This is a genomic window from Pseudogulbenkiania ferrooxidans 2002, assembly GCF_000174355.1.
GTDB classification, from domain to species: Bacteria; Pseudomonadota; Gammaproteobacteria; order Burkholderiales; family Chromobacteriaceae; genus Pseudogulbenkiania; species Pseudogulbenkiania ferrooxidans.
The window spans coordinates 163680-270971 of the sequence record NZ_ACIS01000001.1 but is presented as its reverse complement, the minus strand read 5'-3'; the positions used below and the strand labels follow the sequence as shown (position 1 = coordinate 270971).

The following is a 107292-nucleotide window of genomic DNA, read 5'->3' as shown; positions in this document are numbered from 1 at the left end:
GGCGTCCAGATAGTTGATCTGGTCTGCCAGTGCTCGCACTCCATCTTGCGTCAGCCCCATGGCGGCACGCCACGCCGCCATCTGCTCGCCGGACTGCTCCGCCGTAAAGCCGAAGGCCACCCCCATCTTGACGGCATCTTGGGCAAAGCCCTTCAGCTCACCGCGGGCGATGCCGGCAGAACCGCCCTGCGCGTAGATGGCCGCAATTTCCTTGGCCGCCATGGGCAGCTGCAGTGCCATCTGGCGGATTTCGGTGTTCATGTCCGCGAATTGCTGCGGCGTGTCGAAATCCACCACCTTGCGCACATCGGCCATGGCCGACTCGAAGTCGATAGCCGCTTTGGCCGCCCCCACCAACGGAGCAGTAATGGCAGCCACATGGCCGAAGTCGATCTCGGCCATCCCGGACTGCCGCAGGTTCTTGCGCAGCTTGGCAACGTTCTTGCGGATGCCATCCAGCGTCGGAGACAGCTTGTCGACGCCGGTGATCAGCGCCTTGAGCTGAAACTTGTCAGCCATCGTTGGCCTCCTGCCTGAGCTTGTTGATGCGTTGCGCGTGGTCGCGCGCCTCGACCAGTTGATCTAGGCTGCGCTCGGCCAGCGCGAACGGGTCTACCTGCCACCAGGCCGCCACGTCGAACAGCAGATCGTTCAGCTGCCCGAGGTCGGCGAACCCGCATTCAAGAAAAAACCGGCCACCACCCAACAAGCCGTGTTGAGGTCGGCAATATCCAGCTGATCCACCGAGGTGGGCGGAATGCCTGCACATTTGCTGATGTACTGACACGCCGCCGGAATGTTGATCGTCGGGACATTGCCCTCGCCCAGGCTGTAGGGAACCACGCCGATTGCCCGCGCCTCAGCCGGCACCGGCTTACGCAGCACCAGCTCGGTCATTTCTTCGCCATGCGCCGTGATCGGCGCGCTTAGCTGGATACGGACTTCACTCATTGCCAGATACCTTTATCACCGTTGAACTCCAGCTCCACCTTGCCGTCGTCGCCTTTAAACGCCGCCGGGTTTACCAGGAAGCCATCCGACAATACGTAGACACTGCCATTGGCAAGCTCCGCAGTAATGGTCATATCGGTGGACTGGGTAATTTTTTCGCGTGGAAAGTCTTTCGGCACCACGCATTCCACCTTCACATACGGGATGACATCCGTTTCACTGAAGTGCACACCCGCGCTGGTTTTGAATGCTTCGCGCTCGACATCGGTCAGCGGGACTTCGACGCCACCGGTGACGGCGAGCTGATCGCCATCGACTTTGATGTAGCAGGTGCCAGCTACTTTCTTGCTGCTCATGGGCCACTCCTGAAATGACAACAGCCCGCGCAGGGCGGGCTGTCATGGGGTTATCGCTTAGCTGTACTGCAGGCGGAACTGGTTGAGCAGCGCCACCACGCGCAGGCCGTTGATGTAGTCCGGCGGGTAGAGCACGTCCAGGCGGTTCGGATCGTCTGCGTTGCGCTCCACGATCAGGTTGGCCGCAAACAATTCTGCATTTTCCACCCAACCGATTTTTTCCATCTTGGCGTACTCGCTCACCAGCTCGCCACGGAAGATAGCCGGCGTCACGATCGGCGCCCCCGCGCCGAAGCGCGTGCCGTCGTTGGCCAGCTTGTGGCGACCGTACTTGCTGGTCACCACGCCCTTGAGTCGGCGCAGCACCGCCGCCGACAGGTGCAGCGTTTCGCTGTCCAGGTAGCTGTTGTCCGGGCTGCCCCAGGCGTTTTTCTGGTAGGTGGTGATCGCACGCTCGACACGCACAGTATCGGCGGCGGTATAGCTGGTGGCGATACCGTTGTTCAGCAGGGTTTTGCGCTCGGCAATAGCGAAGCGCTTGCCGGCACGCGCCGGCAGGATGCCCTCCAGCGCCCCGCTCTGCGTCGGCCGCGAGGGATCGGCCTTGAGATACACTGCATTGCGGGCGGCATAGGCCGCCGCATAACCCCACGGCGCAGCCTGCACGTCCAGCTCATAGCCGGCGATGGTGCAGTGCTGGTCGTTGCGGGCAGCACCCAGCGTCACCAGGGTGGCCATGCTGCCCCGTGCCGCACTGTAGACGTGGCCGTAGATCTGACGCAGATAGCTCCAGCGGCCAGCGCTGTCGCCCATTTCCAGCTGCAGGGCATTCAGCGCCGCCGTATCGGTGTACGGGCTGACGATGAAGTCGTATTCCTCATCGCCCATACCGGCGATCACCGGCGCCATGTCCGGCGCGCCGGCACCACCGGCCATATCGACGATGGCGCAGGTCAGACCAGCCGGCAGCGCCTCACCACCCGACAGGCCGTAGTAGTTGGCCACCACCGGGATGCCATTACCCGTCAGGCCGGTCCAGCGCGTAGTCAGCGTGACCACGCTGGCGGCTGCGGCAGCCGTAACGGGAAGATCGGTATTGGCGGTGATGGCAGCAGCCAGCGCTGTTGCCACAGCCGCCACGGTATCCGTCGCCCCCACGGCCACCTGCACGCGCTGGCCATCGATATACACCGCCAGAGTGCCAGCCGCCGTCACTGCACCGCCCAGGGTGATGGTGCCAGTGGCCGCCGCACCAGCCGGGTCCGCCACCGCAATGCCCCAGATAGTGGCCAGCGGGTCGGACTTGATATAGCGCTCGTACATATTGGCCAGCATCGAGCCGCGGCCGAACAGCGTCCACACGGTGGCAATGTTGTTCAGCAGATGCGGCAGGCCGGCCAGCGCACTGCCGGCCGCCAGTTTCTGGCCGATCAGCAGCGTGCGCTTGTCGGCCGTGGCGGTATTGGCCGCGCTATTGTCCATTTCCGCATAGAACAGCGGCACGCGCATGTCACTGGGAATGGTATTGAACGGAACGGTCATTCCTGATCACCTTTCTTGAGGGTTGGCGGCTTGGCCTTCTGCACGTCGCCATCCGCAAGGCGGCGCAGCCAATACTGGGTTTCGGGCAACTCGCGCCCGGAAGCGGGCAACAGATCGCCGCGATCGGGGTCCGGCACGGACAGCCCGTCGGTCGGTTTCAGATACATGGGTCAATCCTTCAGGTTGAGGCGGCGGGTAGCGTGATCTGCAACTGCTGGTCGATCTCGCCATCTGGCACTGGGCCGTTGTCGACATCGATGTGCACGCGCAGCAGATCGGCTAGGCCATCCCGCTCCACGTCATGCCAGGTGGCCGGCGCATCACCAGCACCGCGGATGCCACCAATTACCGACATGGCAGTAAAGCCAAAGCGCCAGATCACCCGCCCCCGGTTGAGCATCAGCAGCGCCCCGCCGTCGTACTCCACCGGGTCACAATCCGGCGGCGACCAGCCGAGCAGTGCCCGCCACAGCTCGGCGCGCAGATCATGCAGGCGGTCAGCAACGGCCTGCCCGCGCTCATCGCCGGGCGCCAGCGCCACCACTACGTCGAACTTTTCTTCCAGATCCTGCAGGTAGGGCGCCGTAGTCATTGGCGATTGCGGGTCCTCCCGCGTCGGCACCACATAGGCAGCCGGCAGCGCCATCAGCGGCGCGGCATCATCCAGCAGCGCAGCCAGCTCCAACGCACCCGCCACCCGACCGGCAAAGGACGGGCAGTAGCTGCGGAGCTGGGAAATGATCGGGGTGATTTTCATGGCGACAGGCAACAAAAAACCCCGCCATGGCGGGGTTGGGTTAATCACACAGGAACGGGCGACTAGCGGCTCATTCTCTGCAGCAGCTCGCTGTGCAGCGCCTGGAAATCGGCCTGCTGCTTTTTATTGAATATGACGGCATTCTCGTTTTTACCGGCTGCATCGATGTTGCCATCCAGCGTCTTGCTGCCCGAAAAAACAAAGTGGATGAAGCCATTGCTCAGCCAGCCGGCCTGCTTGAATTCGATACTGGACAGCGCATCGACCTTGACCGCTTTCTCGCCCTTGCCAAAAAACGCCGCCTTGGCCAGAAAGCCCTCTCGCTTGATCAACAGCAAATCGCCCGCCAGTTCCAGCTGGCCATTCACACCACTCACCTTCATACGTTTCTCCCGATAAACCTAGTGAGCAGGATGCTATTTGAATCAAAAGGCATCGTCCACCTACAGGCTATTTGGGCCGCAAGGCGCGCCCCAAGGCAGCAGCCAGCACATCCTTCACCTCTTGGGCGGAGTCCTGCAGCGCATCCACGATGTAGTTGTCACGCGGCGCGATACGCCAACCGGTGAGCTTGCGCGCTGCCAGTGCCTCGACTCGACCGCCACGAGCCCTGCGGTTGCTGCGACCAAGCCCCTGCCCCGGCGCCAGCTTGGTGACGCGCGCCCCCTGACGCACGCCGTAATGCAGATAGGCCGGGTAATACTCTTTGGCACCTGCCGGCATGTTTGGCATTACACGCACCATGAAGCCGGAGCGGCTGACCCTGAAGCTGATGGCATGCAGCAAGGCGCCGGTGCGGTTGGTCGGGTAACCCTCCTGCCCCTTGCCCAGCGCCAGCAGCATCTGAGCTCGGCCGGTCACGATCTTGCCCGCCTCGCGAAAGCCTGCGCGAACTTTGGTCTTGTCGAAGTCGACCTTGTCGAATTCGTCAAAGCCCTCGATGTGCATCGACAGCGTGTCAGCCATTTCGCAGCTCCTCGCAATCCAGCCGCATGAACTCCGGCTGATCGTTCAGCGGGGCCACGCGACGTACCCGGTACACCACCGCACCGTGCACCACCTCCCATTCGGCGGTGATGTTCTTGCGAGTGCGTATATAAAGGTAATGGGTAACGGCTTCGCCCACCTGCACCGAGCCCAGGTAAACCGAACCGCCCACGGCATCGATGCGGGCTCGGGTCGGTATCTCGGTGACCAGTTCAGGCATGGTGGCCATGTCGATACCCGGCAGCTGACGATTAAGGCACAGCCGCACCGGGTGGCGCAGCTGGCCGGAAGTAATGCGGATCATCGCAAACTCCGATACGGGTCAAGCAGGCCATCCACGAAGGTGCGCGGCAGCTGGGTAAGCTGCACCCCCTCCACCAGCGCCTCACGGGTTGCATAGGCCGTGGCCACGCGCAGCAGAATCCACAGCTTGATTGGCTCGGGAACGTTGGCCGCATCCGGCCAGGCTGCGCAGGTAAAGCCAACCCGCACCGCCAGCGTGCCATACGGCCAGCCGGCTACAGCGATCAGCTTGTAGCCTTTGGCCAGCCGCCATTCGTCGCCGGCCAGATCGATCTCCGCCGTGGCGGTGATCGCCGTTACCTTGGAGACGGTGGTCACATCCTGCCGCAGGCACAACTGCAAGGCTGGATCGTCGAATTCACGCTCCCACGACTGCGGCAGAATCGGCCGGCCAAGCTCATGCTGGCAGGCCTCTACCGCAGCCAGCAGGTAGAGCGTCAGCAGGGTGTCATCGTCGGTGATGTCGACATCGATACGGCACTGCGCCTTGATCTGCGCCAGCGTGACAATGCTGGCCGCATCCTGCGCGGTGATGAGTTTTTCCTGCATGACGCGCTCCATGAAAAAAGCCCGCACGGGGCGGGCTTATGGGATTGGCGGGTTATTCGTCAGGCGAGCCCGACTCCAACGACACCTCCTTGCCGCCCGATGCCAGCGCGGCCTCTACCGCCTCCGGCGTCGGGTCCAGTTCAGCGGGGTGAGCCTTCAGGGTCTTTTCATCCACCGACACCACGTCATTGGGCAGCAGATCGATACCGGACAGCACGAAAGCGACCAGCACACGGGCGCGAGTGAGTTTTGCAGTTGCCATATTGGGCAATCCTTTTCAGAGTCCAGAAATAACGACAGCCCCTTGCGGGGCTGCCATGGTGATTAGGTCGCGCTGTGCTGAAGAGTCTTCACGGCGCCGCCGACATCCATCAGTTTGCCGTCGTGGCGACTGAAGCCGAGCAGTGCGATCTGGCCCTTGGACATAAACGCGCTGTCGGCGAAGCGATAGATGTCGACCGCCAACACATCACGGATGGTGTAGGTCGACAGATCGCCGAACGCCACCGACTTGGCGTTAGCGGCCGGCGCAGCCATCGCCTGGTTGAGCTGGTACTCATAGCCCGAGATAGTCGACGGCGCTACGCCAGCGATGGACGGCAGCCACAACGGGCGGTTCTGGCCATCTTTCATGCGCTTGAGAACCTTGAGCACGGCGTCGTTGAACATGTACTTGGCGCGGGCACGGTAGGCCGGGTCGACGCTATGTTCCAGGTCAACCAGGTCGTCATAGGTAAACGAAGTCGCACCACCGGCGGCCAGCGCCTTACCAACAGCAGCTGCGGTGATGATGCCTTCCGGTTGGCCAACACCAGTGCCGGTGGTGAACAGGCGTTCGGTGATACGGGCAAGGCGCTTGGTCAGGCGATCACGAACATGCCCCTCAATATCTACCGCCGAGTCCTGCAGCAGCTCGAGGCTGATCGGCACCAGCTTGGAGCTGAAACGGTAGGCACCAATCAGCTTGGAGCCAAAAGCAATGCTGGTATCGGTGGTCGCCGCAGCATTCTCGGCGACAATTTCGCCCTCTTCGGAAGAGCTGTCGGTGGTCGGCTGCAGGAAGCTGGCGCCATTGGCAGTTGCCATGATAGTTGCCACTTGGCGCATGCCCCCGAACAGCTTCATCGCCTCGAGGATCGAGCGGGCAAACTCTTGCTGGACCAGATAGCCGCCATCAACGTTCGGCGAGGTAGACAGCGTGCCGTTGCGGATGGCCTCGTTGCGACGGTTATCGAGGTACTGGCGCTGCTGGTTGGTCAGCGCCTGCGGACCACCCACCAGCCAGGCACGCATGATGGCGGATTCCTGTTCAGCGCGGTTACCCGCCTCAGTACGACCGACATCGTCACGCTCCTCGATACGATTGAGGCGCTCGTTGTTGCTGGCCTCGATGGAGAGCAGCCTTTCTTCGGCAGCGATCTGACCATCGAAGCCGTCGATCTTGGCGGCCAGTTCGTCGTACACCTTCTGGTGATCGGCGTTCCAGCTGTCTTTGTGCTTGTCATAGTGGTTGCGCAGGTCTCGGGCGGCGGCATTACGTGCTTCGCGCAGGGCTTGGATACTCATGTTCAGGGTTCTCCGGGCATAAAAAAAGCCGCCCGCGGGCGGCCAGAGTGAAACAGCAAAGAGGGATCAGCAGCGTTCCAGCATGCCGAGGCGGCGCTCCATCGCCGCATGGTCAAACACCGACTCACTCACCGGCTGTCGTTCGGTCAGGGCTTTTGGCGCCTTGGCGTAAGCGCTGAGATTCCAGTGGTTTTCGACGTTAGCCGAAGCTCCAATTCGGTCGACAAAACCGTGGTCAAGCGCCTCCTGGGCGGTAAACCAGGTCTCCGCGCCCATCCAGGCATCAATCTGCTCAGCGGATTCGCCAGTCTTGCGCTGGTAGTCGGCACTGATCGATGCGTCGATCTTGTCGAGCAAGTTGGCGGTGTCGCGCAGCTCGCCGGCATTGCCCATGGCCAAGGTCCAAGCGCGGTGAATCATGAAGAAGCCGCCGTCGGCGATCTCAACCTCGTCTGCAGACAGCGCGACATAGGTCGCAGCACTGGCGGCAAGGCCATCGATCTGGGCGACAACCTTGGACGGATGATTGCGAATAGCCGTCGCCATGGCACGGGCGTCGAATACGTCGCCGCCCGGGCTATTAATGTGAAGCCTGATCGTCGGCGCCGTGATGGCCGCCAAATCCTTGACGAAGTCGGCGGCCGTGATACCCCACCAGCCGCCGATGGCATCGTACAAATAGACGGTAGCTTCCTCACCCGCCGAGTTGGCGACGCGATAGCCGGAGCCGGCGGCACTCGACTGACGGTTGTCATTGAACAGTTTTATCAGCTGGTTTCGCACCGGCTTTCTCCCATTTGGTGAGGGTGTCGCCGCCGTCGATGGGCGGCATATTCTTGAGTCGGCGGACCTCGTTTTGCGTCATCCAGCCCGGCCCGCTTGAGCCGCCCAGTGCGGCCTTGAAATAGTCTGCCTCGGCCTTGCTGTCGCCGCGCATCAACCCCTCGGGGTTGAACTCGCAGAAGTAGTTGCCCAGCCGGAACACCTTGCGGTTGATTTCCTGCTCGATACGGGTGATATGCGGACGTAGCGTGTAGAGCACAAAAGCGATGCCCTGCTGCTCGATCCCACTGCCCCAGCTGGTGGTTTTTTCGGTGTGGCCGATCATGTGCGCCGGCACACCGAAAATCCGCGCAATGTCCTCGATCTGGAAGCGGCGCGTATCAAGCAACTGGGCGTCCTCGTTGCTGATACTCAGCGGAGTGACCTTGCCGCCGGCGCCGATCACCGCCGGCATATGCGCATTGGCGAGGCCGGCGTGCTTTTCCATCCAGTACTTGCGCAGCAGATCAGCCTGTTCCTCGCTAACCTTACCCTCGTAGCTAATCACCACGTCGGGGCGGCCGCCGTTCTTGAACACGCTGGCACCGAATTCTTCAGCTGCGAGGCCAAGACCAATCGCCTGCGCACCAATCTTGATCGCCGACGGGCTACGAAGCCCGTTGAAACCGATGGTTGGGAAGTGCAGCACGTCATCCTGGTCGAGCGTAAAGTTGGCGCCGTTGAGCGTCACCTGATAACCGATACGGCCATTCTGGCGCCGGAAGGCGTCCCACTCGCCCGTCGCCAGCGGTAGGAAGCCGAGTATCTTTCCCGATCGGTCGCGGTCGATAACCGCAACGCCATCACCACCAAGCAGCATGGCCGCCAGCGAAAACTCCCAAAACACCGCCGCCGTCATCATCGCGTTGGGCTGTGCGTTGAGCAGTTCATCGGCAAAGTGCCAACTGGCCTTCACCCGCGGCTTGTCACCTACGCCTTTCTGGTAGACCGGAAGCGGCAGCGAGGCCAGGGCTCCGCCCAGAATCCGCACACAGGCATAGACCGCAGATTGACGCATCGCCGACTCGCGCGTGACCAGCACGCCCGAGGCCGAAGCCGAGGCGCCGAATAGGTCGCGCATGGCGTCAAGGTCGCTGAGCCTGACACCCGAAGCGTCGGCCCTGATCTCTGCCAGCTCGCTGCGTACGGCCTGCAGCTCGGCCTCCAGCCGCTTGTTTTTACCAAAGCCGAACATGTCGCCCCCATAAATTCCGTTCCGAGAAATTACACCGGCACGAAGAGTTGATCGTTCTCGCTGTCCAGGTGGACCATCACCCGAGTCGCCGCCATACACATGGCCACAATCGGATCGATTCGCCCCTGACTGCGCTTTTTGTCCGGCTTAATGTTTTCGTTGCTGTCGATCAGCAGCGTGACGTTGCCGGCGCACCAGCGCAGCAATGGATTGGCCGAATGACGCAGCCGCCTGCTGTAGACCAGCCGCTCGATGTGCTTGGCACCAGGCGACAGGCCGCCGAAGTTCTGCGGCAGTTTGACCATCGGCACGTCGTTCTCCAGCAGTTGGTTGGCCAGGTGCGTGCTGTTCCAGGTGTCGAAGGCGATTTCCTGCACGTCGTAATCCTGCACAGCTTGCTCGATCACTTCCTTCACCGGGTCGTAATCGGTCACATCGCCCTCGGTTACCGTGAGCCACCCCTTCTTCGACCATGCCTTGTAATCAGAACCGGCATCCTGATCACCCTGCAGCTTGGCCTCCGGCACCCAGCACCAGACCAACACGTACCAGTCGCCATCTTCATCACCATCCGCCGGCGGAAACAGCAGCACGAAGGCGGTGATGTCGCGCGTGCTGGCCAAGTCGAGCCCGCCGAAGCAGCGCCGACCTTTGAGCATGTCTCGGTCGAATTTCTTACCGCCCTTGTCCCACACGGTCATGTCGAACCAGCTGAGCGCATCGCCGACGAAGACGTTGAGGTCTTTGGTCAGGAAGTTGGCACGAGCACTCGGCAGCACTTTGGCTCGGGTGGCCTGCTCCTGCATGTAGGTGTACGTCTTGGCACTACCGAGAGAGGGATTCGCCTTCACCCAGGTATCCGGGTCGTAGGGGTCGTCGCCTTCGTCGATGGTGTAGATGACGCCAAACATGCGGTCGTCGATCACCTCGCCGCGCAGCACCTTCACCAGGTAAGTGCGAATCTCCACACAGATGCCATCGAGGATGAAACCTGCGGTAGTGATGGCGTTGATCAGCGGGTGCAGTCGTGCGCCCAGCGCCGAAATCATCACGTCCCAGACCTCGCGGTCCTTGTGGGCGTGCAGCTCATCGACCAGCACGACGTACGGGTTTTTGCCATCCAGACTCTCGGCGTTGGCGGCCAGCGGCTCGTAGACCGACTCGCCGAACTCACCGAACAGCACCATCTTTTCCTGGTTGGCACCTTCAAAAATCTTGATGGATTTGGCGAGCCGCGGGGACTTGCGCACCCAGCGCTTGACGTTGGCAAAGGCCGGCTTGAACACCGGCATAGCCTGGGCGCGGGTGGTGGCTATGGTGTAAACCTGCGCCCCCTCTTCGCCGTCCATCATCCAGAGGTAGGTTCCGATCGGCGCCATCCAAGTGGACTTGCCATTCTTGCGCGCTACCTCTTCGTAGCCGGTGCGAAACCGCCGCAGATTGGTGTCGATCTCGCGCCAGCCAATCAGCGCGGCCGTCCAGAACAGTTGCCAGCCATCCAGCACGATGGGCTTGCCACCGAGCGGGCCAGTGGTGTGCACAAACCAGCCCTGCACAAAGTTGATGCAGTGCCAGGCGTGCGCTGGCGAAAAGTAAAAACCGCGCTTGTGCGCGGCTTGCAGATCCCGGTAGTGGCGCTCGACGGACAGCATGGTGAGCTGGCCGACGACGATCTCGCCTCGAAGTACTGGAATGCCGTATCGGACATCCCACTCCTGCCACTGATCCTCTGGCGGAATCAGCCGGAGGCGGCTGACGGGTGGTTTCTTGCGTGACCGACGGCGCTGTCGAATAGGTCGTCCTGCGGCGCCAGATCCGGCAGCTTGGCCTTGACCGCCGCCACCGACGGAAGGGTCAGGCACGATTCCGGCAGCCATTTGAGGAGCTCCCCTTTCAAGTTCCGCGCAACATGGAATGCCTGGTGCGGCTGCTCATAGCCGTTAGGCGATTTGACGAAGTACGTGCCGCCCTGTTTTTCCTCGACCTCACTGAGTTTGAGCTCGGCGTCGATCCACCGGACATAGGTGCGGCAAATGATGCTGATGGTCAGCCCGCAGGTGATGTGTTCGAGACCGGCTTCTCGCAGGCATTCGCAGATGTAATCCCAGACCTTGCGCTCTCGCGGAGACAACTGAGCGCCTGGGGGCGAGGACGGCGATTTAGCGCCGACAGGATTTTGCTTATCACTCCCGCTTTTTGGCGTCGCCCCTGCCCCTCCATGAATGACAGCGAATGGCGGCCTGGAATCGTTCATAGTGCGCCCCAAGGCCTTTCGGCCATAAAAAAAGCCTCCGACGCGTCAATTAACGCGGCAGAGGCCGTCTATTCTTAACCCCCCCCTAGTTCAAAAAGGGGCTCCATAAATTTTCGAAGCTAGGCGCTTGGTCGCGGAGGTTTGTCCGCAGACTTTTACCCGCCCCCTCCCCCTCGCCGGGGGTTACCAAACCCGCCGTCCTCGGTCGCCGTCTTGCGGTCATGGCACGGCTTGCACAGCGACTGCCAATTCGACCGGGACCAGAACAACTTCTGATCGCCCTTGTGTGGGGTGATGTGATCCACCACTGTGGCGGCTTCGATGAAGCCACGCTGGCGACACTCGACACACAAGGGATGCTCTCGCAGATAACTCTCACGAGCCCGCCGCCACTTGCTGTCGTAACCACGACTGGCCGAGCTGCCGCGTTTTTCGTCCGCCTCCTTCTGCACCTGCTTTCGATGCGCCTCGCACAAGCCGGAGCCATCACGCACCAACACACGGCAACCGCGATGGCGGCAGGGACTGGGCGCAGCTTTCGGCATACCGACCTCGAAAAAGAAAGCGCCCCGATCAACCGACCAGGGCGCCAATTCCACACGACAGAACAGGGAGAGGAGACAACACGAAGAACACGAACCACCAATGCAAAAAGCCCAAGGCGTTAACCTTGGGCTTTATCTGGACGCAACTGTGGCGGTGTTGACGGCATGTTATTGGCGGATTTTCACTCTGTCAAGCGGCCTCCAATTCCACGCCGTAGATTTTTTGCAGCAACGGCTCCAGTTCGCCGCACGCCGCAACCAGCCAACCATGGAGCACAACCTCCACATGCCGGCGATAGAAACTGCCCGCCGTCTCATGGTGAATGCCGTTCTCCCGGCCGAACTCACGGAACGACCCGAAGCCCGTCAGCCAGTGGCGCACCCAATACTGCAGACCCGCCTTGCCATACTCCATGGCATCCGGCTCATGATGCGCAACGAACGAAACCAGATCGTCGAACACACCCTGCAGGAACGCCATGCTGCCATCGTTCACCCGTGCCATCAGCGCCAGGTTGAAACGGGCCTCAAGGCCAATCACCGCCGCCACGATCTCGCCGGCTTCCATGATCGCCAACTCGCGACCTCTTGCCGGCTCGCCGCCACGCACTTCACCAAACGACGCTGCCGCCTTCACCCCTTGAGCCGAAAACCGCTCGAAGGCCAGACGGACCGCGCGCACCACATCAATGTTCTTCAAACCTCATCCTAATCACCCCCTGACCAGGACTCATAAACGCCCGCCTTCAGGCAGGTCTATCTATCGCGCGATTTTACCACAACAGCATGGCTATTTGCCCGCCAGCATGGCGCGGATTTTCGCCAGTTCCGCCTGCTGCACCGCCCGCGTCTGCAACTTCGATTCCGCAGGCAGCGCCTTGCGCGGCACCGGCCAAGCCCCCCACGCCAGCACCTCCTCCAGCACCATCGGCCAGCGGCGCTTCACCTGCTCCCAGGTCGAATTGCGCACCTCGAACCACCCCAGCCGATCGGCCGCCCAATACACCGCCGGATGACTCCACGAATCCGGCGTGGCGCCCTCGCCATAATGCCGCGCCACCGCATGATTCTGCGCCTCGGCAAACGCCGCCTGATAATCCGGCACCGGCGAGAAATAGCGCATCAGCCGCGGCACCTCCAGCGGAGGCCACTCGCCGCCCTCCGCCTGGATACGCTGCAAACCGGCCTCCACCAGTTCCCGCGACACCTGACGGCCCGCCAGCGCCTCGGCCAGAGCCCGCACAAACAGCTTGCTCGCCCGCTCGTCCGCCAGCTCGCGGCCAACCTTGCCCGGCCACCACGCCGTCAGCCGCATCAACACGTAACCGGACAACTGCCGGAACGGATCAGCCTGCGGCGCCGAACAGCCGGCACCAGACTGCACCAGAGCATGCTCACTCATAGCCCATCGCCTCCCCAGCCGCGGCAAACACCGCGTCCAGCCCGCCACCCGATTTCGGCGCGCCGCGTGGCCGCATCGGCACCACCTTGGCATCCGGCACAGCGACCAGCGACCCCGATTCGATGATCGATGCCGCATAGCCAGCCACATTGCCAATGCCTCGGCGGCGCGTCTCGGCAATGGCTGCCTGCATCTCCAGCGCCGTCACCTCCCGCTGCTGACACACAGCCACCACGCGGCCACACGCCTTCATGACCGCAGCACTCGGCGCACCATCCTCGCCCAGCAGGCGCCGGAACACCACGCCAACCCCATCCGCAGACCCACCTGTCGCCGACTCGCCAACGTCAGTCGGCACGGCGCCCCCGCCAGCCACACCTCCCGCGCGCGTATCCATCTCATCTCTATCAACGGATAACGGATGTGTGTCGGCTATTGGCATTTCTGGTTCGGTCGGGTTACGGTCGGCTACACCATCGCCACAACCCGCAAAACCCGCGCCGTTATTGGCTTCGCCCAGTGTCGGGTTACGGTCGGCTTCGCTCGGTCGGGTTACGGTCGGGTTACGGTCGGCTTTTTTCGAGGCGCAAAAATCCGAAATCGCCATAGGCAAGCGCATGATCAATTGCTTGCCCGTCATGTCCGAAATCAGCTCCACCAGCCCCACGCGCACCAGGTGCTGCGCCAGCCGCCGCACCTGCTCACGGCTCGGCATCTCACGCGCGATACCCGGGCGCGACTCCACCTCCAACGTCTGGCGCATCCCGTCCCAGCTCACCCGATGCGTGCGGCCAACCGTACCGGTGGCGTAATCCATGCGCGCACGTAGCTCGCGCAGGTACAGCACCTGCGCCCCCAACGGCAAGCCCTGCAACAACTCCAGCTCGGCATCAGAGACAACCACGACGCACCTCCGCAATCGACACCGCACCAGACGGCCAGCGACGCAGCACCAGCGCGCCCTCGCGCTCCATGCGCAACACCTCCCGGCGCATCTCCTCGCGCGAGAACAGCCCGCCATCCGGCTTGCGCACACACTGCAGCGCCCAACCCGCCAGATCACTCACACTATCAAACCGCATAGTCGCCTTTCCTGAAACCATGCCGCCGGTCATGCAGCGGCACCAAGGGCTGATAGCCCATATCCTTCATGCGCAGGTGAATCGCCTGCAGATGCTCCTGCCCATACAGCGCCAACAGGCGACGCTCCTCCACCTCCTGCCAGCGCCGCCAACCCTGCTTGGCGAGCGCCATCACGTAATCGGCATCCTTACTCACCAGACCGCTGATCTGCTGCCATTCCATGGCGCGCCACCTGGCTATCCAGTTGTCGAATCAGCTGCCGCAGCAGCTTGCTACCCAGCTCGCGCTTGTCCCGTGGATGCGCTTTGCGCACCCGGAAAGCCTGCCGCTGCAGCACCTGCATCACCGGGTCAACCGCCCTCATGGCGCACCCCCTTGCGGTGAGCCACGCGCACCGCGCGCAACACCGAATGCAGATGCTCGATGTTGCTCAGAATCGCCTCCTCGATATCCACCAACTCGGCGCTATCGATACGGCCATCCTCCAGCGCCATCGACACCGCCTCGCCCACATCGCCATGCGCCGAAATCAACCCGGAAAGCGCCAGGATCGGCGAGCGGTCCGGACGCTCGGCAAACATCGCCGGCATGCACACAAAGCCCAGCCGCTCCGCCAGCGCAAAAAGCACCACCGGATTGCCGGTCAGCTCGCTCAACTGCGCCGCCTCATCCAGCCGCAGGTGATGCGTCGTGTTGTTTGGGTTCACCTTGTTCACCAGCACCTGGTGGCCGATGCCGGCCAACTCGGCCAGCGCCGGCGTACCACCGGCAAAGTCATGCACCATGCGATACGCCGCGGTCTTTACGTCCATGTTTAACCCTCCATGACAAAAACGTTTTTACCTGCGGCCGGCGTTACTACCATGCACAACAGGGAATAAAAAAAGCCCGGCTGCAACCGAGCGAAAAAACGGCGAATCAGGGGGATTCCGCCGCCGAGAGAACTTGAGAATGACTGGAACCGGAAGCCATACAGCGGTCACGCAAAGCCACCAGGCGCACGCCGATTTCGTAAGAAACGCGCACACCCCGCTTGCCCATGGCCAAACTGCTTATGTACGCAGAGGAGCAACCGACATCCGCAGCGATCTGTTTTTGGGTCATACCCGTGCCGACAACCGTGGCGATAAGATTTTTCCAGTCCATGGCCGCGACTCTAATCTACATTTGTTGATTTCGCAACCGGATAGCATCAGCCAATGTAGATCGCAGGTGTATAACAATTGTTCAATGGATACACTCGGCAAGCGCGTGACTCATGCACGCGAACTAAAAGGCCTGACCCAGCTGGAACTGGCGAAACGCGTTGGCGTTTCCGCGCAGACCATCAACTTTGTTGAGAATGGGCGCAACAAAGGCACCAAGCACCTACTGGCAATCGCCAAGGCGCTCGGCGTCTCAGCCACATGGCTGGACAGCGGGAAAGGCAGCATGACCGAAGTCAGCCTGCGGCCGATCGAGGTATGGGAGGATGAAGAACAGCTCGCCCAATCCGGCGAATACATCTTCCTGCCGGAGCTGAGCGTGCGCCCCAGCGCCGGGCCGGGCGCCCAAGTCTGGCACGTCGACACCGCCGGCCAGCGCCAGGCGTTTACCGCCAAGTGGGCACGCCGCATGAGCATCGACCCGGCCTGCGCCGCCACCATGGTGGTCAGCGGCGACAGCATGGAGCCCCGCCTGCTCGACGGCGACTCCATCGTGGTGGACTACTGCCAGAACGACACCATCATCGACGGCAAGGTGTACGTGCTGGTGATCAATGACGAAGTGAAGGTAAAGCGCCTGTTCAAGGCCATCGGCGGCGGGCTGATCATCCGCAGCGACAACCCTGACAAGAACACCCACCCTGACCTGAACGTCCGCGCCGAGGAAATGATGCACGTCCGCATCGTCGGCCGCGTGGTCGCCGTCTGCGGCGGGATCTGACAGCCACACACCCAGAAAACGGCCGCCAACAACGCCCGCAGGGGCGTTTTTTCATGCGGCACTAATCGGAATGCCGATTGAGGCAATATGCATACCGGTATCGTTATCCGGCAAACTGCCGGCCATGAGCGCACTGGGCACCCGCATAAAAGCAGAAAGAGAACGTCGCGGCTGGTCGCAAGCCGCGCTGGCCCAACGTGCCGGCATCAGCCAGACCACCGTTGCCGACCTGGAACGCGGCACGTCGGCGGCCACCACCAAGCTCATTCCCATCGCACGAGCGCTCAAAGTGAATCCCAACTGGCTCGAAACCGGCCAAGGCCCACGCGACACCATCCCCAGTGGCGACGGACGCTACGTCTGCGCCGACACCCCGGAAGAGTTGGCCGAACAACTACTGGCCAAGGGCAACGACGACATCGCCCACCTCTGGCAACTGATCCTGACGCTCAAGGATCGCCAGAACTAACTCCCCCTCAGCAGCCACTAAAAAGATATCAAGTCGACTTGATAAAAAACCAAGTCGGCAACGTGGTGAAGCTAGGTGAATCTACGTAGACTGCCGTCGTGCCAACCTTCCACGACCGTCTACGCAAGCTGAAGCGCAAACATGGCGTCACCGCCAAGGAAATCGCAGCTGATTGCAACGTCAGCCTGCAAACCGTCTACGCCTGGTTGAAATGCACAATGCCTAACAACAACAACTTAGCCAATCTTTCGGCATTTTTTGGCGTCTCCAGCGACTGGCTTGCCAACGGCGTCACCACCCCCGCCCGCGACGACATGGTGCATCAGCTACGCGCCATGCTCCCCCACCTCACCGACGAACAGCTCAAGATCACCGTCATGTTGTGGCGCAATTTTCTGCACAAGCCACTTGATACCGATGCGTAGAATTACGCATCCCGGCCCCCTCTGAGCCGGGGCAAAATGTTGCCACCTTCGACACCTCGAGCAACATTCAATGCAGCAGGACACCAACAACAAGACCAAGCCAACTCCGGCGGAGCACGCCCACTCTGTGACTAATGCCCTCCGCAATCTAGACACAATGGAACGCTACATCACCACGATGCTTTGCCGCATGCGCGCGGATCTAATCGCACTCGCTGATCAAATCTCCCCTCCCAAGCCGTGATTCGCAGAAAAACAACAATTGTTGAAATTCGGCATCTACATTTGTTGCGCTTAGAAATCAACAAATGTAGATTTCGCATCAGCAGCGCGGCACACAGTGCAGCGCTCTCCCACACCGATTACGGGAAGCGATGGCGCCGGGGGCTGGCAAAGCCCGGATAAGCAGGTAGCGAGAGAATCGATCGGTTTAGCGGGTGAACGGCGGAGAGCCGGGACGCGGGGGCTGGCAAAGCGGGTTGATGCGACCCGCTCACTATACGGGGCCGGATTGATCCGGCACCTAACGCCCGCCGGGATGATCCCGGACGCAAGACAACGGGGGCCAGTGACGATCTTTGACGCCATCAGTCATCACCGGAGTAAACCATGCACATCACGCTCACCGATGGAACACAGGAAATCCCCCTACCAGTGGGGGGGGGGTAAGCGACTTTCACGCCGCCGTCAGCGTCGCCAAGAAACAGTACGCAGGCCTTTTTAAGCGGCTCACCCTCAAGAACCAGTGGAACCTGAAAGACGACCTCGGCCGATCGATCAACCTGCAGGAAGTCTTTCCGCGCAAATAGCGCCACCACAGCGGCACGGCAACCCCGTGCCGCTTTTCTTTGGTCACGCCTGCTAATTAGCAGTGCATTAGCAAGCCATTAGCAAGCCATTAGCAGCACATCACAAAGGGATAGCACCCGAATGACCCACAGCAACGCGGCCCAGCAGCAGGCCAAAACCGCGCTGCTGGCGCTGGCCGCCCCGGCCAAACCCACCACCAAGATCGAACAGTTTCGCGCCCTGCTGCCCGACATCGAACAGCGCATCAGGGACGGCGTGCGGCACGGCCAGATCATCGACGCGCTCGCCAGCGCCGGCCTGCAGATGACCGAAAGCGAGTTCCGCAACGCACTCTGCCGCGAGCGCAAGCGCCAGAAAGGCCCAGCCCGTGAAGCAAGCCAAACCCCCGCGCCGCCCGCCGCCACGCCGGCACCGGCAGCACCCAAACCAACAGCACCGCGCGGCGACTTCCGCCAGCAGCGAGACAAACCACTCAACTGGTAACCAGGAGAACACCATGCAACGAACCGCACACATCACCCTGCAGGGCAAAGGCGGCTGCTTCAAGAGCGGCATCACTGCGCTGGTCGCCCAGCACCTCGCGGCCAACGCTCCGCGCCCGGTGCAGTGCATCGACACCGACCCGGTCAACCGCACCTTCTCGCGCATCACCGCACTGGGCGTGCAGGGGCTGGAGCTGCTCAACGACCACCAGCAGATCGACAGCCGCCAGTTCGACACCATGATCGGCCACATCCTCGACCATGAAGGCGATACCGTCATCGACACCGGCGCCGCCGTGTTCGTGCCGCTCAAAGCCTACCTGGTGGAAAGCGACGCGCTCGGCCTGCTCACCGCCGAAGGCATCCGCACCGTGATCCATGTGCCGCTGATCGGCGGGCTGGATTTCGTCGAAACCGCCAACGGCCTCGCTGCCATCCTCGACGATCTGCCCGACGCCGACGTGGTCGCCTGGTGCAACCCGTTCTTCGGCCCGGTGGAATACCAGGGGCGCGGCATCGAAGACAGCGCCCTCTACAAGGACAACCGCCACCGCTTCGCCGGCATCGTGGACATGATGAAAACTGACCCGGCCACCTTCGGCATGGACATCAGCGAAATGCGCCGCGACGGCCTGACCTACCAACAGGCCATCCAGCACCCCGACTACACCGCCGTCGCCCGCCATCGCCTCAAGCGCGTGTGGGCGTACTACAGCATGCAGCTGGCTGCGCTGAACCTGATCGAACAGCGCGAGACCGCCGAGGCATAACCCGGGAGCCGACCATGCAACTCTTTGACATGAACACGGCAGAAGGCCGGGCAGCAGTCGAGCAATACGAACGGGAACGCGAGGCCATGACCACCAAAGGCCAGCAGCTCTACGCCAAGATCAAACGCAGCAGCAAGTATTACGGCCAGACCGAGCCGAACCAGCTTTTCCCCGTCTACATCGTGGCAACGCCCGGCTGGGGCGCCTACATCGTCCAGGGCGGACCGGGCGGGCAGTACCGCCTTGCCGACGTGAACCTCTTCATCATCCACGACGGCCACGAGCAGCGCATCAACCGCTGACCAACACCCAATCAAGCGGCCACACTGGCCACAGAAACGGAGCCCATCATGCGCACCGCGAACCTGATCGACCTCATCAAACAGCGCGCCGCCATGCGCCGCGCCGCACAGACCGGCAGCCTGGTGATTTTCCCCAGCAGCATGGAGACCTCGGCGGACTTCCACCGCCTGGGCATCGCCCACCTGCACAACCCGAAGTTCACCACCAGCCACCTGCTGGCCACCCCGGTGATGTACCCGGAGCGCACCGTCTGATGGCCCGTTTCTACCCCCAGCGCGATTACATCGCGATGCGCGCCGAGCTGCGCGCCAACGAACTCGGCGGCAAACCCCTGCCGCGATCCACTCCCCAAGACAAACGCAAAGCCGCCGCTCGACGCGAGATCGAGAACAGGCGCATCGAGAAGGAGGCCAGAGCATGAGCCAGCAAACCATCACCTTGCCGGTGGAAATCAGCGAAGACGCGGCATACCAGTTCGCCCAGTTCTGCAAGCGCATCTGCTACCGGGACGCCTACGACCTGACCGAGCCCCACTTGCCGCCGGACATTCGCAAAGAACGCGCCTACCAGATGCTGCACGGCATCGAGCGCGTACAAGCAGCCCTCGCCGATGCCGGCTACGCCCCGCGATGATCGGCGCCGCACGCCTGGTGGCGGCGAACATGGCCCGCAAGCTGGTGCGCTGGCTCATGATCGCCGCCGGCACCATCTCCCTTCTTGGAGTCACGGAATGGATAAACGCCCGATAACCACTCTGCAGCTGGAAACGCTGCAGCGGCTCACCGAGGAATTCACCTCTACCGTGCGCCGCATCGACCTGCACCGCTGGGATTATGTGAACGCGGAAAACCTGGCCAACATGCTGCGGGCACTCGACCACACCATCACCGTGGCGCCGCCCCACTCGCCGCTGCAGGATCTCAATCCGCGACTGTTCTGCAACGAAATCACGCCGCAGCTGATCGGCGACATCACCAGTGTCGGCTTCACCCCCATCAAGAATGGCGACTACTGGCAGATCAATCCGCCCGGCACGGCCGGCGAATTCGCCATGTCCTTCAAGCTACTGGAGCGACCATGAAACACCTGGACATCACAGGACAGACATTCGGCAGCGTTACCGCCATCAGCCTGGAGCGCATCGCCACAGACCCCAGCGGCGACAAGCGCGAATACTGGAAAGCCAAATGCATCTGCGGCGCCGTCTTTACCCGACGCAAAGACGGCATCACCGGCTGCAAATCCACCAGCTGCACCTGCAAGCGCGCCAAGGGCGCCGAGGCCACCAACAAGGTTTTGGCCGAACTGGTCGACAACGTAGCGCGAGCCGCCGCGCTGGAGCACAAGCAAGTCAGCGCCACCCTGCACCAGGCACAGCGCGACAACCGCGCCGGCCTGCCCGCGACGCTGCAACGACTGCCGGGCCGCATCATCCCGGCCCGACACCCCAAGGGCAGCAGCTTCGGCGGCCACTACCTGCCCGGCGGCCATAGCTCCGCATACGCCGCCATGGAGGGCGCGTGACGCGCCATGCACAAGAACACGCCCATGACTCACGGGCACTCGTTACTTGAGACCAACATGGAAAACAAAACCAATCGCACCGCTTGGCTACTCATGGCCCAGCACCAAACCCCCAGCATCCCGCTCGCCAACATCTGCGACGAGCATTTCGGCGTCAGCATCGCCGAGGCCAACCGTCTGGCCACCCTCAACAAGCTGCCGTTGCCGACCTACCGCGTCGGCCCCAGCCGCCAAAGCCCTCGCCACGTCCACATCGACGACCTAGCCAAGCTGATCGACGAGCGCCACGACGCTGCGCGTAGATCATGGGAACGCAGCCAGGTATGAGCCAGACAGAACAGCGCCCAACTTACCAACAGGCCACCAAATCGGTGGCCTGATTCATTCCGAGATACCCCATGGTCAGAGAACAATTCAGCCTGCTGACGACCGACGAAATCATTGTCGATCTGTTCGCCGGTGGCGGAGGCAAATCCACCGGTATTGAGCACGCTCTTGGCCGCCACGTGGACATCGCTATCAACCACGATAGTGACGCGATAAGCATGCACGAGGCGAACCACCCGCAGACGGAGCACTACTGCGCCGACGTTTTCGAGGTCTGCCCGCGCACCGCCACCCGCGGCCGCCCGGTTGGCCACCTGCACGGCAGCCCGGACTGCACGCATTTCAGCCAGGCCATCGGCGGCCAGCCGCGCGACAAGAAGATCCGCGGCCTTGGCTGGGTGATACCGCGCTGGGCCGGCCAGGTGCATCCGCGCAGCATCAGCATGGAAAACGTCAAGCAAATGCAGCAGTGGGGGCCACTGATCGCAAAGCGCTGCAAGCAGACCGGGCGCGTGATGAAGCTGGATGGCACCGTGGCCGCCCCTGGCGAGCGCGTGCCAGTGCAACAGCAGTTTCTCGTCCCAGACCCGAAACACGTTGGCCGCACCTGGCGGCGATTCGTCAGCGTGCTGGAGCAGCTGGGATACCAAGTTGAATACCGCCTGATGAACGCAGCCGACTACGGCGCTGCCACCACGCGCGAACGCCTGTTCCTGTTTGCGCGCCGGGATGGACGGCCAATTGTTTGGCCCGAACCGACGCACTTCAAGCAGCCCAAAAAAGGGCAAAAAGCTTGGCGCGCTGCCGCCGACCACATCGATTTCAGCAACCTGGGCGAATCTATCTTCACCCGCAAGAAGCCGCTGGCTGATGCCACGCTGCGCCGCATCGCCAAGGGCATGCACAAGTACGTGCTGAACACCCCCAAGCCGTTCATCGTGGAGCTAGCCAACTGGAGCAACCGCAACGGTGTGCATGACATCGAGCAGCCGCTGAACACCATCACCGCCCACCCAAAGGGCGGAAGCTTTGCAGTAGCGCAACCGTCACTGGTTCCGCTGACGCACCAGGGCGGCGACCGTGTGCATGACTCCATGGAGCCGGTGCGCACTATCACTGCGGCCAACCGCGGCGAAATTGCCGTTGCCATGCCGGTTCTTGTGCAGGCCGCCCACGGCGAAGGCAAGCCCGGGCGCGCGCAGCGCTGGGGCGATGGCAGCAAGCCGGCCACTGGCCCGGTGAACACCATCACCGCATCTGGCTGCGGCGGTCAGGCGCTGGCTACCGCTTACCTGATGCAAGCCAACGGCGGGTTCAATCAGACGGTTGGCCGCAGCCTGGACGAGCCCGCGACCACGATCACCACCACCGGCAGCCAGCAGCAGCTGGTAGCCGCGCACCTGGTAACCCTGCGCCGCAATTGCTTTGGCCGTGAGTTCAACGCACCGATGGCGGCCATCACCGCCGGCGCCGAGCACCACGCCGTCGCGTCGTACATGTTGAGCAAGGAAAACGAGGACGCTGCCCTGCGCTGCGCCAGCTTCCTTATCAGCTACTACGGCACCGACAACGTGAGCGGCGTGGATCAGCCGATGCCGACCGCCACCACCCGTGACCGGCTGGCGCTGGTCACTGTATGGGTAAAAGGCGAGCCATACGTGATCGTGGACATCTGCCTGCGCATGCTGACGCCGCGCGAGCTGTATCTGTGCCAGGGCTTTCCGGCCAGCTACATCATCGACCGCGGCCACGACGGGAGGCCGTTCACCAAGACGGCGCAGGTACGCATGGTTGGCAACAGCGTCAGCCCCGGGCCGGCGCAAGCACTCATTGAGGCCAACTGCATGGATCTGGCCGCGTGGAGCCACAAGGAACTCAAGCAGCGCCAGCTGCAGGCAGCGTAACCATCAGGCCACCAGAACGGTGGCCTCACTTTTTCAGGAATAACGATGAGCGAATACCTGATTGCCCACATCGGGCACACCATCAAAGACCACGAACACATCACCTGGTGGCGCCCGGACAGCAAGGGCTACACGATCTGCATCGAGAAAGCAGGCCTGTACAGCGAACAGGAAGCACGCGGCATTTGCTCGCACGGCTGCTGCATCGCGGTGAAGAAGGCCGAGGCCGCCAAGCTGTCGCGTGGCACGCCGTACTACCGCCGTAGCGATGGCACGCTGGGCAAGCTGTACGACGGTGACAGCCACGTTGTGGTGCCGAACGGGAAAACGGAGTGGGCCGCGCTGCTGGCGGCGCGGGTGGACTGTGGCAAGACTGACAAGCCAACACCGCGCGCGCCAAGCAAGGCCCGGGCGATCTACCTGCCGACCACCCTGCAGGAAGGCGGTGCGTGATGGCAGCCACGAAGAAACCGAAATGCCGCACCTGCGGCGGCTACTGCGGCCGACGCAAAGGCCAGGGCTGCCAGTACGCGGCCAACGAGGCGAAGCGCCGGGCAGATGAGCTGTACCAGTACGCCACTGCCGGTATGCACGGCAAGAAAGGCGGTGCCGCATGACAAGCAATATCACGCGCCCGGCAATGCGCTACCACGGCGGCAAATTCAGATTGGCGCCATGGATCCTGTCATTTTTGCCGGAACATCGAGTCTACGTTGAGCCGTTTGGCGGCGGTGGCAGCGTGCTGCTGCGCAAGGATCGCTCACACGCCGAGGTGTACAACGACCTGGACGGCGAAGTGGTAAACCTGTTCAGAGTAGTGCGCGACAGCGGCGATGAACTGGTGCGCCAGGTCGAACTTACGCCGTTTGCCCGCGAGGAGTTCAAACAGGCATATCAGGAGAGCGCCGATCCGATTGAGCAGGCCCGCCGCACACTCGTCAGGTCCTACATGGGCTTTGGCAGCGCCGGCGCATCGGGGCAAAGCACAGGCTTCCGGGCGAACAGTAACCGCTCCAACAAGACGCCGGCACACGATTGGGCCGACTTCCCCAGCGCGCTGGCCAGCATAGTTGACCGTTTCCGTGGCGTAGTCATCGAAAACCGTGATGCGCTGCAGTGCATGCAGCATCACGACTCGGAAACCACTCTGCACTACGTTGATCCGCCTTATGTGCATAGCACACGCAATCTGCGCACCCGGGCACCGGCGTACCGGCATGAAATGAGCGACGACGATCACCGGCAGTTGGCCGCAGGCCTGCGCGAGCTGCGCGGCATGGTGGTGCTGTCGGGGTATCCGTGCGAACTGTACGACCAGGAACTGTTCGCCGACTGGGAGCGGCATGAATGCAGGGCACTTGCCGATGGCGCAAAGGCTCGCACCGAAGTCATCTGGCTAAACCCAGCATGCAGTGCAGCACTTCACGGTGCAGGGCTGTTCGCGGCCGGCACGGCGGCATAGCCCGCAAACACTTTCACTTTTTACTAGGTTCGATAACGGTGCTTATCGCACCAAAGAAAAACGCCCCAACAGCGGGGCGTTTTATTCTGCAGACCTTGCGGCCTTCTTTTCGTTAAATCTACTTTGAAAATTCAGCGCAGGAAGCATCACGGGCTCATACCCTGAGTTAAGCATGATATTTGCGACAAATGCCCGTAAAAAAGGATAGGCAATTGCAGGCGCATTAACATTCGCAAAAGGCGAATTATCAACCCAATCTCGATCGACATCCCTATTCAGCTTGAAATCAGCACAATACACGACTGACAGTTCTTTGCAAGAATCAGCCAGCAGCGACAAATCAAAAACTATTGAAAAATGTTGCGGCGAGCCTTCATCAAATCTAGCGCCAACAGAAAGAACATCCTTGTGAGAATCACCATCAAAGCTCACAAGAGAAAAACTTTCTGCGACAGTTTTTGCAAGCTGAAGCGTAAGCTGTTCTTTTTCCGACATTACTTACGCCGCCAGTTTGTAATCATCTGACCGTGCTGCGCAGTTAGAATGCCTCTCTCCAGCAGCAACGAAAACTCCAGAGCCAATGGAAATTGACTCAATCAAGCTTATTTCCAGATCAAAATAACGAGCGTGTAGTGCACGCTGATCCATTGTCTCTGCGTGCCTAGCAACAAACTCATAAATTTCTTCAGGCGTTGATTGTTGTAGTTTTTCCAATGCCTTCGCAAACATGGCTTTCATTTTCAATTCCTTTTCTTATCTGAACACGCGCGTCTGTTCAATTTTACTTTTATCCCTAACAGCCATTATCGTGCAATTTGGAATACTGGGCATCCCCAATGCAAGCTCTCTTTCTGCCGGACTCGGCGCAACAGCAGAAATGTATTCTCGATTAATTACAGCTTGGGCACCAACATACTCCAAAATTGCATCGCAAACTATTTTTCTATCAAAGGCCTTTTTCCTCCCTTTATCAAGCTCAAGCTTGGAACAGAAGTACTCTCTTACCTTATTGAAATCCTTTAGATCAGATTCATCCCGCAAGTCTAGAACATAATCAAAATCAAACTTAAAAACTGACTCTAATACACAAGGATCACGGTGACTCTTAAATACAGACGCCCAGCGCTCACTAGCCTCGACAGGGCACATAACACCATCAACAAAATAATAAACACCCATCCCAAGCCAATCTTTGGGATCATTGCTAAAATTAAAGCCCCTCATTCGTATGAGTGGCCACTTTGATTTACAAGTTCCGTGATAACCGCGCATTTTTACAAGTTATTTGAATATTAATGCAAGACAATTTATTATTTAAAAAAACTATCACGGCAATAGACTGGATCAATAAAACCTTTTGCGCTCACATGGAGCGCACCTCGAAACTGATCATTTATGATGCAAGTTTGATGGATAAATAGTTGGCCCGCAAGTTTACATTGTAAATTCTCACGATCACTACGCGTTGACTCTCACGTCAAGCCATCTGAACACTTCCCACCCACCTCAACCAAGTAGCTATCCTCAGTTCTCAGCCCCCATCGCCGCAACAACAAGCAATCACACTAATACCCGCACTATCTCAAACATCTCACCAGACGACTCACCCAGAACTTGCGCCTCGGCTTCCGATACGCAGGCACTGGCGGACGCCTCATCATCCACCCACCCCAGCTCTCCATCCATACCCACCAGGAAGCCATCCGCAGTCTTCACCACCCACCGCCGCCTCCTGACCCTGGGCTTGGCGTCGACCTCTGGCACCGCAACACCGCCACCATTGCCGCCAAGGTTGGCCGCAGCCGGCAGCTCATGCAGCGACGCCGGCCGGAGCTGGGTGTAACGGCGCAGCATGTTCCACGTCTTGTGCCCCGTCACCAGAGCCACCTGCTCAATACTGTACCCCGCTTCAAACAGCCGACTGGTTCCCTCGTGGCGCAGATCGTGAAAATGCAGATCCTCGATACCCAGCACCTCACATGCCCGTTGGAAGCATGTACTGATACTGATCTCGGTATAAGGGAATACGCGCAAGTCGTCGTGGCTGGCCAGCTGCGCCTCAACGATACCCCAAGCCTCACCCAGTAGCGGCAGCACCTGGTCGTTGCCGATCTTGTTGCGCGGGTCTTTCCGATTACGCACCACCACCGTGCGCGCCTGGCGGTCCACGTCAGACCGCAGGATGCCGACAATCTCTCCACGCCGCGCTGCCATTGCCACTGCGTAGCGGAACACCGGTGCCATGCGCAGCTCACGCGCCCGGGTTGCGTCGTAGTTCTCAAACCACTTCAATAGCCTGGCGTACTCATCACCCACCAACCGGCGGTCACGCTCACTACCCTGGCCAATCAGCCCCAGCTTGAGCAACACCGGCCGCACCTCATCAAACGGCGCTGCACTGACGCCGATACCCCACACCGGCTTTGCCAGGTCGAACACCTGCCGAAGATAGCCAAAATACTGCGCGATGGTGGCGGCGCTATTGCCGTACTTCTCGCGTCGCTTGTTGCAATAGTCCAGCAGCACGCCGGCCGTCACTGCCGTGACTGGATTATCGCCAAGGTCCGAGGCCGCCAGTGTATTCAGTACCGCCGACTTCGTTGCCCCCAGCGGCTTGAGCTTTCCCACATACTGGATGTACCTGCCGATCAGGTCGCGCACCAGCACCCCGCGCGAGCCCTCCCGCGCCAACAGCTCAGCCAAACCCGTTTCGGTCCGGGCCTTGGCCTCGACATCCAGCGCCCACTGCTCCGCTAGGCGCTTGGTGTCATGCGTCATCGACTTGTGAAAAACGAGCTTGCCGCCCTGCTTGATACGGACGGTTGCCCGCCACTTCCCTTTGATCGGTATAATTGATGCCATCGGTGTTACGGCGCGTAGCACTTTGCTGTTTTCGGTAGCACTATCGTAGCACCAAGGCGTCAAAACTTCGCATTACTTCGTGCTAGTTCGCATACTGACGACACCCCGAAAATCGCAACAAAACCCGCGCCATTGCTAGAAAGTCTGGCAAAACAAGGCACCACAGATTAATAGCCCGTCCCTGTAGTTAAATGGATATAACAGCCCCCTCCTAAGGGGCAGTTCCAGGTTCGATTCCTGGTGGGGGCGCCAAATCACCTTCCCAAGCAGTCCGAAAGATACCGAGAAACCCGCACAGCGTAAGGCTCTGCGGGTTTTTTGCTAGCCAAAACCTGTCGAGCGCATCCCGCCGAAGCCCAACACACCTGCGGTCATGTCCGCGGCCAGCCCCCGGCGAGGTCGGTCCATTGCGGCGTGAGCCGCCCCGTGAACTTAACAATGGTCATATAAATGGCCGCAAACCCATGTCGAATGGGCAATTTATCGAATAGCCATCAAAACGGTGAACGTTTCGAAACCGCCTCGTAATGAATGATGTAGCATCACTGGCTTTACCATTCTGGACCGCCACAATGCGACGCCTCTTCGCTTGCATTCTGATTGCCGCCGTTTCCGCGCCGTCCCTGGCCCAGGCGCTGTCAGAGAAGGAAGCCTCTGATCTGCTCACCGTCACGGACTACTTGAATGGCGAATGCCGCAACGGCATTGGCGACGATCAGAAAACACTGAAGGCCTGCAATATGCGCGACGTGATGTTTACCCACGTCAAGAACAATGGGTGGTGCTATGGCGCCCCCACCGCGCCGACCGCAAAAGGCAAGTGGCAGCCCTGCAAGACCACCGCAAAAAAGATCAGCCAAGCCAAGGCACCATCACGTCAGGTTAAACCGCCATCGCGTCAGGCCAAGACGCCCCGTTTAGCCCGCCGTGCAACGCCCCGCCACGTCACGTACAAGCACGCATAACGGCGCCCCCGCGGACAAAAAGCGGGGCAGCACCGCGCGTTTGTTGGTATATTTGCCGGTAAATTTTGAACGGCGCACACCAAGATCCTTGTCTGGCGTGGCTTGCAGGCCACAGTCCGGTTTCTGGTGGGCGCCATTTCATTTCCTGCGTCCGCGCCCGGCCCTTGCGCCGCCGCGGCTTTACCGTCTGACATCATGTACGCCGATATCGACCGCACCAGCACCTGGTTCAAGTACAAGGATTCGTTGTGCCACGACTGCATGGCCAGCTGCTGCACCATGCCGGTCGAAGTCCGACTGCCCGACCTGATCCGCATCGGCGTGGTGGACGAGTTCGAAACCGGCGAACCACCCAAGAACATCGCCAAGCGCCTGATGAAGCAGGGCGTGATCGAGCACTTCAACTTCAAGCGCGAACTGTTCACCCTGGCGCGCCGCGCCAACGGCGACTGCCACTACCTCGACAAGCACACCCGGCGCTGCACCATCTACGCCCAGCGGCCGGACACCTGCCGCAACCATCCGCGCATCGGGCCGCGCCCGGGCTACTGCGCCTACCGCAAGAAAACCACCCCATGAGCACGCCGCAACCCAACAACCCGCTGCACGGCATCACGCTGGAAAGCATGCTGACCGAACTGGTGGCCCACTACGGCTGGGCGCGGCTGGGTGAGCTGATCGAGATTCGCTGCTTCAACCACGACCCCAGCATCAAGTCCAGCCTGACCTTTTTGCGTCGCACTCCCTGGGCACGCAGCCAGGTCGAGGCGCTGTACCTGCAGCTCAAGCGCGCTCCCGCCGCCCCGACGAGCGGCAAGACCGGCTTCATCAAACCACGCCGCGGCTGAACACCCCGCTCCCCCGTCCCACGGCTCGCACAAAAGAAAACGGCCCGCTCAGCTACTGCCGACCGGGCCGTCACCTTCATCCTATCGCTGCCAAGGTTGGCCGAAACACCGCCCCACCCCGGCCGACACTCAGAACAGCAGCTCCTTGACGTTCTCCACCGCGTCACGCGCCGGCGGCGTCTGGCCATCACCCTGAGGCTCGGCACCGCCATTGCTGGCATCGCTGGCCGCGCTACCGCCCGGCACGGTACCGGAGTTATCCAGCCGCAACTCCGGATTGGTGTGCTGGAACTCCTCGTAGTAGTACTCGTCGCCGCCACGCAAGCCGCCCCCCGGACGCACCACCACCCCCGGCGGCGGCGGTAGATCGATCTCGGGCGCCCCCTTCAAGGCGTTGGCCATGTAGTTGATCCAGATCGGCAGTGCCGCGGTACCGCCGTAACCGTAACGGCCCAGGCTGCGCGGCTGGTCGTAACCCACCCACACCACGGCAGCCAGATTCGGATTGAAACCGGCAAACCAGGCATCGCGGAAATCGCTGGTGGTACCGGTCTTGCCCGCCAGATCCTGGCGCCCCAGCGTCATGGCCCGGTTGGCGGTCCCGAAGCGCACCACATCCTTCATCATGCTGGTCATGATGAAGGCGTTACGCGGATCGATCGCCTGCGGTGCATTCTGACCCGCCACCGTCGGCACGGTCTTGGCCAACACGCGGCCGTTCACATCCTCGATACGGTCGATAAAGTAGGAACGGGTACGATAACCGCCGTTGGCGAAGGTGGAATAGCCCTCCGCCATCTGTAGCGGCGTGGCCGAACCGGCCCCCAGCGCCATGGTCAGGTAAGCCGGGTGCTGCTTGGCGGCAAAGCCGAAGCGCTGGATGTACTGCTGGGCGTAGTCAGTGCCGATGGCCATCAGCACACGGATCGACACCAGGTTCTTCGACAGCGCCAGCGCACGGCGCATCGGGATCATGCCGGCGAACTTGCCGGCGAACTTGCCGTCGTCGTTCTTCGGCTCCCAGCGCTGCCCGCCCAGCGCCTGCGGATCGATCGTCAGCGGCGCATCGTTGATCAGCGTCGACGGCGTGAAACCCCGCTCGATGCCGGCCGAGTAGATGAACGGCTTGAAGGTGGAACCGGGCTGACGCCAGGCCTGGGTCACGTGGTTGAAGCTGCTGCGGTTGAAGTCGAAGCCCCCCACCAGCGACTTGATCGCGCCGGTGCGGGTATCCATCGACACGAAGGCGCCCTCCACTTCCGGCATCTGGCCGATGCTCCAGTCCCCCTTGCTCTCGGCCCGCACGCGCACGATGGCGCCCGGCCGCAGCTGCTGCGCCGGGGTCAGCTTGCTGCTCAGGGCACGGCGCGCAAAATCCAGGCCGCGCCCGCTCACCGACACCTCCTGCCCGCCACGCAGATACACCTTCACCGCGCGGTTCGACGCTTCGAGCACCACGCCCGGCTGCAAGTCGCCGCTATCGTGAATCTCCGCGAGCGCCTCGTCCAGCGCCTCGATCCGGTCATCACCCTCCAGCCCGGACAGGTCGACGAACCCCTCCGGCCCGCGGTAGCTGTGGCGGCGGTCGTAATCCATCAGGCCGGCACGCAGTGCGTCGTACGCCCACTGCTGATGCTTGCTGTCGATGGTGGTGAAGACCCTGAAGCCCTGGGTGTAGGCCTGGTCGCGGTAACGGTCATACATGGCCTGGCGTACCATTTCCGCCACATATTGAGCCGGCATGCTGGCTTCCGCCCCCTGCCCCGCCACGTGCAGTTTCTCCGCCAGCGCGTTGTCGTACTGTTCCTGGCTGATGAAGTTCAATTCGTGCATGCGGCGCAGCACATACTGCTGGCGCAGACGGGCCCGCGCCGGGTTCACGATCGGGTTGTACGCCGACGGCGCCTTGGGCAGACCGGCGAGCATGGCCATTTCCGCCACACTCAAGTCTTTGATTGATTTGCCATAATAGGCCTGCGCCGCCGCGGCAAAGCCGTAAGCACGTTGCCCCAGGTAGATTTGGTTGAAATACAACTCGAGAATCTGGTCCTTGGAGAGCGCGTGCTCGATCTTGAAAGCCAGCAGCGCCTCGTTAAACTTGCGGCTAAAAGTCTTTTCACTGGAAAGGAAGAAATTTTTTGCCACCTGCATGGTGATGGTACTGGCACCAGAGCGTGCATGGCCTGATACGATATTGCCGACAGCGGCACGCATCACGCCGACATAATCGATACCGCTATGCTGATAGAATCGATCGTCCTCGGCGGCCAGCACGGCCTCCTTCATCAGCACCGGGACCTCCTGGATGCGCATGAATGAACGTCGTTCTTCGCCGAATTCGCCGATTAACTGGCCATCCGCGGCAAAGACGCGCAGCGGCATCTTCGGCCGGTAATCGGTAAGGACGTCAAGACTGGGAAGACGCGGATACGTTATGATGATTGCGATTGCCAGGCCACCTGCAGCAAGGATGGCACCACCAATAAGCAAGCCGGCAAAAATCGCAAAAATTCGTTTAAGCATGATCAGAATGGGCTTTCGCTGGAAAGCGGATTATAACGTCTTGTAAGTCAGGACAAGACACAACATTAGATTGCGATACCGTCCCGACGGATCGCCACTTAAAAATACTTGGGGCCCTCACCGATGCTATCCGACAAACTTGGATTCGGCGCCAACTGGTTGAGCCTGGTTGGATTAGGGAAATCCGGCAATGTTCCGCTGCTAGGACTGGATATCAGCAGCAGCGCCATCAAGCTGGTAGAACTTTCCCGCTCCGGCAACAGCCTGCAAATCGAGCGTTACGTCATCGAGCCCCTGCCCAAGGAAGCGATCACCGAGGGAAACATCAACAATATCGAAGGCGTGGCAGAGACCATCCGCCGCGCCTGGCAGCGCCTCGGCAGTTCAGCCCGCAACGTCGCCGTCGCCATACCCACCACCATGGCGATCTACAAGAAGATCCTGGTGCCGGCGAACCAGGCCGACGACCTCGAAGCACTGGCCGAAACCGAAGCCAACCAGATCATTCCCTTCCCGCTGGAAGAGGTCAACCTCGACTACCAGATTCTCGGCTCCTCGCCTGCCAGCGTCGACGACCTGGAAGTCCTGCTGTGCGCCGCCCGCAAGGAGAAGGTGGAAGAACGGGTGGCTGCGGCGGAAATGGCCGGACTCAAGGTCAAGATCGTCGACGTCGAGTCCTTCGCCATGATGACCGCGTTCGAGCAGATCCAGTTGCACTTGCCCGAACAAGGCCACAACCAGACCTTCGCCCTGTTCGATATCGGCAGCAGCAAGCTGCACTGCAGCGTGCTGCGCAACGGCCAGCAGATCTACTTCCGCGAACAGGCCTTTGGCGGCCAGCAGCTGACGCGCGACATCCAGCGCCGCTACGGTATCTCGTTCGACGAAGCCGAATCCGGCAAGCGCGCCATGACACTGCCCGACGGCTACGAATCCGAACTGCTACACCCCTTTGTCGACTCGCTGGCGCAGGAAATCCAGCGTGCCCTGCAGTTCTTCTACACCACGGTCAGCGTCTCGCAATACCTGCGGGTCGACTACATCCTGCTGGCCGGCGGCTGCAGCATGTTGAGCGGGCTTGACGACACGGTGGCCGCACGCACCCAGATCAGCACCATGATCGCCAACCCCTTTACCACCATGGTGCAGTCCTCCTCCATCCGCCTGAAGGAGCTGCTGCTCGACGCCCCTTCGCTGCTGGTTGCCTGCGGCCTGGCCATGAGGAGGTTCGACTGATGATACGCATCAACCTGCTACCGCACCGAGAGCAGAGCAAGGAAGCGCACCGCCACCGCTTCCAGCTTCTTCTAGCTGCCGCCATCCTGATCGCCGGGGGGGTGGTAGCCTCGAGCTATCTGGTGCTGAACAGCCGGATCGGCCACCAACAGCATCGTAACCAGTACTTGCAGGATGCCATTGCCCAACTGGACGGCCAGATCAAGAAGATCGAGGGACTCAAGAAGGAACGCGACGAGCTGCTCGCCAGGAAACAGCTGGTCGAACAATTGCAGCAGGGTCGCAACGAGGCCACCCACATCTTTGACCAGCTGGTACGCCAGACCCCTGACGGCGTCTACCTCAGGGACTTCAGACAGACAGGCCGCAGCTTCGACCTGTCGGGCTACGCCCTGTCCGGTGCACGCGTCTCCAACTACATGCGCACCCTGGCGCAATCCACCACGTTCGACGCCCCGGTCCTGGTCGAGGTCAAGGCCGCCATCGTCAACAACCAGCGTGTCAGCGAGTTCACCTTGCGACTGGGCATGAAGGGACAAGAAGCCGCCGCACCCGCCCCAGGCAAGAAAGGAGCACGGCCATGACGCTCGACGAATTGCGCAACCTCGACCCCAAGGACATGCCGAACTGGCCGCTGCCGGCCCAGCTCGGGGCTCTGGCCAGCCTGATCGGGCTGATCGTTTTCCTCGGCTATTACCTGGTCCTGGGAGACCAGCTTGACACCCTGAACAGCGCCCAGCACCAGGAAGAACAACTCAAGCAGACCTATCTCGACAAAAAACGCCAGGCCATCAACCTCGCCGCGCTGGAACAGCAGCTGGCCGAGATCCAACGCTCGTTCGGCGCCCTGCTCAAGCAGCTCCCCAGCAAGTCCGAAATGGAATCCCTGCTGACCGAGATCAACCAGGCCGGGATCGGCCGCGGCCTGCAGTTCGAGCTGTTCCGCCCCGGCGGAGAAATCAAGTCCGCCGAAATGGCCGAGCTGCCCATCAGCATACGTCTGACCGGCAATTACAAGGAGCTGGCCTCCTTCGTCAGCGACGTCGGCCAGCTCTCGCGGATCGTCACGCTGAGCGATATCAAGCTGGCCCCCCAAGACGCCAAGGGACCGACCAGCACCCCGCGGTTGAGCATGGAGGCCACGGCCAAAACCTACCGCTCGCTGGAACCGGAAGAACGCCTCGCCGCCATCAACAAGAAAGAGGCCAAGAAATGAACAAACCTGGCTTCTTGTGCCTGCTGCTCCTCGCCGGCTGTGGCAGCAACAGCACCGACGACCTCGACCGCTGGATGAACGAAGCCGGCAAGGGCCTGGCCGGTCAGATCGACCCCATCCCGATGGCACAACCCTATCAGCCCTTCGTGTACCAGGCCTTCGAGCTGCGCGACCCGTTCGACCCGCAAAAATTGCTGGCCGCCAAGCGCCAGAACAGTGCCAACGCGCCGGACTTTGATCGTCCGCGCGAGACGCTAGAAAACTACGACCTGGACAAGCTGAAAATGGTCGGCATCCTGAAGCGCGGCGGAGTGACCTACGGACTGATCCGCACACCGGAGAACACGGTCTACCGGGTTCAGCCTGGCAACTTCGTGGGGCCCAATTTCGGGCAGATCAAACACATCTCCGAAGCCGGAATCGAGTTGGCCGAAACAGTGGAAGACCTGAACGGCGAATGGGTACAGCGCACAACGACCATGTACCTCGTAGAACAAGGGCAGAAATAATGAACACGCATGCCATCAAACTGCTATCCGGACTGGGTCTTGCCCTCTCCTTCAGCCTGGCCCATGCCGGCGTTGCCATTACGGGGATCAACATCAGCAAAACCGACGGCAACGAACAGGTTCTTCAGCTGACTTTCGACGGTCCGGCCCCCAAGCCCAACAGTTTCGCCATCTCCAATCCCCCCAGGATCGCGCTCGACTTTGCCGATACCGAGATCAAGCTACCCAACAGCTTCACCGAACTGGGCAACCCCCTGGTTCCCTCTGCCGTTGCCATCGCCAGCAATGGCCGGGCTCGTATCGTATTGAATCTGGCCAAGAACGCCTCTTATTCCACCAAAGTCAGCAACAACACGCTGCTGATCAGCCTGAACAGCAACCTGCAGGCAGAGCAGCGGACCGCCGTCCCGCTGGACACCACCCCCGCCAGCCCGGCACCAACGGCAAGCGTCGCCTACCGCACACCGCTCGCTCTCGACTTCCGGCGGGGCCATAACGGCGAGGGCAGGGTCGAGATCAACCTGCCATCGAACGATGTCCCGGTGGATATCAAACGCCAGGGCAAGAATATCGTGGTGGACATCCAGGGGAGCAATCTGCCTGCCGGCCAGGATCGCAAGCTCGACGTCACCGACTTTGGCACCCCAGTCAGCAAGATCGACGCCATGAACCAGGGCAGAAGCAGCCACATCGTCATCCAGCCACAAGGCGACTGGGACTATTCCTCGTACCAGACCGACCGCAAACTGGTGGTCGAAGTGAAGAAACTGACCCAAGATCAAAAAGCACAGAACGAGTTGGACAAGCCGGTCTACAAGGGCGACAAGCTCTCGCTCAATTTCCAGGATATCGAAGTCCGGACCGTGCTGCAGGTCATCGCCGAATTCACCGGGCTCAACATCGTCACCAGCGACTCGGTCAACGGCAAGATCACACTGCGCCTGAAAGACGTGCCATGGGATCAGGCACTCGACCTGATCCTCGACAGCAAGGGCCTGGACAAGCGGCGTAGCGGCAACATCATCCGCATCGCCCCGCGCGAAGAGCTGCTGGCCCGGGACAAGCAGGTTTACGAGGCCAAGAACCAGCTCACCACGCTGGAACCGCTGCGCTCGGAAACCTTCGTGCTGCGTTACCGCAGCGCCGAGGATTTCAAGAAAATCCTGGAAGAAGACAGCAAGGGAGGCACCGGTAGCGGTAGCGGACGACGCAGCACCCTGCTCTCCGATCGTGGCAGCGCCCTGATCGACCCCAAAACCAACACCCTGATCATCAACGATACGACAACGGTTATCGACAAGATTCGTGATCTGATCACAAAAACCGACACCCCGGTCAAACAGGTCGTGATCGAGGCACGCATCGTCGAAGCCACCGACAACTTCAGCCGCGAACTGGGCGTCAAGCTGTCGTACGACCGCATCGGCCGTCTGAGTCTGGGCGGCAATATCGCTGGAGCCGGCAACGGCAGCCTCACCGACACCTTAGTGAATCTGCCGACCAACAGTGCGGCTACGGGGACCATCGGCGCCGTCTACAAGGCCGGTGCCAGCAACCTGATCGGCCTGGAGCTGCAGGCATTGCAAACCGAAAGCCAGGGCAAGATCGTCGCCAGCCCGCGGGTGCTGACTTCCGACCGTACCGAGGCCACTATCGAGCAGGGGCAGGAGATTCCTTATCAGGAGGCCACCTCCAGCGGCGCCACCTCCACCTCATTCAAAAAGGCGGTACTGAGCCTGAAGGTGAAGCCTCAGATTACTCCTGACAGCACCATCCTGATGGACATCCAGATCAACAACGACACCGCCGACTTCGCCAACCTGTCGAATGGGGTTCCCTCGCTCAAGACCAAAAAGGTCAATACCCAGGTGCTGGTCGAGAATGGAGGCACCGTGGTTATCGGTGGCATCTACACCCAGGACGAAAATGAAGGCCTCAGCAAGGTACCCCTACTTGGTGACATTCCCCTGCTGGGCGCCCTGTTCCGGAGCAAGACGAAGAAAGACAACCGCACGGAGTTGCTGGTTTTCCTGACGCCACGCGTCGTCAGCGATTTCGACATAAACAGCCGCTAGGACAGCGCAGACGATCGCGCGTGCTTCCGCTACAATGCCTGCCATGGATACACTGGCAGGCAATTTTTTTCTTGTCGGACTGATGGGGGCCGGCAAGACGACGGTAGGTCGTGCGCTGGCGCGCAAAACCGGCAAGACCTTTTACGACTCCGATCACGAAATCGAGGCCAAAACGGGCGTCAAGGTCGCCACCATCTTCGAAATAGAAGGTGAGCAGCGTTTTCGTGATCGGGAGAGCTGCGCCATCGCCGAACTGGTGCAACGCGACAACATCATCCTGGCGACAGGAGGTGGGGCCATCCTGCGCCCGGAAAATCGCCAGTTGCTGAAAGACAATGGAGTCGTGATTTACCTGCGTGCCAATATCGATGACCTGTTGGCCCGAACCCAGCATGACCGCAACCGTCCCCTGCTCCAGACCGCTGACCCCAAGGCCAAGCTGGAAAGTCTGCTCAAGGAACGCGACCCGCTCTACACCGAGGTGGCGGACCTGATCGTCGACACCACCCAGCAAAACGTCAACCTGCTGGTCAGTCAACTTGAAGCGCAGCTGTTCGAGCGCCAACACCGCCATCAAGACTCCCGACCATGATCACTCTAGACCTGAAGCTCCCCGACGCCCACTACCCGATCCATATCGGCCGCAACCTGCTGACGCGGACCGATCTGCTCAAGCCCCATCTGCCCATTCCCAGTGCTGCCATCGTCACCAATAGCACCATTGCCCCGCTGTATCTGGCACCGCTGGAGCAGGCACTCAAGGCGGAAGGGATTGCAACGCGCGTCGTGGTGCTGCCCGATGGCGAGTCGTACAAAACCTGGGACACCCTCAACCTGATCTTTGACGCCCTGCTTGCCGGCAATTGCGAACGCAAGACCACGCTGATCGCACTCGGGGGAGGCGTCATCGGCGACATGACCGGGTTTGCCGCCGCCTGTTACCAGCGCGGGGCACCGTTTATCCAGATTCCGACCACGCTGCTCGCCCAGGTCGACTCGTCGGTCGGAGGCAAGACCGCCATCAATCATCCACTCGGCAAGAACATGATCGGGGCGTTCTATCAGCCTCGAGTGGTCATCGCCGATATGGTGCTGCTGGATACGTTACCAGATCGCGAGCTGTCTGCCGGTTTGGCCGAGGTCATCAAGTATGGCCTGCTGGGTGATGCCGAGTTTTTGGCCTGGCTGGAAAGCAACATCGAACAACTGCGTGCCCGTGACCCCGCTGCGCTCGAATATGCCGTGAAGCGCTGCTGCGAAATGAAGGCGGAGATCGTCGGGCAGGATGAGAAGGAAAGCGGCGTGCGCGCCTTGCTGAATCTGGGCCATACCTTCGGCCACGCCATCGAGGCCGGGCTGGGATACGGAGCCTGGCTGCACGGCGAGGCGGTGGCGGCCGGAATGGTCCTGGCAGCCGCGACCTCGCAGGAGCTGGGCTGGCTGAATGCCGCCGACGTCGAACGCGTGATCTCGCTCATCCAACGTGCCGGCCTGCCCGTCAGGGCGCCCGACCTCGGCCTGACAAACTGGCTGGAGCATATGGGGCACGACAAGAAAGTCGAACAAGGCAAATTGCGCTTCGTGCTGCTGAAGCAGCTTGGCCAGGCTGTCATCAGCAGCGAGGTCAGCCATGACGTGCTGCAACGGGTGTTAAGCGGACAGAACGTCACCGCTTGAGCCAGCGACACTACGAATTTCTACGGATTGATCGGCCCGGCTACTAGACTTGATAATCCTCCGACCGCTTTTAAACAGACAGGGGGAAAAGCAATGGACGTTCTGGCAGGATTGACCGCAAGTTTGGTGCTCATGGTGGCTTTCTCCCTTCTACGCAAGCTGTGGAAGGCGATCACGTATAAGCCGCCCAAGGCCCGAGGCATCGACCCCGTGGCCGAAGCCGAAGTGTTCCTCGCCTACGGTAAAACCGGCGAGGCCGTCAGGGTGCTCAAGGACGTGCTGGACGAAGATCCGGATAATATGCCGGCCAAGGTCGCGCTGCTCCGTGCCTACTCCAGCAACCGCAATGCCAAGGCTTACTCGCAGCTGGCACGCGATGTCCACGCCCGTCTTCACGGCCAACCGGTCTGGAAGACCATTCAGCAGAATGGCCGCGACCTCGACCCGGCCAACCCCTTGTTCAATGCCTGAACCTGGCTGAGCTGCAAGCTGAATCAATACAAAAAAGCCTGTCGCACCCGACAGGCTTTTGTCATTTTGTACAGCCGCAGCGGACTCCGAAAAAGAGCCGCTGCCACCGCTCACAAGCGCCAGTAACGCGCCCCGGCCTCCGCCAGCGTCGCCTTGTCGAGCCGGCCCTTGACGTCAATGATGACCGGTACGCCACGACATTGGCTCAGCCAGTCAGCAGCCGAGAACTCGGCGAACTCGTGGTGGGCCACGGCGACGATCACCGCATCGGCAGGTGCCAGCTGTTCCATCGGCACCAGATCAACGCCATACTCGTGGCGAGCCTCGGCGGCATCGGCCTGCGGATCAGCTACCTGTACCTGGACGCCGAACTCGCGCAGTTCGGTAACCACGTCGATCACGCGCGAATTACGCAGATCAGGGCAGTTTTCCTTGAAGGTCAGGCCCAGCACCGTGACGGTACTGCCGAGGATGTTGATGCCGGCATGGATCATCTCCTTGATGGTGCGCTGGGCGATGAAGGTGCCCATGCCATTGTTGATGCGGCGTCCGGCATGGATCACCTGCGGGATGTAGCCCAGTTGCTCCGCCTTATAAGTGAGGTAGTATGGGTCGACGCCGATGCAGTGGCCGCCCACCAGCCCCGGGCGGAACGGCAGGAAGTTCCACTTGGTACCGGCCGCTTCCAGCACGTCCAGCGTGTCGATGCCCATCTTCTCGAACAGCACAGCCAGCTCATTCATCAACGCGATGTTGAGGTCGCGCTGGGTATTCTCGATCACCTTGGAAGCCTCGGCCACCTTGATCGACGAAGCCTTGTGCACGCCGGCTGTCACCACCGAGCCATATACGTCCGCTACAATCTCAAGCGTTGCCGCATCCTGACCGGAGACGACCTTCTTGATCTTGGTGAAGGTGTGTTCCTTGTCGCCCGGATTGATCCGCTCCGGACTGTAGCCGACGGTGAAATCCACCCCGCACTTGAGACCGGATACCCGCTCCAGGATCGGCACGCAAACTTCCTCAGTCACCCCCGGATAGACGGTGGATTCGTACACCACGATCGCACCGGGACGCAGCGCCTTGGCGACACTCTCGGACGCTTTCTCTACCGGCGTCAGGTCAGGTTGGTGCGCATCGTCAACGGGGGTCGGCACAGCGACGATATGGAAATCGGCCTCGGCCAGCACCGTAACATCGTCGGTGTAGACGATATCGGCCGCCGCCAGTTCGGCATCTTCCACTTCCAGCGTACGGTCATGGCCATTCCTGAGCTCGGCCAAGCGCTGTTGGTTGATATCGAAGCCGATCACACGGCTTTTCTGGCCGAAAGCAACGGCGACAGGAAGGCCCACGTAGCCCAGGCCAACGACAGAGACTTTGCGATCCGGCACGATTCGATTCTCTCAATACGAAAAATGGGATGATTATACTCCTCCCTCCCTGTATTTAATGGGACGGAAGGGGCTTTCCGGGTGCCTTGCTTATCGATGTGACTGGCTCGATAGAGCGTGCAGAGCGGAAGATGAGCGCAGCAACCGAAGAAAGGCGTCGACCGCCTGCTCAACCGTGATATCCGTAACGTTCTGCGAGGCTGGCTGCAACAACTGATACGGCTCGTTCCAGGGGCGCCAGTGGGTCGCATCGCTGCCTCCGAAGAAACATACGATCGGTTTCCCCAAGGCATTGGCCACATGCATGGCCCCGCCGTCGCTGCAGACCACGCTGTCGCACAGGTCGAGCCCGGCCATAAGATCGTCAAGAGTAGAGCTCGCAAAAGGCTGCACGGGCAAGTCGGTCACGCGCGCGAGCAGCGAAGCGGCCTTCTCGTCGTCACCAGGGTGACTGGGATTATCCGCGGTGCCTGGCGCCCAGAACAGCAGGAATTCAGCATCCAGTTCCGTATGCAATCGACGGATCAAGCCCTCGAAGCACTCCAGCGACCAGCGCTGGGAAGGCTTGCGCGCTGAAATGTGGATGCCTACCCTAAGCTGGGCCCGGCCCATCGCCGACATTGTGGCCAAGCGATCTCCGGCTCGCCGTGCGGCCCTCTCGGGCACCACGATCCTGACAGCACCCGGCCGTTTGCCGATGGACAAGGCCGAGGCCAGATGCGCCGTCGCTTCGACATGATGGCAGGCTGATGGCAATGGGCTGACGGGAAGGTCTACCTCCGGAGCGCCTTGCCCCGGGAGGTAGCCCACCACGCTCTTCGCTCCGATCAGGCGGGCGAACTTGGCCGCCTGGGCCGAGTAGGTCGAGCCAGCCAGAATCGCAAAATCGTACCTTTGCTGGCGTAATGACAAGATCAGTTTGAACGTCTGCCACCAGATCGCCAGTTTGGATTCGCCCACATCCCGGTGCTTGGCCTTGCGGTAGATATGCACCGCATCGACCGGCTGCCCCTCCATCACTACAGGGGCATTGTAATCATTGACCAAGAGATCGATCCGTGCATCAGGATAACCGTCGCGAAGCAACTGCAGCAGCGGCGTGGTACAGATCAGGTCGCCGATATTGTCGCGACGGATGACCAAGACACGAAGCCGGCTACTAACGGGCATGTTCAAATTGGGGCTTGCTATCACTCTTTGCAACATGCTCATTCAGACAAGGCCCTAAACACAGGCCAAGCATACCGAGATAAAACATCATTATTCTTCTCAATTCATAATCATCGGTTAGATTTCTAAGAAAGAAGAAGAACAGAACAAACAATCCACTCCAAGCAAAGCGATTTTTCAGCGCACTGGAAAAACCCTTTAAAAGCTGTCCATAAGTGGCGACCAATAGAGAGACCCCCACCAGCCCTAGCTGAACAAACTGATTTAAGATCATATTATGGGCATGAGTCAAATACTCCTTGGGCCATACACCTCCTTGTGAAAAGTGCGCCAGAGCATTATCACGACCGAACCCAATGCCAAGCCAAGGACTACCCAAGCCTCGATTTAGCCACTGCCCCCATAAATATAATCTTTCGTTGGCCATCAAGTATGCAAGCAAACCACTGGGTTTGACGTGAGGATCAAAAGCATCAGCGGGCCTGACAGACTGCAAATACTTGAGAACCAAAATTGAGCCCAAGGCAACAAAAACAAGGCCTGCAATAGCTCGGTAATTTCTCTTCCCACCCGAGCAGATAAAATCAGCAAATGCCATCACCGGCAGCAACAACCAGACAACTCTCTGCCCAGTCAAGAAAAAGCAAAAGGCCAAACAAGAATAAAATACTATTCGGGACCAACTTTTAACAAACGGAAGGAAGGCTGAAAACACAACCACCACATAAGTGGTGTAATAACCATTATCATAAAATATTCTAAATATACCACCATAGCCAAACCAAACAAACCCAATAATCGACAACAAGACGAACAAAGCAACAACACCAAAGAGCACTCTTTTTGCGCTCTCTTCATCCAGCCTCAGCGTAAAAAAACAATAAACCAACAACCCAAGAAATGGAATCAATAGCTCATTTCTCCAAGAGGCTAGAACAATATCTGGATTGTCCGCCCAAAGACAAGAAACCAAGGCCAAACACAAGGACACAAAAGCCAGCCAATAACGACTGACAATGCAATACACCAAGCGATAGAAATCGCGTTGAAAAACAGAAAAAATCAGCAGCAAGAAGATAGGAGCCGAATATAAATCAGTCGCAACATTGAAAGCGGGCATCAACACCAGGGCCGACAATATGAGGCAATACAAAGCAGGGGTTTTACGCCACAACAGAAGCATCCGTAACCTCACATCAGAGAGCTATAAAAATGGACAAGGCTAGTATTCACTGCCTCAACAGAAAAAGTGGCAATCTTGGCCTCAGCATTTTTCATGAGATATTGATAGTGCGTCTTGTTAGTTCCGGTCAGCATATCAATGGCTTCCGTGATTTTTCCATACATACTTTTGGTATCGCCAAACTCATGGATCAACGCCACACTTGGATCGACTAATTCAGCAAGCCCTCCGCCTCTGGTACTAATGAGTAGCTTACCAGAGGCTAGTGCCTCCAGCGCCACCAGACCGAAGCCTTCGTGTTCAGATGGCATCAACACTACGTCTGCCGTGGCGAGTATCTCTTGAAACCGATCTACTTTCAGAAGCCCTAGATACTCCACCCACGGATAAGCAGGCAAATCGATCGGCAACTCCGGACCACATATCAAAAATTTGGCGCGTCCCTGAAAGCAATCATTGCCGACAACCTCCATAATCTCCATAAAGCCCTTGTGACGATGCCCTCCCCCCGCGTATAAAAAGACAACTTCGTCATTCTCATGCTGTCGACTCCCCTTGACTATTGAACAAGGGATCGGGTTATAAACAACATCAACAACGGCAGGGTCTGCCCCAGCGGAAATCAAACTATCACGCACCGCATGACTAACTGCAAGCAACCTATCTGCGCATGATGCAAATGTAAATTTCTTAAATCTCCGGTGATAATGGATTACAACAACAGGACGGTAACTCAGTTTGGAAATCAGCGCATCCACTTGCTCCGGCCTGTTGTGAAAATGCACAATATCCGGCTTTTCCACCTCAATGATTCGTATCAAATCATGGAAGGTAAAAGCGCCAAGCCGCAAAATTTTGTTTAGAATTTTATTCTGCCAATAAGATTCCTGGAAATGAATGTAGCGCTTCCCATGCCGTACCGTGTCATTTTCCCTTACACCTAAACTGGCAATTACCAGTTCGACATTAGGAAACTGCATCCTAGCAAAGCCATCAATAACTTTTTCAACGCTACCAGTAAGCTCGCAAGCATCCCCCCAGAATTGGATCTGCAGAATCTTCATCGAAACTCTGTGACTTTCTTTTTAATAATTTCTGCCCTAGATATCCACGCATACCTTGAAGAAAGCCTCGCTGCATTTTCCCCCAACTCCTGCTGGGACTGTTTACGCATAGCCAGCTTATCAAGCACGGCTGCTAGGCTCTCTTTATTCTCTGCCTCAAAAAATACGGCACTTACTTGGTCCGTAACGATCTCTTTGATGCTTGGCAAATCAGCGATGACAATCGGCTTACCCATCGCCATGTACTCGAACAGCTTTAGCGGAGAGGTATAGCGGCTGGCGATGCTGCTGTTGGTCAGAGGCAGGGCGCAGATGTCAGCCTGGGCGATCACGTCGAAGCGTTCGGCCGGAGGCACCTTGCCCAGAAAATGGACTGGTTTCTCAACTCCCAAGGCGGCGGCCCGGGCACGCAGTTCGTCGATGCGGTGGGGTTCTCCCCCAGCAATCACCAATTCCAATTCGCTTTGCACCAACGGCAAGGCGTCGATCAGCGTGCCGACCCCTTTCCACGGGTGCAGGCTTCCCAGATACAGCACACGCACCGGACCCGGCTGGCGTGGCCGGTCGGCGTGACGCTGCATGGCAGCTTGGGCCAGAGCAGGATCGAAGCCATCAGGCAGGATGCAAAAACGATCGTGAGCGATAGCATAGTGCTGTTTGATGTCGTCGATCAGCAACGAGGTCAGCGCAAACACGCCGGCCGCGTTGTTATAGACAAACTGCTCGCGGGCTTTCAGCAACGCATGCTTGCGGCGCTTGTTACCAGATAGTCCGGGATGCTCCTCGAGGAAGGTCTGGGCGAAGATTTCGTGAGTCTCGAAATAGATCCGGACCCCGAGGTCCTGGCGCAACAGGTAGTCGGCCAGTTTGAGGTTGCGCACCAGCACTGCGTCGAAACTCCCCTGCTGCAAGGCCCGTTTGGCTTGCCAGAAAAACGGCTTGCGTGTGGAGAAGGGGAAAAACCATTTCTTGCGCGGATCGAACTGGTGGGCCAAGCGGACCTGGTTCGACAGAGGGCGTCCCAAAACAGCCTCGGGAGGCAGCGCCGATTGCGGCGTGATCAGCGTGACGTCGACGCCGGCCTGCCCCAGGCCATCCACCGTCTGAAGCATCTGCATAGTCGAGGGAGTCGTATCCGGCACCGGGTGCGGATCGAGGTAGGCGAGGCGCATCACTTGAGCCCCGCCACGAGCCGTTCGGCGGACTGACGCCAAGTGAACAGGGCTTCGATACGACGGCGTGCCGACTGCCCCATGCGCTGGCGCAAGGCGGGATCGCGTGCCAGAGAGGCCAGGGTAGCGGCCAGTTGCTCGGGGTCGGCCGCCGGGGCCAAGAGGCCGCTCTGTCCTTCGTTGCCGATGACTTCCGGGATGCCGCCGATATGGCTGCCGACCACCGGCAAGCCGCAGGCCATCGCTTCAGCGATGGTGATTCCAAAGGCTTCATCGGCGATGCTCGGGAAAACGCCAATGTCGCTCATGGCATACCAAGCAGGCAGTTCGGTATGCGGCACGGGCTCCTGGAATATCACCCGCTCGCTCAGCCCCAGTTCTTCGGCCAACTGGATCAATGCCTTCTTGTCTCCGCCGTTGCCGATGATCAGCAGCTTGACAGGCAGTTGGGCCAGTGCCGGCTGGGCCAGCGCGCGGATGGCGATGCCCATGCCTTTCCAGCCGACCACACGCCCGGCGAAGGTCACCAGCACGTCATCCAGCCCGACGCCGAGTTGGCTGCGCAGTGCATCGTTGCGCCGCGCCGGGTGGAAATGATCGATGTTGACGCCGTTGAACATCACCTTGGGAAAGCGCTTGAAGTGAGCGCCGATCTGCCAGGCGTTAAAGTGGCTACAGGCGAGCCAGGCATCAATCCGTTTGGCAAGCCACTTGTCGCCCTTGAAGAAACTGGTGCCACCGCTCATGAAGGCAAAACGCGTCCGGCAACCACGCGGCATCAATCGCGGCCAGAAGAAATCGAACGGTTTGGTCAGCACCACCCAATCGAAATTTCCCTTGATCACCGCCTGTTTGGCGTGCTTGGCAAAGCTCCAGCGCTCCCACAGCCGGCGGAAGCGGTTACCTAGATCGAGCGCCTTCTCGCGTGGCGTGAACGGGAAGGTCTGGATGGTGACGGCACGCCCGCCCAGGTCGGGGCGAATCGGGCCATCCCCGCCGAATACGGTCACCTCATGGCCAAGATCGGTCAGCTCGCGTGCCAACTGCCACACGGCAACCTGGATACCGCCGTAGGAGACAGTGGTGGTGACGTCGATGAAAGCTATTTTCATGAATCTAGTTGTTTGCAAACGGCATCCAGCACGGGTTGCAGCGCGATCTCGGCCATACGGGCCTCGCGTCGTACCTCGCCTTCCGGACAGGGGTGTTCGATAACGGCCAGTCGTGGGTGTTCTTGCGGAGCGAGCAAGGCTCCACGATGGAAGCAGTGGTACATGGCGACCATCGGTACGTCGAGCGCCCCAGCCAGGTGGGTGGGGCCGGTATCGACGCCGACATACAACGTGAGGCGCGACAGCAGCGCGGCATTCTGGCGCATCGTCAGCGTGCCGGCGACGCAGGTGGCGCGCGGTCCCAACTTGTCGGCCAGCGCCTGGGCCGCGGCACGCCCTTCCGGGCCGCCCAGCAGCAGCAGCTGGACATCGGGGTAGCGCTCGAACAGGAGCTTAGCCAATGTTTCGAAGCGCTCCACCGGCCAGTCGCGATAGGCCTTGGCGGGAAAGCTCTGCAACTGGAAACCGATGAGCCGCCGCCCCGCAAACCCTTGCTGCCGCATCCACTGCTCCGCCCAGGCCGCTTCGCGGCTGCTGACTTGGTAGCTCAGGTGGCGGCTGGCAGGCACGATGCCGAAGGGCTGCAATAGCAGCGCTCGCTCGTCGACAGCGTGCATCGGTTCCTGCGGGCGTGTTACGGCGTGGTCGATGCAGCGCGTCAATGCCGCCTCTTCCGCCGCGAATGCCACCACCTGGCGCGACACACGTCGGGCATAGCGGTACAACGCGGCATCGCCGCCGTAGACGATGGCGGCATCGTAGCGCGGCCGGAACGGGCAGCGTCCGCGCCAGAACGCGCGCTGCTTGGTTATCGGCGCCAGTCGATCGATAAAAGGCAAGTGTTCCAATACTTCCATGCGCCCCGGATGGGCCAGCACGGTGAGTTCGGCATCAGGCCAACGCTGTTTCAGCGCGGCCAGGGTCGGGGTCACCAGCAGCGTATCGCCGAAGCGGGCGACGATGATGACGAGCAGGCGCGGACGTTCCGGCAGGTACAAGGCCGCGCTCATCCGCTCACCTTGGCGTACAGATGACCGAGCCAGGGACGCGCGAACCAGCGAACCCGGCTGCCGAGCCACTCGCCCGGCTTGTCCTTGGTAACAAGGCGGTGAATATGACCGGCCGGCGTCGCCGGCGTGTTGACGTCCTTGATCGTGGTGTACAGATGGCGAAACCCGGCCGCCCGCGCCACGTCCAGATAATCGTCGTCGAAATAGCCCTGCGGCCAGCACAGGTGATCGCTGACACCGCCCAGCCGTTCGACGAGCGTGCGGCGCGAGGCGGCGAGGTCTTCGGCCAACCTGTCGCGCTTCTCTGACGCACTGGCGCACAGCTTGTCCCAGCGGGCGTGGCTGTGGGTGTGGCTGTGGAAATCGAAGGTACCGGCGGCGCGCGCCGCCTCGATCTCGCTCCAGCGCATCATCACGGTGTCGGCCCTGCCCTCGTCCACCGCGCGCTTGCAGGCCTTGTGGTCGGGGGTGTCGGGCAGCGTCTGGCCGCTGGCGGCATGCGGGCGCACCGCGCCGTCGCCGATCCAGCCAGTGATGGTGAACAGCGTGGCACGTTGGCCGAAGCGTTCCAGCACGGGATGGGCGTATACCCAGTTGTCGAGGTAGCCATCGTCGAAGGTGACCAGCACGCTCTTGTCCGGCACCGGGCGGCCGGCGAGAAAGCCGGCGAAGTCGTCGGTGCTCAGGGTGGTCCAGCCGTGCTCGGCCAGCCAGCGCATCTGCGCTTCGAAGGTGGCCGGCGACACCGTCACCAGGCCCTTGCTGGGGCTGACGTGGTGGTACATCAGCACCGGTACGGCGCGGGCCGGTTTCATCGCTTGCCCCTCGCGGCCAGCAAGCGGCGGTACAGCGCCAGCATGTCGCGGCACATGGTGTCGACGTGGAACACCGACGACACCAGCTCGCGGCTGCGCGCGGCCATGCGGGAGTGCAACGGGTCGTCGCCGAGCAGGCGGATCACCGCGGCGGCCAGGCTGGCCACGTCGTCCGGCTCGATCAGCAGGCCGTTGTCGTCGTGACGCACCACCTCCGGCACGCCGTCGACGCGGGTGCCGATCACCGGCAGGCCCATCGCCATCGCCTCGATGAAGGAGGTGCCGAGCGCCTCCTGCTCGGTCGGCAGCAGGAACAGGTCGCAGCCGGCCAGCACGTTGGCGATGTCGCGGCGCAGGCCCAGCAGGTGGAAGCGCTCGTTCAATCCGGCGGCGGCGATCTGCGCCTTCAGGTTGTCCAGCTGCGGCCCGTCGCCGGCGAATACGAAGTGCGCGTCGGGGCAGGCAGCGAGGATGGCCGGTGCGGCCTCGACGATGCGCTGGTGGCCCTTCTTCTTCCGCAGGATGGCGACGGTGCCGACCAGCTTCGCGCTGTCCGGCAGCCCCAGTTCGGCACGCAACGTGGACGCGCCGTCCAGCACCATCGCTTCCGGGTCGATGCCGGTATAGATGGTGCCGATGCGGTCCTGTGGCACCCCCTCGCCCTCAAGGTAGCGGCGCACATGCTCGCTGACGCTGACCACGTGGTGCGGCAGCGTGGTGTAGGTGAAACGCGAGGTGATCGGCAAGGCCAGATGGCGTGTGCGCACCACCAGCCGTCCGGCCATGCGGCCGGCCAGCCCGCCAAGGATGCTGTCGCGCCCGCTGTGGGTGTTGACCACATCCACCCGCTCACGGCGCATCAAGGCGGCCAGTTTGGCAACGGCGGCGAGATCGACACCGTTGCGCATGCGCACCTCGAATACCTCGAAACCGGCTTCACGCGCCCGCACGGCGAACTTGGCGCCGGGCTGGCAGGCCAGCAGCAGGCGCTGGCCGAGCTTGCGCAAGCCCACCATTTCCTTGAAGGTACGGTGCTCCTGCCCGCCCCAGCCGAGCGAGGACTCGGTGTGCAGGATGGTCAGCCGCTCAGCCATGCTGCGGCTCCTTGAACTGCATGCGGTGCAGGTTGGCGTAGAGGCCGTCGTGCGCGATCAGCTCGCCGTGGCTGCCAACCTCGGCCACCCGCCCCTGGTGCATCACCACGATGCGGTCGGCGCTCTCGATGGTGGAGAGGCGGTGCGCGATGACGATGGTGGTGCGGTTTTCCATCAGGCGCTCCAGCGCCGCCTGCACCAGCCGTTCGGACTGGGTATCGAGCGCCGAGGTGGCCTCGTCGAGGATCAGGATCGGCGCGTTCTTCAACAGCGCGCGGGCGATGGCCAGACGCTGGCGCTGGCCGCCGGACAGGCGCACGCCGTTCTCGCCGATCAGGGTGTCGAAGCCTTCCGGCATCGCCTCGATGAAGTCGAGCGCGTTGGCGGCGCGCGCCGCGGCGACGATTTCCTCGCGGCTGACCTGGCCGATGCGGCCGTAGGCGATATTGGCGGCCACGCTGTCGTTGAACAGCACCACATCCTGGCTCACCAGCGCGATGTGGCTGCGCAGGCTGGCCAGTTCGATGTCGGCGAGCGGCACGCCATCGAGGCTGATGCTGCCGGCGTCCACGTCGTAGAAGCGGGGGATCAGGCTCACCAGCGTGGTCTTGCCGCTACCGGAGCTGCCGACCAGCGCCACGGTTTCGCCCGGCTTCACGTCCAGGCTGAGATCGACGATGGCGTCGCGCTCGGCGTGCGGATAGCGGAAGTTGACGTGGCGGAACGACAGCGCGCCACGGGTTTCGGCCAACCTTTTCGTGCCGCGGTCGAGCTCCGGTGCCTCGTCGAGGAAGCCGAACACGCTCTCGGCGGCGGCCAGGCCGCGCTGCAGCGACTGGCTGATGCTGGTGATGCGCTTGACCGGCGCGAACAGCATCAGCATCGCGGTGAGGAAGGACATGAAATCGCCGGCGGTGAAGGCGCCATGCTGCGCGCGTACCGTGGCGAAGTACAGGATCAGCGCCAGCGCCATCGAGATCACCAGTTGGGTGACGCCGGTGTTGAGCGAGGACATCGAGCTCTGCTTCACCGCGTTGTGGCGGATCGACTCGGCGGCGTGCTGGAAGCGCTCGGCCTCGTAGGTCTGACCGCCGTAGATCTTGACCACCCGCTGGCAGTCGATGGTCTCACCCAGCACCTGGGTCAGCTGCGCCATATTGTGCTGGTTCTGCCGCGACAGGCCACGCAGGCGCTTGCCAACGATGCGCACGATCAACGTCACCAGCGGCAGCACCGCCAGGCAGATCAGCGTCAGTTGCCAGTCGGTGTAGAGCAGCAGCCCCAGCAGGCCGAGCACGGTGATGCCGTCCTTGACCACCACGGTGATGATGTTGAAGCCGGCCTCGGTAACCTGGTTCACGTCGAAAGCAATGCGCGACAGCAGCCGCCCGGACGGATGATCATCGAAGTAGCGCACCGGCAGCTGCATCAGCTTGCCGAACATCTCCTCGCGCAGGCGCTGCACCAAGTGGCCGGACAGATAGCTGGTGGAGTATTCGTTGATGTAGCTGGTCACACCGCGCAGGATGAACAAGCCGACGATGGCGAGCGGCGTCCAGATCATCGCCGCGCTGCTCTTCTGGACGAAACCGCCGTCGATCAGTGGCTTCATCAGCCGGGCGAACGCCGGCTCGGTAGCAGCCGCCACCACCATTGCGAGCAGGGAGGCAACGAATACGCGCCAGTAGGAGCGCAGGTAACGCAACAGCCGCTTGTACAGCACGAGGCTGCCGATCTCTTTGGAATCCGCCATGCGGGTAAAAGGTATCCAGTAAAAACAGCGGATTATACCGCGATGTGGGGGCCGGGGAGGAAACGTTGATAGACGTTAACCAATTGCGCGGCCATCGCCTCCAGCGTCAGCGGCTCGGCCGTGGCGCGGGCGGCGGCAGCCAGTTCTGGCCAGTCGGCCCGCCGTGCCAGCCAGGCGCGCAGTGATTCGACCAGGCCCAGCTGGTCCAGCGCGTCATGCACCCAACCGTTACGCCCCTCTTCGATCAGCTCAGCCGCGCCACAGGTGGTGGTGGTGAACAGCGGCAGGCCGCTGGCCAGCGCCTCGACGCAGACGTTGGGGAACGGATCGTACAGGGTCGGCAGGATGAAGGCATCGGCCAGGCCGTAATACGGCTTGACGTCGCCCTGGGCGCCGGTGAAGCGCACCCGTTCGGCGATGCCCAGTTCTTCGGCCAACCTTTGGTAGCGCGCAGCGTGCTTGTCCTTGCCCACCACCACCAGGTACACCCCGTCCAGCGCCGCCACGGCGCGCACGGCGCGCTCCACGCCCTTGCGTTCGAAACCGGAACCGACGTAGAGCAGCGTCGGCGCCTCGGCGGGAATGGCCAGCTCGGCACGCCGCCGGGCGCGGTGCTGCTCGCGCAGGCGCGGGTGGAAAGCCTCGGTGTCGACACCGTTGTAGATCACCGTCAGCTTGTCCTCGGGCAAGCCGAAATGCTGCTGAATCTCGCGCTTGATCAGGTGCGCGTTGCAGATCACCAGCTTCAGGCGCGGATCGAGAAACATGCGCCGCTCGGCGGCGCAGACGTAGTGGTGATAGGGATTCAGCTTGAGCGCACAGGCGGACCAGCCGGACAAGGCGCGGCGGCGGTGCTGCAGCCAGGCGGCGTGCACGCCGTCGCCGGCGCGGTAGATGTCGCAGCCGGGAATGCGCTCGTGCGACTGCACCAGGTCGAAGCCCTCGCGCTGCCACCGCTGGCGGGCGGCATGGGCGAAGCCCCAGTCGCGCCAGACGTTGCCGAGGTAGAACGGGTCGGCGGTCAGCGCCGCCACCCCATCCAGCTTCTCCCAGCGCCGTGCGATCAGGCTGACCTCCAGCGCGCCGTTGGCCTGCAAGGCCGCCAACGCGCGGCTGACGAAGCGCTCGGCACCGCCGGCCGGGTTGTACTTCTGGCGCACGATGGCGAGCCGGGTCATGCCCCCACCTCCGCCAGCACGTCGTCGATCGCCGCCAGCACGCGCTCGGAGCCGATCAGCGTCAGGCATTCGCTGACCTTGCCGCCGCCGCAGCCGTCGCGGCCACAGGGGCGGCACGACAGCGGTTCGGTGAGCACGCGGTGCGGCACCTTCCACGGCCCCCACTCGATGTCGCCGGACGGGCCGAACAAGGCCACGGTCGGGGTCTGCAAGGCCGCCGCCATGTGCATCGGCACTGAATCCATCCCGACGAACAGGCGCGCCTGATCGATCACCGCCGCCAGTTCCTTCAGCGTCAGCTGTCCGGCGAGGCTCGCCACCGGACGCGCCAGTTTCTGCTGGATCTGCTCCAGCATCGCCAGTTCCGCGGGGTCCGGCGCGGCAGTGAGCAACACCTGCTCGCCGCGTGCGGTCAGGGCATCGATCAGGGAGGCCATGTGCTGCACCGGCCAGGTCTTGAACAGCCAGCGCGAGGTCGGGTGGATCAGGATGTAGCGCTGCGGTTCGAGCCCCAGCGCCGTGAGCCTCGCCCCGGCCACCGCCTCGGCGTTGGCGCCGGGCACCAGCGTCAAGGCGCGCTCGTCGGGGCCCGGCTGGATGCCGATACGGCGCAGCGCGTCCAGGTGCAACTCGACGGTATGGCGCCGGTTGCCGGCCACCACCGGGTAACGGTGACTGAAACTCTTGGCGAACAGCTTGCCGTAGTTGCCGCTGCGCGCCACCGCCCAGCGTGGCTTGAGTAGCCGGGTGAGCCAGGCGCCGCGCTTGTGTTCGGTCAAATGCACCACCAGATCGTAGTGGCGCCCCCGGAGACGGGCGAGCAGCGCCAGCTCGGCCTTGAGTTGGCCGAACATGCCGAGCTTTTTCCACTGGCGGTCGATGGTGAATACCCGGCTGACGGCGGGGTGCTGCGTGATCATGTCGCGCGTGTCGTGGTACACCAGCGCGTCGAGTTCGGCGTGCGGGGCGTGTTGTTTCAGCACCGAGAACACCGGTGAGGTCAGCAGTACGTCGCCGTGATGGCGCAGTTTGATGACCAGCACCCGCTTCACGGCGGCAAGATCGATGGCGTCCTTGAGCATAAGAAAAACAGCCGGCTGTGGGGCCCTTAAAATACGCCAACGCCGCCATTCCGCGACCAGCGGAAGGCGGCGTCAGACCGGATGAGTCGGGTCGGAGCGTCGCGCCGGGAGCGCGCAGCGCTACCCGAACGGTACGACTAGACAGCCGGCTCAGCGTTCAATTGTTGTAGCAGGTCGGCAATCTTATCAGGGTCCTCGCTTCTCAGCATGCGTCCGACGAGCGGGGCGATCTGGTCGAGGTGGGTCTTGAGCACGATGTCCTTGACCGACAGCAGGTTGGCCGGGTGCATCGAGAACTTGCGCAAGCCCATGCCCAAGAGCAGCCGGGTCAGGCGTGGATCGCCCGCCATCTCGCCGCACACCGACACCGGCGTGCCGGCCTTGATCGCGGTGCGCAGCGTGTGCAGGATCAGCTTGATCACCGCCGGATGCACCGGGTCGTAGAGGTGGCTGACCGAGTCGTCGTTGCGGTCGATAGCCAGCGTGTACTGGATCAGGTCGTTGGTGCCGATGGAGATGAAATCGACGTGCTTGAGGAAGCTGCCCACCACCAGCGCCGCCGACGGAATTTCGATCATGACCCCGACCGGCAGCTCGGCGGAATAGGCGATGCCCTCGTCGCGCAGTTCCTCGCGCGCGTACTCCAGCTGTACCAGCGCCTGTTTCAGCTCGTGCAGCGAGTTGATCATCGGGAACAGGATCTGCAGCTTGCCGAACATCGAGGCACGCAGCAGCGCCCTGAGCTGGGCGCGGAACAACAGCGGCTCGGCCAGGCAGAGGCGGATGCCGGTCAACCCCAGCGCCGGGTTGTCGGCCACGCCGTGATTGAGCCAGCGCGGATTCTTGTCGGCGCCCAGGTCCATGGTGCGGATGGTGACCGGCAGGCCCTTCATGTTCTCCACCACCTTGCGGTAGGCCTCGAACTGTTCGTCCTCGGATGGCAGCGTGTCGCGGCCGAGGAACAGGAATTCGCTGCGGAACAGGCCGACGCCGACCGCGCCGGCGGAGAGCACCCCTTCGACGTCCTGCGGCAGTTCGATGTTGGCCAGCAGGTCGATCGGGGTGCCGTCCAGGGTCTTGGCGTTGGACTTGCGGATCGACGACAGCTTGCGCCGGGCATCGCGCCAGGCACGCTGACGGCGGCGGTACTCGGTCAGCACCACCTCGTCGGGGTTGATGATGATGACGCCGCTCTGCCCGTCGACGACCACCATTTCTTCCTCGCGGATCAGCTCGCGCGCATGGTGCAGTGCGATCACCGACGGCAGGTCCAGGCTGCGGCCGAGGATGGCGGTGTGCGAGGTGGTGCCGCCGACGTCGGTGACGAAGGCGGCGAAGCTGGAATCCTTGAAGTACACCATGTCGGCCGGCGACAGATCGTGCGCCACCAGGATCATGTCGTCGTCGAACGCCTCCGGGGCGGCCAGCGACGAGGCCTCGCCCTTGAGGTTCTTGAAGATGCGCTCGACCACCTGCAGCACGTCGTGCTTACGCTCGCGCAGGTACTCTTCTTCGATCGCCTCGAATTGCTCGACCAGCGCATCGCATTGCAGCTTTAGCGCCCATTCGGCGTTGCAGCGCTGGGTGGCGATGATGTCGCGCGGCTCGCGCGAGATCGCGACGTCGCCCAGCAGCATGATGTGCAGCGAGAGGAAGGCGCCCAGCTCGGCCGGGGCGTTTTCCGGGATGCTGCCCCACAGCATCTCGAGCTCCTTGCGGGTCGCCTTGATCGCTTCGTCGAAACGGGCGATTTCCGCCGGCACCTCGTCCGCCACCAGCACGTAGTGGGTCACGTCGTCCATGCTGCGGGAAATCAGATGGGCGCGCCCGATGGCCACCCCCCCACCGATGGCAACGCCGTGCATGATGATGCTCATGGTCCCCGTCCCTCCGTTACCCGGCAGTTATCACTCTGCCTCGTCAAAGCGGTTGTTGATCAACGTCATCAACGCGTCCAGCGCGGCCTGCTCGTCGTCGCCCGACACTTCCAGCACCACGGTCGAGCCCTTGGCCGCGGCCAGCATCATCACCCCCATGATGCTCTTGCCGTTGACGCGACGCCCGTTGCGCGAGATCCAGACCTCGCTCTTGAAACGGCTGGAGGTCTGGGTGAACTTGCTGGAGGCACGCGCGTGCAGCCCGAGCTTGTTGATGATTTCAACCTCTGATTTAAGCATTTGCCTCCCCGGCAATAATATTGATCACGCCTTCCAGTCCGCCGGTCACGGCTTTCTTGACCACCAGATCCAGCGGCTGGCTGCTGTAACACAATGCCCGCACCAGCATCGGCAGGCTGACGCCGGCAATGGCCTCCACCCGCCCGCTGTCGACCAGACGGCTGGCGATGTTGGACGGCGTGCCGCCGTACATGTCGGTCAGCACCAGCATTCCCTCGCCCTGGTCGAGCTGCTGGATCAGCGCCCGCGCCTGGGCCAGCTTGCGGTCGGGATCGTCGTTCTTGTCCACCGCCATGGTCGCCAGGTTTTCCGGGTTGCGGCCCAGAATGTGCCGGGCACAATCGGCCAGGCTGTCACCCAGCCCGCCGTGAGAAATAATCAGTACGCCAACCATGTCTATCCAGTTTCCTGCAACCGCCAGCCCGCGCGGAGAGTCCTTGTTTTGAAATCAGTTTCTGATTGTAACAGGCTCGCTTTCGATGCGGCGGTACCAACTGAGCGTTTCGGCCAACTTCACCACCTCGCCGATGATGATCAGCGCCGGCGACTGCACGCCATGCCGGGCGATCACCTCGGGCAGGCTGGCCAGGGTGCCGGTGACGGTGCGCTGACGCGCCGTGGTGGCCCACTCGACCACCGCCGCCGGCGTCTCGGCCGGCTTGCCGTGGGCGATAAAAGCGTCGCACAGCTCGCGCGCGGTGGAAACGCCCATGTACACCACCACGGTCTGCTCGGGACGGGTCAGCGCCGGCCAATCGAGGTCGATGCTGTCGTCCTTGCGATGGCCGGTGACGAACACCACCGATTGCGCGTAATCGCGATGCGTCAGCGGGATGCCGGCGTAGGCGGCCGCACCGCTGGCGGAGGTGATGCCCGGCACCACCTCGAACGGGATGCCGTGCGCCGCCAGGGTTTCGATCTCCTCGCCGCCGCGGCCGAAGGTGAACGGGTCGCCGCCCTTGAGGCGCACCACGCGCCGACCCTCCTGGGCCAGCCGCACCATCAGCTGGTTGATATCCTCCTGCGGCAAGGCGTGGTTGGCGCGCGCCTTGCCGACGTAGATGCGTTCGGCGTCGCGCCGCACCAATTCCAGCAGTTCCGGCGCCACCAGCTTGTCATACAGCACCACGTCGGCCTGCTGCATCAGGCGCAGCGCGCGGAAGGTCAGCAGGTCGGGGTTGCCCGGACCGGCCCCCACCAGGTAGACCGCGCCAGTCGGCTTGTCGTCGGCGCTGGCCAGCCGCTTTTCCATCTCGGCACAGGCGGCCTCGTCGTTGCCCAGCATCACCGCGTCGGCCACCGGGCCTTCCAGCACCGATTCCCAGAAGATGCGCCGCGCCTCGACGTCGCCGAAGCGCGCCTTGACCCGATCGCGGAAACGCGTGGCGAAGCCAGCCAGTCGGCCGTAGCCGGCGGGAATCAGGCTTTCCAGCCGGGCGCGCAGCAAACGGGCCAGCACCGGCACGCCGCCGCCGGTGGAGAGGGCGATCACCAGCGGCGAGCGGTCGACGATCGCCGGGGTGATGTAGCTGGAGATGTCGGGGTCGTCCACCACGTTGACCGGGATGCCCTGCACCCGGCCGGCTTCCGCCACCGCCAGGTTGACGCGGCGGTCGTCGGTGGCGGCCACCACCAGGCGCATGCCGGCCAGTTGTTCGCCGCTGAAGCGGCCGTCGACGTGGCGGATTTCCCCCACGCCGGCCATGGCGCGCAGTTCGGCCACCAGCTCCGGCGCCACCACGGTTACCGCCGCTTCCGCCGAGCGCAACAGGCGCACCTTGCGCAGGGCGACCTCGCCCCCTCCCACCACCAAGCAGGGCTCGCCGCGCAGTTTCATAAAGATCGGAAAATAATCCATTCAGGCGGCTCCCATCAATGCCCCAAGCATACTGCAAATGTTGTAAAAAAACGACGACCCGTGGAACTCATCCGGAGCAACACAGGACGTCCTATGATACTGGAAGAGACTGACCGCCACGCAGAGGCCCGCTTGACACCGATTTTCCCACGCTGCACGACCGTATTTCTGCCTTTTCCAGTGGCAGCCCGTCCCTTCGGGTTGATCAGAGGTCGCCGCTGATGCCGTCATCGGGCTGGCTGCTGGCGCTACTGGCCATGCTGGCGGGCATGGCACTGGGTAGTGCCGTCACGACGCTGCAGCGCCGCCACCGTGAACGCCAACGCCGGCTGCAGGCCTGCGCGGAGATGGCTGCGCCCTGCCTGCTGCTGCACGCGGACGGCCGCATCCTGCAGGCCAACACGGCGGCGCGGCGCTTGCTGGGCGCCCCGCTCGCCCACCTCGACGACCTGGCGCTGCCAAGCGAGGCCCGGAGCTGGCTGGCGGAGCAAGGTGGCGGGGGCGAAACCCGGCGCTGCGAGCTGAACCGCCCGGCGGCCGCCCCCCTGTCGTTGCGGCTGGAAAAGCGCCTTGCCGACCTCGATGGCCAGGACGCCGGCCTCAGCTGGCTGCTGCTGCACGACATCAGCCAAGAGGACGACGACGAGCGTGGCCAGCAGTTGTGGCGGGAGGCCTTGCAAGATTCGCGCCTGGCGCTGTTCGAGTACCGCCTGGCGCCACGCCGCGTCTACGGCCGGGTACTGGCGGCGGATAACGTGCTGGGGTTGCCGCCGGGCTGGGTCGATATCGGTTTCGACCACTGGCTGGAACGGGTGCACCCGGACGACCGCGACGCCCTGCGCACCATGTTGGAGCACCCGGAGCGGCTCGCCACCGGCTCGGCCTACCTCGAGTTCCGCTTCCGCCACGGTCACGGCCATTGGGAATGGCTGGAGCAGCGCACCCAGTTGCGCCACGAGGACGGCCGAATCAGCGCCATCGTCGGCCTGTGCCAATCGATCACCTCGCGCAAGCACGCCGAAAGCGAGTTGCTGCGGCGCGAGCAGGTGTTTCGCACCCTGGTGGAAAACGCCGACGACGTGATCGCCCGCTATGACCTGAACCTGTGCTGCCAGTTCATCAACCGCAGCATCACCCGTTACCTGCCGCTGCCGCGCCACGAGCATCTGGGCAAGACGCTGCGCCAGCAGGGCTGGCCACAGGGCGCGCTGGACACCCTGGAGCCGGCTTTCCGGGCGGTGCTGGCGCGGCACGAGGCACGCCATCTCGAGGTGGAGCTCGACGTCTTCGGCAAGGCGGCGACCTTCAGCATCCACCTGATTCCGGAGCTGGGGGCGCACGGCGAACTGGTGTCGATCCTAGCGATCGGGCGCGAGATCACCGAGTTGCGCCTAGGCTCGCGCCTGCTGGCCGACGAGAACGCGGTGATGGAGATGATCGCCAACAACCAGCCGCTGAACGACATCCTGACCCGGCTGTGCCGGCTGGTGGAGGCGCAGCGGCCGCAGGCGGTGTGCTCGATCATGCTGCTCAACGAGCAGAAGACCGAGCTCAACCTGGCGGCCGGGCCGTCGTTGCCGGCCAGCTTCAGCGGTTTCCTGCACGGCCTGGCCATCGGCCCCGAGACCGGTTCCTGCGGGAGCGCGGTGTTCTCCGGCGAGCGCGTGGTGGTGAGCGACATCGCCCACGATCCGCGCTGGGAAAACTATCGCTATCTGGCGCTGCCGCACGGGCTGCGCTCGTGCTGGTCGACACCGATCTACTCCAGCAGCCGCGAGATGCTGGGCGCCTTCGCCATCTACTATCCGACCCCGCGCAACCCCGGCAAGGCCGAGCTGCGCCTGACCGACCGCTGCACGCACCTGGCGTCGATCGCGCTGGAGCGCGACCGCCACGAGAAGCAGCTGTATTTCCTCGCCACGCGCGACGGCCTGACCGGGCTGCTCAACCGCCGCTCCTTCATGGAGGTGGGCGAGGCCGAGGTGCTGCGCAGCAAGCGCTACGGCCACGACCTGTCGATCATGATGATGGACCTCGACCACTTCAAGGGCATCAACGACCAGCATGGCCACGCCACCGGCGACCAGGTGCTGCAGCACTTCGCCACGCTGTGCGGCAACACCTTCCGCCATGCCGACATCGTCGGCCGGCTCGGCGGCGAGGAGTTCGGCGTGCTGCTGCCGTTCACCACGCTGGCCGAGGCCGGCATCCTGGCCGAGCGCCTGCGCGCCGAGGTCGACGGCAGCGTGGTGATGGCCTGCGGCGTCGCGGTGCATTACACGGTGAGCATCGGCATCTCCTCGGTGTTCCCCGACGACAAGGACATCGACGGCCCGCTCAGCCGCGCCGACACCCTGCTCTACCAGGCCAAGACGCTGGGGCGCAACCGCATCCGTTACGACGGCGACCCGCCGTCGCTGCCGCTGGCGGGGTAGAATGGCGCCTTTGCTTGATCGCGCCCCATCGTGACCCGCTGGCACTCGACTTACTTCCCTCATCCGCTGTACGCCCCGCTGCGCGCCTTCGCCCCGCTCGCCGACGGCGACGACTGGCCGAACCAGGCCGACTACGACCGCCTGCTGGAGCGCGCCCGCGCCGCCGGCTGCGCGGTACCGAACTACCTGCGCTTCGTCTGCGACCTGGAGCCGCAGGACTATTACGAACTGCACATCGCGCAGAGCGGCGAGGTGCCGACCCGCCACGGCAACTGGCACGACTGGTTCAACGCGCTGGCCTGGCTGGCGTGGCCGCGCAGCAAGGCGGCGCTGAACGCGCGCCACGCCCGCGCCATCGCCCGCGGCGAGGTGCGGCGCGGCCCGCTGCGCGACGCCGCCACGCTGCTGGACGAATGCGGTGTGGTCGTCGCCAGCGCCGACCCGGCGCTGACCACGGCGCTGGACGACATGCGCTGGCACGAGCTGTTCGTGGCAAGAAGGCACGACTGGGGGCGGCGCATTGGCGTCTTCACGCTCGGCCACGCGCTGTTCGAGACCGGCCTCGAACCGCACCTGGGCTGGTGCGGCAAGGCGCTGCTGCTGGCGGTGGATGACGCGTTCTTCGGCCAACCCTACGCCCGGCAACTGGCCCAGCTCGATCACCGCTTGGCCGAAGCGCTGGCCGACGACGGCTGGCTGGCGCGGCCGCGCGAACTGTGGCCGCTGCCGCTGCTGGGGATTCCCGGCTGGTGGCCGGACAACGAGGATCCGGCGTTCTACGCCAACACCGACTATTTCCGCCCGACGCGGCGCGCGAAGTCGGCCAGCGTCTCCTGATCGAGCCGCTCCAGCGCCGGCGCCAGCAGGGTGTCGAGCCCCTGGCCGATGTCGTCGTCGTAGCCGACGTCGGAACGGTAGACGAAGAGCTGGAACAGCTCCGCGAGCGGGATCGTCTCGAGCTTGCGCATCAGCACCCAGCCGTCGCGCTGGCCGCGCTGGGCGTAACCCAGCTGCGCCAGCTTGTCGAGCACCAGCCCGAGTTCGTCGTAGCCCACCTGCACCTCGCGCCGCAGCTCCATCGGCGTCAGCGCCACGCCCTGGCGCTGCGCGGTGTCGAGCAGCAGCAGCACCTCCAGCGCGTCGAGGAAGCGGCGCCGCGGCTCGAAGCGGCGGCGCCACGCCTGTCCCTCCCAGTACGACAGCGAGGCGGTGAACACCGCACCGGTCAGCACCACCAGCCACAGGCAGTACACCCACAGCAGCAGGATCGGGATGCTGGCGAAGGCGCCGTACACCAGCTTGTACGACGCCACCTCGCCGATGTAGAAGCCGAACACCGCCTTGGTCACCTCCAGCAACAGCGCGGTGGCGAGCGCCCCCCACAGCGCGTGACGGTAGGGCACGAAACGGTTCGGCACCACGCGGTACAGCAGCGATAGCACCACCGTGGTCAGGAAGATACTGCCCCCGCGCTGCAGCAGCTCGTCCAGCAGGCGCGAGTAGCGCTCGAAATGGGTCGCCTTGAGCAGCCAGTGCCAGCCGATCAGGCCGCCGCCGAAGGCGATCGGCCCCAGCGTCAGCACGCTCCAGTACACCATGCCCTGCTGCAGCCAGGGACGGCTGCGGCGCACGCTCCAGATGGCGTTGAAGGTGCGCTCGATGGTGGACATCAGCATCAGCGAGGTCAGCCCCAGCATGACGATGCCGGCGGCGGTCAGCTTCTCGGCGTTGTCGGCGAACTGGCGCATGTAGACGGTGATCACCTTGCCCGCGAACTCCGGCACCAGCGTCGACAGCAGCATCAGCTTGAAGCGTGCGCTGTAGTCGGCAAACACCGGGAACGCCGCCACCACCGTCAGCACGATGGTCAACAGCGGCACCAGCGCCAGCAAGGTGGTGAAGGTCAGGCTGCCGGCCACCTGCAGCACGCGGTGCGTGCCGACCCGGCGGGCGAGAAAACGGGCGAAGCCGCGGTAGGGTTCAATTCGATTGGCAAGACACATGAATGGATCAGAATTTCGGCAAAGGGACTAAAGAGTGCGTTGAACGACGGAAAATTCCGCAGGGCGCGGCGCGGCAAGCCGGCTGAATTGCACTCAGGGCCTATTTCAGCTGGCGAGCGAGCCAAAGCAGGTTGAGCGTCGCTGGAGCGCAGGAACCGGAATGTACATGAAGTCCATGAGGATTCCGAATCGCTGAGCGAATTACTGCGAGCAAATCTTTCAATTTGCTCGGCGATAAATTCGCACGCAGTCCGCCGACGCTCAAAATGCAAAGGCGTAGCCGCCTGATGGAATGGGCTCTAAGATTGGCACTATTCCTCCATGGTAACGATTCGGACAATGATATGCAGGACATTCTGGTGCTCTACTACAGCCAGCACGGCGCCACGCGCGAGTTGGCCCGGCTGATCGCACGCGGCATCGAGAGCGTGCCCGGCTGCCAGGCGCGGCTGCGCACCGTGCCCAAGGTGTCGACGGTGTGCGAGGCGACCGAGCCCGCCGTGCCGGAGGCCGGCGCGCCCTACGTCGAACGGCGCGACCTGGCGGAATGCATCGGCCTGGCGCTGGGCAGCCCGACCCGCTTCGGCAACATGGCCGCGGCGCTGAAATACTTCCTCGACGGCACCAGCGCGGAATGGATGGCGGGCACCCTGGCGGGCAAGCCGGCCTGCCTGTTCACCACCTCGGCCAGCCTGCACGGCGGCCAGGAATCGACGCTTCTATCGATGATGCTGCCGCTCATGCACCACGGCATGCTGATCCTCGGCCTGCCGTTCACCGAGCCGGCGCTGTCCACGACCCAGTCCGGCGGCACCCCGTACGGCGTCAGCCACGTCGCCGGGCTCAACAACGACCGCCGCATCAGCGACGACGAGAAAACGCTGGCCATCGCCCAGGGTAAAAGGTTGGCCGAAGCGGCGCTGAAACTGGTGGCCAAACACGACTGACAGGGCCAGAGCGGCGGCAAGGGCATGGCCTGCGCGCCGCCACGCCATATTGCGCCGCCCGGGCCGGATCACATCGGAGATGGGTTGCGCTGCGCTCCACCCATCCTACGTGCTCGCCCCACTCCCCGTTGGCCCGTGCCGCTTGGGCAGGGTAGAGCGAGGTTTTAAGCCGCCGCTTGTTTGAGCGATGTGACGTTAGCAAATGGTCCGCTGAGCAAATCTCCGCGTGCCAATCTCCGATTGGCCCAGCGATGGATTTGCACGCATGGCGTTCGGCGGCGCCTTGCCCCACCCAGGCCAGGCAGGAATTCACGGGCCGTCGGGGTCGCCTGGGGTTGCAAGGGAGCTGGCGACACAGCCCCCTTGCCTACACATCGTCCACCGCTAGCGGACACAAATATCCAGATCGATAACCGGCATAGAGAACGCTTGTGAAGTGGCTCTCAGCCGTCGTCCCGCCCCCACGGCGCGACCTTTGCCAGCAGCGCCATACCCGGCAGCGCCAGCAGCGTGCACAGCAGGAAGAACGGCGCCCAGCCGATGGCCTCGACCAGGTAGCCGGTGGCGGCGTTGGCCACGGTGCGCGGCACCGCCGCCAGGCTGGTGAACAGCGCGAACTGGGTGGCGGTGTAGGCCGGGTGCGTGGTGCGCGCGATGTAGGCGACGAAGGCGGCGGTGCCGAGACCGACGCCGAGCGCCTCGAAGCCGATCACCAACGCCAGGCGCGACAGCTCCGCCGCGCCGATACTGGTGAACGGCCCCTGCCCGGCGAGCCAGGCGAACCCCAGGATCGACACCACCTGCACCACGCCGAACGCCCACAGCGCGCGGTTGATGCCGAGCTTGATCATCCACACCCCGCCCAGCAGGCCGCCGATCACCGCCGGCCACAGCCCGGCGTGTTTGGCCACCAGCCCGATCTCCGACTTGGTGAAGCCCATGTCGAGGTAGAACGGCGTGGCCAGCGCGGTGGCCATGCTGTCGCCCAGCTTGTAGAGAAAGATGAAGCCCAGCACCAGCGCGGCGCCCTTGAGGCCGCTGCGGGTGAGGAATTCGTGGAACGGCTCGACCACCGCCTCGCGCAGCGTCTTCGGCGCCGCCGCGGCCAGTTTCGGTTCGCTCACCGCGAGCGTCATCGCCACCCCCGGCAGCATGAACAGTGCGGTGATCCAGAACACCGTGCCCCACGGCAGGTGATCGGCCAGGATCAGCGACAGCGAGCCGGGGATCAGGCTCGCCAGGCGGTAGGCGTTGATGTGGATGGTGTTGCCGAGCCCCAGCTCCTGATTGCTCAGGATTTCGCGGCGGAAGGCGTCGAGCACGATGTCCTGGCTCGCCGAGCAGAACGCCACCGCCAGCGCCAGCGCGGCGATGGCCCACAGCTCCTGCTTCGGCGTGAACGCCCCGAACCCCGCCATGGTGGCGATCAGCGCGAGCTGGGTGAGCAGCATCCAGCCGCGCCGGCGCCCGAACAGCGGCGGTGCGTAGCGGTCCATCAGCGGCGACCAGACGAACTTCCAGGTGAACGGCAGCTGGATCAGCGCGAACAGGCCGATCGCCTTGAGGTCCACCCCTTCGCTCCTGAGCCAGGCCGGCAGCAGGTTGATCAGCGTGTAGAGCGGCAGGCCGGAGGCGAAGCCGGTGAACACGCAGGTGAGCATGGTGCGCGAGAAGATCACGCGGCGCCAGGAAATCGCGGATTCAGTCATAGGGGGCAAAGGTTGGCCGAAAGAGGCTAGACCCCGTGCCCATGGCGTGGTTCGGGCGCGGGGTCCGCGAAACAACGGGGCGGCCCGAGCCGCCCCGCGCGTCAAGCGTGGCGCGCCACGCGGTAGAACGCCAGGCTGCCGCGCAGGTTGGGCAGGAAGCGGATGCGCCGCCCCTCGTTCATCACCACCCGCTCCAGCACGCCGATGCCGTTCTTGGCGCACAGCGCCTCGAAGTCGCCCAGCATGCACCAGTGGATGTTGGGGGTGTCGTACCACTGGTAAGGGATGGTTTCCGACACCGGCATGTGCCCCTGCAGGATCTGCCAGCGGTTTTCCCAAAAGCCGAAGTTGGGGAAGGTGACGATGGCCTCGCGCCCGACGCGCAGCATCTCCAGCAGGATTTCCTCGGTGTGCTGCATCGCCTGGATGGTCTGCGACAGGATGACGTGGTCGAAGCTGCCGTCGTGGAAATCCGCCAGCCCCGCCTCCAGGTCGCCCTGCACCGCGTTGACGCCGGCGGTGACGCAGCGCGCAATGTTGCCGACGTCGATCTCCACGCCGTAGCCGACCACCTGCTTGTGGCTCTGCAGGTGGGCCAATAGGGCGCCGTCGCCGCAGCCCAGGTCGAGCACGCGGGCACGCGCGGGAATCCAGTCGGCGATCAGTCGCAGATCGGGGCGCAAGGTCGTAGCGGAGTGCTGGCTCATGCCGCCACCTCCTTGGCTACACGGTCGAGGTAGGCACGCATCAGGTCCACGTAGGGTTGGTCGGTCATCAGGAAGGCGTCGTGGCCGTGGGCGGATTCGATCTCGCCGTAGGCCACGCGCTTGTCGGCGGCGATCAGGCCCTGCACCAGCTCGCGCGAGCGCAAGGGCGAGAAGCGCCAGTCGGAAGTGAAGCTCGCCACCAGGAAGTTGGCGGTCGCCTTCTTCAGCGCCGCCACCAGGTCGCCGCCGTGGTCCTTGGCCGGATCGAAGTAGTCCAGCGCCTTGGTCATCAAGAGGTAGGTGTTGGCGTCGAAGTAGTCGGAGAACTTGTCGCCCTGGTAGCGCAGGTAGGACTCGATCTCGAACTCCACGTCGTAGCCGAACTTGTACTCGCCGGAGCGCAGCATGCGGCCGAATTTCTCGCCCATGCCGTCGTCCGACAGATAGGTGATGTGGCCCAGCATGCGCGCCAGGCGCAGGCCGCGACGCGGGATGGCATCCTGCTGGTAGAAGTCGCCGCCGTGGAAGTCCGGGTCGGTGAGGATGGCCTGGCGCGCCACGTCGTTGAAGGCGATGTTCTGCGCCGACAACTTGGGCGCCGAGGCGATGACGATGGCGTTGGCGACGCGGTCGGGGTAGTCGATGCTCCACTGCAGCGCCTGCATGCCGCCGAGCGAGCCGCCGATGATCGCCGCCCAGCGGTCGATGCCGAGCCGGTCGGCCAACCGCGCCTGCGCCGTCACCCAGTCCGGCACCGTCACCACCGGGAAGGCCGAGCCCCACGGCTGGCGCGTGGCCGGGTTGATGCTGGAGGGGCCAGTAGAACCGTGGCAGCCGCCCAGGTTGTTGAGCGCCACCACGAAGAAGCGGCGCGTGTCGATCGGCTTGCCCGGCCCGATCATGCTGTCCCACCAGCCGGCGCTCTTGTCGTCCGGCTGGTAGCGGCCGGCGGCGTGGTGGTGGCCGGACAACGCGTGGCAGATCAGGATGGCGTTGCTCTTGGCGGCGTTCAGCTCGCCGTAGGTCTCAAAAATCAGCTGGTACGACGTCAGCGTCTTGCCGCAGGCCAGATCGAGCGGCACGTCGAACAGCGCCTGCTGGGCGCTGACGATACCGACCGACGATTCGGTTGTGGACATAGTGAAAACAGTGCCTCTTTGATATGGTTTTGTCGGCTTCAAGGCGTACGTGTTATGGCCGGTCCAGGCCGGCGCGGTTTTGAACGATTATATCTGCATCGGCTTGTGCGCATAGCACCGGCGCCGGATAATCGCCTCTCCTTCCCGCCAGGGCCCCCCATGATCGGTCGCCTGTTCAAGTTCTTCGTGCTCTGCGCCGTGCTCTACGCCGTGGCGCGCTGGCTGCTCAACCGCCGCCAGAAGGAGACGTTGCGCGAACTGTTCCAGACTCTGGCGCAAGCGCTCCTGATCAGCTCGCTGATCTTCGTCGGGCTCTACCTGGCGGGCTTCCACCGGCTGTAGCCCCCCGACGCACGCCCCGCACCAGACCGGCGCCGCGCCCCGGAATCCTTGATCCGGCTCAGGCCGGCGGCGCGGCAAAGCCGCTAGACTGCCGGCTTTTCCGCCGACGAGCCCGGCCGCGCATGGATCTGACCCGCCACCTTCATACCTTCGGCCACTACCTCAAGACCCGTTTCGGGGAAAAGGTGCACAAGCTGTCGCTGGCCGGCGACTTCACCTGCCCCAACCGCGACGGCACGCTGGACCGCGGCGGCTGCACCTTCTGCGACGTCAAAAGCTTTGGCCGCGACGCCGCCGCCCTTTCCATCGCCGAGCAGATCGCGCGCGAAAAACACAAGACCGACCGCGCCCGGCGCTATCTGGCCTACTTCCAGGCCTACACCAGCACCTACGCCGAAGTGACCACGCTCAAGGCGCTGTACGACGAGGCGGCGGCGCAGAGCGACGTGGTCGGGCTGTGCGTCGGCACGCGCCCGGACTGCGTACCGGACAGCGCGCTCGAGCTGCTCGCCGACTACCAGCAGCAGGGCTACGAGATCTGGCTCGAGCTCGGCCTGCAGACCGCGCACGACGCCACCCAGGAACGCATCCGCCGCGGCCACGGCCTCACCGACTACCGCGACGCGGTGCAGCGGGCGCACCGGCGCGGGCTCAAGGTCTGCACCCACCTCATCGCCGGGCTGCCCGGCGAGGACGACGCCCACGTGCACCAGACCCTGGCCACGGTACTCGACATCGGCGTCGAGGGGCTCAAGCTGCACCCGCTGATGATCGTGCGCGGCAGCCGCATGGCGGCGCAGTACCGGCGCGGCGAGATCGCCCCGCTGACGCAGCAGCACTACGCCGCGCTGGCGGCCGAACTGATCCGCCACACCCGCCCGAGGTGGTCTATCATCGCATCTCCGCCACCGCGCAGGCGCCGACCCTGATCGCCCCGGCGTGGTGCGGCCCGCGCTGGCCGGCGCTGCAGGCGATCGCCGCGAACCTGGCCGCCGCCGGGCCGCAGGGCAGCGCGCTGGGCCGCCCCTGGACGGGAGCCTGAGCGCGGCGGCGAAACCGTTTCGACGATCGGCTGTCAGATCAGTCCGGGAACGCCGACTAAGGCATATTCCCCGTGGAGGCTACCACCATGCTGATCAAGAAACCGTCCGACATCCCGCCCTCCGAGATCACCCCGGAAGCGGTCTACCTCAACCGCCGCAGCTTCATGCTCGGCGCCGCCGGCCTGATGCTGTCGGGCGAGACGCTGGCCGCGCTCGCCGCCAGGAAGAGCCCGCTGTCGACCAGCGAGCCGCTCAACAGCCTCAAGGACATCACCAGCTACAACAACTACTACGAGTTCGGCACCGACAAGGCCGACCCGGCGGCCAACGCCGGGCGCCTCAAGACGCGGCCGTGGAGCGTGCTGGTGGACGGCGACGTGGCGAAGCCGCGCCGCTTCGGCATCGAGGAACTGCTGAAATTCCCGCAGGAAGAGCGCATCTACCGCCTGCGCTGCGTGGAAGGCTGGAGCATGGTGATACCGTGGATCGGCTTCCCGCTCGCCAGCCTGCTCAAGCAGGTCGAGCCCACCGGCAAGGCCAAGTACGTCGCCTTCGAGACGCTGCAGCGCCCGGCCGAGATGCCCGGCCAGCAGCGCCGCGTGCTGGACTGGCCGTACCGCGAGGGGCTGCGCCTGGACGAGGCGCTGCACCCGCTCACCATTCTGGCGGTGGGCCTCTACGGCAACCCGCTGCCGAACCAGAACGGCGCGCCGATCCGGCTGGTGGTGCCGTGGAAGTACGGCTTCAAGAGCATCAAGTCGATCGTGCGCATCCGCCTCACCGAGCAGCAGCCGCTCACCAGCTGGAACCTGGCGGCGCCGGACGAGTACGGCTTCTACTCCAACGTCAACCCGGCGGTGGACCACCCGCGCTGGAGCCAGGCGAGCGAGCGGCGCATCGGCGAATTCTTCAAGCGCAAGACGCTGCCCTTCAACGGCTACGCCGAGCAGGTCGCCGGCCTGTATCGGGGAATGGACCTGCGCCGTGATTTCTGACAAGACCCTGCCCTCGCCGGCGCGCGCGCGGGCTTCGGCCAACCCCGCCCGTCCCGCCTCCCGGCCGCTGGCGCTGGCCAAGGCGCTGGTCTTCGTCGCCTGCCTGCTGCCGCTCATGCGCACAGCGTGGATCGTGCTCAACGGCGAAGCGGTGAACCCGATCGAGTTCATCACCCGTTCCACCGGCACCTGGACCCTGGTCTGGCTGCTGGCCACGCTGGCCGTGACGCCGCTGCGCCGGCTCGCCGACTGGAACGTGCTGCAGCGCTTTCGCCGCATGCTCGGCCTGTTCGCCTTCTTCTACGCCACGCTGCACTTCACCACCTATGTGTGGCTGGACCAGTTCTTCGACTGGCACGCCATCGTCAAGGACATCGCCAAGCGCCCCTTCATCACCGTCGGCTTCGCCGCGCTGCTGTTGATGACGCCGCTCGCCGTGACCTCCACCGACGGCTGGCTGCGCCGGCTCAAGCGCAACTGGGGTCGGCTGCACCGCCTGGTGTACGCGGTGGCGGTGCTCGGCGTCACTCACTACTGGTGGCTGGTGAAGAAGGACATCCGCCAGCCGCTGATCTACGCCGCGGTGCTGACGCTGCTGCTGGGGCTGCGGCTGTACTGGCGTGCACGCGCGGCACGGATCACGGCTCAGGGCAAGCCACAGGCATGAAAAAGGCCGCCTCGCGGCGGCCTTTCAGCACAGAACGGACGGCTCACTCGATGGTCAGCTGGCGCGAAGTGCCGCCGGTCTTCTTCGGCAGCGTCAGTTCCAGCACCCCGTCGTTGTAGCGCGCCGTGGCCGTGCTCTGGTCCACGTCCTGCGCCAACTGGAAGCTGCGCGATACCTGGCCGTAGTAGCGCTCGGAACGCAGCACGCGTTCGCCTTCCTTGGTCTCGGACTCTTTCTTCACCTCGGCGGAAATCTGCACCCGTCCGCCTTCGATCTGCACGCTGATGTCTTCCTTCTTCACGCCGGGAATCTCGGCGTGCACGGTGTACGCCTTGTCGTCTTCCTTGACGTCGAGCTTGATGCCGCCGGCCAGGTCGGCGCCGGCCTCGAAGCCGAACGGCCGCACGAAGAAGCCCTTGAACATGTCGTCGAGCAGCGGTTCAAGACTGGTGCGACGAATCAGGTCTTTCATGGTGTTACTCCTCCTGTCGGGTTACAAGAAACAATCGCCCGGCCGCCGGCACAACCGGTAGCCACTCACCTTAGGTATGGTCCTTAGCCGCTGATTTTCAAGGCCTTCATCCGGGCTGGCTTGACCTAGCGCAAATCGGCGGCGGCATCTTGGCAGCCACGCGGTTTCGCCCTACCCTTTCACCCTTTCTACCGCCACGACAACAGCCATGAGCAAGGACAAGACCCCGGTGACCCAGGCGGTGCGCGTGCTGCGCGAGCACGGCGTGCCCTTCAGCCCCCATCTCTACGCCTACGAGGAAAAAGGCGGCACCACGGTGTCGGCGCGTGAACTGGGGGTCGATGAACACGTCGTCATCAAGACCCTGGTAATGGAAGACGAACACAAGAAGCCGCTGATCGTGCTGATGCACGGCGACCGCGAGGTGGGCACCGGCATGCTGGCGAAACAGATCGGCGCCAAGAAGGTGAACCCGTGCGACCCCAAGACCGCCGACAAGCACAGCGGCTACCAGGTGGGCGGCACCAGCCCGTTCGGCACGCGCCACGCCATGCCGGTGTACATGGAGGCGAGCATCGCCGAGCTCGACACGCTCTACATCAACGGCGGCAAGCGCGGTTTCCTGGTGGCCATCAGCGCCGCCGACCTGGTGCGCGTGCTGAAGCCGACGCTAGTCAACGCCGCCGCCTAAAACGGGCGCAAAAAAACCGGCGCAGTGCGGCGCCGGCTTGGTGGCAGGTCATTGGTCCTCGCTGCCTATCTCAGTAGGCGAGCGAGCCAAGGCAGGTTGAGTGCCGCCAACGCGCAGGAACCGGAATGGACACAGGGTCCATGAGGATTCCGCATCGCTGTGCGAATCCAGCGCTCAAGATGCAAAGGCATAGCCGCCTAATGGGGCCGGATTCACCACCACCAGAACATCCAGCCCCAGGCGCTGTCCACCCAGGCCAGCGTGCCGAGGAACGGCAGCAGCGCCGCCAGCCAGCGCACCCCGCCGCACCAGCGCCGCACGATGCGCGCCGCCAGCCACAGCGACCACAGGTTGGCCGAAGCCAACAGCAGCAGGCGGAAGTCGTTGACCCAGAACACCGGCAGCCCCTCGTTCTTGAGCAGCGTCACCGTCAGCGCCGACAGGCCGAGGAACACGCCGCAGCCGGCGAGCGGGATCAGCGCCTGCGCCAGGTGGTGCCAACGCTGGCGCTGCCACGGTCCGGCCAAGCGCACCGCCAGCGCCAACAGCACGCTGATCACCGTGCCCATCGCCAGCGCGGTGGCGAACACGTAGCCCAGCAGCATGGTGCCGTCGAGCCAGGAGAAGCTGTCGTTCAATTCCGGGTAGTGGGTCAGCAGCCACCACGGCGCGTTGCTCTCGAACGGCCACCAGATGTCGCGTGCGATCAGCCACTCCGCGGCCATCTGCTTGAGCGTGACGAACCACGGGCTGGCACTCCAGTGGAAGGCACCGATCGCCACGCCGAGCAGGCCGTAGACGATCAGCAGCGTCTGCCAGCCGTCGGCCTCGCGCTCGGCCACCTCGACCACCTCCGCGCTGGGCGAGCGCAGTGACAGCGTCACCGCGTCGCGGTGGCTGCTGCAGCGCCCGCACATGTGACAGCCGCTGCCGCCCTTCATGTGGCGGATCGGCTGCAGCGGCGCGCAGTTGACCGCCTGGATGCGGATCACGCTCTTGTTGGCGATGGACGCCTGCCAGGCTTCTTCCTGCACCTTGAAGTGCAGCGGGGCGAGCTTGGATAGCAGGCCGAACACGCCGTTGACCGGGCACAGGTAACGGCACCAGGCGCGCTTGCCGCGGGTATAGACGAAACCCACCGCCACCGCCGCCACGGTCGAGCCGCCCAGCACCAGCAGGGCGGCTTTCGGATACTGGTAGACGCTCACCAGCTGGCCGTACACCGTGGTCAGCACGAAGGCGACGAAGGGCCAGCCGCCCCAGCGCATCCAGCGCGGGATCGGCCGGCCCAGGCCCTTCTGCGCCGCCCATTCCGACAGCACCCCCTCGGGGCACAGCACGCCGCACCAGACGCGCCCGAACAGCACCATGCTGAGCAGCACGAATGGCCACCAGATGCCCCAGAACACGAACTGGGCGAAGATGGTCAGGTTGTCGACCATCCGCGCCGTGTCCGGCGGCAGCGGCAGACAGGCCGGCACCACCAGCAGGAAAGCGTAGACCAGCACCACCACCCACTGCAGACGCTGCAGCAGGCGGCCATGATCGCGCAGCCAGTCGCCGCCCTTCGCCAACAGGCGGCTCACGCCGCCGGCTGTTGTTGCCGCCATCTCATCAACCCCGTCATCAGCAACCAGAACATGCCGTAGGCCAACAGGCTCATCAGCGCCGGATGGGCGCGATAGCCGGTCAGCGCCGCCACCACGCCGCCCACCGGCGACATGTCGTCGAGCAGCATCGAGCTGTCCCACAGCGGATCGACTAGCGCCGGCAGGTAGCCCATCGAGATCAGGTGCTCGATGCCGTTCATGAACAGCGCCGCCGCCAACAGCAGCAGCATCACCTCGGTGACGCGGAAGAACAGCCGCCACGACAGGAAACGCCCGCCCAGCTGCAACAGGAAGAAGGTCAGCAGCGCCAGCAGGAAGCCCAGCAGTGCCGCGCCGCCCATCGACAGCAGCGTGCTGCCGTCGGCGCCAGCCAGCATGCCGTACAGGAACACCACGGTCTCGCTGCCCTCGCGCGCCACGGCGATGGCGGTGAGCGTCAGCACGCCCCACCAGTTGTTGCGCGCCGCGTTATCCGCCAGGCCGCTTTCCAGCTCCCGCTTCAGGGTGCGGCCGTGCTCGCGCATCCACAGCACCATGTGCACGATCAGCGCGGCGGCGGTGAATACCATGACGGTCTGGAAGCTGTCCTGCGCGCCGCCGAACAGCTCGGCCGCGCCGAACAGGCCCAGCGCCAGCACGATGGCGCACAAGAAGCCGACCAGCACGCCGCCCCACAGATAGCGCTTGCCGCGCGCCGCCACCTCGCCATGGTTATTCAGCCAGGCGTAGAGAATGCCGATGACCAGCATGGCCTCGACGCTCTCGCGCCAGACGATGAACAGCACCTGTCCCATTGTTGCCTCCCTGCCCGCCGGCTTACTTGGCGACGATCACGCCTTGCGCCGTGGCCATGTGAAATTCGTCGAAAAACTTGTACTCGCCCGGGCTCAAGGGCTGGATCACCACGAACGAGTCGGCGCCGGGGCCCAGCACCTTCTCCTTGCGCAGCTGGGTGCTCTCGAACTCGACCGGGGTCTTGCCGGAATTGACCAGCTCGATCTTGAACTTCTTGCCGGCCGCCACCTGCAGCCGGGCGGGATTGAGCTTGCCGTCCTTGAGTTCGAGCCGGTACACCGGCAACTCTTCGGCCAGCACGTTGGCCGAAGCCAGCCCCAGCGCCAACACCATCAGCCATGCACGCTTCATCAAACAACGCTCCTGCTAGAAAGGGAAAAAGCGCCGCAGGAAGCTGCGACGCGGCAATCAGATCGTGGCACAGGTGGCTCGAAGCTATTCCAGTGGGCGTGCGAACCGAGGCAGGTTGAGTGCCGACGCAGCACAGGAACCGGAGTGGACACAGAGTCCATGAGGATCATGGCTGAGCGAATCTAAAGATTCGCACGCTCAGAGCAGCACCGGCGCTCAAGATGCGAAGGTGTAGCCACCTAATGGGATAGGTTCTTAGTAGCCACCTTTTTTGCCGGTACCGGCGTAGGTGAACTCGTAGTTCAGCTCGAACGGCTTGAACCAGGCGCCGACCCCGGTTTCCTTGTCGACGTGGCGGCCGAAATGGGCATGCTCGTTGGCGCTCGGCGCCTGGATGGTGTACTTCAGCTTGTACTTGCCCGGCCCCATCAGCTTGACGTTGTCGCCGTAGTGCGGGCCGTCGGAGGCCACCATCGGCATGAAGTCGCCCTTGATGGTCTGGTTAGAACCGACCTTGCTGACCTCGTACTTGATCACCAGGTACGGCATCCAGTCGCCTTCGGCGAAGCCGTTCGGGTTGTTCTTGACGGCGTGGATGTCCGCTTCCAGGTGCACGTCGGACTCGGCGGCCTTGCGCATCATGCCTTCCGGTTCCATTTTCACCGGCTGCAGGTAAACGGCGCCGATTTCCATGCCGTTCTTGATTTGCGGCTTGCCGATCGGGTATTCGGCGGCAAGGGCGGACGAGGCGGCGGCGACACCGGCAAGGGCCAGCACGACATGGCTCAGACGACGGATCATTCGGTTCTCCCAATGAAGGATGGCGGGCTGCCGGCAACGGCCGGCACCGATCAATTAACGGGAGTCATTATCATTCTTAATCTCACCTAGCGCAATAGATGAGAATGAATTTCATCTTGATCTAGATCAACGCGATGAGCCGGCCAGCGCCACGCCACGCGCCAGACGACGCCGGAATGCCATGCGGAAGGCGAAGCCCAGGCAGAGGAAGCACGCCATGGTCAGTGCCAGCGTCAGCGGGCTGCCCCATACCAAGGGCGCGATCACGCCGGCCACCAGGCTCGACATCATGGTCTGTGTGAAGCCCTGCAGCGACGACACCGTGCCGCGCAGCTCGGGAAACTGGTCCATCAGGATCAGCGTGATCGACGGCGCCACCAGCGACATGCCGGTGGTGTAGAGCATCAAGGGCGCCACGTTCCAGAACAGCGCGGGCGGAAACAGCAGGTTGTAGAGCAGGTTGCACGCCAGCGCAGTGAACATCACGCCGTAGCCCAGGTTGACGATCTCACGCGCCCCGCGCCGCCCGGCCAGGCGCCCGGACAGGAAGGCGCCCAACATGATGCCGCCCACCGCCGGGCCGAACATCCACAGGAACTGCTCCGGCCCGAGCCCCAGGTGCTGCATCAGGAACACCGGCGCGGCCGGAATGTAGACGAAGAAGCCGGCAAAGTTGAACGACACCGCCGCCGCCAGGAGCTGGAACTCGCGCTGGCGCGCGACCCGGGTGTAATTGGCGAGCAGCGTGCCCAGGTGCAGGCGCTGGCGCCGCTCGTGGCCGTGCGTCTCCGGCAGCGAGAACCAGCTCATGACAAACAGCCCGAAGCCGATCAGCGCCATGAACACGAAGATCGAATGCCAGCCGAAGGCGCCGAACAGCCAGCCTCCCACCACCGGCGCGATCGCCGGCGACAGCGAAAACAGCATGGTCACCTGCGACATCATGCGCTGCGCCTCGGCGCCGTCGAAACGGTCGCGGATGATGGCCCGCCCCACCACCAGGCCGGCCCCGCCGCACAGTCCCTGCAGGCCGCGGAAGATCAACAGCGTGGTCAGGTTGTCGGCCAGCGCGCAGCCGACCGAGGCCGCCCCGAACAACAGGGTGGTCACCAGCACCACCGGACGGCGTCCCACGGCGTCGGAGATCGAGCCGTGCCACAACATCATCATGCCGTAGCAGAACAGGTAGACGGTGAGCGCCTGCTGGATTTCCACCGGGCTCGCACCGAGCGAGGCGCCGATGGCGCGCATCGCCGGCAGGAAGGTATCGATCGAAAACGGCCCGAGCGTCGCCAGCAGCGCCAGCACCAGGGCCAGGCCGCGCGAACGCGTGGCGCTCGGGGAAGTAACAGTCTGTGAAGGCATCAAATCGTCGTTTTCCAAATAATCTAAAGTGGCCCGGCCGCGCGGATGGCGGCGGCTTGGCCCCGGCCGGCCTATTGGGTCACAATAGCCGTCCGCTAAAAAAGGGGAACCCCGCATGATTCGCCTCTATCACAACCCGCGTTGCTCCAAGTCGCGCGAGGCACTGAAACTGCTGCAGGACGCCGGCGCCGACGTCGAGATCATCGACTACCTGAAAACCCCGCCCAGCGCCGAGGAACTCGACCGGCTGCTGACGCTGCTGCAGCTGGAGCCGCGCGAGCTGATGCGCCACAAGGAGGACGAGTACCAGGCGCTGCACCTGGACGACGTCACGCTGGAGCGCCGCCACCTGATCGCGGTGATGGTCGACCACCCGCGCCTGATCGAGCGCCCGATCGCGGTACAAGGCGAACAGGCCGTGATCGGCCGGCCTCCGGAGCGGGTGCTGACCCTGCTCGGGCAGTGAATCTGCCAACCAGCAAAATGTTTCTTGCGAAATAGTAACACGGTTTACTATAATCGAGCCATGAACAAATCCTTTCACCAGCTCGAACAGGCGATAGACCGTGTCGACAGCCGCTTTCCCGGCGTGCCGCGCCAGGAGGTCATCCTCACCCGGCTCTATTACCACATCATGCCGCGTCTCGGCGCCTATCTGAACGAGGCGCTGAAGGACTACGGCATTCACGAGTCGGTGTGGATGACGCTGATGACGATGTACGCCTGCCCGGACCACGTGCTGTATCCGTCCGACATCAGCGACACGCTCGACTCCTCGCGCACCAACGCCACCCGCATCTCGGACGAACTGGTGAAGAACGGCTGGGCAGAGCGCCAGCCCTGCGCCGAAGACCGCCGCAAGATCCGGCTGGTGCTGACCGACGCGGGCATCCGTTTCGTCGAGCTCATCATGCCGGTGGCGCGTGACCGCAACCGCTCGCTGTGGTCCGACTTCAGCGGGGACGAAAAAGTGCAGCTGGAGGGTCTGCTGCGCAAATTGCTCGCCCGTCTCGGCGGCTGAGCAGGAACCGGCCTGGCCGGTTTTTTGTCGACCATATAGTAACCACAGTTATTATTTTGCAAATGAATAATTGCATGACTAAACCTCCACTCCCCCGCCCCCACTGGCAGCCCGCCCTGGGAATGCTGCTGCTGTCCGGCCTCTTGGCCGGCTGCGCCACCCCGGCCCCGAGCGCCGCCCCCGCCACCCCGCTCAACGCCGAGCGCCTGGCGCTGCCGGCCGCCAAGGCGGACCCGGTGCACGACAACTGGTGGCAGGCGCTGGGCGACCCGGCACTCGACCAGCTGATCGCCAGCGCGCGCCGGCAAGCACCGTCGCTGAAACTGGCCGCCGCCCGCGTGCGCGAAGCCGCCGCGCTGAGCGGGCTGGCCGACAGCCGGCGCGGCCCGCAACTCGACGCCAACGCCAGCCTCGACCGCGAACGCTATTCCGCCAACGGCCTGCTGCCGCCGCCGATCGGCGGCAGCTACCAGACGCTGTACGCGATCTCGCTCGACGGCGGCTGGGAGCTCGACCTATGGGGCAAGCACCGCGCCGAGCTGGACGCCGCGCTGGGGCAGCAGCGTGCCCAGGCGCTCGACGCCCGCCAGGCCGAACTGCTGCTAACCCAGGCCGTGGCCAGCCAGTACACCGTGCTGCAGCGCGCCCTGGCGCAGCAGCAACTCAGCACCGGCCGCCTCAAGCTGGCCGACAGCCGCCTGCAACTGCTGCGCGCCCGCGTCAGCGCCGGCCTGCTCAGCGCCGATGTCCTGCGCCCGCTGGAAGTGCTGCAAGCGCAGCTGAAACAGCAGCTGAGCGCCCAGCAAGGCGATGCGGCGCGCGCCCGCCATGCCCTGGCGGCGCTCACCGGCCAAGCGCCGAACGCGCTCGACGCCCTGAGCCCGGCCCCGCTCGGCACCACGCCGGACCTCGACGAGGCAGCGCTCACCGCCGCCCTGCTGGGCCAGCGCCCCGATGTGGTGGCGCAGCGCGAACGGCTGGAGGCGGCGGCGCACAGCGTCAAGGCGGCGCGTGCCGCGTTCTACCCCAACGTGCAGCTGAGTGCCTTCATCGGCCTATCGTCGCTCGACATCGGCCAGTTGCTGCAAAGCGAATCGCGCATGCTCGGCATCGCCCCGGCGGTCACCCTGCCGATCTTCCACAGCGGCGCGCTGCGCGCCAACCTGAGCCGCGAGCAGGCGCGCTACGACGAGGCGGTGGAGAGCTACAACCAGACCGTGCTCGACGCCCTGCGCCAGGCCGCCGACGCGTTGTCCGGCCGCGACCAGGCGCGCCAGCAGCTGGCCGACGCGCGCCAGGCCGAAGACAGCGCCCGCCGCGCCAGCGACGCCGGCGTGGCACGGCTGCGCGCCGGTCTGAGCAACAAGCTGGACCTGCTCGGCACGCAGGATGCGGAGCTGGTGCAGCGCGCCGCCCGCCTCGACAGCCAGGCCGCCGGCCAGCTCGCCTTCGTCAACCTGAATACCGTGCTGGGCGGCGGCCTGCTGGCCCCGGCGCAGCCCTGAGGAACACTCCATGGAAAAACCCGCCAAAAACCCTTCGCGCCAGCGCGGCCTGATCCTGGCCAGCCTGGTGTTCGCCATCGCCGCCATCGGTTACGGCGCCTACTGGGCCACCGTGCTGCGCTACCAGGAAGCCACCGACGACGCCTACGTCAACGGCCACCTGATCCAGCTCACGCCGGAGATCGCCGGCACCGTGGTCAGCATCGCCGCCGACGACACCGACCGCGTCAACGCCGGCCAGACCGTGGTGACGCTGGAAGCCAACGACGCCCGCCTGGCGTTCGAACGGGCGCGCAACGAGTTCGTGCAGGCGGTGCGCGAAACGCGCCAGCTGATCGGCAGCGAACGCCAGCAAAGCGCCCAGGTCAGCCTGCGCCAGAGCGAGCTGGCACGGGCAGAAGACGACCTGAAACGACGCCAGCAGCTGGCGGGCAGCGAGGCGCTGTCGGCCGAGGAGCTGGCGCACGCGCGCGACGCCGTGGCCACCGCGCGCGCCGCCTTGGCGGTGGCGCAGGAACAGGCCGCCAGCACCCAGGCCCTGCTCGGCCAGGAAACGCTGGCCAGCAAGCCGGCGGTGGCGCGCGCCGCCACCCGTCTCAAGGAAGCCTGGCTCGCGCTCCAGCGCACCGAGGTGCGCGCCCCGCTGGCTGGCTATGTGGCGCGCCGCAGCGTGCAGGTCGGCCAGCGCGTCAGCGCCGGTAGCCCGATGCTGGCGATCGTGCCGCTCGACAAGGTGTGGGTGGACGCCAACTTCAAGGAAAGCCAGCTGCACACCATCCGCCTCGGCCAGCCGGTGGAACTGCACGCCGACATGTACGGCGGCGACGTCACCTATCACGGCAAGGTGGCCGGGCTGGCCGCCGGCACCGGCAGCGCCTTCTCGCTGCTGCCGGCGCAGAACGCCACCGGCAACTGGATCAAGGTGGTGCAGCGCGTGCCGGTGCGCATCGAACTCGACGCCGCCGAGCTGAAGACGCACCCGCTGCGCGTCGGGCTGTCGATGCAGGTCGAGGTGCAGACCCGCAAGCAGGACGGCCCCACCCTGGCCGAGGCGCCGCGCACTGCGCCGGCCCAGGTCACGCGCGCCCTGACCCCGGACCTGGCGCAGGCCGATGCGCTGGTGGCGCAGCTGCTCGCCGCCAACGCCGGCGCCAGCCACTAAGCCGGAGCGCCCGCCATGACGCCTCCTCCGCTCACCGGCGCGCGCCTGGTATGGATCACGCTGGCGCTGTCGCTGGCCACCTTCATGCAGGTGCTCGACACCACCATCGCCAACGTGGCGCTGCCGACCATCGCCGGCAACCTCGGCGCCGCCACCAGCCAGGGCACCTGGGTGATCACCTCGTTCGGCGTCGCCAACGCCATCGCCGTGCCGCTCACCGGCTGGCTCGCCAAGCGCGTCGGCGAGGTGCGGCTGTTCGTCGCCTCGACCGTGCTGTTCGTGCTGGCCTCGTGGCTGTGCGGACTAGCGCCGAACCTGCCGCTGCTGATCGCCTTCCGCATCCTGCAAGGCGCGGTGGCCGGGCCGCTGATCCCGCTGTCGCAGAGCCTGCTGTTGGCCTGCTATCCGCCCGAGAAGAAGGGCATGGCGCTGGCGCTGTGGGCGATGACGGTGATCGTGGCGCCGATCTTCGGCCCGCTGTTGGGCGGCTGGATCAGCGACAACTGGCACTGGGCCTGGATCTTCTTCATCAACATCCCGGTCGGTCTGTTCGCCGCCGCCGTGGCGCGGCGCGAGCTGCAAGGACGCGAGAGCGAGATCAAGGCGTTGCCGATCGACCGCGTCGGCCTGACGCTGCTGGTGCTGGGCGTGGGCGCGCTGCAGCTGATGCTGGACAAGGGCAAGGAGCTCGACTGGTTCCACTCCAGCGAGGTGGTGATGATGGCCATCGTCGCGGTGGTGGCGCTGACCTACCTGGTGATCTGGGAGCTGGGCGAGGAGCACCCGATCATCGACCTGTCGCTGTTCCGCATCCGCAACTTCACGGTCGGCGTGATCTGCATCAGCCTGGGCTACATGATGTACTTCGGCGGCGTGGTGCTGCTGCCCTTGATGCTGCAAACCCAGCTGGGCTACACCGCGACCTGGGCCGGCATCGCCTCGGCGCCGGTCGGCATCCTGCCGGTGCTGCTCTCCCCGATCATCGGCAAGAACGCGCACCGCCTCGACATGCGCTGGCTGGTGACGGTGAGCCTCAGCGTGTTCGCGCTGTGCTTCTTCTGGCGCACCCATTTCTCGCCGCAGATGGACCTGGCCTACGTGATCTGGCCGCAGTTCGTGCAGGGCATCGGGCTGGCCTGCTTCTTCATGCCGCTGACCACCATCACGCTGTCGCGCGTGGCGCCCAACCGCGTGGCGAGCGCCTCCAGCCTGTCGAACTTCCTGCGCATCCTGGCCGGCAGCATCGGCGCCTCGGTCAGCACCACGCTGTGGGATACGCGCGAGGCGGTCCACCACACCCAGCTCACCGCCGCCATCGACAGCGGCGGCAGCGTCGCACAGCAGTGGTTCGGGCTGCTGGGCCAGGCCGGGCTGTCGGCCGGCCAGCAGGCGGCGCTGACGGCACGCGAGATCACCACACAGGGCTATGTGCTGGCGTCCAACGAGGTGTTCTGGGGCGCGGGTTGCCTGTTCGTGCTGCTGCTCGGGCTGATCTGGTTCGCCAAACCGCCGTTCGGGCACTCTGGTGGCGACGGCGGCGCGCACTGAGCCGTCCGCTCACCGTCAACACCCGGCGTGAGCCACGCCGGGTTTTTGTCGCCCAAAGGTTGGCCGAAGCCGCCCAACGGCGCGCTACAAGGTGCAGCTTTCCTTGCCGTCCTTCCCGGTCTGGCACAGCTTGATGTTGCCGTCCTGGTCCAGCGTCAGCGTGCCGCCGACCCAGTCCTTGCCCGCCTTGGGCGAGGCCTCCAGCTGGTACTCGCCGTCGTCGGTGTTCTTGGCGGTGCTGGCGAAGGCGATGTCGTAGAACTCGGTGGCGGTCACCGGCAGGGTGGGCCAGGCGGTGGACGACTGCTTGAAGGTGCCCTTCTCGCTGTACCAGCGCTCGAGGAAGTGGGCATTGTCGAGCAGCGCGGCTCTCGCCTCGCTCTGGCGCGCGCGGATCACGTGCTCGCGGTACGAGGGCAGCGCCAGCGACGCCAGGATGCCGACCACCGCCAGCGCGATCAGCAGTTCGATCAGGGTGAAGCCCCGGCTTCGGCCAACCTTGTACCGCATCAGAATATCTCCCGCCAGGCGATGCGCCTGCCTTGTTTGCTGGCGTCGCCGGGGATGCCTACCCCCGCCGGCGTCCCGTCGTTGCTGCCGCCGAACGCCAGCCGCAGCCCCTTGCCGGCCTTGGCGATGCTGGCGTTGTCGCGGTTGTTGATCTGGCCGTTCTGGTCGGCATAACTCTGCCATTGATAGTTGCTGGCGGCACTGACGTAGAGCCGCAGCGCCGACGGCATGCCGACTTCGGAACGCACGCCGCTGGGGATCTGGGCCACCTTGCCCGTTTCGAACACGGCCCAGTCGGCGATCGTGCCCTTGTCGTCGCCGTTCAGGTCGAACGCGGTCTTGGCCGGCGCCGCCCCGGAGAGCGGGTCCAACGACATCAGCCAGCCGTCGCCGCCGACCGAACACTGCAGGTTCGCCACGAAGGGAATCTGCGTGGTGAAGTAGAGCCGCTCGCCGACCAGCACCGGGGCGTGCAGCAGGCGCTCGCCGCTGCCGGCCGCCAGGTCCAGGTACCAGCCGCCGGCCGCCTTCTCGCCGATGGCGACCGGGTGGCTGGTGGTGCGGCGCACGGTGTAGTCGTGCAGGCTGCCATCGGCCATCTTCACCGTGCTGCCGACTTCGCCATCGAGGCTCTGGCGCACGATCAGCCCGCGCCCGCCGGCGCCCTCGCGGTCGCCGTACTGGTAATACTTGCCGCTTTGCGGCGTGTCCCACAGCCCGTACACGCTCTGGCCGGTGGTGGAGCGGCGGTCGCTGTCGTACAGCAGCTGGCCGCTGCCGAACAGCACCATGTAGCCGTCGCCGCCCGGGCGCCGGTACAACGCCGGCGTGGCGGTGACCGGCTGGCTGGCGTCGCCCTGCCAGAACGGGCTGGCCGGCGCCGCCCAGTCGCCGCGCAGGTCGAAGCGCCAGACATTGCCCTTGAGGTCGCCGGCGTAGACCGCATCGGCCACCTTGTCGCCATCGAAGTCCAGCACCGCCGGCCCGGACAGGCCGTTGCCGCCGACGCGGCCGACCTTGATCTCGCCCAGCAGGGTGCCGCTGTCCAGTTCGAACGCCAGCAGCGCGGCCTGGCCGCTGGCGCTGTCGTAGCCGTTGCCGCTGATCGCCGCCCACACGCTGGCGCCGCTCACCGGATGGCGCACCTTGGCGATCACCGGTTGGCCGAAGACGTAGCCGAGCGCGCTCGCGCCGCTCGCCGCGCCGGCTTCCCAGCGCACCACCTCGGCCGGCGCGGCCGCCTTGCCGCTGGCCGACATCAGCGAGCTGACATCGAGCGAAAACAGCGCCTTGCCGCCCTGCGCCAACGCGCCCACCAGGTAGGTGCGGCCATTGTCCAGGGTCTGCGCCACGCTCGCGCCGTTGACGTAGTAGCGGTGCGGCTTGGCCGCGGAGCCGTAGTCGGGGTCGGTGAGATCGACGAGCCGGGTCAGCACCTCGAACGGCACGTAGCCCAGCACCTCCTGGTAGGCGCTCTCGCCCGTCGCCTTGCGAAACACGTGCAGCATGCCGTCGTTGCCGCCCACCGCCACCAGCTGGGCGTCCGTGGCCGAGAACGTGGTCAGCGGCGAGTCGATGACGTCGCCGAGCCAGGGCGTGGTGCGCTTATCGAAGCGCTGCCCCGGCATGGCGTGGCCCAGCACGAAGTGGATCACGTCGTTGGGCTGGCTGCCGAAGGTGAGCTTGTCGTTGTCGGCCATGCCGGGCTTGAACGCCTGCGCCACGACGTTGCTGTCGATGGCCTTGTTGCTGCCGTTCTTGTTGCACACCCAGTTGTTGCTGCGATTGTCGTAGTAGCGGGTATAGACGGTGCGCTTGTCCCAGTCCGGCAGCAGCGCCTCGCTCGGCCGGCTGAAGTCCGGCCTGCCCTTGGCGTCGACCGGGTAGCTCAGCAGACGCGAGGTCCAGCTGCGGGTGTCGTAGGTGGTATGCAGCAGCGCGCTGGTCTGGCGCTCGCCGCTGACCGGCGGCGTCGAGGTCGAGTTCTGGCGGTAGATGTCGTCCATCGCCGAGGTGAAGCTGGCCTTGAGCTGTTCCCGGTTGCTGGCGGTGAAATAACGCCCCCCGCCCTGCATGGCGGTTTTCTGCAGCAGGGTGTTATCGACGGTGAAGCCGATGGTGTAGGTCTTGATCGACTGCCGGGCGAACGTCTCGGCGTCCCAGCCCTGGCCCTCGCCGTCGCTGCCGGAGGTGAACAGGTCGCCGGCAGCGGCGCGCCCGGCGAAGGACGGCAGGGGATTGTCCTTGCCCAGCGACAGCCCCGCGAAGAGGGGGTCGCCAGACAGCGGAAACTCGTTGTCCTCGGTCGGCTCGCCGTCGGTCATCATCAGGACGAAGTTGGCCTGGCAGCGGTACTGCACCGGGCTGGCGTAGCGGCCGGAACCGCGGCTGCCCGACGCCGGATTGACCGGCTTGTAATAGGCCGAGCTCATGCCGCGGTAATAGCGCGTCATCTCGTAGTAGGCCTCGGCCAGTGGCGTGTTGGTGTCGGCGCCGAGGCTGTCGATAGCGCTCTTGACCCGGTCGAGATGGTCCTTGCCGCCACCGACCTCCGCCACCAGCCGCCCCGCCCGGTTGTAGCGCAGATCCTCACGGTCGTTGACGTAGTCCTTGCTGCTGGACGGATCGAACGAGAACAAGCCCCAGCGCATGTCGGGATAGGCATCGATCATGCTCTTGGTGACGTCCTTGGCGATCGACAGCCGCGTCTCGCCCTGCAACGGGTCGAGCACGTCGCCATACCAGCAGCCGCGCCAGTTGCAATGCCTCTCGCGCTTCTGGCCGGTATTGCCGTACACATCCCAGGCCATGCTGCCCGAGTTGTCGAAGAACAGCAGGATATTGGGCGTGACCTTGACCGACAGCTGCAACGGTGCGCTCGGATAGGGGCTGTTGTAGGCCGGCAGCGTGCAACTGTTGGCCGGATAGGTTGGCATCGGCAGCAGCAGCCCGGCCAGGCCGAGCAGGGGCAGGAAGCGGGAGATCATCACGGCACCACGTAATAGCTTTGCAGCGTCACCACGCTGTTGGCGTTCTTGCCCCAGGCGCGCACGGTGAGACGGTACAGCCGTCCGCCGCCGTCGCTGTCCTGGTAGTTCCGGTCGACCAGCTCGATCAGGTAGCGCGGGTTGGCCCACACCCCGTCCAGCGTCACCACGTCGGGGCAGCGGTTCTGCACCGCGCCGCTCTTGAAGGCGTATTCCAGCGCGTTGCCGCAGGGGTGCAGCGCGGGCACGCTCTGCTTGCCGACGCTGACGGTGCGCTCCCAGGGCTGGAGCGCGCCGCCGCCCACCTGCGCGCTGGTGGCGCACAGCCCGCTCTGCCAGCCGGCCGGGTTGGCGTCGTTGCGGCAGCTGGCGCTGAACACGCCGCCGGCGCCGAACAAGGCGTCGTCGCTCTTGCCCGCCACGTCGAGCGCCTGGTCCATCTCCGCCACCCGCGCCTCGGCCGCCTTCAACGCCAGTTCGGCGAGCTGGAAGGTGGCCTGGCGGTCGCTCTGGTTGCTGCCGATGCGCTGCTCGTCGACGATCAGGCGCGACGACCCCAGCACCACCAGGGTCATCATGAGCAGCACCATCAGAGCCACGATCAGGGCGCTGCCGCGCTGCCTCAGCCCTGCAGCGGACGCTGTGCGCATTGCACCCCTCCCCGCAAGGCCACCGTCAGCGGGTAGGCCACGCTCACCTTCTGCCCCGCCTGCAGCGCCGAAGCCTGCTGCAGCGTCAGCGTCAGGCGCACCGTGCCGACCTGCCGCCAGTCGGCCACCTCGCCGGCGGCGGCGTAATGCAGCCGCGGTGTCGAGTCGGCGTCGCAATCGTCCAGCACGCCGTAGTCCACGCTGAGCAAGGCCACCCCGTCCGCCACCAGCGTGGCGGCGCCCAGGCTGCCGTCGGCCAGCATCTCGCGGCGCAGCAGCTGCTTTTCCCCGTTCACCTCGGCGACGAAATAGGCGCGCGACACCAGCGCCATCACTTCCAGCGAAGCCAGCTGATGACCGGTGGCGCGGCTGGCCGTCCTGAGCGGCAGCGCATGGGCCTCGTCCAGCGTCAGCGTCTGCGCCGTCTCGCTCTTGCCCAGGGTCATGCCGCTGCCGCTGGCCAGCACGTCGATCTGCGAGCAGCTGGCCAGCGCCAGCCGGGTCCAGTTGGCCCAGTCGCCCTGCTCGGGCGGCAGGAAGGTGAGGCCGGTGACGGCGTCGCCCGCGGCGTTGACGGTGCGGGTGCCGAGCGGGAAGGCGCCCTGGCCGTACTGGACGATCAGCAGGTCGCTGTCCGCGCTCAGGCCGCCGAGCCAGGCGCTGGCGGCGGCGCTGCCCTTGGCGAGGCCGCGCAGGCCGTTGCTGTTCTGGTCGACCTGCTGCCAGGCGCTCGCCCCGCCGCGATTCACCACCTGCCAGTCGTCGCCGCGCTCGCCCAGCGCGGCGCAGCCGAAGTTGCCAGCCATGCGCAGGTCGCGCGCCAGCAGCTGCAACGCCGAGCGGGCGTCCTGCTGGCGTGCGATGCGCTGCTCGGCGGAACGCAGGCTCTGGCGCGTCGAGACGAAACTGCCGAACACCACGGCGACGATGATCGAGCCGATGGCGACGGCGATCATCAGCTCGATCAGGGTGATGCCGCGCTGGCGCGCGTCAAGGCTCGAACACGAGGACATAGCGGTTTTCAGCGAGGGGAGAGGACGCCGTGGCGGCACGCTGGCCGCTATCGACCAGCGCCTGGCGGCTCTTGCCGTCGAGACGGGACGACCACACCACGCGGATCGACAGGGGACCGCTGCCACGGCAGCCCGGATCGTCTTGACTCGGGGCGGCGCTGCCGCGGCAGACCGCCGCCTGGACGGCGTTGCCGGCGGCCAGTCCGCTGGCCAGCCCGGACTTGAAGGTCCACAGGTCGAGCGCGGCGAGGTTCTGCTGGCTGCAGCCGGCGGCATCGCGGCAGCTGTTGGCGGGGGCGCTGGCGTCGTGGCTGGCGTAACCGCTCTCGACGTAGTGCGCCCAGGACAGCACGGTGGCGCCGTTGGCATCGAGCTGGCGCAGCGGGTTGGCACGCATCGCCTCGGCCAGGCTTTCCGCCTGCAGCGCCACCAGGCTGCGGATCTCGGTATCGCGGGTCTGGCTCAGGGTGCGCGCCTGCAGCCCGGCCAAGGCCAGCAGGCCGACCAGCAGCACGAACATAGCGATCAGCACTTCCAGCAGCGAGAAGCCGCGCTGGCGGGACGCAGAACCTGCCCACGATCTGTCGCGAGCGCCCCTCAGCGGGGTGAAGAGCAGCACAGAAACCGGACTGTACTGGAGTGCATGAGGATCATGGCTGGGCAAATCGGAGATTTGCACGCGCAGCGCAGCGCATGAGCCCCGATCAGGGGCGCGCAGCAAGATCGTGGACAGGTTCTCAGGCGCAGCCGGCACAATCCGCCCCTCTGCACAGCCGTGGCCGGCCGTTGGCCAGCACCGTGACGCTGGCGCATTGCCCCGAGGCGGCGTCGCGCACCACCCAGGACGGGCTGACCCCGGTGGGCAGGCGCCCTTCCGGGGTCAGCATGAACTGGTCGAGCGCCGAGCTGACCGTCGGCTCGCCGCTGAACATGACGTGGCGGCGGCGCTCGCCGCTGTTGTAGCGTCCGGGGTTGCCGCCGGGCTGGTCGGCGTACAGCAGCACGCCTTCCGACCACGAGGTGTCGCCCTTCTTGGCCTTGCCCTGGCAGCCCTGCACGTCGAGGTTGCTCTTGGTGTTGAGCGCGCACAGGTAGACGTTGGCGTTGCTGCGGATGGCCTCGCTGCGGGCGAACTGCACGCTGGAGAGCAGCGCCTGGGTGCGGCTTTCCATGCGCGAGTCCGCCAGCAAGGCGTTGAAGCCGGGCACGGCCAGCGCCAGCAGGATGGCAACGATCGAGATCACCACCATCATCTCGATCAGGGTGAAGCCCCGCTCCCCTCGGCGAAACGCGACATACATCATGGCAAATACGGCTTAATTATATTTTTGTCATATAAGTTAATCAGATTATCATGATGGATGGGCTTTTCCAAGCCGCGCGCGTTGCCGGGACCGAAGGGCAGGAGGCGATCAACGCGGGCGCGCTGGCTGACCGCCCCGGCCGGGTCGAGCGGGCAAGAAAAAACCGCCCGTAGGCGGTTGTCGGTCGGCAGGCGGCGGACGCGCTCAGTGCGCCGCCTCCCAGCTCTCCCCGGCCCCCACTTCGGCCAGCAGCGGCACCTTGAGCTCGGCCACGCCGGCCATGATCTGCGGCAGCCGCTCCTTGACCCGCGCCAGTTCGGCTTCCGGCACTTCCAGCACCAGTTCGTCGTGCACCTGCATGATCAGCTTGCTGCCCAGGCCTTCCGCCACCAGCCAGCGCTGCACCGCGATCATCGCCAGCTTGATCAGGTCGGCGGCGGTGCCCTGCATCGGCGCGTTGATCGCGGCGCGCTCGGCGCCGCTGCGCCGGCCCGGATTGCTGGCGCGGATCTCCGGCAGGTAGAGCCGACGCCCGAACACGGTCTCGACGTAGCCCTGCTCGCGCGCCATCTCGCGCGTGCGCTGCATGTAGTCGGCCACGCCGGGGAAGCGCATGAAGTAGCGGTCGATGTACTGCTGCGCCGCGTTGCGCTCGATATCGAGCTGGGCGGCCAGGCCGAAGGCGCTCATGCCGTAGATCAGGCCGAAGTTGATCGCCTTGGCGGCGCGGCGCTGCTCCGACGTCACCTGCTCGCGCGTCACGCCGAACACCTCGGCGGCGGTGGTCTTGTGGATGTCCTCGCCGCTGGCGAAGGCCGCCAGCATGTTGGCGTCGTCCGACAGGTGCGCCATGATCCTGAGCTCGATCTGCGAGTAGTCGGCGCTGACGATGCGGTGGCCCGGCGGCGCGATGAAGGCTTCGCGCACGCGCCGGCCCTCGGCGGTGCGCACCGGGATGTTCTGCAGGTTGGGATCGGAGCTCGACAGCCGCCCGGTGATCGCCACCGCCTGCGCGTAGTTGGTGTGCACGCGGCCGGTATCCGGGCGGATCAGCGACGGCAGCTTGTCGGTGTAGGTGGACTTGAGCTTGGCCAGCCCCCGGTATTGCAGGATCAGCTTGGGCAGCGGGTGGTCGAGCGCCAGCTGCTCCAGCACCGACTCGTCGGTGGAGAAGCCGCCGGACGGCGTCTTCTTGACGCCCTTGGTGTCGATGCCGAGCTTGCCGAACAGGATTTCCTGCAGCTGCTTGGGCGAGTTGAGGTTGAACGGCTGGCCGGCCTGCTGGTAGGCCTCCTGCTCCAGTTGCAGCATCTGGCTGCCGAGCTGGTGGCTTTGTTCGGCCAACCTTTGGCGGTCGATCAGCACGCCGTTGCGCTCCATCGCGAACAGCACCTCGGCTACCGGCAGCTCGATGTCGCGGTACACGCTGGCCAGGCGGCCTTCCAGCTTGCCGGCCAGCGCCCGGTTGAGGCGCAGCGTGATGTCGGCGTCCTCGGCGGCGTAGTTGGACGCCACCGCGATGTCGACCTCGGCGAAACCGATCTGCTTGGCGCCCTTGCCGCAGATCTCCTCGTAGCTCACCGTGCTCTCGCCCAGATGACGCCGCGCCAGGTCGTCCATATTGTGCGTCAGGTGGCTCTCGATCACGTACGACGCCAGCAGCGTGTCGTCGGCCACGCCGGCCAGTGCAATACCGTGGTTGGCCAGCACGTGGCGGTCGTACTTGAGGTTCTGGCCGAGCTTCTTCCTGGCCGGGTTCTCCAGCCAGGGCTTGAGCCGGGCCAGCGTGGCGGCGAGGTCGAGTTGCTCGGGCACGCCGGCGTAGTGGTGCGCCAGCGGCAGGTAGGCGGCCTCGCCCTCCGTCACCGAGAAGCTGATGCCGACCAGGCGCGCTTCCATCTGGTCGAGACTGGTGGTTTCGGTGTCGAGCGACACCACCGGCGCCGCCTCCAGCTTGGCGAGCCAGGCGTCGAGCTGCGCCGCGGTGAGGAGGGTCTCGTAGCGGCGCTCGACGGCGGCGGCGGGCGCCTCGTCGTCCTCGGCGGCGCCGAACAGCTCGCCGTTGACGCCGGGGTTGGCCGAAGCCGGGGCGGCGGCATCGGCCGCGGCGCTGCCGTTGGCGTCGCTCACCTCGCGCAGCCAGCTGCGGAAGCCGAAACGGGTGAAGAGCTCGATCAGCTTCGGCTTGTCGCGCTCACGGTGCAGCAGCGTTTCCATGCCCTGCGGCAGCTCGGCGTCGAGCGGCACGTCGCACTTGATGGTGATCAGCTCGCGCCCCTTCGGCAGCCAGTCGAGCGCGGCGCGCAGGTTGTCGCCGACCTTGCCGGAGATGGCCGCGGCGTTGGCCATCACCGCCTCGAGCGAGCCGTACTGTTCCAGCCATTTGACCGCGGTCTTGGGACCGCACTTGTCGACGCCCGGCACGTTGTCGACCTTGTCGCCGATCAGCGTCAGGTAGTCGATGATGAGCCCGGGCGGCACGCCGAACTTCTCCTTCACCCCGCCCTCGTCCAGCGTCTCGTTGGTCATGGTGTTGACCAGCGTCACCACCGGCGACACCAGCTGGGCGATGTCCTTGTCGCCGGTGGAGACGATCACCTGCATGCCGGCCGCCTCCGCCTGGCGCGCCAGCGTGCCGATCACGTCGTCGGCCTCGACGCCGTCCACCACCAGGATCGGCCAGCCGGACGCTTGCACCACGTCGTGCACCGCCGTAATCTGGCTGGCCAGCTCCTCCGGCATCGACGGCCGGTTGGCTTTGTAGTCGGGATAGAGCTCGTCGCGGAAGGTCTTGCCTTTTGCGTCAAAAACGCAGGCGCTATAATCGAACCGGACCTCCTTCTCCAGGCGACGCAGCATGTTGACCATGCCGTAGATCGCTCCCGTCGGTTGACCTTCCGGAGAACGTAAATCGGGCATGGCGTGAAAAGCGCGATACAGATAAGAAGAGCCGTCGATCAATAATAACGTTTTCATAGAAGGCGAATAATTATGAGCTTGTCCGATAAATTGCCGCAGACGAGCGACCGTCACGCCGCGATGCAGCGTTTCCGTTCGCGCGAAGCGTGGCACGTGATGAAGATTCTGGCCGAATTCGTCGAATCGGCGGAAGAATTGCAGGGGATCCAGCCCGCCGTCAGCATCTTCGGCAGCGCCCGCACCCCGCGAGACCACACCTATTATAAGCTGGCCGAGGAAATCGCCCGGCGTTTGTCGGATTCGGGCTTTTCGGTCATTTCCGGCGGCGGCCCGGGCATCATGGAAGCCGCCAGCAAGGGCGCCTTCTACGGCCGCAGCCCGTCGGTGGCGCTCAACATCGTGCTGCCGCACGAGCAGAAGCCGAACGAATACCAGGACCTGTCGATCAAGTTCAACCACTTCTTCCCGCGCAAGGTGATGTTCGTCAAGCATGCCATCGCCTACGTGGTGATGCCGGGCGGCTTCGGCACGCTGGACGAGATGTTCGAGGCGCTGACGCTGATCCAGACCGGCAAGAGCCGCAAGATTCCGATTATCCTGTGCGGCACCGAGTTCTGGAAAGGCCTGCTCGACTGGGTGAAGGAGCGACTGGTCGGCGACCAGCTGATCAACCCCAACGACCTCGACCTCCTGAAGCTGATCGACGATCCGCAACAGATCGTCGAGGCCATCTTCAAGCACTACGAGACGCGTGGCTTCGAGGCATTGCCGGAAGAACGCGAACAATTGCTCAATCTGTAATCTTCATGAACTCAAGGAACGCCGCCATGCGCCGCCTGCTCCCCCTCCTCCTGCTCGTGGCCGTCCCGGCCCTGGCAGACACGCCCCCCGCCAAGGCGGTGGTCCCGCCGCCGCCCAACGTGGCGACGGACGCCAACGCCGCCGTGGAACCCGAAGTCCGCATCATCCAGAAGGGCAGCGACAAGATCGAGGAATACCGCATTAACGGTCAGCTCTACATGATCAAGGTCACCCCCGCCCATGGCGTGCCGTACTACCTGATGGACGAGGAAGGCAACGGCAGCATGAGACAGATCGACTCGAACCAGCGCCTGGTGATCCCGCGCTGGGTCCTGTTCCGATTCTGACGGGGGCGGCATGTCGGTTTACACCACCGTCGACAACGACACCCTGGCACAATGGCTCGAGCGCTACGCGCTGGGCGAGCTGGTCGAGCTCAAGGGCATCGCCGCCGGCATCACCAACACCAACTACTTCGTCACCACCACGCACGGCCGCTACGTGCTGACCATCTTCGAGGTGCTGAAGCTCGACGAGCTGCCCTACTACCTCGAACTGATGAGCCACCTGGCGCGCCACGGCGTGGCCTGCCCGGCGCCGATCGCCGACCACACCGACAACTTCGCCTCGCTGCTGGCCGGCAAGCCGGCCTGCCTGGTGACCTGCCTGCCCGGCAGTGACGTGGAGGCGCCGAACGCGGCGCAGTGCCGCGCCGTGGGCGAGATGCAGGCGCAACTGCACCTAGCCGGCGCCACCTTCCCGCGCAAGATGCACAACCCGCGCGGCCCGCGCTGGTGGAGCCAGACTGCGGCCACGGTCTACCCCTACATGAACGAGGCCGACGCCGCCAGCCTGCGCGCCGAGGTGCACTTCCAGGACAGCCACCGCTTCGACCACCTGCCCACCGGGGTGGTCCACGCCGACCTGTTCAAGGACAACGTGCTGATGAACGGCGACACCATCGCCGGCTTCATCGACTTCTACTACGCCTGCAACGACGTGCTGCTGTATGACGTGGCAATCGCCGTCAACGACTGGGCACGCCGTCCCGACGGCGAGATCGACGGCGAGCTGGCGCGCACGCTCTTGGCCGGCTACCAGTCGATCCGCCCGTTCGAGGCCGAGGAACAGCGCGGCTGGCCGGTGATGCTGCGCGCCGCCGCGCTGCGTTTCTGGACCTCGCGCCTGCTGGACCTGTACCAGCCTCAGGAAGGCGAACTGACCTACACCAAGGACCCCAAGGTGTTCCAGCGCCTGGTCGAAGCGCACCGCGTGCGCAGCGACTTCTGGCTGTAAGCGCTCCGCACCCGGTCTCGGCGATCCCGAGCCCGGGCGCCGCCGCCAGCCCCCTGGCGGCTTCCGCCTCGTTTCGCCCCACCCCTACTCCTCGCCCCCCGACTCCCCGCCGTCACCGCGCCGACGCTGCGCTACGCCCCGGACGATCAGCCATCGCAGCGGCCGCAGCGCGAGACGGGACGCGCCTGTCGCCACCAGCCTGAGTCCGTCGCTTGGCGCGATAACGCGCGCCGTAGCTAGCCGTGCGCTTTTGCGCGGTATAGCGGACTGATTTACCGATATTGCGCGGCATTTCGTCGACTTAAGTCGCTTATTCGATGTCTGGCAGACTTATCGCCACGGCAAAATGGAGCGCAACAGCGGCATCGCGGCATCCCGCTTCGTGGCACCGGGACGCGGTGGAACGCGAGCCGAGCCGTGGCTGCATGACGAAGGAGGAGCTATGTCCGAACTGCCGTTTGTCCTTTCCCGACGCGTCGAGCAACGCCTGGCCGCGCTGGCCGGCGGGGCCACGCTGGCCCCGATGGCGACCGGCCCGAAATGGGCCTGCCTGCTGGTCGCCGAGGCGCCGGCACCGAGCCATGAACAACTCGCGGCGGCGCGGCCCTGGCTGGCGGCACTGCGGCCGCTCAACGTGCCGCTGCAGGACTGGCGCAACGAGGCCACCGCCCCGCTGGTTTGCTCGGCGCGCGACCGCGCGGGCCGGGTCGGCGCCTACGCCGGCGTGGGGAGTGACGGTGCCGTGGAAGTCGTGGCGGCCCTGCCCTGCGGGCTGTGGTCGAGCGAGCCCCGCGTCTGGTGGCCGGGCTCGTACGAAATCCCGCTGCTGCGGCAACTCGACACGGTGTACGCCCCGCTGTGGCAGGCGCTGCGGTCCGGCGCGCCGGGCTATCTGTGCCTGAGCCTGCTCGGCATGCGGGGCACGGCGCTGATCGCCAAGGGCGAGTTCGGCAACGAGCGGCCCTATCGCCTGCCGCACGAAATCGATACTCTGGCGCTACCCCCGGTGCGCTTCGCGGGCTCCGCGGTGGAGGCGCGGGACGCGCTGATGGCGGCGCTCGATCAGGTCAGAGCGTGCGCCGGGGTGAGCCCCGCGCATCCGTTCTACCTGTAACCCCGCTGGATTGGACTTCGCCATGCCCGCTATTCTCGACGCCTTCGACCGCAAGATTCTGGTGCTGGTGCAGCGCGACTGCTCGCTCAAGGCCGAGGCGATCGCCTCGCAACTGGGGCTGTCGACCTCGGCCGTGCAAAAGCGCCTGAAACGGCTGCGCAGCGACAAGATCATCGCGGCGGAGATCGCGGTGCTGGACCAGGCCGTGGTCGGCCGCCCGATGACCTTCATCGCGGCGCTGGAAATCGAGCGCGACAACTACGACACGGTGGCGCGGTTTCGCGAGTGGGCGCGCCACGTCGACGCGATCCAGCAGATTTACTACGTGACCGGCTCGGCGGACCTGATCGCCATCATCACCACGCGGGACGTGGAGAGCTACGACCGGCTCACCGCCGAGGTGATGAAGGGCAACCCGATGATCCGGCGCATCACCACCAACGTGGTGCTGAATACCCTGAAAACCAGCCTGTTCGTGCCGCTCGAGGACACGGAAGGCTAGCCTGCGCCGCGCCCGGCACCCTCATTCCTGCCCAGCCCTTGACCCGGCGCCACCCGCCCGGAGGGAGAGACCATGCACGATAACGACCTCGACACCATCGACCGCAAGATCCTCAACGAACTGTCGCGCGACGCGCGCACCCCGGTGTCGACGCTGGCGCTGAAAGTGGGGCTGTCGCGCCAGGCCACGCGCCAGCGCATCGACCGCCTGGAGGCGCACGGCGTAATCGCGGCCTACACCATCCGCCAGAAGCGCCCGCACGGCAGCGAGACCCTGGTGCCGGCGGTGATACAGGTCTACCGCAAGGACCGCATGCGCGGCAGCGACGTCACGCGCGCCATCGCGGCCATCCCCGAGGTGACCTACTGCGCGGTGCTGAGCGGGGACATCGACCTGCTGCTGACGGTGGAGGCGCGCTCGCACGAGCGCATCAACGAGATCTGGTCGGTCATTTCCAGCCTGCCCGGAGTGGAAAACACCAAGACGCATTTCGTGCTGTCGTCCGTGGTCGACCGCCGGCATCCCTGATCCCGCACGGCGGCCGGGGCGCCCGGCCCCGGCCCCCTCCCGTTCCGCCGTTACAGCCGTTCCAGCGCCTGCAGCACGTCGGCCTTGATGTCATCGATGTGCTCCACGCCTACCGCGTAGCGGAGGGCGTTGAGCGGAATGCCCGAGGCCGCCATCTGCTCAGGCGTCATGGTGCCGGCCCACATCGCCGCGGTGTGGATCACCAGCGAATCGACCCCGCCCAGGCTGGCGGCGTTGAGCGGCAGTTCGAGCAGCGACACGAAGCGCTCGGCCTCGGCGTAGCCGCCCTTCACCGAGAACGCCACGATGCCGCTGCCCCCGCGCATCTGCCGCCGCGCCAATTCATGCTGCGGGTGGCTGGCGAGCCCCGGGTAGAGCACCGTTTCGATCTTGGGGTGGGCTTCCAGCGTCTCGGCCAGCGCCTGGGCGTTGGCGTTGATGCGCTCGACGCGCATCGGCAGCGTGCGCAGCCCGCGCAGCAGCAGCCAGGCGTCCATCGGCGACAGCACCGCGCCCAGCGTGATGTGCGTCTTCCAGATGCGCTCGGCCTGTTCGTGGCTGCAGCAGATCACCCCGGCGGTGAGGTCGTGGTGGCCGCCCAGGTACTTGGTGGCGCTGTGCAGCACGATGTCGACGCCGAGGTCGTGCGGGCGCTGGTTGAGCGGCGTGGCGAAGGTGTTGTCGGCGATGGTCAGCACGCCGTGCTCGCGCGCGATGGCGGTGATCGCGGCGAGATCGGTCAGCGTCAGCAGCGGGTTGGCCGGCGTCTCCAGCATGATGAACTTGGTGTTGGCACGGATGGCGCGACGGAACGCCTCCGGGTCGCCCTGCTCGACGAAAGTCACCTCGACGCTGAAACGGCGCAGCATCTCGTCCATGAGGCGCGTGGTGCTCATGTAGTGGCTGGTCTGGCCGATGACGTGGTCGCCGGCCTCGACGAAGGTGAGCAGCGTGGCCGCCACCGCACCCATGCCCGAGGCGGTCACCAGCGCGGTTTCGGTGCCTTCCAGCTCGGCCATGATCTTCTTCACGCGCTCGTGCACCGGGTTGCCGTAGCGGGTGTAGTTGCGCGGGTGCTGCGGAATTTCCGACATTTCCGCGAACTCGGCGGCGTCGGCCGCCTTGAAGGTGGCGGAATAATGGATGGACGGTGCCACGGTCTTGTCGTCGGTGACGTCGTAGTCGGCGTGCACCACCAGGGTTTCGGGCCTGTATGCCATGTTCTCTTTCTCCGTTATGCGCCGCGTCCGGCCCCTTGCCGGACGGCGGCGAGTGCCATCAGCTCAGCGCGGCTGATGGCAATTGATCCTGCGTTCGGCCAACCTCGCCAGCAGCGAGAGCAGCAGCGTGACCGCGACGTAGAGCAGGCCGGCCACGATCAGCGGATCGGTGCTGTAGCTCTGCGCCGAGAAGCGCCGCGCCACGCCGGTCACCTCCAGCACTGTGATCACGCTGGCCAGGGCGCTGGCCTTGAGCTGCGACACCACCTCGTTGCCGAGCGCCGGGGCGGCGATGCCGATGGCGCGCGGCAGGATGATGTGCAGGTAGCTGCCGCAACGGCCCATGCCGTAAGCCAGCGCCGCCTCCTTCTCGCCGTGCGGGACCCCGATGATACCGGCGCGCAGGTCTTCCGCCATATAGGCGGCGATATTCAGCGTCAGCGCCAGCAGCGCGCAGTTGAAGGCGTCGGCCAGCACGAACCACGCCGGCGAATTGCGCACCGCCTCGAACTGGCTGAAGCCGTAGTAGAGGATGAAGATCTGCACCAACAGCGGGGTGCCGCGAAACAGCGCCGAGTAGCCGCGCGCCAGCGCCGCCACGGTGCGGTTCGGCGACACCCTGGCCACCGCCAGCGGCAGCGCCAGCAAAAAGCCCCCCAGCGAGGACAGCGCCAGCAGCTTGAGCGTGATCCACAGCCCGTCCAGCAGTTCCTGTCCGTGCTCGAACGCGAATCCCAGGTAGTCGTAAAGCATCGTCGTTCTCCTCAGCGGAAGCCCTTGTTGGCGGATTTTTCCAGCGCCCCGAACAGCGGGTTGGAGGCGGCCAGCAGCAGCAGGTAGACCAGCGCCACGGCGGCGTAGAACAGGAACGGCTGCTTGGTGTACTGCGCCCCGATCTGCGCCTTGCGCAGCATGTCCTCCAGCCCCACCACCGAGATCAGCGAGGTGTCCTTGAGCAGCGACTGCCACATGTTGTTGAGGCTGGGCAGCGCGGTGCGCCACGCCAGCGGCAGGCGGATGAAGCAGAACAGCTGGAAGCGGTTGAGCCCGTACGCCTGGCCGGCCTCGAGCTGGCCGCGACCGACCTCGAGAAAGGCGCCGCGGAACACCTCGGACGAATACGCCGCGAAGATGATCGACAGCGCGAACACGCCGCCGAAGAAGGGGCTGATCTCGATGGCGCCGTCGAAATGGTCGGCGAGGAAGTTGGAGAGGCCGAAGTAGAAGATCAGGATGATCAGGAACTCCGGGATGCCGCGCAGCACGTTGCTGAGCAAGGTCACCGGGTGGCGCAGCCAGGGGCTTGGCGCCAGCTTGGCCCACGCCGCCGCCAGGCCCAGCAGCAGCCCGAACAGCAGCGAAGTCAGCGCCAGTTCGATGGTCACCAGCGCCCCGGCCAGGAGCTGGTTGGCGTAGTCGGCCAGATCGTTCATGGTTGTGTTCCTCGTGGTGGAAGAAAAGGCCGGCGCGAACGCCGGCCCGGGCCTTACTTGGCCGCCACGGGGGCGATGCTGAACGGGAAGTACTGCTTGTTGACCGCGGCGAAGCTGCCGTTGCCGAGCACCGTGGCGATGGCCTGGTCGAAGCGCGCCTTCAGCCGGGCGTCGCCCTTGCGTACCGCCACCGCGGTGCCCTCACCGAAGATTTCCGGGTCGGAAACCGGCTTGCCGACCAGCACGAAGCCGCCCTTCCGGCCCTCCTTAGTGATCCAGTCGAGCCCCACCGTGCTGTCCGCCAGCACCGCCTGGATGCGGCCGGCCTGCAGGTCGAGCCAGGCCTGGTCGAGGCCCTGGTAGACCTTCATCTCGATGCCCGAGCTGGCGCTGGGCAGCCGGGTCTTCAGATAGCTCTCATGGATCGAGCCGCTTTGCACTCCCACCGTCTTGCCGCGCAGCGAGGCCGGGTTGTCGCTGATGCCGGTGAGGCCCTTGGCGACGTACTGCACCGGGGCGATGGTGAAGATGCGGCTGAAGTCGACGGTCTTGAGGCGCTCCGGGTTGACCGACATCTGCGCCAGCGCGGCGTCGATCTTGTGCGCCTTGAGCGCAGGGATCAGCGCGTCGAAGTCCATGGTCACCCACTGGCACTTGACCCGCATGTGCTGGCACATCTGCTGGCCCAGTTCGATCTCCATGCCCTTGAGCTGGCCGCTCGGGTCGCGGTATTCGAACGGGGCGTAATCGGCCAGCGTGCCGATGCGCACGACCTCTTCGGCGTGGGCGCTGGAAGCGGCGACGGCGGCGCCGACGAGCAAGGCTTGAACGATACGTTTCATGGTCTATTTCTCCGGATGTTTTACTTGTTGGACATGCTGGACAGGAACTTCTGGAAACGGGGCGACTTCTGGCTGGCGAACACCTCGTCAGGGGTGCCGTCCTCCTCCACCCGCCCCTGGTGCAGGAACACCACGCGGCTCGCCACCTCACGCGCGAAGCCCATCTCGTGCGTGACCACCAGCATGGTGCGGCCGTCCTCGGCCAGGGCGCGCATCACCTTCAGCACCTCGCCCACCAGCTCCGGGTCGAGCGCCGAGGTGGGCTCGTCGAACAGCATCACGTCGGGCTCCATGGCCAGCGCGCGGGCGATGGCGACGCGCTGCTGCTGGCCGCCGGAGAGCTGGCTCGGGTAGTGGTGGCGCTTTTCCGCCAGGCCGACCTTCTCCAGCATCGCCAGCGCGGTGAGCTCGGCGTCCTTCTTGTCGATCTTCAGCACGCGCATCGGCGCGAACATCACGTTCTGCAGCACCGTCATGTGCGCCCACAGGTTGAATTGCTGGAACACCATCGCCAGCTTGCGGCGCATCTTGACGATCTGCGCCGGGTCCTCGGCGACGAAGGCGCCGCGCTTGCCGTCCTGACGCAGGCGGATCTGCTCGCCGTTGACGCTGATGCGGCCGCAGTCCGGGGTTTCCAGGAAGTTGATGCAGCGCAGGAAGGTGCTCTTCCCGGAACCGCTGCTGCCCAGGATGCTGATCACGTCGTGCGGCTTGGCCGCCAGCGTGATGCCCTTGAGGATTTCGATGCCGCCGAAGGATTTGTGCAGGTCCTCGACCCGCAGCACCTCGCGGCTGTTGCCGTCGCTCATCGCGTACTCCTTGTGGATGCCGCGCCGCCTGAGGACGGCGCGGCTCGGGTTCAGGAACGGGGCGCCGGCTGGCGGCGCAGGCAGAACACCTTGGGCTGCGACATCTCGTGCACCGCGAAGCGCACCCCTTCGCGCCCCAGGCTGCCGTACTTGGCGCCGCCGAATGGCATGCCGTCGAAGCGGTAGTCGGAGGAGTCGTTGATCATCACGCCGCCGGCCTCGAGCGCTTCGGCCAACGTCAGCGCGGTGTCGAGATCGCGGCTGAACACCCCGGCGTGCAGGCTGCTTTCCGAGTCGTTGGCGAGCGCCACCGCCTGGTCGAGGTCGGAGAACGGCACGATCGACACCACCGGGGCGAACACCTCGTCGCGCCACACGCGCGCCGTGCGCGGCACGTCGAGCAGCACCGTGGGGGCGTACAGCGCGCCGTCGCGGCGGTGCCCGGTGAGCACGCGCGCGCCCTGCCCGACCGCCTCCTCGACCCAGCCCTCGATGCGCCGCGCCTCGGCCTCGCTGATCATCGGCCCCATGTCGGCCTCCTCGTCGAGCGGGTTGCCGACGCGCAGGCGCCCGGTGGCGAGCGCGAAGCGCTCCACGAACGGCGGGTAGATCGCGGCGGCGACCAGGATGCGCTGGGTACCGATGCAGTTCTGCCCGGCGGCCCAGAACGCGCCGGAGACGCAGCTCGCCACGGCATCGTCGAGGTCGGCGTCGGCGGTGACGATGACCGGGGCGTTGCCGCCGAGGTCCATCGCCATCTTCTTCAGCCCGGCCTGGCGCGTGATGGCCTCGCCGGTCTCCGGACCCCCGGTGAACGAGATCATGCGGATGCGGCGGTCGGCCACCAGGCGCTCCACCAGCGCGCGCTCGCCGTGCACGATCTGCAGCGCCTGGCGCGGCAAGCCGGCGCGCCAGAACGCCTCGACCAGCCGTTGCGCCGACAGCGGCGCCAGTTTCGACGGCTTGAGGATCACCGCGTTGCCGGCGGCCAGCGCCGGGCCGAGCTTGTGCGCCACCAGGTTGAGCGGGTCGTTGAACGGGGTGATGGCGAGAATCACGCCGAGCGGTTCCAGCGTGTAATGGCCGCTGCGGTTCTCCGAGCCGGGGTAGGCGCTGAACGGGATGACTTCGCCGGCCAAGCGCTTGGCCTCCTCCGCCGACAGCCGCAGCGTGTTGACGCAGCGCGCCACTTCCTTGCGCGCCTGGCGCATCACCTTGCCGGCTTCCAGCGCGATGGTGCGGGCGAACTCCTCGGCGTGCTGTTCGACCTCGTCGGCCACGGCGCCGAGCAATCGGGCGCGCTCGTGGAGCGGCAGCGCGCGCGCGGCGTGGCGTCCGGCTTCGGCGCGCGCCACGATGGCGTCGGCGGCCTCGGCCGGGGTGAGCGTCACCTCGCCCAGCGGCGCGCCGTCGAACTTGGCGTACACCGCCAGCGCCGGCTGACGCGCGGCGGCCATGATCGGGGGTTCTGCGCGGTCCATGGTCACTCCTTGTGCGGGATGGCGAGCTCGTCGGCGAGCTCGATCAGGTCGGACAGGATGGCGAAGGCGGTTTCGACGCGGCCGGCACCCGGGCCGCTGATCGTCACCTGGCCCAAGAGGTCGGTGTCGAAGGCGATGGCGTTGGTGGCGCCGGTGGCGGCCAGCAAGGGATGGCCGGCGGGCAGGCGCTGCGGCGCGACGCTGGCGGCGAGGCGGCCGTCGGCCTGGCGCGTGGCCTGGCCGATCAGTTTCCAGGCGCCGCCCTCGGCACGCGCGGCGCGGATGTCGTCCTCGGACAGCTGGGTGATGCCCCGGCACGGCACGTCGCCCGGCTGCAGGCGGGCGTCCCACAGCGCGTTGGCGAGGATGGTGACCTTGAGCTGCACGTCGTGGCCTTCGATGTCGGCCGCCGGGTTGGCCTCGGCGTAGCCCAGCCGTTGCGCCTCGCGGATCGCCTCGGCCATCGAGCGCCCCTGCTCGACCTGGCCCAGCACGAAGTTGGAGGTGCCGTTGAGAATGCCGGCAAAACCGTTGAAGTCGCAGCCGCGCAGCGTGGTGGAGAGCTGGCGCAGCACCGGGGTGCCGCTCATCACCGCGCCTTCGTACTTGAGGCGGGCGCGGCCGGACTCGGCGAGCCGCTGCAGCGTGGAGAGCGCCAGCGCCACCGGCCCCTTGTTGGTGGTGACGACGTGCTTGCCGTGCGCCAGCGCGGCCTTGCAGTGCGTCAGCGCCGGCTCGCCGCTGGCGGGGTCGGTGAAGGTGGCTTCCACCACCACGTCGATGAAGTCGGCAGCCAGCAGCTCGAGCGTGCGCTCCAGGGTGAGGTCAGGGTGGTAGCCGCCGTCGCTGCCGGCCAGCTCGCTAAACGAGAAGCCGTTGGCCGGCACCGCGGCCAGCGCAGCGAGATCCAGCCCGCCGCGGTTCCACACCAGGCCGCCGCGCAGGTCGGTCACCGCGACGATGTTGAGCGTCAGGTCGTGCTGCCGTTGCAGCCGCGCCTGCTTCTGCCGGAGCACGTCGACCAGTCCCTGGTTGACGCCGCCGTAGCCGATTAATGCCAGATTCAATTGCATGGTTTTCCCCGTCGAGTTAGTGGAACCGCAGGGAAATTCTAGGCATCCGAACGCTCGCACACAGCTTGCTAATCGGCTGATTTACAGGGATTTTTCAGACAAACCGACAAGCCGGCCTAACACTTTGCCAGGTCGGTGCCGCAACCGGGCGGAATGGCCCTGGCAGGACGGCCCAGGGAGTACGAAGGTTGGCCGAAGCGAGGGCTCAGTCCCCCGCCATGGCGAGGAACTGGCTGAGGCCCTGCGTGAGGGTCTTGTCGCGGTGCACGATGCGGTGGAAGCGGCGCATCAGGCGCGGCAGCGCGGTGGCGAGTTCGACCACGCTGCCGCCCTGCAGCAGGTCGGCGATCACGCGCCGCGACAGGCAGCTCACGCCGAGCCCGGCCGCCACCGCGCGCTTGAGCGCCTCGGAGTTGCCCAGCTCCATCACCAGGTTGACGCGGCCCAGCTGCGCCAACAGCAGCCGCTCCACCTCCTCGCGCGTGCCGGAACCGGGCTCGCGCAGCAGCCACGGCGCCGCCGCCAGCTCCTCCAGCGTCAGCTCTCGCCCCGCCAGCGGATGCGCGGCGGCGCAGAACGGCACCAGCTCGTCGTCCAGCCACGGCGTCACCTCCAGCTCGGGGTGGTGGCACGGCCCCTCGATGAAGCCGGCGTCGACGCGGAACGCCGCCACCGCCTCGACGATGTCGCGGGTATTGGCCACCTCCAGCTCGACCCGCGCCTGCGGGTGGGCCAGGCGGAACGCGGCGATGCGCTCCGGCAGCAGGTAATTGGCCACCGTGGTGCTGGCGCCCAGGCGCAGGTCGATGGCGCCGCCGCTGAACAGCCCCTGCAGCTCCTGCGCCTGGTCGAGCAGGGCGCGCGCCCGCGGCAGCAGCAGCCGGCCGTGCTCGTTGAGCAGCAGGCGCCGGCCGACGCGGTCGAACAGCGCCGCCGCCAGCCCGCTCTCCAGCGATGCCAGCGCCTGGCTGGCGGCCGACTGGGTCATCGCCAGGGTATCGGCGGCGCGCGTCACGGTGGCGCAGTCCGCCACGGCGACGAACACCGCCAGTTCGCGCAGGGTGAGTTTGAGCGTCATGGTCGCGCCTTATTGATCGGTTTTACTAATTGATATCAGTAATTTTATCCGTTTTACCACTGAATTGCCGAGCGCTATCGTGGCGTCACCCCCACTTATTCCATTTGACGCTATGTTTATTCCATACATCCGAAAGACGCTGCCCGGCCTGGCACTGACCCTGCTGCTGGCGACAGCGGCGCTACTCCTGGCGACCCTCCCGGCACTGCAAAAGCTCGGCCTGTCGGCGCTGACGCTCGCCATCGTCGGCGGCATCGCCCTGGGCAACAGCGTCTACCCGATGCTGGCGCCGCGTTGCGACAGCGGCGTGCAGCTCGCCAAGCAGCGCCTGCTGCGCCTGGGCATCGTGCTGTTCGGGCTGCGCCTGACGCTGCAGGACATCGCCGCGGTCGGCCCGGCCGGCGTCCTGATCGACGTCGTGATGCTCTCCAGCACCTTCCTGCTGGCGTGCTGGATCGGCCCGCGCTGGTTCGGACTGGAGCGCGACAGCGCCATGCTGATCGGCGCCGGCAGCGCCATCTGCGGCGCGGCGGCGGTGCTGGCCACCGAGCCGGTGGCGCGCGGCGGGGCCGAGAAGGTAGCGGTGGCGGTGGCCACCGTGGTGGTGTTCGGCACGCTGGGCATGTTCCTCTACCCCGGGCTCTACGCGCTGGCCCAGGCGGCCGGGCTGCACGGCCTGGACAGCAGGCATTTCGGGCTGTTCGCCGGCTCGACGCTGCACGAGGTGGCGCAGGTGGTGGCGGCCGGGCGCGCGGTGAGCGAGCAGGCGGCCGAGGTGGCGGTGATCGCCAAGATGATGAGGGTGATGATGCTGGCGCCGTTCCTGCTGCTGCTGTCGGCGTTCCAGGCACGGCGCGAACGCGGTGACACGGCCGGCACGACACGCCGCCTCACCATTCCGTGGTTCGCCGTGGGCTTCGTGGTGCTGGCCGGCGTCAACTCGCTGGGCTGGCTGCCGCCGGCCTGGCGCGCCGGGCTGCTGCAGCTCGATACCCTGCTGCTGGCGGCGGCGATGGGCGCGCTGGGGCTGCACACCCAGGTGTCGGCGATCCGCCGCGCCGGGCTCGCCCCGCTCGGGCTGGCGGCCTGCCTGTGCGGCTGGCTGATCGTCGGCGGCGCGCTGGTGAATGCGGGGGTGGGCGTGCTGCTGAAGTGAACAACGGGAGGATGGGTGAAGCGCAGCGTAAACCATCACCGATGGGTTACGGCACTGACTGAGCGAGGCAAGCGAAGCGTCGCGAAGGAAGGGTGCCTCCACCCATCCTACACCCCCAAGATACGAAGGCGCAGCTGCCTAATGGGATAAGCCTAGAGCCGCGAACAAAACCCAGCGTAGCGGTCTTGGCTAGGCGCGCGGCCGCTGACAGTACAAGTAGTACGGCAAGGCCGCGCAACAACGCCAAGAGGGTTTTGTTCGTGGCTCTCAGCCCGGCACCTGCATACCGCGTATCACCGCCGGCCGCGCCCCGATCTCGTGGTACCAGCGCTCGACGTGGGGATAGGCGGCCAGATCGATGTCGTGCCACTCGTGGCGCGCCGCCCAGGGGTAGAGCGCCATGTCGGCGATGCTGTAGTCGCCGGCGACGTAAGGGGTTTCGGCCAGCCGCGCGTCCAGCACGCCGTACAGGCGCTGGGTTTCCTTGTGGTAGCGCTCCATCGCGTACGGCACCTTTTCCGGGGCGTAGCGCAGGAAGTGGTGGGTCTGCCCCAGCATCGGGCCGAAGCCACCCATCTGGAACATCAGCCACTGCAACGCCTGGTAGCGCGCAAAGCCCGAGGCGGGCAGGAAGCGGCCGTGCTTCTCCGCCAGGTAGATCATGATGGCGCCGGACTCGAACACGGTGATCGGACCGCCTTCCGGGCCGTTGCTGTCGACGATGGCCGGGATCTTGCCGTTGGGGTTGACCGCCAGGAAGGCCGGCGCGAACTGGTCGCCCTGGCCGATGTCGATCGGCTCCACCCGGTAGCCCAGACCCAGCTCTTCCAGCAGGATCGAGACTTTTCTTCCATTGGGCGTGCCCCAGGTATACAACGTGATCATGAATGCTCCTTACCGGGCGGCGCTGTCGGTTACAATGCCGCGCTAACGATCACGCTAGGATACCGCGAATGAGTCACTTTTCCTCTACGGTGGTGCACGCCTTCCTCACCGACCTGCAGGACCGCATCTGCGCCGCGCTGCAAACGGCCGACGGCGGCGCGTCGTTCGTCGAGGACAGCTGGCAGCGCGAGCAGGGCGGCGGCGGCAGGAGCCGCGTGCTGACCGGCGGCGCGGTGTTCGAGCAGGCCGGCGTCAACTTCTCCCACGTCACCGGCGACACCCTGCCGCCCTCGGCCACCGCGCACCGTCCGGAACTGGCGGGACGGCGCTGGGAGGCCATGGGCGTGTCGCTGGTGGTGCATCCGGAGAACCCCTACGTCCCCACCAGCCACGCCAACGTGCGCTTCTTCATCGCCGAGAAGGACGGCGAGGCGCCGGTGTGGTGGTTCGGCGGCGGTTTCGACCTGACGCCGTTCTACGGCTTCGAGGAGGATGCGGTGCACTGGCACCGCGTGGCGCACGACCTGTGCCAGCCGTTCGGCGCCGAGGTCTACCCCAGGTACAAGCAGTGGTGCGACGAGTACTTCTTCCTCAAGCACCGCCACGAGGCGCGCGGCGTCGGCGGTCTGTTCTTCGACGACCTCAACGCCTGGGGCTTCGAGCAGAGCTTCGCCTTCCTGCAGGCGGTGGGCAACGGCTACCTCGACGCCTACCTGCCGATCGTGGCGCGGCGCAAGGACACGCCGTGGGGCGAGCGCGAGCGCCAGTTCCAGCTCTACCGGCGCGGGCGCTACGTCGAGTTCAACCTGGTGTGGGACCGCGGCACGCTGTTCGGCCTGCAGTCGGGCGGGCGCACCGAGTCGATCCTGATGTCGATGCCGCCGCTGGTACGCTGGGAATACGGCTACCAGCCCGAACCGGGCTCGCCCGAAGCGGAGCTGTACGAGAAGTTTTTGCCGGCGCGCGACTGGCTGTAACCCGTCCAACGCCAGACCACCATCCATCGGGCGATGGCTGGCGCTGCGCTTCAGTCATCCGACAATCCCGTTCTCTCTGCTGAATCCAGCATTGGTCATGCTTCGGCCAACCTTTCGCCTCGCTCTCACTCCAGCGCGTCGAGCGGCAGCGGCGCGCCGGTCTTGACCGGGCGGATGGCGAAGTTGCTGGTCATGTCCTGCACCATGCTCAGCGTCTGCAGCTTGCGCACCACGCGCTCGTAGCCCGGCAGGTCCGGCACCACCACTTCCAGCAGGTAATCGTAGGCGCCCGACACCACGTGGCAGCTGATCACCTCGTCCATCAGCGACAGCGCCTCCTCGAACAGGCGCGAGGCATCCTCGCGGTGGTGCATCAGGCGCACGCTGACGAACACCGTGGTGGCGAGCTTGAGGCGGCGGCGGTCCAGCACCGCGCGGTAGCCGCTGATAATGCCTTCCTCCTCCAGCCGCTTGAGCCGGCGCGCCACCGGGGTCGGCGACAGCGCCACGCGCTCGGCCAGTTCGGCGGTGCTGAGGCGCCCCTCGCGTTGCAGCAGTTCCAGCAGTTGCCGGTCGATGCGGTCCATGGCCATGCCCTCATTGGTCGAATCAAACAACTATATCGATTTTTACGCCGAATTCCACCAACCATGGCACCAATCATGCCGCATTTTGCCGGATAACCCTCCACTGGCGCGCCGATAATCGGCTTATTCCCCTTCCGGAGCCGTGCCATGTCCGCCGCCACCCTCGCCCTGCCCACCGCCGCCCCACGCCCCGGCCTCGTCGCCGGCCTCGCCGCGCTGGCGGTGACCGTGCTGATCTGGTCCAGCTTCTTCGTGTCGCTGCGTGCCGGCGCGCGTGCCCAGCTGCGTCCCGAGGAACTGGCGCTGATCCGCTTCGCCCCGGCCGGGCTCGGCTTCCTGCCGCTGCTGGTGCGGCGCTGGCGCCGCATCGCGGCGGTGCCGTGGCCGCTGCTGGCGTCGATCCTGGTGGGCGCCGGCCTGCCCTACTTCCTGATCGCCGGCCTCGGCATGCGCCACGCCCCGGTGGCCGACGGCAGCACGCTGATTCCCGGCACCCTGCCGCTGCTGGTCGCCGTGCTGGGCGCGCTGCTGTACCGCCAGCGCCCGCCGACGGCGCGCCTGCCGGCCTTGCTGCTGATCGGCGCCGGGGTGCTGGTGCTGATGACGCTCAACCACGGCCAGGGCGAGCTGGGCCGGGGTTACGCGCTGTTCCTGCTGGGCAGCCTGATGTGGGCCAACTACACGCTGGCGCTGCGCCGCTCCGGGCTGTCGCCGCTGGAAGGCGCGGCGCTGATCTCGACCGGCTCGCTGGCGCTGCTGCTGCCGTGGCTGCTGCTGCATCCCCCGCTCGGGCTGCTGACGCTGCCGGCGGGGCAGCTGGCGCTGCAGGGGCTGATCCAGGGGCTGGGAGTGGGACTGGTCTCGACGCTGTGCTACGCCATCGCCATCTCGCGCCTCGGCGCCGACACCGCCGCCGCGGCCGGCGCGCTGACCCCGGTGCTGGCCTCGCTGCTGGCGCTGCCGCTGTTCGGCGAAATGCCGGGCGCGGGCTCGCTGCTCGGCATGGCGCTGATCGTGGCGGGCGTGGTCGGCGCCAGCCGGCCCTTGCCGGCGCGGCGCTAGTCCGGTCTGAGCAACCTCCAGAAACGACATGGCCGCCCTCGCTCACGCGACGGCGGCCATGCTGCTGTCCGGCGGCAGCGAAGGACGACGGCTCAGCCCAGCTTGGCGCGCAGCGATTCCAGCAGCGCCTGGCACTCGGCGTCGGTGCCGACGGTGATGCGCAGGAACTGCGCGATGCGCGGCGCGTTGAAGTGGCGCACGATGATGCCCTCGCTGCGCAGCGCGGCGGCCAGGGTGGCGGCGTCGTGGCCGGGGTGGCGCGCGAACACGAAGTTGGCGGCCGACGGCAGCACCTCGAAGCCGAGCGCTGCCAGCCCGGCGGTCAGCGCCGCGCGGCTCGCCATCACGGCGCGGCGCGTGCTGTCGAAATGTTCCTCGTCCTCGATCGCGGCGGTGGCGCCGACGATCGCCATGCGGTCGAGCGGGTAGGAGTTGAAGCTGTTCTTGACCCGCTCCAGCGCGTCGATCAGCGCCGGGTGGCCGACCGCGAAGCCGACGCGCAGCCCGGCCAGCGAGCGCGACTTGGACAAGGTCTGCACCACCAGCAGGTTGGGATGGCGCTCCACCAGCGAGATGGCGCTGTCGCCGCCGAAGTCGAT

123 protein-coding genes and 1 tRNA gene (2 of these 124 running past the window's edge) are annotated in these 107292 nt (G+C 64.6%); 50 read left to right on the top strand and 74 right to left on the bottom strand.

Annotated elements, in window-relative coordinates:
- From FURADRAFT_RS01395 to FURADRAFT_RS20760, 25 genes are all read right to left on the bottom strand, one after another.
- Positions 1-519 carry the 5' portion of a phage tail tape measure protein gene (locus tag FURADRAFT_RS01395; RefSeq protein WP_008952307.1) on the bottom strand. The gene continues 1347 nt to the left of window position 1, outside the view, so the window shows 519 of its 1866 coding nt (coding positions 1-519); it begins with the start codon at positions 517-519; its stop codon lies off the left edge, out of view.
- Positions 512-634, bottom strand: coding sequence for a hypothetical protein (locus tag FURADRAFT_RS21210; protein WP_268869724.1), 123 nt, complete (start codon positions 632-634; stop codon positions 512-514). The genes FURADRAFT_RS01395 and FURADRAFT_RS21210 overlap by 8 nt, the downstream gene beginning before the upstream one ends.
- Before the next feature lie 17 nt (positions 635-651).
- Positions 652-951, bottom strand: coding sequence for a phage tail assembly protein (locus FURADRAFT_RS01390; protein ID WP_008952306.1), 300 nt, complete (start codon positions 949-951; stop codon positions 652-654).
- A complete protein-coding gene (locus FURADRAFT_RS01385; RefSeq protein WP_008952305.1) occupies positions 948-1307 on the bottom strand; it encodes a phage tail tube protein in 360 nt (119 codons plus the stop codon). The genes FURADRAFT_RS01390 and FURADRAFT_RS01385 overlap by 4 nt, the downstream gene beginning before the upstream one ends.
- Positions 1308-1364: 57 nt before the next feature.
- On the bottom strand, positions 1365-2849 hold the full coding sequence (locus tag FURADRAFT_RS01380) for a phage tail sheath subtilisin-like domain-containing protein (protein ID WP_008952304.1): 1485 nt from the start codon (positions 2847-2849) through the stop codon (positions 1365-1367).
- Positions 2846-3016, bottom strand: coding sequence for a DUF2635 domain-containing protein (locus tag FURADRAFT_RS19950; RefSeq protein ID WP_008952303.1), 171 nt, complete (start codon positions 3014-3016; stop codon positions 2846-2848). Before FURADRAFT_RS19950 ends, FURADRAFT_RS01380 begins: the two co-directional genes overlap by 4 nt.
- Positions 3017-3027: 11 nt before the next feature.
- A complete protein-coding gene (locus FURADRAFT_RS01375) occupies positions 3028-3606 on the bottom strand; it encodes a phage tail terminator protein (protein WP_008952302.1) in 579 nt (192 codons plus the stop codon).
- Positions 3607-3668: 62 nt separating this feature from the next.
- Positions 3669-3989 (bottom strand): DUF4429 domain-containing protein, encoded by a 321-nt coding sequence (locus FURADRAFT_RS01370; RefSeq protein ID WP_008952301.1) that lies wholly within the window; start codon positions 3987-3989, stop codon positions 3669-3671.
- Positions 3990-4056: 67 nt separating this feature from the next.
- Positions 4057-4572, bottom strand: a complete 516-nt coding sequence (locus tag FURADRAFT_RS01365; protein ID WP_008952300.1) for a hypothetical protein — start codon at positions 4570-4572, stop codon at positions 4057-4059.
- On the bottom strand, positions 4565-4897 hold the full coding sequence (locus tag FURADRAFT_RS19840) for a phage head closure protein (protein WP_008952299.1): 333 nt from the start codon (positions 4895-4897) through the stop codon (positions 4565-4567). The genes FURADRAFT_RS01365 and FURADRAFT_RS19840 overlap by 8 nt, the downstream gene beginning before the upstream one ends.
- Positions 4894-5445, bottom strand: a complete 552-nt coding sequence (locus FURADRAFT_RS01355) for a head-tail connector protein (protein ID WP_008952298.1) — start codon at positions 5443-5445, stop codon at positions 4894-4896. Before FURADRAFT_RS01355 ends, FURADRAFT_RS19840 begins: the two co-directional genes overlap by 4 nt.
- 52 nt (positions 5446-5497) lie before the next feature.
- Positions 5498-5707 (bottom strand): hypothetical protein, encoded by a 210-nt coding sequence (locus FURADRAFT_RS01350; protein ID WP_008952297.1) that lies wholly within the window; start codon positions 5705-5707, stop codon positions 5498-5500.
- A gap of 62 nt (positions 5708-5769) precedes the next feature.
- A complete protein-coding gene (locus tag FURADRAFT_RS01345) occupies positions 5770-7011 on the bottom strand; it encodes a phage major capsid protein (protein WP_008952296.1) in 1242 nt (413 codons plus the stop codon).
- A 66-nt stretch (positions 7012-7077) separates the two neighbouring features.
- A complete protein-coding gene (locus tag FURADRAFT_RS01340) occupies positions 7078-7794 on the bottom strand; it encodes a head maturation protease, ClpP-related (RefSeq protein WP_008952295.1) in 717 nt (238 codons plus the stop codon).
- Positions 7763-9028 (bottom strand): phage portal protein, encoded by a 1266-nt coding sequence (locus FURADRAFT_RS01335; RefSeq protein WP_008952294.1) that lies wholly within the window; start codon positions 9026-9028, stop codon positions 7763-7765. Before FURADRAFT_RS01335 ends, FURADRAFT_RS01340 begins: the two co-directional genes overlap by 32 nt.
- 29 nt (positions 9029-9057) lie before the next feature.
- On the bottom strand, positions 9058-10680 hold the full coding sequence (locus tag FURADRAFT_RS01330) for a terminase large subunit (protein WP_008952293.1): 1623 nt from the start codon (positions 10678-10680) through the stop codon (positions 9058-9060).
- Between the two features lie 86 nt (positions 10681-10766).
- A complete protein-coding gene (locus tag FURADRAFT_RS20890) occupies positions 10767-11159 on the bottom strand; it encodes a P27 family phage terminase small subunit (RefSeq protein WP_008952292.1) in 393 nt (130 codons plus the stop codon).
- 278 nt (positions 11160-11437) lie between these two features.
- On the bottom strand, positions 11438-11827 hold the full coding sequence (locus tag FURADRAFT_RS19945; RefSeq protein WP_008952291.1) for an HNH endonuclease: 390 nt from the start codon (positions 11825-11827) through the stop codon (positions 11438-11440).
- Positions 11828-12017: 190 nt separating this feature from the next.
- Entirely contained in the window at positions 12018-12527 is a 510-nt protein-coding gene (locus tag FURADRAFT_RS01315; protein ID WP_008952290.1) for a hypothetical protein, read from the bottom strand.
- 90 nt (positions 12528-12617) lie between these two features.
- Positions 12618-13229, bottom strand: coding sequence for a hypothetical protein (locus FURADRAFT_RS19835; RefSeq protein WP_008952289.1), 612 nt, complete (start codon positions 13227-13229; stop codon positions 12618-12620).
- Entirely contained in the window at positions 13222-14133 is a 912-nt protein-coding gene (locus FURADRAFT_RS19830; RefSeq protein WP_008952288.1) for a hypothetical protein, read from the bottom strand. Before FURADRAFT_RS19830 ends, FURADRAFT_RS19835 begins: the two co-directional genes overlap by 8 nt.
- Entirely contained in the window at positions 14120-14311 is a 192-nt protein-coding gene (locus FURADRAFT_RS01300) for a hypothetical protein (RefSeq protein ID WP_008952287.1), read from the bottom strand. Before FURADRAFT_RS01300 ends, FURADRAFT_RS19830 begins: the two co-directional genes overlap by 14 nt.
- Entirely contained in the window at positions 14301-14534 is a 234-nt protein-coding gene (locus tag FURADRAFT_RS01295) for a hypothetical protein (protein ID WP_008952286.1), read from the bottom strand. Before FURADRAFT_RS01295 ends, FURADRAFT_RS01300 begins: the two co-directional genes overlap by 11 nt.
- A 128-nt stretch (positions 14535-14662) precedes the next feature.
- Positions 14663-15124 carry a phage regulatory CII family protein gene (locus tag FURADRAFT_RS19825; RefSeq protein ID WP_008952285.1) on the bottom strand — a complete coding sequence of 154 codons (462 nt, stop codon included), beginning with the start codon at positions 15122-15124 and terminating at the stop codon, positions 14663-14665.
- A gap of 106 nt (positions 15125-15230) precedes the next feature.
- Complete coding sequence (locus FURADRAFT_RS20760; RefSeq protein ID WP_201441904.1) at positions 15231-15458, bottom strand: helix-turn-helix domain-containing protein; 228 nt, start codon at positions 15456-15458, stop codon at positions 15231-15233.
- An 84-nt stretch (positions 15459-15542) separates the two neighbouring features.
- Between FURADRAFT_RS20760 and FURADRAFT_RS01285 the strand changes: the two genes are divergently transcribed.
- From FURADRAFT_RS01285 to FURADRAFT_RS01220, 16 genes are all read left to right on the top strand, one after another.
- The gene (locus FURADRAFT_RS01285) at positions 15543-16238 is read left to right on the top strand and encodes an XRE family transcriptional regulator (RefSeq protein ID WP_040652128.1); all 696 of its coding nucleotides are present in this window, start codon (positions 15543-15545) and stop codon (positions 16236-16238) included.
- 124 nt (positions 16239-16362) lie between these two features.
- Entirely contained in the window at positions 16363-16707 is a 345-nt protein-coding gene (locus FURADRAFT_RS01280) for a helix-turn-helix domain-containing protein (protein WP_040652126.1), read from the top strand.
- A 98-nt stretch (positions 16708-16805) separates the two neighbouring features.
- Entirely contained in the window at positions 16806-17132 is a 327-nt protein-coding gene (locus FURADRAFT_RS01275) for a helix-turn-helix domain-containing protein (RefSeq protein WP_008952282.1), read from the top strand.
- Between the two features lie 930 nt (positions 17133-18062).
- A complete protein-coding gene (locus FURADRAFT_RS01270) occupies positions 18063-18425 on the top strand; it encodes a hypothetical protein (RefSeq protein WP_008952280.1) in 363 nt (120 codons plus the stop codon).
- 13 nt (positions 18426-18438) lie between these two features.
- The gene (locus FURADRAFT_RS01265) at positions 18439-19194 is read left to right on the top strand and encodes a P-loop NTPase family protein (protein WP_008952279.1); all 756 of its coding nucleotides are present in this window, start codon (positions 18439-18441) and stop codon (positions 19192-19194) included.
- A 14-nt stretch (positions 19195-19208) separates the two neighbouring features.
- Positions 19209-19496, top strand: a complete 288-nt coding sequence (locus FURADRAFT_RS01260) for a hypothetical protein (protein ID WP_008952278.1) — start codon at positions 19209-19211, stop codon at positions 19494-19496.
- A 48-nt stretch (positions 19497-19544) separates the two neighbouring features.
- The gene (locus FURADRAFT_RS01255) at positions 19545-19751 is read left to right on the top strand and encodes a hypothetical protein (RefSeq protein WP_008952277.1); all 207 of its coding nucleotides are present in this window, start codon (positions 19545-19547) and stop codon (positions 19749-19751) included.
- The gene (locus FURADRAFT_RS20755) at positions 19751-19918 is read left to right on the top strand and encodes a hypothetical protein (RefSeq protein ID WP_008952276.1); all 168 of its coding nucleotides are present in this window, start codon (positions 19751-19753) and stop codon (positions 19916-19918) included. The genes FURADRAFT_RS01255 and FURADRAFT_RS20755 overlap by 1 nt, the downstream gene beginning before the upstream one ends.
- Positions 19915-20130: a DUF7706 family protein gene (locus FURADRAFT_RS01250; protein ID WP_008952275.1), complete on the top strand. Its 216-nt coding sequence runs from the start codon at positions 19915-19917 to the stop codon at positions 20128-20130. Before FURADRAFT_RS20755 ends, FURADRAFT_RS01250 begins: the two co-directional genes overlap by 4 nt.
- A 97-nt stretch (positions 20131-20227) precedes the next feature.
- Positions 20228-20578, top strand: coding sequence for a hypothetical protein (locus tag FURADRAFT_RS01245; RefSeq protein WP_008952273.1), 351 nt, complete (start codon positions 20228-20230; stop codon positions 20576-20578).
- Positions 20575-21021, top strand: coding sequence for a hypothetical protein (locus FURADRAFT_RS01240; protein WP_008952272.1), 447 nt, complete (start codon positions 20575-20577; stop codon positions 21019-21021). The genes FURADRAFT_RS01245 and FURADRAFT_RS01240 overlap by 4 nt, the downstream gene beginning before the upstream one ends.
- Before the next feature lie 6 nt (positions 21022-21027).
- Complete coding sequence (locus FURADRAFT_RS01235; RefSeq protein ID WP_008952271.1) at positions 21028-21348, top strand: pyocin activator PrtN family protein; 321 nt, start codon at positions 21028-21030, stop codon at positions 21346-21348.
- Positions 21349-21419: 71 nt separating this feature from the next.
- Positions 21420-23252 (top strand): DNA cytosine methyltransferase, encoded by a 1833-nt coding sequence (locus tag FURADRAFT_RS01230; RefSeq protein ID WP_008952270.1) that lies wholly within the window; start codon positions 21420-21422, stop codon positions 23250-23252.
- A 45-nt stretch (positions 23253-23297) separates the two neighbouring features.
- Positions 23298-23705, top strand: coding sequence for a hypothetical protein (locus tag FURADRAFT_RS01225; protein WP_008952269.1), 408 nt, complete (start codon positions 23298-23300; stop codon positions 23703-23705).
- Complete coding sequence (locus tag FURADRAFT_RS20750; RefSeq protein ID WP_008952268.1) at positions 23705-23869, top strand: hypothetical protein; 165 nt, start codon at positions 23705-23707, stop codon at positions 23867-23869. The genes FURADRAFT_RS01225 and FURADRAFT_RS20750 overlap by 1 nt, the downstream gene beginning before the upstream one ends.
- Complete coding sequence (locus tag FURADRAFT_RS01220; RefSeq protein WP_008952267.1) at positions 23866-24714, top strand: DNA adenine methylase; 849 nt, start codon at positions 23866-23868, stop codon at positions 24712-24714. Before FURADRAFT_RS20750 ends, FURADRAFT_RS01220 begins: the two co-directional genes overlap by 4 nt.
- An 81-nt stretch (positions 24715-24795) precedes the next feature.
- On the opposite strand, the gene FURADRAFT_RS19940 is transcribed toward FURADRAFT_RS01220, so the two are convergent.
- The 4 genes from FURADRAFT_RS19940 to FURADRAFT_RS01215 all read right to left on the bottom strand — a co-directional run bounded on the left by FURADRAFT_RS19940 (position 24796) and on the right by FURADRAFT_RS01215 (position 27576).
- Complete coding sequence (locus FURADRAFT_RS19940) at positions 24796-25209, bottom strand: protein-export chaperone SecB (RefSeq protein ID WP_081455920.1); 414 nt, start codon at positions 25207-25209, stop codon at positions 24796-24798.
- A 3-nt stretch (positions 25210-25212) separates the two neighbouring features.
- The gene (locus tag FURADRAFT_RS20365) at positions 25213-25452 is read right to left on the bottom strand and encodes a hypothetical protein (RefSeq protein WP_150104979.1); all 240 of its coding nucleotides are present in this window, start codon (positions 25450-25452) and stop codon (positions 25213-25215) included.
- Between the two features lie 15 nt (positions 25453-25467).
- A complete protein-coding gene (locus FURADRAFT_RS20360; RefSeq protein ID WP_160165300.1) occupies positions 25468-25893 on the bottom strand; it encodes a hypothetical protein in 426 nt (141 codons plus the stop codon).
- Positions 25894-26274: 381 nt separating this feature from the next.
- Positions 26275-27576, bottom strand: coding sequence for a tyrosine-type recombinase/integrase (locus FURADRAFT_RS01215; protein WP_008952266.1), 1302 nt, complete (start codon positions 27574-27576; stop codon positions 26275-26277).
- A gap of 177 nt (positions 27577-27753) precedes the next feature.
- Here FURADRAFT_RS01215 and FURADRAFT_RS01210 point away from each other — a divergent pair.
- From FURADRAFT_RS01210 to FURADRAFT_RS01195, 4 genes are all read left to right on the top strand, one after another.
- A tRNA-Arg gene (locus FURADRAFT_RS01210) sits at positions 27754-27828 on the top strand.
- A gap of 320 nt (positions 27829-28148) precedes the next feature.
- Positions 28149-28541, top strand: a complete 393-nt coding sequence (locus FURADRAFT_RS01205; protein WP_008952265.1) for a hypothetical protein — start codon at positions 28149-28151, stop codon at positions 28539-28541.
- Between the two features lie 195 nt (positions 28542-28736).
- The gene (locus FURADRAFT_RS01200) at positions 28737-29120 is read left to right on the top strand and encodes a YkgJ family cysteine cluster protein (protein ID WP_008952264.1); all 384 of its coding nucleotides are present in this window, start codon (positions 28737-28739) and stop codon (positions 29118-29120) included.
- On the top strand, positions 29117-29389 hold the full coding sequence (locus FURADRAFT_RS01195; protein WP_008952263.1) for a VF530 family protein: 273 nt from the start codon (positions 29117-29119) through the stop codon (positions 29387-29389). Before FURADRAFT_RS01200 ends, FURADRAFT_RS01195 begins: the two co-directional genes overlap by 4 nt.
- Before the next feature lie 129 nt (positions 29390-29518).
- Here FURADRAFT_RS01195 and FURADRAFT_RS01190 read toward each other — a convergent pair whose 3' ends face one another.
- Entirely contained in the window at positions 29519-31912 is a 2394-nt protein-coding gene (locus tag FURADRAFT_RS01190; RefSeq protein WP_040652123.1) for a penicillin-binding protein 1A, read from the bottom strand.
- 123 nt (positions 31913-32035) lie between these two features.
- Here FURADRAFT_RS01190 and FURADRAFT_RS01185 point away from each other — a divergent pair, with 123 nt between their 5' ends.
- The 8 genes from FURADRAFT_RS01185 (at position 32036) to FURADRAFT_RS01150 (ending at position 39096) form a co-directional block, all read left to right on the top strand.
- The gene (locus FURADRAFT_RS01185; protein WP_008952261.1) at positions 32036-33148 is read left to right on the top strand and encodes a pilus assembly protein PilM; all 1113 of its coding nucleotides are present in this window, start codon (positions 32036-32038) and stop codon (positions 33146-33148) included.
- Positions 33148-33732, top strand: a complete 585-nt coding sequence (locus tag FURADRAFT_RS01180) for a PilN domain-containing protein (protein ID WP_008952260.1) — start codon at positions 33148-33150, stop codon at positions 33730-33732. The genes FURADRAFT_RS01185 and FURADRAFT_RS01180 overlap by 1 nt, the downstream gene beginning before the upstream one ends.
- Entirely contained in the window at positions 33729-34364 is a 636-nt protein-coding gene (locus tag FURADRAFT_RS01175; RefSeq protein WP_008952259.1) for a type IV pilus inner membrane component PilO, read from the top strand. The genes FURADRAFT_RS01180 and FURADRAFT_RS01175 overlap by 4 nt, the downstream gene beginning before the upstream one ends.
- The gene (locus tag FURADRAFT_RS01170; RefSeq protein ID WP_008952258.1) at positions 34361-34873 is read left to right on the top strand and encodes a pilus assembly protein PilP; all 513 of its coding nucleotides are present in this window, start codon (positions 34361-34363) and stop codon (positions 34871-34873) included. The genes FURADRAFT_RS01175 and FURADRAFT_RS01170 overlap by 4 nt, the downstream gene beginning before the upstream one ends.
- Positions 34873-36948 (top strand): type IV pilus secretin PilQ, encoded by a 2076-nt coding sequence (gene pilQ / locus FURADRAFT_RS01165; protein ID WP_008952257.1) that lies wholly within the window; start codon positions 34873-34875, stop codon positions 36946-36948. The genes FURADRAFT_RS01170 and pilQ overlap by 1 nt, the downstream gene beginning before the upstream one ends.
- Positions 36949-36982: 34 nt before the next feature.
- Positions 36983-37540, top strand: a complete 558-nt coding sequence (locus FURADRAFT_RS01160) for a shikimate kinase (protein WP_040652120.1) — start codon at positions 36983-36985, stop codon at positions 37538-37540.
- The gene (aroB, locus tag FURADRAFT_RS01155; protein WP_008952255.1) at positions 37537-38625 is read left to right on the top strand and encodes a 3-dehydroquinate synthase; all 1089 of its coding nucleotides are present in this window, start codon (positions 37537-37539) and stop codon (positions 38623-38625) included. The genes FURADRAFT_RS01160 and aroB overlap by 4 nt, the downstream gene beginning before the upstream one ends.
- Before the next feature lie 132 nt (positions 38626-38757).
- Positions 38758-39096: a type IV pilus assembly protein FimV gene (locus FURADRAFT_RS01150; protein WP_014088512.1), complete on the top strand. Its 339-nt coding sequence runs from the start codon at positions 38758-38760 to the stop codon at positions 39094-39096.
- 110 nt (positions 39097-39206) lie between these two features.
- Here the strand turns inward: FURADRAFT_RS01150 and FURADRAFT_RS01145 are convergent, their stop codons facing one another.
- From FURADRAFT_RS01145 to cysG, 16 genes are all read right to left on the bottom strand, one after another.
- On the bottom strand, positions 39207-40490 hold the full coding sequence (locus tag FURADRAFT_RS01145; RefSeq protein ID WP_008952253.1) for a nucleotide sugar dehydrogenase: 1284 nt from the start codon (positions 40488-40490) through the stop codon (positions 39207-39209).
- 90 nt (positions 40491-40580) lie between these two features.
- Complete coding sequence (locus FURADRAFT_RS01140; protein ID WP_236261506.1) at positions 40581-41633, bottom strand: glycosyltransferase family 9 protein; 1053 nt, start codon at positions 41631-41633, stop codon at positions 40581-40583.
- A 16-nt stretch (positions 41634-41649) separates the two neighbouring features.
- A complete protein-coding gene (locus FURADRAFT_RS19935) occupies positions 41650-42834 on the bottom strand; it encodes an O-antigen ligase family protein (protein WP_160165299.1) in 1185 nt (394 codons plus the stop codon).
- A gap of 17 nt (positions 42835-42851) precedes the next feature.
- A complete protein-coding gene (locus tag FURADRAFT_RS19930) occupies positions 42852-43907 on the bottom strand; it encodes a glycosyltransferase family 4 protein (RefSeq protein WP_008952250.1) in 1056 nt (351 codons plus the stop codon).
- Entirely contained in the window at positions 43904-45079 is a 1176-nt protein-coding gene (locus FURADRAFT_RS01130) for a glycosyltransferase family 4 protein (RefSeq protein WP_008952249.1), read from the bottom strand. The genes FURADRAFT_RS19930 and FURADRAFT_RS01130 overlap by 4 nt, the downstream gene beginning before the upstream one ends.
- Positions 45079-46191, bottom strand: a complete 1113-nt coding sequence (locus FURADRAFT_RS01125) for a glycosyltransferase family 4 protein (RefSeq protein WP_008952248.1) — start codon at positions 46189-46191, stop codon at positions 45079-45081. Before FURADRAFT_RS01125 ends, FURADRAFT_RS01130 begins: the two co-directional genes overlap by 1 nt.
- Positions 46188-47201, bottom strand: a complete 1014-nt coding sequence (locus FURADRAFT_RS01120) for a glycosyltransferase family 9 protein (RefSeq protein WP_008952247.1) — start codon at positions 47199-47201, stop codon at positions 46188-46190. The genes FURADRAFT_RS01125 and FURADRAFT_RS01120 overlap by 4 nt, the downstream gene beginning before the upstream one ends.
- Positions 47198-48016, bottom strand: coding sequence for a polysaccharide deacetylase family protein (locus FURADRAFT_RS01115; protein ID WP_008952246.1), 819 nt, complete (start codon positions 48014-48016; stop codon positions 47198-47200). Before FURADRAFT_RS01115 ends, FURADRAFT_RS01120 begins: the two co-directional genes overlap by 4 nt.
- On the bottom strand, positions 48013-49110 hold the full coding sequence (locus FURADRAFT_RS01110) for a glycosyltransferase family 4 protein (RefSeq protein WP_008952245.1): 1098 nt from the start codon (positions 49108-49110) through the stop codon (positions 48013-48015). Before FURADRAFT_RS01110 ends, FURADRAFT_RS01115 begins: the two co-directional genes overlap by 4 nt.
- Positions 49103-50863, bottom strand: coding sequence for a lipid A export permease/ATP-binding protein MsbA (gene msbA / locus FURADRAFT_RS01105; RefSeq protein ID WP_008952244.1), 1761 nt, complete (start codon positions 50861-50863; stop codon positions 49103-49105). Before msbA ends, FURADRAFT_RS01110 begins: the two co-directional genes overlap by 8 nt.
- A 32-nt stretch (positions 50864-50895) precedes the next feature.
- Positions 50896-52041, bottom strand: coding sequence for a glycosyltransferase family 4 protein (locus tag FURADRAFT_RS01100; RefSeq protein WP_008952243.1), 1146 nt, complete (start codon positions 52039-52041; stop codon positions 50896-50898).
- Positions 52038-53123, bottom strand: a complete 1086-nt coding sequence (gene rfaQ / locus FURADRAFT_RS01095; RefSeq protein WP_008952242.1) for a putative lipopolysaccharide heptosyltransferase III — start codon at positions 53121-53123, stop codon at positions 52038-52040. Before rfaQ ends, FURADRAFT_RS01100 begins: the two co-directional genes overlap by 4 nt.
- A gap of 137 nt (positions 53124-53260) precedes the next feature.
- On the bottom strand, positions 53261-55000 hold the full coding sequence (gene ptsP / locus FURADRAFT_RS01090) for a phosphoenolpyruvate--protein phosphotransferase (RefSeq protein ID WP_008952241.1): 1740 nt from the start codon (positions 54998-55000) through the stop codon (positions 53261-53263).
- Between the two features lie 30 nt (positions 55001-55030).
- Positions 55031-55300 carry an HPr family phosphocarrier protein gene (locus tag FURADRAFT_RS01085; protein ID WP_008952240.1) on the bottom strand — a complete coding sequence of 90 codons (270 nt, stop codon included), beginning with the start codon at positions 55298-55300 and terminating at the stop codon, positions 55031-55033.
- Entirely contained in the window at positions 55293-55694 is a 402-nt protein-coding gene (locus tag FURADRAFT_RS01080) for a PTS sugar transporter subunit IIA (protein ID WP_008952239.1), read from the bottom strand. The genes FURADRAFT_RS01085 and FURADRAFT_RS01080 overlap by 8 nt, the downstream gene beginning before the upstream one ends.
- A 54-nt stretch (positions 55695-55748) precedes the next feature.
- Entirely contained in the window at positions 55749-57158 is a 1410-nt protein-coding gene (gene cysG / locus FURADRAFT_RS01075) for a siroheme synthase CysG (RefSeq protein WP_008952238.1), read from the bottom strand.
- Positions 57159-57379: 221 nt separating this feature from the next.
- Between cysG and FURADRAFT_RS01070 the strand changes: the two genes are divergently transcribed.
- Positions 57380-59593, top strand: a complete 2214-nt coding sequence (locus tag FURADRAFT_RS01070) for a sensor domain-containing diguanylate cyclase (protein WP_008952237.1) — start codon at positions 57380-57382, stop codon at positions 59591-59593.
- Positions 59594-59623: 30 nt separating this feature from the next.
- Positions 59624-60430, top strand: a complete 807-nt coding sequence (locus FURADRAFT_RS01065) for a DUF3025 domain-containing protein (RefSeq protein WP_008952236.1) — start codon at positions 59624-59626, stop codon at positions 60428-60430.
- On the opposite strand, the gene FURADRAFT_RS01060 is transcribed toward FURADRAFT_RS01065, so the two are convergent.
- On the bottom strand, positions 60385-61596 hold the full coding sequence (locus FURADRAFT_RS01060) for a YihY family inner membrane protein (protein WP_008952235.1): 1212 nt from the start codon (positions 61594-61596) through the stop codon (positions 60385-60387). The genes FURADRAFT_RS01065 and FURADRAFT_RS01060 overlap by 46 nt on opposite strands.
- A 344-nt stretch (positions 61597-61940) precedes the next feature.
- On the opposite strand from FURADRAFT_RS01060, the gene wrbA reads away from it, so the two are divergent.
- Positions 61941-62543, top strand: coding sequence for an NAD(P)H:quinone oxidoreductase (gene wrbA, locus FURADRAFT_RS01055; RefSeq protein ID WP_008952234.1), 603 nt, complete (start codon positions 61941-61943; stop codon positions 62541-62543).
- Positions 62544-62986: 443 nt separating this feature from the next.
- Here wrbA and FURADRAFT_RS01050 read toward each other — a convergent pair whose 3' ends face one another.
- The 3 genes from FURADRAFT_RS01050 to metX all read right to left on the bottom strand — a co-directional run bounded on the left by FURADRAFT_RS01050 (position 62987) and on the right by metX (position 66098).
- Positions 62987-64252, bottom strand: coding sequence for an AmpG family muropeptide MFS transporter (locus FURADRAFT_RS01050; RefSeq protein WP_008952233.1), 1266 nt, complete (start codon positions 64250-64252; stop codon positions 62987-62989).
- 101 nt (positions 64253-64353) lie between these two features.
- A complete protein-coding gene (gene metW, locus FURADRAFT_RS01045) occupies positions 64354-64959 on the bottom strand; it encodes a methionine biosynthesis protein MetW (protein WP_008952232.1) in 606 nt (201 codons plus the stop codon).
- Positions 64956-66098 (bottom strand): homoserine O-succinyltransferase MetX, encoded by a 1143-nt coding sequence (gene metX, locus FURADRAFT_RS01040; protein WP_008952231.1) that lies wholly within the window; start codon positions 66096-66098, stop codon positions 64956-64958. The genes metW and metX overlap by 4 nt, the downstream gene beginning before the upstream one ends.
- A gap of 159 nt (positions 66099-66257) precedes the next feature.
- On the opposite strand from metX, the gene FURADRAFT_RS01035 reads away from it, so the two are divergent.
- The 4 genes from FURADRAFT_RS01035 (at position 66258) to FURADRAFT_RS01020 (ending at position 69145) form a co-directional block, all read left to right on the top strand.
- Positions 66258-66440: a protein MIGRI gene (locus tag FURADRAFT_RS01035; RefSeq protein WP_008952230.1), complete on the top strand. Its 183-nt coding sequence runs from the start codon at positions 66258-66260 to the stop codon at positions 66438-66440.
- Between the two features lie 122 nt (positions 66441-66562).
- On the top strand, positions 66563-67369 hold the full coding sequence (locus FURADRAFT_RS01030) for a TIGR01212 family radical SAM protein (RefSeq protein ID WP_008952229.1): 807 nt from the start codon (positions 66563-66565) through the stop codon (positions 67367-67369).
- A 200-nt stretch (positions 67370-67569) separates the two neighbouring features.
- The gene (msrP, locus tag FURADRAFT_RS01025) at positions 67570-68478 is read left to right on the top strand and encodes a protein-methionine-sulfoxide reductase catalytic subunit MsrP (protein ID WP_008952228.1); all 909 of its coding nucleotides are present in this window, start codon (positions 67570-67572) and stop codon (positions 68476-68478) included.
- Positions 68468-69145 (top strand): protein-methionine-sulfoxide reductase heme-binding subunit MsrQ, encoded by a 678-nt coding sequence (locus tag FURADRAFT_RS01020; RefSeq protein ID WP_008952227.1) that lies wholly within the window; start codon positions 68468-68470, stop codon positions 69143-69145. The genes msrP and FURADRAFT_RS01020 overlap by 11 nt, the downstream gene beginning before the upstream one ends.
- 43 nt (positions 69146-69188) lie before the next feature.
- Here FURADRAFT_RS01020 and FURADRAFT_RS01015 read toward each other — a convergent pair whose 3' ends face one another.
- Complete coding sequence (locus tag FURADRAFT_RS01015; RefSeq protein ID WP_008952226.1) at positions 69189-69617, bottom strand: Hsp20/alpha crystallin family protein; 429 nt, start codon at positions 69615-69617, stop codon at positions 69189-69191.
- Positions 69618-69825: 208 nt separating this feature from the next.
- Between FURADRAFT_RS01015 and ybaK the strand changes: the two genes are divergently transcribed.
- A complete protein-coding gene (ybaK, locus tag FURADRAFT_RS01010) occupies positions 69826-70308 on the top strand; it encodes a Cys-tRNA(Pro) deacylase (protein WP_008952225.1) in 483 nt (160 codons plus the stop codon).
- Between the two features lie 212 nt (positions 70309-70520).
- Here the strand turns inward: ybaK and FURADRAFT_RS01005 are convergent, their stop codons facing one another.
- The 5 genes from FURADRAFT_RS01005 to FURADRAFT_RS00985 form a co-directional block, all read right to left on the bottom strand.
- Positions 70521-71918, bottom strand: a complete 1398-nt coding sequence (locus FURADRAFT_RS01005; protein WP_008952224.1) for a 4Fe-4S binding protein — start codon at positions 71916-71918, stop codon at positions 70521-70523.
- Positions 71891-72712, bottom strand: coding sequence for an FTR1 family iron permease (locus FURADRAFT_RS01000; protein ID WP_008952223.1), 822 nt, complete (start codon positions 72710-72712; stop codon positions 71891-71893). The genes FURADRAFT_RS01005 and FURADRAFT_RS01000 overlap by 28 nt, the downstream gene beginning before the upstream one ends.
- Before the next feature lie 22 nt (positions 72713-72734).
- Entirely contained in the window at positions 72735-73064 is a 330-nt protein-coding gene (locus FURADRAFT_RS00995; protein WP_008952222.1) for a cupredoxin domain-containing protein, read from the bottom strand.
- A 255-nt stretch (positions 73065-73319) separates the two neighbouring features.
- Positions 73320-73865, bottom strand: coding sequence for an iron transporter (locus FURADRAFT_RS00990; RefSeq protein WP_008952221.1), 546 nt, complete (start codon positions 73863-73865; stop codon positions 73320-73322).
- A 126-nt stretch (positions 73866-73991) separates the two neighbouring features.
- The gene (locus FURADRAFT_RS00985) at positions 73992-75230 is read right to left on the bottom strand and encodes a multidrug effflux MFS transporter (protein WP_008952220.1); all 1239 of its coding nucleotides are present in this window, start codon (positions 75228-75230) and stop codon (positions 73992-73994) included.
- A gap of 115 nt (positions 75231-75345) precedes the next feature.
- Between FURADRAFT_RS00985 and arsC the strand changes: the two genes are divergently transcribed.
- From arsC to FURADRAFT_RS00960, 5 genes are all read left to right on the top strand, one after another.
- The gene (gene arsC / locus FURADRAFT_RS00980; RefSeq protein ID WP_008952219.1) at positions 75346-75696 is read left to right on the top strand and encodes an arsenate reductase (glutaredoxin); all 351 of its coding nucleotides are present in this window, start codon (positions 75346-75348) and stop codon (positions 75694-75696) included.
- Positions 75697-75756: 60 nt separating this feature from the next.
- Entirely contained in the window at positions 75757-76251 is a 495-nt protein-coding gene (locus FURADRAFT_RS00975) for a MarR family transcriptional regulator (protein WP_008952218.1), read from the top strand.
- Between the two features lie 74 nt (positions 76252-76325).
- On the top strand, positions 76326-77756 hold the full coding sequence (locus FURADRAFT_RS00970; RefSeq protein WP_050773203.1) for an efflux transporter outer membrane subunit: 1431 nt from the start codon (positions 76326-76328) through the stop codon (positions 77754-77756).
- Between the two features lie 10 nt (positions 77757-77766).
- Complete coding sequence (locus tag FURADRAFT_RS00965; RefSeq protein ID WP_008952216.1) at positions 77767-78918, top strand: HlyD family secretion protein; 1152 nt, start codon at positions 77767-77769, stop codon at positions 78916-78918.
- A gap of 15 nt (positions 78919-78933) precedes the next feature.
- A complete protein-coding gene (locus tag FURADRAFT_RS00960; protein ID WP_008952215.1) occupies positions 78934-80466 on the top strand; it encodes a DHA2 family efflux MFS transporter permease subunit in 1533 nt (510 codons plus the stop codon).
- Positions 80467-80550: 84 nt separating this feature from the next.
- On the opposite strand, the gene FURADRAFT_RS00955 is transcribed toward FURADRAFT_RS00960, so the two are convergent.
- The 7 genes from FURADRAFT_RS00955 to polA form a co-directional block, all read right to left on the bottom strand.
- Positions 80551-80976 (bottom strand): type IV pilin protein, encoded by a 426-nt coding sequence (locus FURADRAFT_RS00955; protein WP_008952214.1) that lies wholly within the window; start codon positions 80974-80976, stop codon positions 80551-80553.
- Positions 80976-83963: a pilus assembly protein gene (locus FURADRAFT_RS00950; protein ID WP_008952213.1), complete on the bottom strand. Its 2988-nt coding sequence runs from the start codon at positions 83961-83963 to the stop codon at positions 80976-80978. The genes FURADRAFT_RS00955 and FURADRAFT_RS00950 overlap by 1 nt, the downstream gene beginning before the upstream one ends.
- Positions 83963-84613 (bottom strand): pilus assembly PilX family protein, encoded by a 651-nt coding sequence (locus FURADRAFT_RS00945; RefSeq protein ID WP_008952212.1) that lies wholly within the window; start codon positions 84611-84613, stop codon positions 83963-83965. Before FURADRAFT_RS00945 ends, FURADRAFT_RS00950 begins: the two co-directional genes overlap by 1 nt.
- Entirely contained in the window at positions 84586-85626 is a 1041-nt protein-coding gene (locus FURADRAFT_RS00940; RefSeq protein WP_008952211.1) for a prepilin-type N-terminal cleavage/methylation domain-containing protein, read from the bottom strand. The genes FURADRAFT_RS00945 and FURADRAFT_RS00940 overlap by 28 nt, the downstream gene beginning before the upstream one ends.
- Positions 85604-86245: a type IV pilus modification protein PilV gene (pilV, locus tag FURADRAFT_RS19820; protein ID WP_268869723.1), complete on the bottom strand. Its 642-nt coding sequence runs from the start codon at positions 86243-86245 to the stop codon at positions 85604-85606. The genes FURADRAFT_RS00940 and pilV overlap by 23 nt, the downstream gene beginning before the upstream one ends.
- A gap of 118 nt (positions 86246-86363) precedes the next feature.
- A complete protein-coding gene (locus FURADRAFT_RS00930; protein ID WP_008952209.1) occupies positions 86364-86930 on the bottom strand; it encodes a GspH/FimT family pseudopilin in 567 nt (188 codons plus the stop codon).
- A gap of 204 nt (positions 86931-87134) precedes the next feature.
- Positions 87135-89906 (bottom strand): DNA polymerase I, encoded by a 2772-nt coding sequence (polA, locus tag FURADRAFT_RS00925; protein WP_081455919.1) that lies wholly within the window; start codon positions 89904-89906, stop codon positions 87135-87137.
- Positions 89907-89921: 15 nt separating this feature from the next.
- On the opposite strand from polA, the gene FURADRAFT_RS00920 reads away from it, so the two are divergent.
- From FURADRAFT_RS00920 to FURADRAFT_RS00895, 6 genes are all read left to right on the top strand, one after another.
- Entirely contained in the window at positions 89922-90650 is a 729-nt protein-coding gene (locus tag FURADRAFT_RS00920) for an LOG family protein (protein ID WP_008952207.1), read from the top strand.
- 26 nt (positions 90651-90676) lie between these two features.
- Positions 90677-90997, top strand: coding sequence for a DUF2782 domain-containing protein (locus tag FURADRAFT_RS00915; protein WP_008952206.1), 321 nt, complete (start codon positions 90677-90679; stop codon positions 90995-90997).
- Positions 90998-91007: 10 nt separating this feature from the next.
- Positions 91008-91946, top strand: coding sequence for a homoserine kinase (locus FURADRAFT_RS00910; protein WP_008952205.1), 939 nt, complete (start codon positions 91008-91010; stop codon positions 91944-91946).
- A gap of 346 nt (positions 91947-92292) precedes the next feature.
- Positions 92293-93060 carry a hypothetical protein gene (locus FURADRAFT_RS00905; RefSeq protein ID WP_236261504.1) on the top strand — a complete coding sequence of 256 codons (768 nt, stop codon included), beginning with the start codon at positions 92293-92295 and terminating at the stop codon, positions 93058-93060.
- 22 nt (positions 93061-93082) lie between these two features.
- Complete coding sequence (locus FURADRAFT_RS00900) at positions 93083-93562, top strand: Lrp/AsnC family transcriptional regulator (protein ID WP_008952203.1); 480 nt, start codon at positions 93083-93085, stop codon at positions 93560-93562.
- Between the two features lie 72 nt (positions 93563-93634).
- Positions 93635-94090: an Lrp/AsnC family transcriptional regulator gene (locus tag FURADRAFT_RS00895; RefSeq protein ID WP_008952202.1), complete on the top strand. Its 456-nt coding sequence runs from the start codon at positions 93635-93637 to the stop codon at positions 94088-94090.
- Between the two features lie 50 nt (positions 94091-94140).
- Here the strand turns inward: FURADRAFT_RS00895 and FURADRAFT_RS00890 are convergent, their stop codons facing one another.
- The 8 genes from FURADRAFT_RS00890 to FURADRAFT_RS00855 form a co-directional block, all read right to left on the bottom strand.
- The gene (locus FURADRAFT_RS00890; RefSeq protein WP_008952201.1) at positions 94141-95310 is read right to left on the bottom strand and encodes a trans-sulfuration enzyme family protein; all 1170 of its coding nucleotides are present in this window, start codon (positions 95308-95310) and stop codon (positions 94141-94143) included.
- A 63-nt stretch (positions 95311-95373) separates the two neighbouring features.
- Positions 95374-96063 (bottom strand): ABC transporter permease, encoded by a 690-nt coding sequence (locus FURADRAFT_RS00885; RefSeq protein ID WP_008952200.1) that lies wholly within the window; start codon positions 96061-96063, stop codon positions 95374-95376.
- 11 nt (positions 96064-96074) lie between these two features.
- Entirely contained in the window at positions 96075-96743 is a 669-nt protein-coding gene (locus FURADRAFT_RS00880) for an ABC transporter permease subunit (RefSeq protein WP_008952199.1), read from the bottom strand.
- Positions 96744-96796: 53 nt separating this feature from the next.
- Positions 96797-97585 (bottom strand): transporter substrate-binding domain-containing protein, encoded by a 789-nt coding sequence (locus FURADRAFT_RS00875; RefSeq protein ID WP_008952198.1) that lies wholly within the window; start codon positions 97583-97585, stop codon positions 96797-96799.
- A 20-nt stretch (positions 97586-97605) separates the two neighbouring features.
- A complete protein-coding gene (locus FURADRAFT_RS00870; RefSeq protein WP_008952197.1) occupies positions 97606-98394 on the bottom strand; it encodes an ABC transporter ATP-binding protein in 789 nt (262 codons plus the stop codon).
- 50 nt (positions 98395-98444) lie between these two features.
- Positions 98445-99875, bottom strand: a complete 1431-nt coding sequence (locus tag FURADRAFT_RS00865) for an aldehyde dehydrogenase family protein (protein ID WP_008952196.1) — start codon at positions 99873-99875, stop codon at positions 98445-98447.
- Positions 99876-99877: 2 nt separating this feature from the next.
- Positions 99878-100948 carry a homoserine dehydrogenase gene (locus FURADRAFT_RS00860; RefSeq protein WP_008952195.1) on the bottom strand — a complete coding sequence of 357 codons (1071 nt, stop codon included), beginning with the start codon at positions 100946-100948 and terminating at the stop codon, positions 99878-99880.
- 205 nt (positions 100949-101153) lie between these two features.
- On the bottom strand, positions 101154-102026 hold the full coding sequence (locus tag FURADRAFT_RS00855) for a LysR family transcriptional regulator (RefSeq protein WP_008952194.1): 873 nt from the start codon (positions 102024-102026) through the stop codon (positions 101154-101156).
- A gap of 112 nt (positions 102027-102138) precedes the next feature.
- Here FURADRAFT_RS00855 and FURADRAFT_RS00850 point away from each other — a divergent pair, with 112 nt between their 5' ends.
- Positions 102139-103182, top strand: coding sequence for a YeiH family protein (locus tag FURADRAFT_RS00850; RefSeq protein ID WP_008952193.1), 1044 nt, complete (start codon positions 102139-102141; stop codon positions 103180-103182).
- A gap of 267 nt (positions 103183-103449) precedes the next feature.
- On the opposite strand, the gene FURADRAFT_RS00845 is transcribed toward FURADRAFT_RS00850, so the two are convergent.
- Positions 103450-104067: a glutathione S-transferase N-terminal domain-containing protein gene (locus FURADRAFT_RS00845; RefSeq protein WP_008952192.1), complete on the bottom strand. Its 618-nt coding sequence runs from the start codon at positions 104065-104067 to the stop codon at positions 103450-103452.
- Positions 104068-104135: 68 nt separating this feature from the next.
- Here FURADRAFT_RS00845 and hemF point away from each other — a divergent pair, with 68 nt between their 5' ends.
- Entirely contained in the window at positions 104136-105044 is a 909-nt protein-coding gene (gene hemF / locus FURADRAFT_RS00840) for an oxygen-dependent coproporphyrinogen oxidase (protein ID WP_008952191.1), read from the top strand.
- Positions 105045-105169: 125 nt separating this feature from the next.
- Here the strand turns inward: hemF and FURADRAFT_RS00835 are convergent, their stop codons facing one another.
- Positions 105170-105631, bottom strand: coding sequence for an Lrp/AsnC family transcriptional regulator (locus tag FURADRAFT_RS00835; protein ID WP_008952190.1), 462 nt, complete (start codon positions 105629-105631; stop codon positions 105170-105172).
- A 147-nt stretch (positions 105632-105778) separates the two neighbouring features.
- Between FURADRAFT_RS00835 and FURADRAFT_RS00830 the strand changes: the two genes are divergently transcribed.
- A complete protein-coding gene (locus FURADRAFT_RS00830; protein ID WP_008952189.1) occupies positions 105779-106693 on the top strand; it encodes a DMT family transporter in 915 nt (304 codons plus the stop codon).
- A 92-nt stretch (positions 106694-106785) separates the two neighbouring features.
- Here FURADRAFT_RS00830 and hisC read toward each other — a convergent pair whose 3' ends face one another.
- Positions 106786-107292, bottom strand: partial view of a histidinol-phosphate transaminase gene (gene hisC / locus FURADRAFT_RS00825; RefSeq protein WP_008952188.1) — the 3' portion only. It continues 552 nt past the right edge of the window; only the last 507 of its 1059 coding nucleotides appear in the window; its start codon lies off the right edge, out of view — the gene reads right to left on this strand; it ends in the stop codon at positions 106786-106788.

What these genes read in the sequence shown, in the direction of transcription:
- FURADRAFT_RS01390 (WP_008952306.1), bottom strand. Translation starts at nt 951, where the DNA reads ATGAGTGAAGTCCGTATCCAGCTAAGCGCGCCGATCACGGCGCATGGC.
- FURADRAFT_RS01385 (WP_008952305.1), bottom strand. Translation starts at nt 1,307, where the DNA reads ATGAGCAGCAAGAAAGTAGCTGGCACCTGCTACATCAAAGTCGATGGC.
- FURADRAFT_RS01380 (WP_008952304.1), bottom strand. Translation starts at nt 2,849, where the DNA reads ATGACCGTTCCGTTCAATACCATTCCCAGTGACATGCGCGTGCCGCTG.
- FURADRAFT_RS19950 (WP_008952303.1), bottom strand. Translation starts at nt 3,016, where the DNA reads ATGTATCTGAAACCGACCGACGGGCTGTCCGTGCCGGACCCCGATCGC.
- FURADRAFT_RS01375 (WP_008952302.1), bottom strand. Translation starts at nt 3,606, where the DNA reads ATGAAAATCACCCCGATCATTTCCCAGCTCCGCAGCTACTGCCCGTCC.
- FURADRAFT_RS01370 (WP_008952301.1), bottom strand. Translation starts at nt 3,989, where the DNA reads ATGAAGGTGAGTGGTGTGAATGGCCAGCTGGAACTGGCGGGCGATTTG.
- FURADRAFT_RS01365 (WP_008952300.1), bottom strand. Translation starts at nt 4,572, where the DNA reads ATGGCTGACACGCTGTCGATGCACATCGAGGGCTTTGACGAATTCGAC.
- FURADRAFT_RS19840 (WP_008952299.1), bottom strand. Translation starts at nt 4,897, where the DNA reads ATGATCCGCATTACTTCCGGCCAGCTGCGCCACCCGGTGCGGCTGTGC.
- FURADRAFT_RS01355 (WP_008952298.1), bottom strand. Translation starts at nt 5,445, where the DNA reads ATGCAGGAAAAACTCATCACCGCGCAGGATGCGGCCAGCATTGTCACG.
- FURADRAFT_RS01350 (WP_008952297.1), bottom strand. Translation starts at nt 5,707, where the DNA reads ATGGCAACTGCAAAACTCACTCGCGCCCGTGTGCTGGTCGCTTTCGTG.
- FURADRAFT_RS01345 (WP_008952296.1), bottom strand. Translation starts at nt 7,011, where the DNA reads ATGAGTATCCAAGCCCTGCGCGAAGCACGTAATGCCGCCGCCCGAGAC.
- FURADRAFT_RS01335 (WP_008952294.1), bottom strand. Translation starts at nt 9,028, where the DNA reads ATGTTCGGCTTTGGTAAAAACAAGCGGCTGGAGGCCGAGCTGCAGGCC.
- FURADRAFT_RS01330 (WP_008952293.1), bottom strand. Translation starts at nt 10,680, where the DNA reads ATGCTGTCCGTCGAGCGCCACTACCGGGATCTGCAAGCCGCGCACAAG.
- FURADRAFT_RS19945 (WP_008952291.1), bottom strand. Translation starts at nt 11,827, where the DNA reads ATGCCGAAAGCTGCGCCCAGTCCCTGCCGCCATCGCGGTTGCCGTGTG.
- FURADRAFT_RS19835 (WP_008952289.1), bottom strand. Translation starts at nt 13,229, where the DNA reads ATGAGTGAGCATGCTCTGGTGCAGTCTGGTGCCGGCTGTTCGGCGCCG.
- FURADRAFT_RS01300 (WP_008952287.1), bottom strand. Translation starts at nt 14,311, where the DNA reads ATGCGGTTTGATAGTGTGAGTGATCTGGCGGGTTGGGCGCTGCAGTGT.
- FURADRAFT_RS01295 (WP_008952286.1), bottom strand. Translation starts at nt 14,534, where the DNA reads ATGGAATGGCAGCAGATCAGCGGTCTGGTGAGTAAGGATGCCGATTAC.
- FURADRAFT_RS19825 (WP_008952285.1), bottom strand. Translation starts at nt 15,124, where the DNA reads ATGGACGTAAAGACCGCGGCGTATCGCATGGTGCATGACTTTGCCGGT.
- FURADRAFT_RS20760 (WP_201441904.1), bottom strand. Translation starts at nt 15,458, where the DNA reads ATGGACTGGAAAAATCTTATCGCCACGGTTGTCGGCACGGGTATGACC.
- FURADRAFT_RS01285 (WP_040652128.1), top strand. Translation starts at nt 15,543, where the DNA reads ATGGATACACTCGGCAAGCGCGTGACTCATGCACGCGAACTAAAAGGC.
- FURADRAFT_RS01280 (WP_040652126.1), top strand. Translation starts at nt 16,363, where the DNA reads ATGAGCGCACTGGGCACCCGCATAAAAGCAGAAAGAGAACGTCGCGGC.
- FURADRAFT_RS01270 (WP_008952280.1), top strand. Translation starts at nt 18,063, where the DNA reads ATGACCCACAGCAACGCGGCCCAGCAGCAGGCCAAAACCGCGCTGCTG.
- FURADRAFT_RS01265 (WP_008952279.1), top strand. Translation starts at nt 18,439, where the DNA reads ATGCAACGAACCGCACACATCACCCTGCAGGGCAAAGGCGGCTGCTTC.
- FURADRAFT_RS01260 (WP_008952278.1), top strand. Translation starts at nt 19,209, where the DNA reads ATGCAACTCTTTGACATGAACACGGCAGAAGGCCGGGCAGCAGTCGAG.
- FURADRAFT_RS01255 (WP_008952277.1), top strand. Translation starts at nt 19,545, where the DNA reads ATGCGCACCGCGAACCTGATCGACCTCATCAAACAGCGCGCCGCCATG.
- FURADRAFT_RS20755 (WP_008952276.1), top strand. Translation starts at nt 19,751, where the DNA reads ATGGCCCGTTTCTACCCCCAGCGCGATTACATCGCGATGCGCGCCGAG.
- FURADRAFT_RS01250 (WP_008952275.1), top strand. Translation starts at nt 19,915, where the DNA reads ATGAGCCAGCAAACCATCACCTTGCCGGTGGAAATCAGCGAAGACGCG.
- FURADRAFT_RS01245 (WP_008952273.1), top strand. Translation starts at nt 20,228, where the DNA reads ATGGATAAACGCCCGATAACCACTCTGCAGCTGGAAACGCTGCAGCGG.
- FURADRAFT_RS01240 (WP_008952272.1), top strand. Translation starts at nt 20,575, where the DNA reads ATGAAACACCTGGACATCACAGGACAGACATTCGGCAGCGTTACCGCC.
- FURADRAFT_RS01235 (WP_008952271.1), top strand. Translation starts at nt 21,028, where the DNA reads ATGCACAAGAACACGCCCATGACTCACGGGCACTCGTTACTTGAGACC.
- FURADRAFT_RS01230 (WP_008952270.1), top strand. Translation starts at nt 21,420, where the DNA reads ATGGTCAGAGAACAATTCAGCCTGCTGACGACCGACGAAATCATTGTC.
- FURADRAFT_RS01225 (WP_008952269.1), top strand. Translation starts at nt 23,298, where the DNA reads ATGAGCGAATACCTGATTGCCCACATCGGGCACACCATCAAAGACCAC.
- FURADRAFT_RS20750 (WP_008952268.1), top strand. Translation starts at nt 23,705, where the DNA reads ATGGCAGCCACGAAGAAACCGAAATGCCGCACCTGCGGCGGCTACTGC.
- FURADRAFT_RS01220 (WP_008952267.1), top strand. Translation starts at nt 23,866, where the DNA reads ATGACAAGCAATATCACGCGCCCGGCAATGCGCTACCACGGCGGCAAA.
- FURADRAFT_RS19940 (WP_081455920.1), bottom strand. Translation starts at nt 25,209, where the DNA reads ATGTCGGAAAAAGAACAGCTTACGCTTCAGCTTGCAAAAACTGTCGCA.
- FURADRAFT_RS20365 (WP_150104979.1), bottom strand. Translation starts at nt 25,452, where the DNA reads ATGAAAGCCATGTTTGCGAAGGCATTGGAAAAACTACAACAATCAACG.
- FURADRAFT_RS20360 (WP_160165300.1), bottom strand. Translation starts at nt 25,893, where the DNA reads ATGGGTGTTTATTATTTTGTTGATGGTGTTATGTGCCCTGTCGAGGCT.
- FURADRAFT_RS01215 (WP_008952266.1), bottom strand. Translation starts at nt 27,576, where the DNA reads ATGGCATCAATTATACCGATCAAAGGGAAGTGGCGGGCAACCGTCCGT.
- FURADRAFT_RS01205 (WP_008952265.1), top strand. Translation starts at nt 28,149, where the DNA reads ATGCGACGCCTCTTCGCTTGCATTCTGATTGCCGCCGTTTCCGCGCCG.
- FURADRAFT_RS01200 (WP_008952264.1), top strand. Translation starts at nt 28,737, where the DNA reads ATGTACGCCGATATCGACCGCACCAGCACCTGGTTCAAGTACAAGGAT.
- FURADRAFT_RS01195 (WP_008952263.1), top strand. Translation starts at nt 29,117, where the DNA reads ATGAGCACGCCGCAACCCAACAACCCGCTGCACGGCATCACGCTGGAA.
- FURADRAFT_RS01190 (WP_040652123.1), bottom strand. Translation starts at nt 31,912, where the DNA reads ATGCTTAAACGAATTTTTGCGATTTTTGCCGGCTTGCTTATTGGTGGT.
- FURADRAFT_RS01185 (WP_008952261.1), top strand. Translation starts at nt 32,036, where the DNA reads ATGCTATCCGACAAACTTGGATTCGGCGCCAACTGGTTGAGCCTGGTT.
- FURADRAFT_RS01180 (WP_008952260.1), top strand. Translation starts at nt 33,148, where the DNA reads ATGATACGCATCAACCTGCTACCGCACCGAGAGCAGAGCAAGGAAGCG.
- FURADRAFT_RS01175 (WP_008952259.1), top strand. Translation starts at nt 33,729, where the DNA reads ATGACGCTCGACGAATTGCGCAACCTCGACCCCAAGGACATGCCGAAC.
- FURADRAFT_RS01170 (WP_008952258.1), top strand. Translation starts at nt 34,361, where the DNA reads ATGAACAAACCTGGCTTCTTGTGCCTGCTGCTCCTCGCCGGCTGTGGC.
- pilQ (WP_008952257.1), top strand. Translation starts at nt 34,873, where the DNA reads ATGAACACGCATGCCATCAAACTGCTATCCGGACTGGGTCTTGCCCTC.
- FURADRAFT_RS01160 (WP_040652120.1), top strand. Translation starts at nt 36,983, where the DNA reads ATGCCTGCCATGGATACACTGGCAGGCAATTTTTTTCTTGTCGGACTG.
- aroB (WP_008952255.1), top strand. Translation starts at nt 37,537, where the DNA reads ATGATCACTCTAGACCTGAAGCTCCCCGACGCCCACTACCCGATCCAT.
- FURADRAFT_RS01150 (WP_014088512.1), top strand. Translation starts at nt 38,758, where the DNA reads ATGGTGGCTTTCTCCCTTCTACGCAAGCTGTGGAAGGCGATCACGTAT.
- FURADRAFT_RS19930 (WP_008952250.1), bottom strand. Translation starts at nt 43,907, where the DNA reads ATGAAGATTCTGCAGATCCAATTCTGGGGGGATGCTTGCGAGCTTACT.
- FURADRAFT_RS01130 (WP_008952249.1), bottom strand. Translation starts at nt 45,079, where the DNA reads ATGCGCCTCGCCTACCTCGATCCGCACCCGGTGCCGGATACGACTCCC.
- FURADRAFT_RS01125 (WP_008952248.1), bottom strand. Translation starts at nt 46,191, where the DNA reads ATGAAAATAGCTTTCATCGACGTCACCACCACTGTCTCCTACGGCGGT.
- FURADRAFT_RS01120 (WP_008952247.1), bottom strand. Translation starts at nt 47,201, where the DNA reads ATGAGCGCGGCCTTGTACCTGCCGGAACGTCCGCGCCTGCTCGTCATC.
- FURADRAFT_RS01115 (WP_008952246.1), bottom strand. Translation starts at nt 48,016, where the DNA reads ATGAAACCGGCCCGCGCCGTACCGGTGCTGATGTACCACCACGTCAGC.
- FURADRAFT_RS01110 (WP_008952245.1), bottom strand. Translation starts at nt 49,110, where the DNA reads ATGGCTGAGCGGCTGACCATCCTGCACACCGAGTCCTCGCTCGGCTGG.
- msbA (WP_008952244.1), bottom strand. Translation starts at nt 50,863, where the DNA reads ATGGCGGATTCCAAAGAGATCGGCAGCCTCGTGCTGTACAAGCGGCTG.
- FURADRAFT_RS01100 (WP_008952243.1), bottom strand. Translation starts at nt 52,041, where the DNA reads ATGACCCGGCTCGCCATCGTGCGCCAGAAGTACAACCCGGCCGGCGGT.
- rfaQ (WP_008952242.1), bottom strand. Translation starts at nt 53,123, where the DNA reads ATGCTCAAGGACGCCATCGATCTTGCCGCCGTGAAGCGGGTGCTGGTC.
- ptsP (WP_008952241.1), bottom strand. Translation starts at nt 55,000, where the DNA reads ATGAGCATCATCATGCACGGCGTTGCCATCGGTGGGGGGGTGGCCATC.
- FURADRAFT_RS01085 (WP_008952240.1), bottom strand. Translation starts at nt 55,300, where the DNA reads ATGCTTAAATCAGAGGTTGAAATCATCAACAAGCTCGGGCTGCACGCG.
- FURADRAFT_RS01080 (WP_008952239.1), bottom strand. Translation starts at nt 55,694, where the DNA reads ATGGTTGGCGTACTGATTATTTCTCACGGCGGGCTGGGTGACAGCCTG.
- cysG (WP_008952238.1), bottom strand. Translation starts at nt 57,158, where the DNA reads ATGGATTATTTTCCGATCTTTATGAAACTGCGCGGCGAGCCCTGCTTG.
- FURADRAFT_RS01070 (WP_008952237.1), top strand. Translation starts at nt 57,380, where the DNA reads ATGCCGTCATCGGGCTGGCTGCTGGCGCTACTGGCCATGCTGGCGGGC.
- FURADRAFT_RS01060 (WP_008952235.1), bottom strand. Translation starts at nt 61,596, where the DNA reads ATGTGTCTTGCCAATCGAATTGAACCCTACCGCGGCTTCGCCCGTTTT.
- wrbA (WP_008952234.1), top strand. Translation starts at nt 61,941, where the DNA reads ATGCAGGACATTCTGGTGCTCTACTACAGCCAGCACGGCGCCACGCGC.
- FURADRAFT_RS01050 (WP_008952233.1), bottom strand. Translation starts at nt 64,252, where the DNA reads ATGACTGAATCCGCGATTTCCTGGCGCCGCGTGATCTTCTCGCGCACC.
- metW (WP_008952232.1), bottom strand. Translation starts at nt 64,959, where the DNA reads ATGAGCCAGCACTCCGCTACGACCTTGCGCCCCGATCTGCGACTGATC.
- metX (WP_008952231.1), bottom strand. Translation starts at nt 66,098, where the DNA reads ATGTCCACAACCGAATCGTCGGTCGGTATCGTCAGCGCCCAGCAGGCG.
- FURADRAFT_RS01035 (WP_008952230.1), top strand. Translation starts at nt 66,258, where the DNA reads ATGATCGGTCGCCTGTTCAAGTTCTTCGTGCTCTGCGCCGTGCTCTAC.
- FURADRAFT_RS01030 (WP_008952229.1), top strand. Translation starts at nt 66,563, where the DNA reads ATGGATCTGACCCGCCACCTTCATACCTTCGGCCACTACCTCAAGACC.
- msrP (WP_008952228.1), top strand. Translation starts at nt 67,570, where the DNA reads ATGCTGATCAAGAAACCGTCCGACATCCCGCCCTCCGAGATCACCCCG.
- FURADRAFT_RS01015 (WP_008952226.1), bottom strand. Translation starts at nt 69,617, where the DNA reads ATGAAAGACCTGATTCGTCGCACCAGTCTTGAACCGCTGCTCGACGAC.
- ybaK (WP_008952225.1), top strand. Translation starts at nt 69,826, where the DNA reads ATGAGCAAGGACAAGACCCCGGTGACCCAGGCGGTGCGCGTGCTGCGC.
- FURADRAFT_RS01005 (WP_008952224.1), bottom strand. Translation starts at nt 71,918, where the DNA reads ATGGCGGCAACAACAGCCGGCGGCGTGAGCCGCCTGTTGGCGAAGGGC.
- FURADRAFT_RS01000 (WP_008952223.1), bottom strand. Translation starts at nt 72,712, where the DNA reads ATGGGACAGGTGCTGTTCATCGTCTGGCGCGAGAGCGTCGAGGCCATG.
- FURADRAFT_RS00995 (WP_008952222.1), bottom strand. Translation starts at nt 73,064, where the DNA reads ATGAAGCGTGCATGGCTGATGGTGTTGGCGCTGGGGCTGGCTTCGGCC.
- FURADRAFT_RS00990 (WP_008952221.1), bottom strand. Translation starts at nt 73,865, where the DNA reads ATGATCCGTCGTCTGAGCCATGTCGTGCTGGCCCTTGCCGGTGTCGCC.
- FURADRAFT_RS00985 (WP_008952220.1), bottom strand. Translation starts at nt 75,230, where the DNA reads ATGCCTTCACAGACTGTTACTTCCCCGAGCGCCACGCGTTCGCGCGGC.
- arsC (WP_008952219.1), top strand. Translation starts at nt 75,346, where the DNA reads ATGATTCGCCTCTATCACAACCCGCGTTGCTCCAAGTCGCGCGAGGCA.
- FURADRAFT_RS00975 (WP_008952218.1), top strand. Translation starts at nt 75,757, where the DNA reads ATGAACAAATCCTTTCACCAGCTCGAACAGGCGATAGACCGTGTCGAC.
- FURADRAFT_RS00970 (WP_050773203.1), top strand. Translation starts at nt 76,326, where the DNA reads ATGACTAAACCTCCACTCCCCCGCCCCCACTGGCAGCCCGCCCTGGGA.
- FURADRAFT_RS00965 (WP_008952216.1), top strand. Translation starts at nt 77,767, where the DNA reads ATGGAAAAACCCGCCAAAAACCCTTCGCGCCAGCGCGGCCTGATCCTG.
- FURADRAFT_RS00960 (WP_008952215.1), top strand. Translation starts at nt 78,934, where the DNA reads ATGACGCCTCCTCCGCTCACCGGCGCGCGCCTGGTATGGATCACGCTG.
- FURADRAFT_RS00955 (WP_008952214.1), bottom strand. Translation starts at nt 80,976, where the DNA reads ATGCGGTACAAGGTTGGCCGAAGCCGGGGCTTCACCCTGATCGAACTG.
- FURADRAFT_RS00950 (WP_008952213.1), bottom strand. Translation starts at nt 83,963, where the DNA reads ATGATCTCCCGCTTCCTGCCCCTGCTCGGCCTGGCCGGGCTGCTGCTG.
- FURADRAFT_RS00945 (WP_008952212.1), bottom strand. Translation starts at nt 84,613, where the DNA reads ATGCGCACAGCGTCCGCTGCAGGGCTGAGGCAGCGCGGCAGCGCCCTG.
- FURADRAFT_RS00940 (WP_008952211.1), bottom strand. Translation starts at nt 85,626, where the DNA reads ATGTCCTCGTGTTCGAGCCTTGACGCGCGCCAGCGCGGCATCACCCTG.
- FURADRAFT_RS00930 (WP_008952209.1), bottom strand. Translation starts at nt 86,930, where the DNA reads ATGATGTATGTCGCGTTTCGCCGAGGGGAGCGGGGCTTCACCCTGATC.
- polA (WP_081455919.1), bottom strand. Translation starts at nt 89,906, where the DNA reads ATGAAAACGTTATTATTGATCGACGGCTCTTCTTATCTGTATCGCGCT.
- FURADRAFT_RS00920 (WP_008952207.1), top strand. Translation starts at nt 89,922, where the DNA reads ATGAGCTTGTCCGATAAATTGCCGCAGACGAGCGACCGTCACGCCGCG.
- FURADRAFT_RS00915 (WP_008952206.1), top strand. Translation starts at nt 90,677, where the DNA reads ATGCGCCGCCTGCTCCCCCTCCTCCTGCTCGTGGCCGTCCCGGCCCTG.
- FURADRAFT_RS00910 (WP_008952205.1), top strand. Translation starts at nt 91,008, where the DNA reads ATGTCGGTTTACACCACCGTCGACAACGACACCCTGGCACAATGGCTC.
- FURADRAFT_RS00905 (WP_236261504.1), top strand. Translation starts at nt 92,293, where the DNA reads ATGGAGCGCAACAGCGGCATCGCGGCATCCCGCTTCGTGGCACCGGGA.
- FURADRAFT_RS00900 (WP_008952203.1), top strand. Translation starts at nt 93,083, where the DNA reads ATGCCCGCTATTCTCGACGCCTTCGACCGCAAGATTCTGGTGCTGGTG.
- FURADRAFT_RS00895 (WP_008952202.1), top strand. Translation starts at nt 93,635, where the DNA reads ATGCACGATAACGACCTCGACACCATCGACCGCAAGATCCTCAACGAA.
- FURADRAFT_RS00890 (WP_008952201.1), bottom strand. Translation starts at nt 95,310, where the DNA reads ATGGCATACAGGCCCGAAACCCTGGTGGTGCACGCCGACTACGACGTC.
- FURADRAFT_RS00885 (WP_008952200.1), bottom strand. Translation starts at nt 96,063, where the DNA reads ATGCTTTACGACTACCTGGGATTCGCGTTCGAGCACGGACAGGAACTG.
- FURADRAFT_RS00880 (WP_008952199.1), bottom strand. Translation starts at nt 96,743, where the DNA reads ATGAACGATCTGGCCGACTACGCCAACCAGCTCCTGGCCGGGGCGCTG.
- FURADRAFT_RS00875 (WP_008952198.1), bottom strand. Translation starts at nt 97,585, where the DNA reads ATGAAACGTATCGTTCAAGCCTTGCTCGTCGGCGCCGCCGTCGCCGCT.
- FURADRAFT_RS00870 (WP_008952197.1), bottom strand. Translation starts at nt 98,394, where the DNA reads ATGAGCGACGGCAACAGCCGCGAGGTGCTGCGGGTCGAGGACCTGCAC.
- FURADRAFT_RS00865 (WP_008952196.1), bottom strand. Translation starts at nt 99,875, where the DNA reads ATGGACCGCGCAGAACCCCCGATCATGGCCGCCGCGCGTCAGCCGGCG.
- FURADRAFT_RS00860 (WP_008952195.1), bottom strand. Translation starts at nt 100,948, where the DNA reads ATGCAATTGAATCTGGCATTAATCGGCTACGGCGGCGTCAACCAGGGA.
- FURADRAFT_RS00855 (WP_008952194.1), bottom strand. Translation starts at nt 102,026, where the DNA reads ATGACGCTCAAACTCACCCTGCGCGAACTGGCGGTGTTCGTCGCCGTG.
- FURADRAFT_RS00850 (WP_008952193.1), top strand. Translation starts at nt 102,139, where the DNA reads ATGTTTATTCCATACATCCGAAAGACGCTGCCCGGCCTGGCACTGACC.
- FURADRAFT_RS00845 (WP_008952192.1), bottom strand. Translation starts at nt 104,067, where the DNA reads ATGATCACGTTGTATACCTGGGGCACGCCCAATGGAAGAAAAGTCTCG.
- hemF (WP_008952191.1), top strand. Translation starts at nt 104,136, where the DNA reads ATGAGTCACTTTTCCTCTACGGTGGTGCACGCCTTCCTCACCGACCTG.
- FURADRAFT_RS00835 (WP_008952190.1), bottom strand. Translation starts at nt 105,631, where the DNA reads ATGGACCGCATCGACCGGCAACTGCTGGAACTGCTGCAACGCGAGGGG.
- FURADRAFT_RS00830 (WP_008952189.1), top strand. Translation starts at nt 105,779, where the DNA reads ATGTCCGCCGCCACCCTCGCCCTGCCCACCGCCGCCCCACGCCCCGGC.